Genomic DNA, 114,212 nt, shown 5'->3' with positions numbered 1-114,212 from the left:
CCATTCACGGACGTCGTCGAGGCTGATGTGGGCGGTGGGCACCCGGCGGTGGTCCGCCCAGTACTTGGCGACGCTGGTCTTCCCCGCCCCGGCGGGCCCGATGAGCAGCACCGCGAGGGTGGTCGCCGCCGGGTCGGGGGCACAGGCGGCGGGCGGCACGCTGGGCATGGGCACGGGCCCGCCCGGCGGCAGGGGCACATGCCCGGTGACGTCGCCGCCCTGGGCGACGGCCGCGGGCGGCGGCGCGGGCGGCTGCGCGGGAGCCGGCTGCGGCGCGGGCGCCTGGGGCATGGGCGTGTACGGCACGGGCGTGTGCGGCACCGGCGGCACGGAGGGCTGCGGCTGAGGCATCGGCGGCACGGAGGCCTGCGCCACGGAGGGGGCGCCCCCGAAGGCAGGTCCCCCGGCGAACCCGGGGCCTGCCGGAGCCGGCGGCGACGCGAAGGCGCCGGGCTGGGATCCGGTCGCACCCGGCTGGTGTCCGTCGACGGGCGGGGCGGCCGGTGGGGGCGGCGTGGGTGGGGGCCAGGTGGGGGCCGGTCCGTGCCCCGGCTGGTGGGGCGGCGGCAGCGGAGAACCCACTGCGTGCTGCATCCGGTGCCACTCCGTCTCGTACAGGCAATGGGCGCTGGCGTGGGGCGAGGCCCCCTCGGGGGCGCGGAACCCCCGCGTCGCTCCGAACGGTACCGCCCCCGGCCGTCGTTTGGTGAACGGCCGGGGGCGGTCAGAAGTGCCCGTCGGGAAAAGCGAGTCGGGCTCAGGGGTCCTTTCACCATGAGTGTCCGACCCGGACGGGCACACTGAAAGGACCCCTTGAGGGGATCGCCGGGACTACTCGCCCACTTCGCCGTAGGCGGCGAGGAGGATCGCCGGGTCGGGGCCCTCCAGGACGGTCGGCTTGGCGAGGCCGTCGAGGACGATGAACCGCAGCAGGTTGCCGCGCGACTTCTTGTCGACCTTCATCGCCTCCAGCAACTTCGGCCACTGGTCGTACCGGTAGTGCAGCGGGAGGCCCACCGACTCCAGCACCCTGCGGTGCCGGTCCGCCGTGGCGTCGTCCAACCGGCCCGCGAGACGGCCCAGTTCGGCGGCGAAGTGCATGCCGACGGAGACGGCCGCGCCGTGCCGCCACTTGTAGCGCTCGTTCTTCTCGATGGCGTGGCCGAGCGTGTGCCCGTAGTTGAGGATCTCCCGCAGGCCCGACTCCTTCAGGTCGGAGGAGACGACCTCCGCCTTGACCCTGATGGAGCGTTCGATCAGCTCGGCGGTGTGCGGGCCGGCCGGGGTGCGGGCGGCCTCGGGGTCCGACTCGACGAGGTCGAGGATCACCGGGTCGGCGATGAAGCCGGCCTTGATGACCTCCGCGAGCCCGGAGACGTAGTCGTTGACCGGGAGGGAGTCCAGCGCGGCCAGGTCGCACAGGACGCCGGCCGGCGGATGGAAGGCGCCGACGAGGTTCTTGCCCTCCGCGGTGTTGATGCCGGTCTTGCCGCCGACGGCCGCGTCGACCATGGCGAGCACGGTGGTCGGGACGGCGATCCAGCGCACCCCGCGCAGCCAGGTCGCGGCGACGAACCCGGCGAGGTCGGTGGTGGCGCCGCCGCCGACGCCCACGACGACGTCGGTGCGGGTGAACCCGGACTGGCCGAGGGCCTTCCAGCAGTAGGCGGCGACCTCGGCGGTCTTGGCCTCCTCGGCGTTGGGCACCTGGATGGCGACGGCCTCGTAGCCCTGCTCGGCCAGATCGGCGCGGAGCGCGTCACCGGTCTCGGCGAGGGCCTCGGGGTGGATGACGGCGACCCGCCTGGCCTTCTCGCCGATCAGCGCGGCGAGTTCGCCGAGCAGTTGACGGCCGACGAGGACGTCGTACGCCTCGGAGCCCGCGCTGCCGCCTACCCTGATCCTCGTCACCTGCTGAGCCATGACTTCCTCCGGCCGGGGGTCCGGGGGTTGTCCCCCGGGAGATGCAGTCTTCAACTCCAGTGTGTCCAGGGCGGCTTGCGTGACCTCTTCGGGGGTGCGGCCGTCTGTCGGCAGGACGGCCGTGGCGACCTCCTCGTACAGGTGCCGCCGTGCGTCCATCAGCTCGCGCCACTGCTTGCGCGGGTTGACGGCGAGCAGCGGGCGGGCCGTGTTGAGGCCGGTGCGCTTGACGGCCTCCTCGACGTCCATCGACAGGTACAGCACGCGCCGCCCGGCCAGCAGGCCGCGCGTGTCCTCGTCGAGGATCGCGCCGCCGCCGAGCGAGAGGACTCCGTCGTGCTCGGCGAGGGCGCGGCGCACGGCCCGCTTCTCGGCGGCACGGAAGGCGGCCTCGCCCTCCTCGACGAAGATGTCGGCGATGGCGCGGCCCTGCTCCGCGACGATGTCGGCGTCGGTGTCCCGGTAGCCGGCCCCGAGCCGTTCGGCGAGCATCCGCCCGACGGTGGACTTGCCGACGCCCATCGGCCCGACCAGGACGACCAGCGGCCCGCTCATCGGATGTGCAGGTTGTCGAGGTACGAGCGCACGTTGCGGCGGGTCTCGGGCACGCTGTCGCCGCCGAACTTCTCGGCGACGGCGTCCGCGAGGACCAGCGCGACCATGGCCTCGGCGACGATGCCGGCGGCCGGCACCGCGCACACGTCGGAGCGCTGGTGGTGGGCCTGGGAGGCCTCGCCGGTGGACACGTCGACGGTCCGCAGGGCCCGCGGCACGGTGGCGATGGGCTTCATCGCGGCGCGCACCCGCAGCAGCTCGCCGGTGGTCAGGCCGCCCTCGGTGCCGCCGGAGCGGCCGGTGGCGCGCTTGATGCCCTCGTCCGTGGTGACGATCTCGTCGTGGGCCTTCGAACCGGGCACGCGCGCGAGGTCGAAGCCGTCGCCGACCTCGACGCCCTTGATGGCCTGGATGCCCATGAGCGCGGCGGCGAGCCGGGCGTCGAGCCTGCGGTCCCAGTGCACGTGCGAGCCGAGGCCCACGGGCACGTCGTAGGCGAGGACCTCGACGACGCCGCCGAGGGTGTCGCCGTCCTTGTGGGCCTGGTCGATCTCCGCGACCATCGCCTTCGAGGCGTCGGCGTCCAGGCAGCGCACGGGGTCGGCGTCGAGCCTCTCGACGTCGGCGGGGGTCGGGTAGACGCCGTAGGGCGCCTTGGCCGCGGCCAGCTCGACGACGTGGGAGACGATCTCGATGCCGGCCGTCTCCTTCAGGTACGACCGGGCGACGGCGCCCAGGGCGACGCGGGCGGCGGTCTCGCGCGCGGAGGCGCGCTCCAGGATCGGGCGGGCCTCGTCGAAGCCGTACTTCTGCATGCCGGCCAGGTCGGCGTGGCCGGGGCGGGGGCGGGTCAGCGGCGCGTTGCGGGCGAGTCCGGCGAGCACCTCGGGGTCGACCGGGTCGGCCGCCATGACCTGCTCCCACTTGGGCCACTCGGTGTTGCCCACCATGATCGCGATCGGGGAGCCGAGGGAGAGTCCGTGCCGGACGCCGCCGAGGAAGGTGATCTCGTCCTGCTCGAACTTCATCCGCGCACCGCGCCCATAGCCGAGCCGGCGCCTCGCCAGATGGTCGGCGACCATCTCCGTGGTGATCGGCACGCCGGCGGGAAGACCCTCCAGCGTCGCCACGAGTGCGGGACCGTGGGACTCCCCCGCGGTCAGCCAGCGCAACCTGCTCAACGGTGCTCCTCAGTGCTCGCGCCTGGTACTGCCCTGCGTACGCGGGTCCTCGCGTACGGCAACGGCGGGACCGGGTGCGCGACCCTGGTCCGCCACCTACGATCCTCCCACGTCCCCGGCCCCGTCCCGGCCGCCGGTCCATCAGGCGGACGGCGGCCTGGACGCGCCGGGGTCACCGCGCGTCGTCGCGCCGGTTCTGCGGGGCGTACGCGCCGAGGAAGTCCGCGCCGCTCGGGCCGTTCGCGGAAGCGGGCTGCGGGGCGGGGGCCGCCTGGTTCCGCTGGGCCTGCTGGTTCTGCGGGGCGTACGCGCCGAGGAAGTCCGCGCCGCTCGGGCCGTTCGCGGCCGCCGGCTGCGGGGCGGGGCCCGCCTGGTTCTGCTGGGCCTGCTGGTTCTGCGGGGCGTACGCGCCCAGGTAGTCCGCGCCCCGGCGCTGCCCCTGCTGGGCGGCGACGTGCGCGGCGACGCCGGACCGCACCGCGCGCCGGTGGTCGATCTTGCGCTTCAGCTTCAGGATCCACGAGGCGACCACGAGGAGCAGGATGAGTCCGATCACGGTGATCTGCGCCCACTCGGGCAGGAACCGCAGGAAGAACTCGAAGATCTCGCTCTTGCCGGACGCCAGCGGCACCCCGTTGGACACGTTCGTCATGTACCTGACTCCCCCTAGGCCGTACTCCGCCCCCTGCGGAACTCAGCGGATCCTAGCGGGTGGAGAGCGCCTGCTCCCCCGCTTTTCGCATCGCGTCCAGGGGAGCCGGCGCCCGCCCGGTCATCTGCTCCACCTGGAGCACCGCCTGATGCACGAGCAGGTCCAGCCCGCTGACGACCGCGCCGCCGAACATCGACCAGCGGGCGGCCAGTTCGGTGGGCCACGGCTCGTACAGCACGTCGAACAGGGTGGCGGGCCGCTCCGGCACCGAGGCGGCGAGCGCGTCCGCCGCCCCCGCCGGGGTGGTGGCGACGACGAGCGGGAAGGCGAGCGCCTCGGCCGCGTCCGCCCAGTCGGCGGTACGGACCTCGACATCGAGGCGCTCGCCCCACTCGCGCATCTCGGCGGCCCGGGCCTCGCTGCGCACATAGGCGACGACCTCGCCGGAGCAGACACGGGACAGGGCGGCCAGCGCGGAGGAGGCGGTGGCGCCGGCGCCGAGGACCGCGGCCGAGTCGACCTGCTCGACACCGTGCTCGCGCAGCGCGGCGACCATGCCGGGGATGTCGGTGTTGTCGCCGACACGGCGGCCGTCCTCGGTGAACACCAGGGTGTTGACCGCCTCGACGGCGGCCGCGGTCTCGCTCACCTCGTCGAGCAGCGGGATGACCGCCCGCTTGAGCGGCATGGTCAGCGACAGCCCCGCCCACTCGGCGCCGAGCCCGTCGACGAAGGCGGGCAGCGCCGCCTCGTCGACCTCGAAGCGCTCGTACGTCCAGTCCGTGAGCTCCAGCGCCCGGTAGGCGGCGCGGTGCAGCACCGGGGACAGGGAGTGGGCGATGGGGCTGCCCAGCACCGCGGCCCGGTGCCGGCGGGCGTGCTGCGTCGTGGCTGTCTCGCTCATGGCCTCAGTTCTTCTTGGCGCTTTCGTTGAACTTGTCCTTCAGCCGCTCGAATTCCGCGTAGGTCTTTGCGAATTCGGTTTTGTTCTGGCCGTCGGTGGCCACGAAGTAGATCCAGCCGTCGCTCGTCGGATTCAGCGTCGCCGCGAGTGCGTCCGCCCCCGGATTGCCGATCGGTCCCGGCGGCAGGCCCCGCTGCGTGTACGTGTTGTACGCGTCCTGGTTACTGTTGATCTCGGACTCGCTGATGTGGATGTTGCTCTCGTTCTTCAGGTAGTTGAAGGTCGAGTCGAACTGCAGCTTCTGGTTGGTCTCGGTGTTCGTGGGCTTGAGGCGGTTGTATACGACCTCGGCCATCTTGCGGAAGTCTTCGTCGGTCTTGCCCTCGGCCTGGACGAGGCTGGCGACCGTGATGACCTGCAGCGGGCTCTCCAGGTCGAGCGCCGCGGCCTTGGCCTGGAGGTCGAACTTGCCGTAGGCGGCGTCGGCCCGGCGGATCATCTCCTTGAGCACCACCGCGGGCTTCATGCCCTTCGCCGCGGCATAGGTGCCCGGGCAGAGGAAGCCCTCCAGCGGGTCCTTGATGTCCTTGTCGCTGTTCGCCCACTCGGGCAGCCCCAGATTCTTGTACTCCTTCTCCGCCACGTTTCGCGTGGTGCCGGAGGCGAGACCGAGTTTCTGGTCGATCACCTTGTAGATCTGGATGTTTCGCTGGCCGGGCGCGACGATCATATTGGCCTGGCTCTTCGGGTCGAGCATCATTTCCACGGCGCTCTTCGCGGACATCTGCTTCTTCAGGATGTACGCGCCGGCCTGGATGTTCCCGCCGTCGGGATTCTGCGTCATCGCGGAGACGAACGCGTCCACGCTCTTGACGACGCCCGCGTCCTTCAGCCGGCGGCCGATGTCGGCGCCGCCCGCGCCCTTGGGGATCTCGATGCTCACGGTCTGGCCGGTGCCCTCGCCCGCGTAGTCCGGGGCCGTGCCGTAACGATTCTGGTAGAACTGGTAGCCGAAGTAGCCGACCCCGCCGATGCCGCCGCCGAAGACGAGCACGACGAACAGGCAGGCGAATCCGTTGCGGCGCTTCTTGCCCTGGGGATCCCTGCCCTTGCCCGCCGCACCGCCGCGGCCCCGCCCGCGCCCGCCCCGGTCGCCCGGCTCGTCCTCGTCGTCCTCGGCGTCGCCGCCCGGGTCGCCCTGCGCGCCGCGGCCGGGCCTGTCGGCCGTCTGCGCCGCCTCGGGCCCGTCGCCCGCGAAGAAGGGGTGCTCGTCCTCCTGCGGACCTGAGGCGAACTCCGACTGCTCCTCGGGGCCGGGCTCGGCGCGCCGGCGTGCGGGCGGCTCCGGCGGCGGATAGGCGTCCGGCGTGCCGTAGAGATCGGGCTGCTCGGCGCCGTAAGCGGTTGCCTGCTGGCCGTACGGGTCCCCTGGGTCGGCCGCGTACGGCACGTGCGCGTGCGTGCCGGTGCCGTCCCAGCCGCCCTCCTGGTACGCCTGCGGTCCGCCCTGCTGGGCGAACTGCTGGTTCTGGTCCGGGTATTGGCCAGGCTCGGGGTACTGCGGCTGGCCCTGACCGGCGTAGTGCTGCGGGTCGTAGGACTGCTGGTGCTGCTGACCGTACGTATGCGGGTCGTACTGCTGCGCCTGTCCGTCGCCCCAGTCGCCGTATCCCGGCTGCTGCGGCTGCTGCGGGTAGTGCTGCGGCTGGCCGCCGTAGGCAGGCTGATGACCGGCGTGGGCCTGCTGCCCTTCCCATCCGCCGTCCCCGTACAACGGGTCCTCGGGATGCCACGGTTCGGAGCCAGGGCCCCGGCCATACTCAGTCATCGATCCCCTAGAGCCGCGAGGCGGCGGTCGCGCGGCTTGTGGACCGGGCAGCCGTTCCGCCTCTCTTTGTGCGGCGGCTGTTCGAACACCGCCGCATCGCGCGGAACGTTACCGTATCGCGATCAGATGACCACTTCGACGCCCTCGCCCGGTGCTGTACCTGACACCCGTTCGGATTCCAGTGCCTGTTGGAGGATGATCACAGCGGCTGCCTGGTCGACGACGGAGCGTCCCTTCTTGGACTTCACCCCGGCGGCGCGCAGTCCCTGACTGGCCGTCACCGTCGTCATCCGCTCGTCGACGAGCCGGACCGGCACCGGTGCGATGCCCTTCGCCAACTCCTGTGCGAACGCACGGACCTTGACCGCGGCCGGGCCCTCGCCCCCCTTGAGGGAGCGGGGCAGACCGACGACGACCTCGATCGGCTCGTACTCCTCGACCAGCTGCCGCAGCCGCCGGTGAGCGGCCGGCACGTCCCGGCCGGGGACCGTCTCGACCGGGGTGGCGAGGATCCCGTCGGGGTCGCAGGAGGCGACCCCGATCCGGGCGTCCCCGACGTCGATCGCGAGGCGACGGCCGCGGCGCATGCCCCGGCCGTCCCCGCTCGTCATCGTGTCGTCGCTCACTTGGCCGTTTCCGCCACGAGGCGCTCGACGGCGTCGACGGCGTCGCCGACGGCCGACGGGTTCTGGCCGCCGCCCTGGGCTACGTCCGGCTTTCCGCCACCGCCGCCGCCGAGGGTCTTGGCGGCGGCCCGCACGAGATCGCCGGCCTTCAGACCGCGCTCACGGGCGGCCTCGTTGGTGGCGATGACCGTGAGCGGCTTGCCGCCCGCGACGGTGAACAGGGCCACCACGGCGGCCCGCCCGCCCTGGATGCGACCGCGCACGTCCAGGACCAGCTTGCGCAGGTCGTCGGCGGTCGTGCCGTCGGGCACCTGACCGGCCACCAGCGCGACGCCGCGTACGTCCTTGGCGGAACCGGCGAGTCCGGCGGCGGCCTGGAGCACCTTCTCGGCGCGGAACTTCTCGATCTCCTTCTCGGCGTCCTTCAGCTTGCCGAGCATGGCGGACACCTTCTCCGGGAGCTCCTCCGGGCGGCCCTTGATCAGCTCCTGGAGCTGGGCCACGACGGTGTGCTCACGGGCCAGGAAGTTGTAGGCGTCGACGCCGACGAGAGCCTCGATACGACGCACGCCCGAGCCGATCGACGACTCGCCGAGCAGCTTCACCAGGCCCAGCTGAGCGGTGTTGTGGACGTGCGTGCCGCCGCACAGCTCCTTGGAGAAGTCGCCGATGGTGACGACGCGGACCCGCTCGCCGTACTTCTCGCCGAACTCGGCGATGGCGCCCTGCTTCTTGGCCTCGTCGATGCCCATGACCTCGGCCTGGACGTCCAGGTCGCGGGCGAGCACCTCGTTGATCTTCTGCTCGACGTCGGTCATCACGGCCGTCGGGACGGCGGACGGCGAGCCGAAGTCGAAGCGGAAGCGGCCGGGCTGGTTCTCCGAACCGGCCTGGGCGGCCGTCGGGCCGAGCGCGTCGCGCAGGGCCTGATGGGTGAGGTGCGTGGCCGAGTGGGCGCGGGCGATGGCCGTGCGACGGCGGCCGTCGATCGAGGCCAGGGCCCTGGCGCCGACGGTCACCTCGCCGAACTGCACGACGCCCTTGTGGACGTACACGCCGGGAACCGGCTTCTGGCAGTCGCGGATCTCGACGACCGCGCCGGAGTCCACCTTGATCTTGCCGGTGTCGCCGATCTGGCCGCCGCCCTCGGCGTAGAACGGGGTACGGTCCAGGACGATCTCGACCTCGTCGCCCTCGGTGGCGGCCGGCGAGGAGACGCCGTCCACGAGGATGCCGACGATCGTGGACTCGCCCTCGGTGTCGGTGTAGCCGATGAAGTCGGTCTCGCCGGCCTTGTCGGCGATCTCACGGTAGGCGCCGGCGCCGGCGTGGCCGGTCTTCTTGGCCTGGGCGTCGGCCTTGGCGCGCTCCCGCTGCTCCTTCATCAGGCGGCGGAAGCCGTCCTCGTCCACGGACAGCCCCTGCTCGGCGGCCATCTCCAGGGTGAGGTCGATCGGGAAGCCCCAGGTGTCGTGGAGCAGGAACGCCTTGTCGCCGGCGAGGACGGTGCCGCCGGACTGCTTGGTCTCGGTGACGGCGGTGTCGAGGATGTTGGTGCCGGCCTTCAGCGTCTTGAGGAAGGCGTTCTCCTCGGCGAGGGCCACCTTCTCGATGCGCTCGCGGTCGGTGATGAGCTCCGGGTACTGCTGCCCCATCATCGCGATGACGGTGTCGACGAGGTCCTTGACGACCGGACCGGTGGCGCCGAGGAGGCGCATGTTGCGGATGGCGCGGCGCATGATGCGGCGCAGCACATAGCCGCGGCCCTCGTTGCCGGGGGTGACGCCGTCGCCGATGAGCATCACAGAGGTGCGCATGTGGTCGGTGACCACGCGCAGCGAGACGTCGGAGTCGTGGGCGTCGCCGTAGGCCACGCCGGTCAGCTCGGTGGCCTTCTTGATGACGGCCATGGAGGTGTCGATCTCGTACATGTTCTGCACGCCCTGCAGAATCATGGCGAGGCGCTCCAGGCCGAGGCCGGTGTCGATGTTCTTGCTCGGCAGCTCGCCGAGGATCTCGAAGTTGTCCTTGCCGATGCCCTCGCCCCGCTCGTACTGCATGAAGACGAGGTTCCAGATCTCCACGTACCGCTCGTCGTTGACGGCGGGGCCGCCCTCGACGCCGAACTCGGGGCCGCGGTCGTAGTTGATCTCGGAGCAGGGGCCGCAGGGGCCGGGGACGCCCATGGACCAGTAGTTGTCCTTCATGCCCAGGCGCTGGATGCGCTCCTTGGGCACGCCGACGACCTCGTGCCAGATGCGCTCGGCCTCGTCGTCGTCCTTGTACACGGTGATCCACAGACGCTCGGGGTCGAGCCCGTAACCGCCCTTGTCCTGGGGCGCGGTGAGCAGCTCCCAGGCGTACTCGATGGCGCCCTGCTTGAAGTAGTCGCCGAAGGAGAAGTTGCCGCACATCTGGAAGAACGTGCCGTGCCGGGTGGTCTTGCCGACCTCTTCGATGTCGGGCGTGCGCACGCACTTCTGCACGCTGGTGGCACGCGTGAAGGGCGGCTTGACCTCACCCAGGAAGTAGGGCTTGAAGGGCACCATGCCGGCCGGGACGAGGAGCAGAGTCGGGTCGTCCGCGATGAGCGACGCCGAAGGGACGACGGTGTGCCCGCGCTCCTCGAAGAAGCTCAGCCAGCGGCGGCGAATCTCGGCCGACTCCATCAGTGGTCCTCATTCCGGTTGTACGAGTGCTTCGTTGGCGAAGACGTCGGGGCCTCGACGTGCTTCGGGTGGCTGCGGTCGTGCTCGATGGCGGCGAACCGCCGGGGCGCGGGGAGTTCGGGGTCCTCGTGGATGCCGAGGGCCTCCTCCAGCTCGGCCTCCCGCTGGGCCATGTTGTCGCGGACGTCGAGCGCGAAGCCCACCGCGCGGTCCTTGAGGCGCGCTCCCGTCTCGAGTGCCTTGTTCGCGGCGGTCGCGGCGAGACTCTCGGGGGTCAGCTGCCTCAGCTTGCGGTTGACCTTGGTGGTGGCCCACACGCCGGCGGCGACGCCGGAGGTGAACCAGAACGTACGACGGAACATCGAGGGGTCTCAGTCCCTACTTTCCACGGAGGTTCCACCGGCCGCGCCGCGACGCCGGGACGGTCCGGCCCACGATCACGGTCCGGCGGGACTCCTTGGCGGGCACGTCGTCCTTGCGGCCGCCGAGAGCACGGCGCACGCCGTAGCCGAAGGCGGCGACCTTCACCAGGGGGCCGCCGAAGGTGGAAGCGACCGTGGTGGACAGGGCGTGGGCGTTCGACGTGACTTCCTGGACGTCGGAGGCGATCGCGTCGACCCGGTCGATCTGGGTCTGCGCGGAGCGCACCGCCGAGGAGGCCTCCGCCAGCAGCGGGACGGCCTGGTCGGTCACGTCGGCGACCAGTTTGGTGGTAGCCCTGAGCGTCTGGGCCAGCCTCGCCAGCGCGAGCGCGAGGAAGGAGACCAGAATCGCCCAGAACACGGCCACCAGGATCCCGGCCACCTCTCCACCGGACACCGCGCACCTGCTTCCGCTCTCGGCGACAATCAACGACATCGATCAGGGTTCCGAGCCTATCGCGCCGACGCCGCCGTTCCGTACTGGATAAGGGGCCCACGCGGTATGCCCGTGAGGGGAGTGCGCGAAGGCCCGCCGCCTCGCCCGCCCCGAGGGGCAGGGAGACGACGGGCCAGGGCGCGGAGGTCCTACGGCCGGCTGGGGATCAGCGGGCGTAGTACTCGACGACGAGCTGCTCGTCGCAGATGACCGGGATCTCCTTGCGGTTCGGCTCGCGGTCCAGGCGGAACGCCAGGGCCTTGAGGTTCACCTGGAGGTAGCGCGGGGTCTCGCCCTCGGGGGCGAAGCCGCCCTCACGGGCGATGGAGAAGAGGGTCTTCTCGCGGCTGCGCTCGCGGACCATCACGACGTCGTCGGGACGGACGCGGAACGAGGGCTTGTCGACCTTCTGGCCGTTGACCTCGATGTGGCCGTGCACGACCATCTGGCGGGCCTGGTAGATCGTGCGGGCGATGCCCGAACGCAGGACCAGGGCGTCGAGACGACGCTCCAGCTCGATGATCAGGGCCTCACCGGTCTTGCCCTGGACCTTGGAGGCACGCTCGTAGGCGCGGACGAGCTGGCGCTCGGACACGTCGTACTGCGCGCGCAGACGCTGCTTCTCGAGCAGACGGACCTTGTAGTCCGAGTTCTGCTTGCGGCCGCGGCCGTGCTCACCCGGCGGGTAGGGACGGGCCTCGAAGTACTTGACGGCCTTCGGGGTCAGCGCGATGCCGAGCGCACGCGACTTCTTGACCTTGGGGCGGGACTGGTTCGCCACGATCTCTCATTTCTCAGTGTTCGGCTCGTCAGGGTTGAGGGAGGTCGCATCCGCAGCCGGGGAAACCCTTCGCGCCCTGGTGGACTCGACGGGCAGCCGCTCCCTGGTCTGGGCACATACGTGCAGCACGCGAGTGGCCCACCTACCGTGAAGGTGGTGGGCTGCCCGCGACACCATTCGAACGGTGCGCGACGCTCCTGGAACCCGTTGGGGTTCCGGCTGACCGTCCCGTTCTGACAGCACGGGACACAGCACTTCGGGAGAGTTTACAGGGTGCTCAGGACCGCTTCCGACCGAGGTGCTTCCTGGTCCACTCAACGGCGTCCGCGTACCGGGCCTCCGAGCCGTGCCGGGTCGGGGCGTAGTACTCGCGGTCCTTGATCTCGTCCGGCGCGTACTGCTGCGCGGCGATCCCCTCGGGCAGGTCGTGCGGGTAGACGTAGCCCTGGGCGTGCCCCAGTTTGGCGGCGCCCTTGTAGTGCCCGTCCCGCAGATGCGGCGGTACCGGACCGGCCAGGCCCTTGCGCACGTCGTCCAGGGCGGCGCCGATCGCGGTGGTCGCGGAGTTCGACTTGGGGGCCAGGGCGAGCGCGATGGTGGCGTGGCTGAGGGTGAGCGCGGCCTCGGGGAAGCCGATCAGGGCGACGGCCTGGGCGGCGGCCACGGCGATGGGCAGGGCGTTCGGGTCGGCGAGGCCGATGTCCTCGCTGGCGGAGATCATCAGGCGGCGGGCGATGAACCGGGGGTCCTCGCCGGCCTCGATCATGCGGGCGAGGTAGTGCAGGGCGGCGTCGACGTCGGAGCCGCGGATGGCCTTGATGAGGGCGCTGGCGACGTCGTAGTGCTGGTCGCCGGCGCGGTCGTACTTCACCGCGGCCCGGTCGACCGTCTCCTCCAGCGTGGCGAGGGCGATCCCCGTCTCGCCCTTGTCGAGGGCGGCCCCGGCCGCCGCCTCCAGGGCGGTGAGGGCGCGCCGGGCGTCGCCGCCGGCGATCCGCAGCAGGTGCTCCTCGGTGTCCTCGGGGAGGGTGACGGCGCTCCCGAGGCCGCGTTCGTCGGTGAGGGCGCGCCGCAGCAGACCGCGCACGTCGTCGTCGGTGAGGGGTTCCAGGGTGAGCAGCAGCGAGCGGGAGAGCAGGGGGGAGATGACCGAGAAGTACGGGTTCTCGGTGGTCGCCGCGATGAGCGTCACCCAGCGGTTCTCGACCGCGGGCAGCAGGGAGTCCTGCTGGGCTTTGCTGAAGCGGTGGATCTCGTCGAGGAAGAGGACGGTCTCCTTGCCGTAGGCCCCGGTGGCGCGGCGGGCGCCGTCGATGACCGCGCGGACCTCCTTGACGCCGGCGGTGATCGCGGAGAGCTCGACGAAGCGCTTGTCGGTGGCCTTGGAGACGACGTACGCCAGAGTGGTCTTGCCGGTGCCGGGCGGGCCCCAGAGGATCACCGAGGAGGGGCCGGCGGGGCCGCCCGCGCCCTCGCCGACGAGGCGGCGCAGGGGTGAGCCGGGTTTGAGCAGGTGCTGCTGGCCCACGACCTCGTCGAGGGTGCGCGGACGCATCCGCACCGCCAGGGGGCTGCCGGCGGGCTCCTTCTCCTGGCGGTCTTCTGCTGCGGCGGTGAACAGGTCGGGCTCCACGCTGAAACCCTAAAACACCGCACTGACAATCCCTCCGGGACGGTCAGCTGGTCCAGAAGTCCCACCAGCGGGTGAGGACCAGCATGCCGATGATGCCGATGTGCAGTGCCGGCAGGACCCAGGTGAACTCGCCGAAGAAGCTCTTCAGCCAGCGCGGGGCCGGGAGGAAGTCGTTGCGGATGTTGAACGAGGTCACGTACCAGAACATGATGATCGTCGCGACCCAGGCCAGCGAGCACCACAGGCACAGGGCGTTGATCCGGTACAGCGACTGGAACATCAGCCAGGCGCAGAAGGAGACGCCGAACAGGGTGCCCGCGTTGAAGGTCAGCCAGTACCAGCGGGGGAAGCGGGCCCGGGCGAGCAGGCTGACGCCGACGCAGACGACGATGCCGTAGGCGACGAGGCCGAGCATCGGGTTGGGGAAGCCGAAGACGGCCGCTTGCTTGCTCTCCATGACGCTGCCGCAGGAGACCACGGGGTTCAGGCTGCAGCCCGGCGTGAACGACTTGCCGGCGACCTTCGCCTCGAGCAGCTTGAACTTGTCGATCGTGATGACCCACGCGGCGAGCAGACCGGCCGCGCCGGTGATCATCAGCAGCAGGGCGAACGCGCGGCTGCCGCCGGCCGTGCCCGGCGCGGTCGCCTCGGCGCGCTCCGGCTCGGGTTCGGTGTCCACGGCTTTCACTGTCGTCTTGCTCATCACGCCGATTCCGTCACTTGAGAGTTGGACGTTCCTCTGACAGGGCTCATTGTGCCGCACCCGGGCGTGAGTCCACCGTTCGGTGGACATAAAGAGGGATCGTCCGACGTGACGAATTCGCGCCCGCCGAGTTGACGTGGGAAGGGGCGCGCGGGGGCTGAAACTCCCCCGCGCGCCCGTCCCCTCAGCCCAGCCTCGACTCCAGCTCGGCCACGATCTCGTTCACGCCGACCGCCGTCTGCTCCCCGGACTCCATGTCCTTCAACTGCACGACGCCCTCGGCGAGATCCCGCTCACCGGCGACGATCGTGTACCGCGCCCCGCTCCGGTTGGCGTTCTTCATCGCCCCCTTGAGCCCCTTCGCGCCGTAGGAGAAGTCGGCGGCGACACCGAGCTTGCGCAGTTCGGTGACCTTGGCGAACAGCACCCGGCGGGCCTCCTCCCCGAGCGGCACCGCGAACACGCTGGTGGACGCGGGGAGTTCCAGCGTGACGCCTTCGGCCTCCAGGGCGAGGACCGTGCGGTCGACGCCGAGCGCCCAGCCCACGGACGGCAGCGCGGGGCCGCCGATCATCTCCGACAGCCCGTCGTAGCGGCCGCCGCCGCCCACCGCGGACTGGGAGCCCAGACCGTCGTGGACGAACTCGAAGGTCGTACGGGTGTAGTAGTCCAGGCCGCGGACCAGCTTCGGGTCGTCCTCGAAGGAGACGCCCGCCGCGGTGATCAGCTCGCGGACCTCCTCGTGGTAGGCCTTGCACGCGTCGCACAGGTAGTCGCGCAGCAGCGGGGCGTCCCCGAGCTGCTTCTGCACCGACTCGCGCTTGTCGTCGAGGACGCGCAGCGGGTTGATGTCGGCCCGGCGCAGCGTGTCCTCGTCGAGATCCAGTCCGCGCAGGAAGTCCTGGAGCGCGGCCCGGTACACCGGCCGGCACTCCTTGTCGCCCAGGCTGTTGAGCAGGATGCGGAACTCGCGCAGCCCGAGCGAGCGGTAGGCCTGGTCGGCCAGGATGATCAGCTCGGCGTCGAGGGCGGGGTCCTCCGCGCCGATCGCCTCGGCGCCGACCTGGGAGAAGTGGCGGTAACGCCCCTTCTGCGGGCGCTCGTAGCGGTAGTACGAGCCGGAGTACCAGAGCTTGACGGGGAGGTTGCCCGCCTTGTGGAGGTTGGCCTCCAGTGCGGCGCGCAGCACGGAGGCGGTGCCCTCGGGGCGCAGGGCGAGCCTGGTGCCGCCCTTGGTCTCGAAGGCGTACATCTCCTTGGTCACGATGTCGGTGGACTCGCCGACACCGCGCGCGAAGAGTTCCACGTTCTCGAAGCCGGGGGTCTCGATGTAGCCGTATCCGGAGTTGCGCAGCGGCGCGGCGATCGCCTCACGGACGGCGAGGTACTGGGCGGAGTCGGGCGGCAGAAGGTCGTACGTGCCCTTGGGGGCCTGAAAGGTGCTCACGGAAGGTCTCGTCACATTCCTCGTCGGGGAGCCTCGGGTGCTCCCTGGCCGTCGGCCGCCACCTGCCGCAGATACGGGTTGGCGGCGCGCTCCTGGCCGATGGTCGTCTGGGGGCCGTGGCCGGACAGCACCACGGTCGAGTCGTCGAGCGGCAGGCACACGCGTGCCAGCGAGTCGAGCATCTCGGCCATGTCGCCGCCGGGCAGGTCGGTGCGTCCGATGGAGCCGGCGAACAGCAGGTCACCCGAGAAGAACACGGACGGGATGTCCGCGGTCTCGGGCATCCGGAAGGTCACCGACCCCTTGGTATGCCCCGGCGCGTGCGCGACGGACAGCTCCAGGCCCGCCAGCTCCAGCTTCGCGCCGTCGGACAGCTCCCGGACGTCGTCCGGCTCCCCGACCGTCAGCTCGCCCATCAGCGGCATTCCGATGGACCGCCCGAGCGCCTTCTCGGGGTCGCTCATCATGAACCGGTCCTCGGGGTGGATCCAGGCGGGCACGTCGTGCGCGCCGCACACCGGGACGACCGAGGCCACATGGTCGATGTGGCCGTGGGTGAGGACGACGGCGACGGGCTTGAGCCGATGCTTTCTGATCGCTTCCTCGACTCCGGGGGCCGCCTGATGGCCCGGGTCGATGATCACGCACTCCTCACCGGCGGCGGGGGCGACGAGATAACAGTTCGTCCCCCAGGCACCGGCGGGGAACCCGGCAATGAGCACGATCGTCCTTCGTTTGTATCGGTACGGGTGGGCTTGCGAGCGACTGCGCCCGTCGTCAGAGCCTACCGGCGCTGCCGTTTCCTCAGCGAACCCATATACGGTACGGGGCACACGCAGGCGGACGGCTCACCAGACGCACGCGTACCCGTCGATGTACGAGACGCATGAGGAGAGAACCCGGTGGTCACCCAGGAACAGCGCAAGCGGCAGCTCGCCCGGGAGAAGTTCTTGCGGCAGCAGCAGCGCCGCACGGCCGCGCGGCGCAAGGCGCGTGTGCGCAACTCGGTGATCGCGTCCGTGCTCGGCGTGATCGTGGTGGGCAGCCTGACGCTCTACACCACGGGCGTCCTCAAGGACGACGACAAGGCGAAGGCGAGCTCCGAGGCCAGCCCGGCCCCCTCGCCCAGCAAGGCCGCCGACCCGTGCGCGAAGCCGGCCGCGGGCTCCGTCAAGAAGGAGACCTGGAAGAAGGAGCCGGCGGTCACCATCGACAAGTCGGCCAAGTACACGATGAAGCTGGACACGACCTGCGGCGCGATAGACATCGCGCTGAAGGCGTCGGCGGCCCCGCACACCGTGAGCTCCTTCGACTTCCTCGCCTCCAAGGGGTACTTCGACCACACCAAGTGCCACCGGCTGACCACCAACGGGATCTACGTGCTCCAGTGCGGCGACCCGACGGGCAGCGGCAGCGGCGGTCCGGGCTACACCATCCCGGACGAGAACCTGAAGGACGCGAGCCTGAAGAACAACGTGTATCCGGCGGGCACGGTCGCCATGGCGAACACCTCCCAGCCCCACACGGGCGGCAGCCAGTTCTTCCTCGTCTACCAGGACAGTCCGCTGCCGCCCAGCTACACACCGTTCGGTACGGTGTCCGAATCGGGCATGGCGGTGCTGAAGAAGATCGCCGCCGCGGGTGAGAACACGGGAGCCGGTGACGGCGCCCCGAACGCGACGGTCGTGATCGACAAGGCGACGGTCTCGAAGTCCTGACGTCAAGGCGGCCGACCGGGCAATTTCGGTGGCGCTGGATGCGGACAGGCGGCCCGCCGGTCGCCTATGTTGGCCGTGACGAAACTGTGGACGATGCCCGGGGGCTCGAAAGCCCCTCGTCGGCATCATGTGGAGGAGGCGCTGTGAGCAGCGACCCGTGGGGCCGCGTCGACGAGACGGGGACCGTGTACGTGCGTACGGCCGACGGCGAGCAGGTCGTCGGTTCCTGGCAGGCGGGCTCCCCCGAGGAGGCGCTCGCCTACTTCGAGCGCAAGTACGAGGGCCTGGTTGTCGAGATCGGCCTCCTCGAGAAGCGAGTCCAGACGACCGACCTGTCGGCGAAGGACGCCCAGGTCGCCATCGACCACATCCGCGAGCAGGTCGACGCGCATCACGCGGTCGGCGACCTGGAGGCGCTGCGGACGCGGCTGGACAAGCTGGTGGCGACGGTGGAGGCGCGCCGCGAGGAGCGCAAGCAGCAGCGCGCCAAGCAGTCCGACGAGGCCCGCAAGGCCAAGGAGGACCTGGTCGCGGAGGCGGAGCAGCTGGCGCAGTCCGACCAGTGGCGGGCGGCCGGTGAGCGGCTGCGGGCCCTGGTGGACACCTGGAAGGGCCTGCCGAGGCTCGACCGCAAGTCGGACGACGAGCTGTGGCACCGCTTCTCGCACGCCCGCTCGGCGTTCTCCAAGCGGCGCAAGGCCCACTTCGCGCAGCTGGACGCGCAGCGCGAGGAGGCCCGCCGGACCAAGGAGCGGCTGGTCTCCGAGGCCGAGGCGCTGTCCGGTTCGACGGACTGGGGCCCGACGGCGGCGCGTTACCGCGAGCTGATGGCGGAGTGGAAGGCGGCGGGCCGCGCCCAGCGCGAGCACGAGGACGACCTGTGGAACCGCTTCCGCGGCGCCCAGGACGTGTTCTTCGCCGCCCGCAGCTCGGTCTTCGCCGAGCGGGACGCCGAGCAGTCGGAGAACCTGAAGCTGAAGGAGGAGCTGGCCGGTGAGGCCGAGAAGATCCTCCCTGTGACGGATCTGAAGGCGGCGCGGGCCGCGTTCCGTTCGGTCAACGAGCGGTGGGAGGCCATCGGCCACGTGCCGCGCGACGCCCGGCCGAAGGTCGAGGGCCGGATGCACGCGGTGGAGCGGGCGATCCAGGAGGCCGAGGAGGCCGAGTGGCGCCGGACGAACCCGGAGGCGCGTGCGCGTGCCGCGGGTCTGACCGGTCAGCTCCAGGCCGCGGTCGACAAGCTGAAGGGCCAGATCGAGCAGGCGCGCGCCCAGGGCAACTCCGCGAAGGCGGAGAAGCTGGAGCGCGAGCTGGAGGGCCGTCAGGCGCTGCTGGACCAGGCGCTGAAGGGCCTGCAGGAGTTCGGCGGCTGACACGCACGCGAAGAGGCCCCCGCACCCGAGGTGCGGGGGCCTCTTCGCGTGCTCTGAGGGCTAGTCGGACGGCCGACGGGCCGAGGTGACCCGGTAGACGTCGTAGACGCCCTCGACGCCGCGTACGGCCTTCAGCACGTGTCCCAGGTGCTTGGGGTCGCCCATCTCGAAGGTGAAGCGGGAGGTGGCGACCCGGTCGCGGGAGGTCTGGACGGCGGCGGAGAGGATGTTGACGTGCTGGTCGGACAGGACGCGGGTGACGTCCGACAGGAGCCTGGAGCGGTCGAGGGCCTCGACCTGGATGGCGACCAGGAAGACCGAGGACTGCGTCGGCGCCCACTCCACGTCGAGGATGCGCTCGGGCTCGCGGGACAGTGACTCCACGTTGACGCAGTCGCTGCGGTGAACCGATACGCCACTGCCGCGCGTGACGAACCCGATGATCGGGTCGCCGGGGACGGGCGTACAGCAACGGGCGAGCTTGACCCACACGTCGTCGACGCCCTTGACCACGACCCCGGGGTCGTTGTTGCTGCGCCGCTTGCGGCCGCGGGTGCGGGACGGCGGGACCGCTTCGTCGATCTCCTCGGTGGCCGCCTCCTCGCCGCCGAGGGCCTGCACCAGCTTCTGCACGATGTTCTGCGCGGAGACGTGGCCTTCGCCGATCGCCGCGTACAGCGCGGAGATGTCCGAGTACCGCATCTCGTGCGCGAGCGTCACCAGCGAGTCGCCGGTGAGGATGCGCTGGATCGGCAGGTTCTGCTTGCGCATCGCGCGGACGATGGCGTCCTTGCCCTGCTCGATCGCCTCGTCGCGGCGCTCCTTGGAGAACCAGGCCCGGATCTTGTTGCGGGCCCGCGGCGACTTGACGAAGTTCAGCCAGTCCCGGGACGGTCCGGCACCGGCCGCCTTGGAGGTGAAGACCTCCACCAGGTCGCCGTTGTCGAGGGTCGACTCCAGGGGCACCAGACGCCCGTTGACCCGGGCCCCTATCGTGCGGTGGCCCACCTCGGTGTGGACCGCGTAGGAGAAGTCCACCGGCGTGGCCCCGGCCGGGAGCGCTATGACGTCGCCCTTGGGCGTGAAGACGAAGACCTCGTTGCGGGACAGGTCGAAGCGCAGGGACTCCAGGAACTCGCCGGGGTCCTCGGTCTCCTTCTGCCAGTCGAGCAACTGGCGCAGCCACGCCATGTCGTTGAGGTGGTCGTCCTTGCCCTTGCCGGACGACTTGGGCGCGTCGGTGCGCACCTTGGAGGCGCCGGCGACGGCTTCCTGCTTGTACTTCCAGTGCGCGGCGATGCCGTACTCGGCGCGGCGGTGCATGTCGAAGGTGCGGATCTGCAGTTCGACGGGCTTGCCGTTGGGGCCGATGACCGTCGTGTGCAGCGACTGGTACATGTTGAACTTGGGCATCGCGATGTAGTCCTTGAACCGGCCGGGGACCGGGTTCCATCGCGCGTGCACGGTGCCGAGGGCCGCGTAGCAGTCGCGGACGGTGTCCACGAGGACGCGGATGCCCACCAGGTCGTAGATCTCCGCGAAGTCGCGGCCGCGGACGATCATCTTCTGGTAGACGCTGTAGTAGTGCTTGGGGCGGCCGGTGACGGTGGCCTTGATGCGGGCGGCGCGCAGGTCGGCCTGGACCTCGTCGGTCACTATGGCCAGGTACTCGTCGCGCTTGGGGGCGCGTTCGGCGACGAGGCGGACGATCTCGTCGTACATCTTGGGGTAGAGGATCGCGAAGGCGAGGTCCTCCAGTTCCCACTTGATGGTGTTCATGCCCAGGCGGTGGGCGAGCGGCGCGTAGATCTCCAGGGTCTCGCGCGCCTTCTTCTCCTGCTTCTCGCGCTTGAGGTAGCGCATGGTGCGCATGTTGTGCAGGCGGTCGGCGAGCTTGATGACCAGGACGCGGGGGTCCTTGGCCATCGCGACGACCATCTTGCGCACGGTCTCCGCCTGCGCGGCCTCGCCGAACTTGACCTTGTCCAGTTTGGTGACGCCGTCGACGAGGAGGGCGACGGTGTCGCCGAAGTCGCGGCGCAGCTGGTCGAGGCCGTACTCGGTGTCCTCGACGGTGTCGTGGAGCAGGCCCGCCATGAGGGTGGCCGGGTCCATGCCCAGTTCGGCGAGGATGGTGGTCACCGCGAGGGGGTGGGTGATGTAGGGGTCGCCGCTCTTGCGCTTCTGGCCGCGGTGCCAGCGCTCGGCGACCTGGTAGGCCTTCTCGATCTGGCGGAGCGTGGCCGTCTCGATCTTCGGGTCGTTGCCGCGGACGATCCGCAGCAGCGGTTCCAGGACCGGGTTGTAAGGGTTGGCGCGCTGAACGCCGAGCCGGGCGAGGCGGGCGCGGACGCGGTTGGAGGAGCCGGAGCGGGCGGGCGGCTGCGCGGCGGCCTGCCGGGAGACGGGGGCGGGCTCGGGCCGCTCGGGCGGGGCCGGCTTGGGGCGGGACTCCCCGGCGGGCTTGTCGACGGGCGCGGAGCGGTCGTGCTCGACCGGCCCGCGGGCGTCGTCGTGCGCGTGCGACGCGGGCGTGGCCGTGGGCTCCGAGGCGGACTCGGGCTTGGCGGCGGTCAGGTGCTGGGCCTCGTCTGGCAAGAGGACTCCTCGTGCGCGATCCGGGTCCCCGGTCAGGCTCCGGAGCACCCATCGTAGCGATGCCGGGCCTCCAGATCGCCTCCAGTCCGGTGTGAGAGCGGTCTACCCGTGCAACACGAGGGGCGGGCGCCGGATTCCTCCGGGCCCGCCCCCTGTTCGTATCGCGTTCGCGTCGTGTTCCGCCTCGGACGGCGTCCCGGACGCTGTCTCAGATGGTGAGCAGCGCCTCCAGGGGCGCGGCCGCCAGAGCCGGCTCCAGGCGGGACCGGCCGGCGAGGAAGCCGAGCTCCATCAGGACGGCGACACCGGCGACCTGGGCGCCCGCTCGGTGGATGAGCTGGATCGACGCCTCGGCGGTGCCTCCGGTGGCGAGGACGTCGTCGACGATCAGGACGCGGTCGTCGGCGGTGAGGTCCTCGGCGTGGATCTCGATCTCCGCCGAGCCGTACTCCAGGTCGTAGGCCTGGGCGAGGGTCGCTCCGGGGAGCTTGCCGGCCTTGCGGACCGGTATGAAGCCGATCCCGGCCCGGACGGCGACCGGGGCGCCCAGGATGAAGCCGCGAGCCTCCAGGCCGACGATCTTCGTGGCGCGGGTGCGCACGGCGATCTCGGCGAACGCGTCGGTGAGCGCGGTGAACGCCGCCGGGTCCGCGAGCAGCGGGGTGATGTCCTTGAACATCACGCCCGGCTCGGGGTAGTCGGCCACGTCCCGGATGCGGCTGAGCAGGAGTTCCTTCACGTCGGTCATCGGCGCTTCCCCGAGGGTCGGCCGCGGCCCCGGCTGCGGGACGCGGGCTGGGATCGCGGGCCGACGACGGCGGCCGCGTCCTCCGGCTCGGCGCCGTGCGCCTCGCCGTCGTGGGACTGGGTGAACTCCTCACCGGCGGGCGCCTGGGCACGCTTCGCCAGGACCCGCTTCTTCAGGGCCTTCAGCTGCGGCTCGCGCTCCTTGAGGTCGGCGACGAGCGGCGTGGCGATGAAGATCGACGAGTAGGCGCCGGCCGCGAGGCCGACGAACAGCGACAGCGAGATGTCGTTGAGCGTGCCCGCGCCGAGGAAGCCGCCGCCGATGAACAGCAGGCCGGCGACCGGCAGCAGGGCGACCACCGTGGTGTTGATGGAGCGGACCAGAGTGCCGTTGATCGACCGGTTGGCGACCTCGCTGTAGGTGAAGCGGGTCTGCTTCGTGAGGTCCTTCGTCTGCTCCTTGAGGGAGTCGAAGACGACGACCGTGTCGTACAGCGAGTAACCGAGGATGGTCAGCAGACCGATCACGGTGCCCGGGGTGACCTCGAAGCCGACGAGGGCGTAGATGCCGACGGTGATGGTGATGTCGTGGATCAGGGCGACGAGCGCGGCGATGGCCATGCGCCACTCGAACGCGATCGCCAGGTAGATCACGACCAGCACCATGAAGATCGCGAGACCCTGCCAGGCCTTGGCGGCGATCTGGTCGCCCCAGCTGGGGCCGACCAGGTCGGCGGCGATGGCCTCGGAGTCGACGTCGAAGTCCTCGGCGAGGGCCTTCTTGACCTTGTCGGACTCCTTGGTGTCCATGCCGGCGATCTGGATGCGCAGCGAGCCGTCGCCGAGCTTCTGCACGACCGCCTCGTGGCCGGCCGCCTCCTCGGCGGCGCGCTCCGCCTCGGAGACGGAGACCGAGGTGTTCTTCGCCGTGGTGAAGACGGCGCCGCCCTGGAAGTCGATGCCCATGTTCAGGCCGCGCACCGCCAGGCCGACGATGGCCGTGATGGTGATCAGGATCGAGATGCCGTACCAGAGCTTGCGGTGGCCGATGAAGTCGTAACTGACCTCGCCACGGTGCAGTCGGGCGCCGAGGTTGCCGAGTTTCGACATCGATCAGGCCTCCTTCGTCTCGACGGGGCCGGCTGCGGGACCGGCGGGACGGCGGGTGCGGCGCAGCGGCGGCTGGGCACCCAGGCTCTTCGGGTCGAGGCCGGACCACTTGTGGCCGCCCGAGAAGAAGGTGCGGCGCGCTGCCAGCGTCATGAGCGGCTTGGTGAAGAAGAACACCACGACGACGTCGAGCACGGTGGTCAGACCCAGCGTGAACGCGAAGCCCTGGACCTTGCCGACGGTGACGACGAACAGCACGGCGGCGGCGAGGAACGACACGAAGTCGGAGACCAGGATGGTGCGCCGGGCGCGCGGCCAGGCCCGCTCGACCGCGGGGCGCAGGGAGCGGCCCTCGCGGATCTCGTCCCGGATCCGTTCGAAGTAGACGATGAAGGAGTCCGCGGTGATGCCGATGGCGACGATGGCGCCGCAGACGGCCGGCAGGTTCAGCGCGAAGCCGATGGCCGGGCCGAGCAGCGACATCAGGACGTAGGTCAGGGCCGCGGAGACCAGCAGCGAGGCGATCGCGATCACGGACAGCCCGCGGTAGTAGAGCACCAGGTAGATCACCACGAGGGCGAGGCCGATGGCGCCGGCGAGGAGACCGGCGTGCAGCTGGTCGCCGCCGAGCGCCGCGGTCACCGTGGTCACGCTCTGCTCCTGGAAGGAGAGCGGGAGGGCGCCGTAGGACAGCATGTTGGCGAGGCTCTGGGCCTCGTCCTGGCTGAAGCTGCCGGAGATCTGGGCCTGGCCGCCGGTGATGGAGGAGCTGACGAACGGGCTGGAGACGACCTCGCCGTCCAGGACGATGCCGAACTGGTTCTGCGGGTCCTGGTTCTGCGCCAGCTTGCCGGTGATGTCGGCGAACTTCTTCGCGCCCTTGGAGTTGAACTCCATGGTGACCTGCCAGCCGGCGGCGGTCTGGGTGTCGTAGACGGCCTGGGCCTTCTTGACCTCGGTGCCGTCCACGGCGGCCGGGCCGAGCAGGTACTTGTACCAGACGCCCTTGATCTCGCCGCAGCCCACGGCGGCGGCGTCGGGCTTGGCGTTGTCGCCGGCCTTGGCGCGGACGTCCGGCTTGGAGCAGTCGAGTTTCGCGTACTGCGCCTGCGCCGCCGCGTCACCGGTGGCGGCGCTCGCGGGGGCGGAGGGGCTCGCGGAGGCGCCGGTGCTCGCCTTGGCGGAGGCGGACGGCGTGGCGTCGGCCTTCAGGCCGTCGGTGAGGGCGCGGCCCTGCGGGCTCGCGGAGGAGGAGGCGCCCGACGAGGCCGACGGCGACGCGGGAGAGGAGGCCTTCTCGCCCCCGGAGGCGCCGGCGGAACCGCTCGCGGACGGGCTCGGCGAAGCGCCGGCGGAACCGCTCGCGGACGGGCTGGGCGAGCCGCCGGCGGCCGGGCCGGTGGGCTCGGCGGCCAGGACCGGGCGGAAGTACAGCTTCGCGGTGGTGCCGACCTGCTCCCGGGCTTCCTCGGAGTCGGTGCCCTTGGGGATGTTCACGATGATGTTGCTGTCGCCCTGGGTCTGCACCTCCGCCTCGGTGACGCCCAGGCCGTTGACACGACGGTTCATGATCTCGACCGCGGTGTCCATGTTGGCCTTGTTGATCGCGGACCCCTGGTCGGCCTTCGCCGCCAGCGTGATGCTGGTGCCGCCGGCCAGGTCGATGCCCAGCCTCGGCTTCGTGTGCCCGGAGAGGAACATCCCCCCGGTGAGCGCCACGATGGCGATCAGGATCAGGGCCAGCGAGCGCCCCGGCTTGCTCTGGGCATTCGCGCTCCGGCCCTTCTTAGGTGCTGCCACCTTCTCGTACTCCCTCTCGGGCCGTCTCGCGCCGGGTCAGCGCGGCGGCGGCCATGACATGGTGTCGGGATCCCCTATGTGCGAGATGCGCGCACCCGGAACGCGCGGGCCCCGCCCGCGCGCCCCGGGGACGTGGCTACTTCTTCGCGTCGGAGTCGCCGTCGGTCTTCTTCGGCTCTTCGTCGGCCTGCTTCGGCGTCGCGTCGGCGCCGGCCTCGGCGGCCGGCTCCTCGGTCCCGGACGTCTCGTCCTTCTTGCCGAAGTCGACGGGCTTGTCGTCGGAGGCGGCGGCAGCGTCGGCGGAGCCGTCGGTGTCGGAGAGGGAGGAGGCGTCGGCGGGGACGACGTCGGAGTCGGACTTCAGGTCGTGCTCGATGCCGTGGACGATGCGGTTGTACTCGTCGTCGGTCAGGACGGCGCCGATCGCGTTCTTCGCGAAGAGCAGCTCCACTCCCGGGCCGGCGTCGAGGAGGACGGTGTCCTCGTCGACCTCCTTCACCGTTCCGTACAACCCCCCGATGGTGCGGACACCGCTGCCGGGCTGCATGGCGTTGCGCATGTCCACGGCCTGCTGCTGCTTCTTCTTCGCCGACCGGGTCATCAGGAACATGGCCCCGATGAGCACGATGAACGGAAGGATGGTCACGAGACTCACGGGTCGGTACTTCCTTCACACGACCGCGGTGCTGAGCGGCCTGATGGTTGGGGGGTATGCGTGCTGCCGGCAACGGCGGCATCGGCGGAGTCTAAGCGAGTCCGCGCGCAAGGAACAACGCTCAGCATGGCACTTGGGTTCCTGACCCGGCCAATGTCCTGGCCGATCGCCGGCGCCCGCGCGCGTCGCCGCCGCCCGGACAGGTCTCGCCGCGGGCGCCCTCATCCCCCGAACAGGTCCTGCTGCCCGTTTCCCGTGCCGGCGGGGCGGGGCGGGGTGAGGCCGAGGTGGGTCCAGGCGGCGGGGGTGGCGACGCGGCCGCGCGGGGTGCGGGCGAGCAGGCCCTCCCGGACCAGGAAGGGTTCGGCGACCTCTTCGACGGTCTCGCGCTCCTCCCCCACCGCGACGGCGAGCGTGGACAGGCCGACCGGGCCGCCGCCGAACAGCTTGAGCAGGGCTTCGAGGACGGCGCGGTCGAGGCGGTCGAGGCCGCGGGCGTCCACCTCGTAGACGGCGAGGGCCGCGGAGGCGATCTCACGGGTGATGACACCGTCGGCCTTGACCTGCGCGTAGTCGCGGACGCGGCGCAGCAGGCGGTTGGCGATGCGGGGCGTGCCCCGGGAGCGGCCGGAGATCTCGGCGGCGCCGTCGGTGTCGATCTCCACGTCGAGGAGGTTCGCCGAGCGGTGGACGACGCGCTGGAGTTCGGCCGGTTCGTAGAACTCCATGTGGGCGGTGAAGCCGAAGCGGTCGCGCAGCGGCGGGGGGAGCAGGCCCGCGCGTGTGGTGGCGCCGACGAGGGTGAAGGGGGGCAGTTCCAGCGGGATGGCCGTGGCGCCGGGGCCCTTGCCGACGATGACGTCGACGCGGAAGTCCTCCATGGCCATGTAGAGCATCTCCTCGGCGGGCCGCGACATGCGGTGGATCTCGTCGAGGAAGAGGACCTCTCCTTCCTGGAGGGAGGAGAGGATCGCGGCGAGGTCGCCGGCGTGCTGGATGGCGGGGCCGCTGGTGATGCGGATGGGAGCGCCCATCTCGGCGGCGATGATCATGGAGAGGGTGGTCTTGCCGAGGCCGGGGGCGCCGGAGAGCAGGACGTGGTCGGCGGTCGCGCCACGCGCGCGTGCGGCGCGCAGGACGAGGTCGAGCTGCTCGCGGACCTTCTCCTGGCCGATGAACTCGCCCAGGTCCTTGGGGCGCAGCGCGGCCTCGACGGCCTGGTCCTCACGGTCGGCGACAGATCCCACCAGCCGCTCGGAGGCGGAGGTGTCGGTCGTGTCGTCCCAGTTCATGTGGTGTGCCTCAGAGTGGTGGGGTCGGTCAGCGGGCGCGGTTGAGGGTCTGCAGGGCGGCCTTGAGCAGCTGGCCCACCTGGGGCGCGCCGCCCGCGGCCTCGGCCTGCGGCGCCACGGCGGTGACCGCCTCGTCGGCCTCCCGGGTGGCGTACCCGAGGCCGATGAGGGCCGCGTGGAGCTGGTCGCGCCAGCCCTGGGTGACGGGTGTGCCCACCGCGGGGGCGCCGGTCGGTTCGCCGAGGCGGTCCTTCAGCTCCAGCAGCAGCTTCTGGGCGCCCTTCTTGCCGATGCCGGGGACGGCGACGAGGGCCTTCTCGTCGGCGGTGGCGACGGCCCGGCGCAGCGCGTCCGGTGTGTGCACGGCAAGCATCGCCTGGGCGAGTCTCGGGCCGACGCCGCTGGCGGTCTGGAGCAGCTCGAAGACCTGACGTTCGTCGTCGTCGGCGAAGCCGTACAGGGTGAGGGAGTCCTCGCGGACGACCAGGGAGGTGGCCAGTTTGGCCTGCTGGCCCGTCCGCAGTCCCGACAGGGTGTTGGGGCTGCACTGGACGGCGATGCCGATGCCGCCCACCTCGACCACGGCGGAGTCGGGGGCGAGGGCGGCGACCGGTCCGCTCACGAAGGCGATCATCCCGTACGGCCTTTCAGTGTCGGTGCTTTGGCTGCGTGCAGGGCGACGGCCTGCTGGAGCCGGTTCTGCGCGGGGGCGCGCCAGATGTGGCAGATGGCGAGGGCGAGCGCGTCGGCGGCGTCGGCGGGCTTGGGCGGCGCGTCGAGCCGCAGCAGGCGGGTGACCATCGCACCGACCTGCGCCTTGTCGGCGCGCCCGCTGCCGGTGACGGCGGCCTTGACCTCGCTGGGCGTGTGCAGGGCGACGGGGATGCCGCGGCGGGCGGCGCAGAGCATGGCGACGGCGCTGGCCTGGGCGGTGCCCATGACGGTCCGTACGTTGTGCTGGCTGAACACCCGCTCCACCGCCACGAATTCGGGCCGGTACTCGTCCAGCCACTGCTCTATGCCCTGTTCGACGGCGACGAGGCGGTGTCCCAGCTCGGCGTCCGCGGGCGTCCGTACGACGCCGACGCCCAGCATGGTGAGCGGGCGGCCCGCGACCCCCTCGACGACGCCGACACCGCACCGGGTCAGCCCGGGGTCCACCCCCAGTACGCGCACCGCGCCCCTCCCCTCTTCGCCGTCCGCGGACGGTGATCCACGGATGGCGCCAGGCTAGTCGCTGCCACTGACAACAGCGGCGGGCCGGTGGGACGTGTCCCCCGGCCCGCCCTGAAGCGCTCCGCTCGCGGCAGCGTTACGCGTCGACCTTCTCCATGACCTCGTCGCTGACGTCGAAGTTGGCGAAGACGTTCTGGACGTCGTCGCTGTCCTCGAGCGCGTCGATCAGCTTGAAGATCTTCTTGGCGCCCTCCTCGTCCAGCTCGACCTGCATGGTCGGGACGAAGTTGGCCTCGGCGGAGTCGTAGTCGATGCCGGCCTGCTGGAGGGCGGTGCGGACCGCGACCAGGTCGGTGGCCTCGCTGAGGACCTCGAACGACTCGCCGAGGTCGTTGACCTCCTCGGCGCCGGCGTCGAGGACCGCGCCCAGCACGTCGTCCTCGCTCAGCTCGCCCTTGGGGACGATGATGACGCCCTTGCGGTTGAACAGGTACGACACGGAGCCCGGGTCGGCCATGGATCCGCCGTTGCGGGTCATGGCGACGCGGACCTCGGAGGCGGCGCGGTTGCGGTTGTCGGTGAGGCACTCGATGAGCACCGCGACGCCGTTGGGGCCGTAACCCTCGTACATGATCGTCTCGTAGTCGGCGCCGCCGGCCTCGAGACCGCCGCCGCGCTTGATGGCGGAGTCGATGTTCTTGTTGGGGACCGACTGCTTCTTCGCCTTCTGGACGGCGTCGTAGAGCGTCGGGTTGCCCTCCAGGTCGACACCGCCCATGCGCGCCGCGACCTCGATGTTCTTGATGAGCTTCGCGAAGAGCTTGCCGCGCTTGGCGTCGATCACGGCCTTCTTGTGCTTCGTCGTGGCCCATTTAGAGTGGCCGGACATCTGCCTGTCTCCTTCGCGTAACCCATCCAGATACGAACGCCAGGAATCCTACAAGGACTCGGTCGCCCCGTTCGCGCGGACCATGTCGACGAAGAGGGCGTGCACCCGGTGGTCGCCGGTGAGCTCCGGGTGGAACGACGTGGCGAGCGCGTTGCCCTGGCGGACGGCGACGATGTGGCCGTCGTGCTCGGCGAGCACCTCGGCGCCCGCGCCGACGGACTCGACCCAGGGGGCGCGGATGAAGACGCCCTGGACGGGGTCGCCCGCGACGCCCTTGACGTCGAGAGCCGCTTCGAACGACTCGTTCTGCCGCCCGAAGGCGTTGCGGCGCACGATCATGTCGATCCCGCCGACGGTCTCCTGGCCCGAGCGCGGGTCGAGGATCTTGTCGGCGAGCAGGATCATGCCGGCGCAGGTGCCGTAGACGGGCATGCCGTCGCGCACCCGCGCGCGCAGGGGTTCCATCACGCCGAACAGGACGGCCAGCTTGGAGATGGTGGTCGACTCGCCGCCGGGCAGGACGAGGCCGTCCACCTCGGCGAGTTCCTCGGGGCGCCGCACCGGCCTGGCCACGGCGTCGGCCGCGGCCAGGGCGACGAGGTGCTCCCGTACGTCGCCCTGGAGGGCCAGGACGCCGATGACAGGGGCTTCGTGGGACATGGGCGGGCTACCAGCCGCGGTTGGCGTAGCGCTCGGTCTCGGGGAGGGTGTCGCAGTTGATGCCGACCATGGCCTCGCCGAGGTTGCGGGAAGCGTCCGCGATGATCTTCGGGTCGTCGTAGAAGGTGGTCGCCTTGACGATGGCGGCGGCGCGCTTGGCCGGGTCGCCGGACTTGAAGATGCCGGAGCCGACGAAGACGCCCTCCGCGCCGAGCTGGCGCATCAGCGCGGCGTCGGCCGGGGTGGCGACACCGCCCGCGGAGAACAGCACGACGGGCAGCTTGCCCAGCTCGGCGACCTCCTTGACCAGCTCGTAGGGGGCGCGCAGCTCCTTGGCGGCGGCGTACAGCTCGTGGTTGTCGAAGCCGCGCAGGCGGGCGATCTCGTTCTTGATCTGGCGCAGGTGGCGGACGGCCTCGACGACGTTGCCGGTGCCGGCCTCGCCCTTGGAGCGGATCATCGCGGCGCCCTCGGCGATACGGCGCAGGGCCTCGCCCAGGTTGGTGGCACCGCACACGAACGGGGTGGTGAACGCGAACTTGTCGGAGTGGTTGACCTCGTCGGCCGGGGTGAGGACCTCGGACTCGTCGATGTAGTCGACGCCGAGGGCCTGCAGGACCTGGGCCTCCACGAAGTGGCCGATGCGCGACTTGGCCATGACCGGGATGGAGACGGCCTCGATGATGCCCTCGATCATGTCCGGGTCGGACATGCGGGCGACGCCGCCGTCCTTGCGGATGTCGGCCGGGACCCGCTCCAGCGCCATGACGGCGACGGCGCCCGCGTCCTCCGCGATCTTGGCCTGCTCCGGCGTGACGACGTCCATGATCACGCCGCCCTTGAGCTGCTCGGCCATGCCGCGCTTCACGCGCGCGGTGCCGGTCTCGGGAGCCTGGTTCTCGGTGCTGGACACGGGTTGACCTCACTGGGGTGGAAGAGGGGGTGGTGCAGCACCGAGGAAACGGCAGCCGTCCAGTCCACAGCAAGGGCCAATGGGAAGGCGGTGGATTTTTTTCGCCGCCCCACGCCGAGATCGGGCCGGGGTCGGATCAGGCGGCGCGGTCGGCGAGGGCCGCCGGGGGTTCGTCGTCCATCTCGAAAGCCATCGGGAAGGGCGCGTGGCCGGCCAGCCGGAACCAGCGCACCTTGCGGTGCTCGCGCAGCCTGCGGGCCGCGCCGACGGCGTCGTTGTGGAAGCGGCGGGCCATGGGGACCCTGCGGACGGCCTCGGTGAGCTCGCGGGCCGCCTCCTCTCCCCCGGGCGCCTCGCGCACGACCTCGACCTGCTGCGTCTCCGCGAAGACCGCGCGCAGCGCCTGGCTCAGGTCGCTCTCGGCGACCTCGCGCAGTTCCTCCTCGGCCTGCCGGGCGGCGTGCGCGGCCTCGTAGAGCACGATCGAGGCGGCCGGGTCGAGCACCCCCGAGGTGGCCAGCTCCTGTGTCACGGAGGCCCGGCGCAGCAGTTGCGCGTCCAGTGCGGCGCGGGCGGCGTCGATGCGCGCGTGCAGCCGGTCCAGGCGTCCCGCGGTCCAGCTCAGGTACAGGCCGACGGCCAGCAGGACGACGAGGATCCAGACGACGGTGGTGGTCACAGGTTCAGTCCCTCGCCAGGCCGAAGCGGGCCATCAGCCCGGGTGAGCCCTTGTCGTCCGTGGCCACCGCGGCCGCTCCCGCCGTCACCGTCTCGTACACCGACAGGATGTCCGCGCCGACCGTCGACCAGTCGAAGCGCCGTACGTGGGCGCTGCCCCGCGCGCGTAGTTCGGCGCGCCGCACGGGGTCGCCCAGGAGCCGGACCGCGGCCTCGGCCAGCGCGTCGGCGTCCTCGTTGGCGAAGAGTTCGCCCGCCGCTCCCTGGTCCAGGACCTGGGCGAACGCGTCGAGGTCGGAGGCGAGGACCGGGGCTCCGGCCGACATGGCCTCGACCAGGATGATGCCGAAGCTCTCGCCGCCGGTGTTGGGGGCGACGTACAGGTCGACGCTGCGCAGGAAGCGGGCCTTGTCCTCGTCGCTGACCATGCCGAGGAACTCCACGCGCGCGCGGAGGTCCTTCGGGAGGCTCTCCACCGCTTCCTTCTCGTCGCCGCGTCCGGCGACCAGGAGCCGGGTGTTCGGCCGCTCGGCGAGGATCCTCGGCAGGGCGCGCATCAGCACCGGCAGGCCCTTGCGCGGCTCGTCGATGCGGCCGACGAAGCCGATGGTGCCGCCCTGCCACTCGGGTCTGGGCTCGGCCGCGGCGAAGAAGCCGACGTCGACGCCGTTGGGGATGACGACCGCGTCCCCGCCGAGGTGTTCGACAAGGGTGCGGCGGGCGTACTCGCTGACCGCGATCCGGGCGCTGATCTTCTCCAGGGCGGCCTGGAGGATGGAGTACGCGGCGATCATCGCGCGGGAGCGCGGGTTGGACGTGTGGAAGGTCGCCACGATGGGCCCCTGCGCGGCCCAGCAGGTCAGCAGGCCCAGTGAGGGCGAGGTCGGCTCATGGATGTGGATCACGTCGAAGGCGCCGTCGTGCAGCCATCTGCGGACGCGTGCGGCGCTCAGGAAGCCGAAGTTCAGCCGGGCCACCGAGCCGTTGTACGGCACCGGGACCGCGCGTCCGGCCGAGACGACGTACGGCGGCAGCGGGGTGTCGTCGTCGGCGGGGGCCAGGACGGAGACGTCGTGGCCGAGCCGGATGAAGTACTCGGCGAGGTCGCGGACGTGGAACTGCACTCCGCCCGGCACGTCCCAGGAGTACGGGCAGACGATGCCGATCCTCAAGGCCGCTCTCCGTCCGACGGACGCGGTTCCAGGTCCGCGAGCCAAAGCCGCTGCAGCATGTGCCAGTCCTCCGGGTGGTCGGCGATGCCCGAGGCGAAGGCGTCGGCCAGCGACTGTGTCATGAGGGACGTCCGCTCGGTCCGCGTTCCCGAGCCGGGTACGTCGATCGGGGGATGGACGCGGCCCTTCATGACGGGCGAGTCGTCGTACCAGAGCGTGACGGGGAGCAGGAGCGCGCCGGTCTGCTGGGCGAGCAGCGCCGGTCCCGCGGGCATGCGGGCCTTGTCGCCGAAGAAGTCGACCTCGACGCCGGACGCGGACAGGTCCCGGTCGGCGACCAGGCAGACCAGGCCGCCGTCGCGCAGTCGCCGGGCCAGGGTGCCGAAGGCGGCGCCGCCGCTGTGCGGCAGCACCTCCATGCCGAGGCCCTCGCGGTAGGCGACGAAGCGGTCGTAGAGCGTCTCGGGCTTGAGCCGCTCGGCGACGGTGGTGAACGGGGTCCGCAGCTTGGTGGTGACCCAGGCGCCGGCCAGGTCCCAGTTGGCAAGGTGGGGCAGGGCGAGGACGACGCCCCGGCCGGTCGCGAGCCCGTCGGTGAGATGGTGGAGGTCCTTCGGCTCGAAGCCGGCCGCTACGCGCTCGGGGCTCCAGGCAGGCAGCCGGAAGGACTCCATCCAGTACCGCAGGTAGGAGCGCATGCCGGCCCGCGACAGCTCGGCCAGCCGCTCGGGGGTCGCGTCGGGCACCACGCGCGCGTAGTTGCTCTCCAGCCGCCGCACGCCCTTGCCGCGCTGCTTCCAGGTGAGGTCGGCGACGGTACGGCCGAGGCGCGCCGCGACCGGCTCGGGGAGCTGCTTGACGGTGCTCCAGCCGAGGCCGTACAGCGCGTCGGCGACCTGGTCGCGGGGGTTCACTTGGCCGCCTCGTGCCCCTCGGCCTCCGGCCGGGCCGCCGGGGTCCCGCTCTGTCCGGCTCCCGCCGGCCCGCTGTGTCCGGCCCCCGGTTCCGCCTCCGCGTTCGTCTCCGCCTTCGCTGCCTCCGCGGCCTCCGCCTCCGCTTCCGCCGACTCGCGGCGGACCGTGACGACCCGCTGGATCAGAGTGACGAGGCTGCCGACGGCGACGATCCACAGGGCGACGGGCAGCAGGTACTGGATGCCGGGGACGCCGAACTTGTGCAGGCCGGCGAGACCGGCCGCGACGAGGGAGACGACGAGCCGCTCGGCCCGCTCGACGAGTCCGTTGACGGCCACCGGCAGCCCGATCGACTCTCCGCGCGCCTTGGTGTACGACACCACCTGGCCGCTGGCCAGGCAGAAGATCGACACCGCGCACAGGGCGTTGTCGTCGCCCTGTCCCGCGTACCAGAGGGCGAAGCCGCCGAAGATCGCGCCGTCGGCGACCCGGTCGAGGGTGGAGTCCAGGAAGGCGCCCCAGCGGCTGAAGCGGCCGAGCTGGCGGGCCATGTTGCCGTCGACGAGGTCGGAGAAGACGAACAGCGTGATCACGATCGTGCCCCAGAAGAACTCGCCCCGGGGGTAGAAGACCAGCGCGCCCGCGATCACGCCGGCGGTGCCGACCAGCGTCACCGCGTCGGGACTCACGCCCCGGCGGATGAGAAACGCGGCGAACGGTGTGAGGACACGCGTGAAGAATGCACGCGCGTACTTGTTCAGCATGGCCTTCCCGACGGTCGGTGTGGCCGCGCGGCCCTGATGGCCACCGGCTGGCCCATCGTAGCCACGCACGCGCGTACGCGACCGCCGGGCACCCGCCCGCGCGAGCCGGGGGCCGCCGCTCTCCGCCGGGCCTCCCGGCCGGCTGCCGCGCCCCCTGGGCGGCGGCCGGGCGGCGGCGTCGCGTCGTTCGTATGGACGCGCGGTGACGGGAGTGGAAAGCTCGAAGGACCGCGGGCGTCGCCGGAGCCGCCACCGCGCGCGGAGCCGCCGTGTCCGCGCCCCCGATGACCTCACCGTGCACGGGAGGCAAGAAATGGGCGACAAGGCGAAGGAACACCCCGGAGCCGCCGGCAGGGCTACGGCGGCCGACCACCCCGCGTCCGTACGGAACGTGGTGCTGGTCGGCCCCAGCGGATCGGGCAAGACGACCCTGGTGGAGGCTCTCGCGCTGACGGCGGGAGCGGTGAACCGGGCGGGCCGCGTGGAGGACGGCGGCACCGTCTCCGACTACGACGACATGGAGCACCGCCAGCAACGGTCGGTGCAGCTCTCCCTGGTGCCGGTCGCCTGGGACGGCATCAAGGTCAACATCCTCGACACCCCCGGCTACGCCGACTTCGTCGGGGAGCTCAGGGCCGGTCTGCGTGCGGCGGACGCGGCCCTCTTCGTCGTCTCGGCCTCGGACGGCGTGGACGGCTCCACGCGGATGGTGTGGGAGGAGTGCGCGGCCGTCGGCATGCCCCGCGCGATCGTCGTCACGCACCTTGAGGCGGCCCGCGCCGACTTCGAGGAGATGACGCGGATCTGCGCGGTGACCTTCGGCGGCGACGACCCCGACGCCGTGCTCCCCCTCTACCTGCCGCTGCACGGACCGAAGGCGCCGGACGGGCACGCGCCCGTGACCGGCCTGATCGGGCTGCTGTCGCAGAAGCTGTTCGACTACTCCACCGGGGAGCGCGTGGAGTCCGAGCCCGGCGAGGACCAGCTCCCGCTGATCGAGGAGGCCCGCAACCGGCTCATCGAGGGCATCATCGCCGAGAGCGAGGACGAGACCCTCATGGACCGCTACCTCGGCGGCGAGAAGATCGACGTCAAGACGCTGATCGAGGACCTGGAGCGGGCCGTCGCGCGCGGGGCCTTCTTCCCGGTGCTGGCCGCCGCCCCCGCCGCCGAGGGCGCCCGCCAGGGCCTCGGCACGGTCGAGCTCCTCGAACTCGTCACCCGGGGCTTCCCGACGCCCCTGGAGCGCGATACGCCCCTCGTCACCACCCGCGGTGGCGAGCGGCGCGCACTGGGCCCGTGCGACCCGGACGGGCCGCTGGTCGCGGAGGTCGTGAAGACCTCCTCCGACCCCTACGTCGGCCGTGTCTCCCTCGTCCGCGTCTTCTCCGGCACCCTGCGCCCCGACGAGACCGTGCACGTGTGCGGGCACGGCCTGTCCGACGACGGCCAGGAGGGCCGCCCCCTGCACGAAGCCGACGAACGCGTCGGCGCCCTCTCCGCGCCCTTCGGCAAGCAGCAGCGGGCGCTGACGCACTGCATCGCGGGCGACCTCGCGTGCGTGGCGAAGCTGAGCCGCGCGGAGACCGGCGACACCCTCTCGGCCAAGGACGACCCGCTGCTGATGGAGCCCTGGCAGATGCCGGACCCGCTGCTGCCGCTGGCCATCCGGGCGCACAGCAAGGCCGACGAGGACAAGCTCTCCCAGGGCCTGTCCCGGCTGGTCGCCGAGGACCCGACGATGCGGCTCGAACAGAACCAGGACACCCACCAGGTGGTCCTGTGGTGCCTGGGCGAGGCCCATGCGGACGTCGCGCTGGAACGCCTGCGCAGCCGCTACGGCGTGCAGGTCGACGTCGTCCCGCACCAGGTCTCCCTGCGGGAGACGTTCGCCGGGAAGTCCGCCGGGCGGGGCCGGCACGTCAAGCAGTCCGGCGGGCACGGGCAGTACGCCATCTGCGAGATCGAGGTGGAGCCGCTGCCGGGCGGCTCGGGCATCGAGTTCGTGGACAAGGTCGTCGGCGGGGCGGTGCCGCGCCAGTTCATCCCGTCCGTCGAGAAGGGCGTGCGGGCGCAGGCCGCCAAGGGCGTCGCCGCGGGGCATCCGCTGATCGACGTCCGGGTGACCCTCCTCGACGGCAAGGCGCACTCGGTGGACTCCTCCGACGCCGCGTTCCAGACGGCCGGCGCGCTCGCGCTGCGGGAGGCCGCGGCCGACGCGAAGATCCATCTGCTGGAGCCGGTGGCCGAGGTGAGCGTGCTGGTCGGCGACGAGTACGTGGGCCCGGTGATGAGCGATCTGTCCGGGCGGCGTGGCCGGGTGCTCGGCACCGAACAGACGGGCGGCGGCCGCACCCTGGTCCGGGCCGAGGTGCCCGAGATCGAGATCGGCCGGTACGCGGTCGACCTGCGGTCCCTGTCCCACGGCACGGCCCGCTTCCGCCGCTCCTACGCCCGGCACGAGCCGATGCCGGCCCAGGTCGCCGAGCGGCTGAGGCAGCAGACGCAGGACGCGTAGGGAACTTCCCCTTCCGTTTCGGCGGGCGGCTTCGGCCGTCCGCCGACGGCCGCCGGCGCCGGCGGATACGCTGATGACCTGATCAACAGGTGTGCGGAGCACGGAAGTCGGGAAGGCCGCAGAAGCGGGAACAGCGGCGATGGGGGCGGGAATGACCGTTGACAGCAGTTACGCGGACATCTTCGGGCCACAGGTGCCACAGACGGGCGACGGAGGGCAGACACCGACCTTCGCCCTGGCCTCGGCGGCCTACCGGGACGATCCCGTGGCGGCCATCAAGAACGCCGACAACGAATGGCACCAGTCGACGGTCAACCCCGGCCGCAGCTGGGCCCGCATCTTCCGGCCCAACCTCGGCGAGGCGTTCTCCCAGGCGGTGATCGACCGCATGCTCGGAGTCGGCCGCGCCCCGCTCATCCAGTCCTTCGGCGCCGAACCCCAGGTCGTGGTCGAGCACTGCCTCGCCGCCAACGGCATCCGCCGCCGCCGCGACCAGCAACTCACCGGCATCATGGCCGTGTTCGGCCTGCTCTTCCTGCCCGGCCTGCTCGTCTGGCTGCTGGTCTTCCAACTGCGCACCACCATGGAGAAGGCGGGCGGCCGACGTGTCTCCGGCCTCGCCACCGGCCTGCTCGTCGCCGTCGGCGCACTCGCCGTGATCTTCCTGCTCCGTATGCCGTTCACCGGCTTCTGGGGCTGGTACGCGCGCGGGGCGGTCGTCGCACCCGTCGTCGGCTGGTTCCTGGCCAAGCGCATCTGCGAACGCACCGCCGCGGACCTGCGCGACCGCTGGGCCGGCCTCCTCGCCGGCAGCAGCATCGGCGCCAAGGTCCCCGAAGCCGTGCCCACCAGCCCCAACCACACCGCCGCCGAGCAACTGCGCCAGTCCCTGGCCCGGCTGAGCGCCGAACAGCAGTCCAACTCCGTGTTCTACGCGGGCCCCAAGGGCATACTCGGCATGGGAACCCGCTGGGGCGCCTGGCACCTCGCGGAGGAACTCGTCCCCACCGACCCCAACAAGGGCATCCACGAGTTCCGCAGCTGGACCGTCATCAGGGCCATCCACGACCAGCTCACCGTGCTCAACCGGCAGAGCCTGAAGACCGGCGGCTTCCCCCCGCCCTCGGTCCGGCACTGGATCGTCACCCCCGTCGGCGAGAAGGCCACGGCGGTGGCCCGGCCCGACGGCACGGACGTCGAGGCCTACCAGGTCAAACCCAAAGCCATCGAGAAGATCTGCGACCAGCAGCAGTTCGGCGGCGGCGACCGCCACTACCTCGGCGTCCAATGGCCCCTGTGGGACGGCCAGTTGATCATCACCATGCTGATCACCGTGACCGTGCTCCACGAGACGCTGCGCATCGAGGTCACCGGCCACGCCCTCGGCCCCGTCAACGGCCTGTTCACCACCAAGCCCGAAGCCCCCAGCAAGGAGGTCGCCAAGACCGTCCGCTTCTGGGAGACCCGCACCGTCACCCTGCCGCTCGTCACCCCCGACGAAGTCGTACGCCTCGCCGCGCGCGCCACCATCAGCTGGTACCCGCCGCTGCTCAAGTGGCTCGGCGGCTCCATCGGCCTGCCCGAACCCTTCGGCCTGCGGCACGCCTGGGCCGACCAGCCCTGGCGGCACCGCTTCATGGCCGACGACGCCCTGCGCGCGGCCGCCCCGGTGCTGCGGGTGGTGCACACGGCCGCGCTCAAGGTGCTCAAGGAACACGACGTCGACATCGAGAAGTTCAGCAACCGCTCCTCGGTGCTGAGCGGCGCGGTCCAGGACGTCTCCCCCCGCAAGGCCGACACCTACGACGCGTGAACCCGCGACGGCGCGGCGAGGAGCGTCACGCCGTCGGCCAGGCCTCCGCGAGCATCTTGCGGGTGTCCGCCAGCAACTGCGGCAGCACACGCGTGTGCCCGACCACCGGCATGAAGTTCGTGTCCCCGCCCCAGCGGGGCACGATGTGCTGGTGCAGATGGGCCGCGATGCCCGCGCCCGCCACCGCGCCCTGGTTCATGCCGATGTTGAAGCCCTGCGCGCCCGACGCGGTGCGCAGCGCCGTCATCGCCTGCTTCGTCAGCTCGCCCAGCTCCGCCGTCTCCGGCGCGGTCAGATCCGTGTAGTCGGCGACATGCCGGTAAGGCACCGTCATCAGGTGACCGCCGTTGTACGGGTACAGGTTCAGCACCGCGTACACGTGCTCGCCGCGCCGCACGACCAGCCCGTCCTCGTCGGACTTCGCCGGAATCGAGCAGAAGGGACAGCCGTCGTCCGCCCCCGGACCGCTCGGCTTGTTCTCGCCCTGGATGTACGCCATCCGGTGGGGCGTCCACAGGCGCTGGAACGCGTCCCGCGTCCCCACTCCGATCTGCTGCTCCGGCTCACTCGTCATGCAAGGCAGCATATGGCTTCGCCCGATCGCGGCGTGTCGCCGGGGCGGCGGGAGCCCGGTCACCGGCCAAGCTGGCCCGGTGGACGACGACAGCCTCGCGGCGCGCTGGGAGCAGCGCACCGAGATCCCGCTCTTCCTGGCCTCGCTGCTCTTCCTCGCGGCCTACGCCACCCGCGTCCTCGCCGTGGACCTGGCCCCCGGGTGGCGGGCCCTGTGCGGCTTCACCCTCATCGCCCTGTACGCGCTGTTCGCCGCGGACTACGCCGTGCGCTGGCGGCTCAGCGGGCAGGGGCCGCGCTTCGTCACCACGCATCTGCTGCTCACGGTCGTGGTCATCCTGCCGCTGCTGCGCCCGGTGCGGATCGTCCCGCTGTACGAGGTGATCCAGCGCCGGCGCGGACAGCCCCGGCTGTCCCTGTACGCGCGCGTGATCGCCTACGCCTCGCTGTCCACCCTGCTGCTCGGCTTCGCCGGGACGCTCGCGGTCTACCAGCAGGAACGCGGAGCTCCCGGGGCGACCATGCGGACCTTCGGGGACGCCGTGTGGTGGGCCGCGGCGACCCTGAGCACCGTCGGCTACGGCGACATCACGCCGGTGACCACGCTCGGCCGGACCATCGCGACGGGGATGATGGCCGGCGGACTGGCACTCCTCGGCGCGGTCACGGGGTCGTTCTCGTCCTGGGTGATGCAGACCTTCACCCGCGAGGGCGACGAGCGAAGGCCCCGGGGAGACTGAGCTCCCGAGGGCCTTCGCCTGCGTGGCGGGGGGTCAGACCTGCGTCCGCTCCTCGACGACCTTCGCGATCTTGGCGATGGCCTCGTCGAACGCGATGCCGTTCTCCTGCGAGCCGTCGCGGTAGCGGAAGGAGACCCTGCCCGCGTTCATGTCGTCGTCGCCGACGATGACCATGAACGGCACCTTCTGCTTCTGCGCGGTCCGGATCTTCTTCTGCATGCGGTCCGAGGAGGAGTCGACGTCGACCCGCAGCCCCTTCTTCTTGGCCGCGGCGGCGAACTTCTCCAGGTACTCCACGTGCGCGTCGCCGACCGGGATGCCGATCGCCTGCACCGGCGCCAGCCAGGCGGGGAACGCGCCCGCGTAGTGCTCCAGGAGCACCGCGAAGAACCGCTCGATGGAGCCGAACAGCGCGCGGTGGATCATGACCGGCTGCTGCTTGGCGCCGTCCGCGCCGGTGTACTCCAGGTTGAAGCGCTCCGGCAGGTTGAAGTCGAGCTGGATGGTCGACATCTGCCAGGTCCGGCCGATGGCGTCGCGCGCCTGGACGGAGATCTTCGGGCCGTAGAACGCGGCGCCGCCCGGGTCCGGGACCAGCGGCAGCCCCTGCTTCTCGGCGACCTGGCGCAGCGTCTCGGTCGCCTCCTCCCAGGCCTCGTCGGAGCCGACGAACTTCTCCGGGTCCTTGGTGGACAGCTCCAGGTAGAAGTCCTCCAGGCCGTAGTCGCGCAGCAGCCCGAGGACGAAGGTGAGCGTCTTGTCGAGTTCGGCCGACATCTGCTCACGGGTGCAGTAGATGTGCGCGTCGTCCTGGGTGAAGCCACGCGCACGCGTGAGGCCGTGCACCACGCCGGACTTCTCGTACCGGTACACCGTCCCGAACTCGAAGAGGCGCAGCGGCAGTTCACGGTAGGAACGCCCGCGCGCGTCGAAGATCAGGTTGTGCATCGGGCAGTTCATGGGCTTGAGGTAGTAGTCCACGCCCTCGTCGAGCTGCATGGGCGGGTACATGCCGTCGGCGTACCAGTCCAGGTGGCCCGAGGTCTCGAAGAGCTTCCCCTTCGTCGCGTGCGGGGTGTAGACGAACTCGTAGCCCTCCTCCTCGTGCCGGCGGCGCGAGTAGTCCTCCATGACACGGCGGACGATGCCGCCCTTGGGGTGGAAGACCGCGAGGCCGGAGCCGATCTGCTCCGGGACGGAGAACAGGTCGAGTTCGCTGCCCAGCTTGCGGTGGTCGCGCTTCTCGGCCTCGGCGAGGAAGTCCAGGTACGCCTTCAGCTCGTCCTTGGAGGGCCAGGCGGTGCCGTAGATGCGCTGGAGCATCGGGTTCTTCTCGCTGCCGCGCCAGTAGGCGGCCGCGTTGCGCATCAGCTTGAACGCCGGGATCAGCCGGGTCGAGGGCAGGTGGGGACCGCGGCAGAGGTCCTTCCAGCACAGCTCGCCGGTCTTGGCGTCGAGGTTGTCGTAGATGGTGAGCTCACCGCCGCCGACCTCGACGTCCGCGCCGTCGTCGCTCGAAGCGGACCCCTTGAGGCCGATCAGCTCCAGCTTGTACGGCTCGTTCGCGAGTTCCTCACGGGCGGCCTCGTCGGTGACCACGCGGCGGGCGAACTTCTGGCCCCGCTTCTGGATCTCCTGCATCTTCTTCTCGACGGCCTTGAGGTCCTCGGGCGTGAACGGCCTCTCCACGTCGAAGTCGTAGTAGAAGCCGTCCTTGACGGGCGGGCCGATGCCCAGCTTGGCCTCGGGGAAGAGCTCCTGCACGGCCTGCGCCATGACGTGCGCGGTGGAGTGGCGCAGGATGTTCAGGCCGTCCTCGGAGGTGATCTCGACGCCCTCGACGGTGTCGCCGTCCCGCAGCTCGTGGGTGAGGTCCCTGAGCTCGCCGGCCACACGCGCGGCGACGACGGAGCGCTCGCCGGCGAAGAGGTCGGCGGCCGTGGTGCCCGTCGTCACCGTGCGCTCTTCCCGCTCGGAATCGCGTTGGATGATCACACGGACGTCTGACACCGGTCTCTCCTGACTGAAGATGGACTGCGACGCCATACCGGGAGCGCGCGCATGACCGGATCGTACCGAGCCGGGCCGCCCGATCGCGAAACGGATATCCGCGCGACCCCGCCCGCGGGACGGAACACCCCCGGCAATCCTCTCAGTCCCCGCCGCACGCCTCCTCGAAGAAGGCGGTGATCTCGGCGGTCTCCTGCAGCGACTTCATCAGCCGGTCACGCTCCGCCTCGTCCACCTGGACGGGGACGACGTCCTGGGCGCCGGTGATCCTGCGGAAGCCGCCCCGGCTCTCCAGCCGGCCCTGCACCCGCACCGGCAGCCCGACGAGATGGGCCTGCCCGGCGATGCGGTAGTCCTCCTCGTCGAGGCTGAGGCGGACGTGCGGGATCTCCGCGCCGGCGAGGACCCGCAGCCGTACGCTGCCCTCGCCGCGCGGACCGGCCCTGCGCATCCGCACCACTGTGCCGGTGATCCGCACGGGCACGGAGGGTTCCTCGCGCAGGTAGCGGGCGCCGGCCTCGCGCAGGACGGGCAGGTCGCCGGGCGAGAACTCGATCGGCTCGGCGTCCGCGGCACACCCCTCGGGGACACCCGCCGCGGGCGCCCAGGCGACGGCGACGCGGGCGCCCTCGGTGCCGCGGACGAGGGCGATCAGCGCCTCGGTCAGCTCACGGCTGGCGCCGGCCTCCACGGCGCCGTCGAAGGCGTCCATGCCGCCGGCGGCGCGCTGGTAGTCGATGGCCTCGCGCACGGCGTACAGGGCCTGGTGGAGGCGGACGGCGACAGGGCGCCCCGTGGCCACCGGCACGAAGGCGGTCAGCCGGCGCCCCTCTGCGGCGGCGCCCACGAGGACGCTGTCCAGCGTGGCGGCGGCGGTGCGCCGGTGCCGTGCGCCGTAGTAGCCGGCACGCGCGTGGGTGGCGAGCGCGCCGGCGAGGAGGATCTGCCGGGCCGCGCCGCGCAGTTGCTCGTCGGCGGCCCAGGACGCGGCCCCGGCGGTCCCTGCGGCGCCGGCCGCCCCGGCGGTCCCTGCGGGTGCGGCCGGGGCGTCGCGCCACCAGCGGATCTCGTCGCTGGGGACAGCCAGGGCGACGAGGACCTCGCGGGCGGCGGGCGTCTGACTGCGGGCCAGCGCCTGGAGTGCCTCGCCGAGCAGGTCGTCGCTGTCGGGGAAGGCACGGCTCTCCGGTACGAGCAGGCTGGTGGCGGCGCCGCCCGGGCCGGGCGGGGTCCAGCGGCCGTAGCGTCCGGCGGCGCCGCCGCGCCGCTGCCAGCCGTGCCGGCGCAGCAGCGCGCCGAGGACGGCTGGGTCGACGTCGGCGGGGTCGGGCGGACGGCTCCAGTCGGGCTCCGGGCGGCGGGCGCGGCCTGGGTCGGCGGGGTGCGGTCGTGCCGGCCGCGGTGCTTCTTCGATCGGACGGTGGGTCATGGTCTGCCTCCCGTCCCGACCCTGGTCATGATCTCGCACAGGGCCCGGTCGTCGAAGACGCGGGCGGTCGGTATCCGCACGGTGGTCCGGGTGCGGCCGGTGACCGGGTGGCCGGCCAGGTTGACCCAGTAGCAGCAGTGCCTGAGGTCGAGACGGTCGTGACCGGCCCGCAGCCAGTCGTCCCGGAGCCGGGGTACGAGCATCACGACGAGGATCTTGTGCACGGACACCGGGGTCCGGGCCAGCTTCCTGAGGTGGTCGTTGTCGAGCGTGAAGGAGAAGGTGCGGCCGGGCGGGTTCGGCGGGACCTGGTAGGTGGCTTTCAGCTGCACCTTGATGGTCACCTCGTCGTCGACGGTGTGCCCGGGGGCGCTGTGGCTGACGTGCCAGTCGATGCCGTTGTCGGGAAAGGGCTGGGAGAGCGAGCAGCCCGCGGCCGCTGCGACCGCGTGCAGATAGGCCACCTGCAGTGTCTCCATGCAGGCGGTGGTGGCGAGTGTGCCGCGCTGGGGGCCCGTGAGTTCGGGCAGCAGCCCGCCCCGTTCGGGCTGCGCTATCGCCATGGACAACAGCCTCTCGTGCACGGCGGATCCCGCTCGGGGATCCGGGTGAAAGTCCTTGTCGAGCCTCTGAACTGCAAAGACCCGTACCTCTGTTGTGTCCTACCGGCGTACGGCGCAAACAGCACGGGTATCACCCAAGCGGTAGAAGACGGACTGTCAGCTGCCGTTGTTGAACGAGGGGTTGAGTTGGTATGACGTGCTGGTACGAGGGCCCTCTGGCCGCCTTCGACACGGAGACGACGGGCGTCGACGTCGAGTCCGACCGGATCGTGTCGGCCGCGCTCGTCGTGCAGGACGCTCCCGGCGTCCGGCCGCGGGTGAGCCGCTGGCTGGTGAACCCGGGGGTGCCGGTGCCCGCCGAGGCGACGGCGGTGCACGGGCTGACGGAGGACCATCTGCACCGCAACGGCCGCTGGCCGGCGCCGGTGATGTACGAGATAGCCGAGCTGCTCGCCGAACAGGCGGCGGCGGGAAGGCCGTTGGTGGTGATGAACGCGCCGTTCGACCTGACGCTGCTGGACCGTGAGCTGCGCCGGCACCGGGCCTCTTCGCTGGGGCACTGGCTGGAGCCGGCGCCGCTCAGGGTGCTGGACCCGCGGGTCCTGGACAAGCATCTGGACCGCTACCGCAAGGGGCGCCGCACGCTGACCGACCTGTGCGCGCACTACGAGGTGGCGTTGGCCGACGCGCATGACGCGGCGGCGGACGCGACGGCCGCGCTGGAGCTCGTGCGGGCGCTGGGCCGGCGGTTCGCGGCGCGGCTGGAGCGGCTGTCCCCGGCCGAGTTGCACGCGTTGCAGACGGCGTGGCACGCGGCGCAGGCGCGGGGGCTCCAGGCGTGGTTCGCGCGCAGCGGCTCCCCGGAGACCGTGGACACGTCGTGGCCGCTGCGCCCGGCGCTGCCTGCGGCGGCGTGAGCGTGAGACGGGCATGTGCCCGGCGGGTGGGGCGGCATCGACGGGTGGGACGGCATGAAGAAGGCCGGCCCGCGTGTGCGGACCGGCCTTTCCCGGTGGGCGATACTGGGTTCGAACCAGTGACCTCTTCGGTGTGAACGAAGCGCTCTCCCACTGAGCTAATCGCCCGGGAACGCACTGAACAATACAGGTCCCCCGGGGTGTCCTTCAAACCGCTCGCAGGTACCCGTTCAGCCCGCGCCGTCCGGCGCGCATCATCAGCCGGTGGTTGGCGCGGAAGAGGGGCCGCCCCGGTACGGCGAACCTCCTGAGCATCGGCTTCGCCACGTCGACGACCTGGTCGTAGCGGGCGAGGGCGCCCGTGCCGCGCGGGGTGACCGTCCAGCGGGCCCAGCCGTCGAGGTCGCCGGTCATCGCGATCTCCAGGACCCCGGCAGCCGGGTCGCGGCATGTCTCGCGCGCGGTGAAGGTGATGTCGTACGGCAGGAGGGAGCGGACGCGGACGACTCCCGTGGTGTCGTCGATCCGGGTGACCTCCCGGACCTGGGGCCACCAGCGCGGGTAGTCCTCGGGGCGTTCCAGGGCGCCGTACACCGCTTCGGGGGGTGCGGTCAGGAACCAGAGGCTGCGGAAACGGTAGTGGGTCCAGTCCATGGGGCGAGTGTGCCGTGCGCCGGAGGCGGCGGCTCCGTGCGGGGGGACTCTGAGTACCTACTGAGTAGCCGTGCTCATGCCGTGCGCCGTGACGGCGGCCACACTCCGAAGCATGACGCACATACCGCCTCCGGCCGAGGAACTACGACTCCTCGACACCGAGTTGTGGCAACTCGACGCCCGCCGGGCGCAGTTGCTGACGCGCCGCGCCTGGCTGCTGGCCGCCTTGCAGGCGCAGCCGTCCGTACCGCCCGTCGCGGCCGGTGCGGCGGTGAGTCCCGCGGCGGGTCCGGCCGGTGCGGCGGTGGCGCCCGAGACGAGCGCTCCGCGCGTGCAGAACGTCCTGCTGATGCTCGGCGGCGTCCTGCTCACGATTGCCGCGGTGGCTTTCACCCTGGTCAGCTGGGGTCACATGGGGATCGCCGGGCGGGCCGCCGTGCTGGGCTCGGTCACGGTGGCCGTGCTGGCCGCGCCGCTGCCGCTGCTGAAGCGCGGGCTGCGTTCGACGGCGGAGTCGGTGGCCGGTCTGGGGCTGGCGCTGACGGTGCTCGACGCCTACGCGCTGTACGAGGTCGCCCTGGGCGGCGTCGACGGGACGGCGTACACGGCAGGGGCGTCGGCTGTGCTGGCGGGGTTGTGGGCGGCGTACGGCCGGGGTCTCGGCGCGCTGCGGCTGCCGGTTCCGGCGGCGCTGGCCGTCGCTCAACTGACCCTGCCGCTGTGGGCGGTCGCGTCGGGCGCGGATCTTCACGCGGTCTCGGCGGCGTTGTTGGCGACGTCCGCTCTGGACGCGGCGGGGGCGCCGCGTGCGGGTGTCCGCGCGGTCCGTGTCACCGCCGTCACCGGCGCGCTCGCCCTGGGCGCCGGTGGCGTTCTGACGGCCGGCTCGCTGGCGTGGACGGCTGCCGGTCCGGGCGCCGCCGCCCGTGCGGCGGCGCTCCTCGTCCTCGCGGCGGCTGTCGCGCTGGTCGTGGCGCGGGCGCTGCCGAAGCCGGAGGCGGCGCGGGGGCTCGCGATGACCGGCGGTCTGCTGCTGGTGGCGGCGGCCGGCGCCGTGCTGCGGGTGTCGCTGCCCGCCGGTTGGGCTGTTCCGGCTCATCTGGCGTGCGCCGTCGCGCTGGTGGCGGCGGTCCGGGGCCGGTTCGCGGAGCCGGTGCGGGAGGGTCTGGTGCGCGCGGGCGCCGTCGTGCACGCGTTGGCGCTGCTGTGGGCGGCGCCGCTGGCCGTGGTCACGCTGCTGGGGCCGCTGGGCTGGGCGGCGCGGCCGTGGTCGGGTACGCCGTCCGATGCGCGCGCCGCGGTGACCGTGGACCTGCCGTGGCCGCCGTACCCGGTCCAGGCTGTCGTCGTCCTGGCGGCCGTCACCGCCGTCCTGGTGGTGGCCGCGCGGCGGGAGGCCTGGGGCGCCTGGGCGCGGACCGGTGCGCTGGGGCTGGCCTGGACGGTGGGGATGGTGCTGCCGGCGACGCTTCGGCTGCCGTACGCGGCGGGCCTCGTGATCGTGGGGTGCGTGGCGGTGGCGGCGGCCTTCCTGTCCGTGCCGTGGTTCGCTCTGGCCGCCTCCGTCCCGCTCGCCTTCCTGTCGCTCGCGGCGCAGTCGGCGACGCTGACGGTGCTGTCGGCGCTGACCGTGCTGTGCGCCGTGGCCTCGCGCCGGCCGGGCTTCGCGCCGGTCATGGCGCCGGCGGCGCTCGCGTACGCGACCGCGCTGGCGGGTGCGACGGGGGCGGCGGCGCACTGGCAGCCCTCACACACCGCCGTGCTGGTCCTCCTGGTGCCCGTGGTCGCGGCCGCACTCGGCGCGCGGCTGGCCGGGAGCCCGGCGGGGGTGCCCGTCGAGGTGACGGGCGCCGCCGCCGCGCTGCTCGCCGTGGGGCTCTCCGTGACCGATCCGCCGATGCTGGCGCTGGTGCTCGGGCTGTGCTCGGTGATCGCCGCGGGCACGGCGGTCCGCGAAGACCGCCGGGCCGCGGGGTACGCGGCGGCCGCCCTGGCCGTGGCGGCCGCCTGGGTCAGGTTCGCCGCCTGGGACGTCACCGCCCCTGAGGCTTACACCCTGCCGGTGACCGTGCCGGCGCTGCTGATCGGCGCCTGGCGCCGCCGCCGCGATCCGGGGACGCCGTCGTGGACGGCGTACGGTCCCGGGCTGGCCGCCACGCTGGCGCCGAGCCTCGCGGCGGCGTGGAGTGACGCGCAGTGGACGCGTCCGCTGCTGCTGGGCGCGGCGGCCCTGCTGGTGACGCTGCTGGGCGCCCGGCACCGCCTCAAGGCGCCGCTGGTCCTCGGCGGTTCGGTGCTGGTCCTGGACGCCCTGCACGAACTGGCGCCCTTCCTGGTGCAGGTGGCCGACGCGCTCCCCCGCTGGGCGCCTCCCGCACTCGCCGGACTGCTGCTGCTCGCGGTCGGCGCGACCTACGAGCGGCGGCTCCGGGACGTCCGACGGGTGCGGGAGGTCCTGGGGAGGATGGGCTAGGGCCTCCCAGCCCCGGCAGTCCTGACGGCCGTGCCGGTCACGACGGCATGCGGTCGCCGAGGAGGGCCAGGTTCTCGATCGCGGCGAGGCCGTAGAGCGCGGTGTCGTTGGTGGACACCCATGCGGCCTCGCTGCCCGGCACCAGGGCGGCGGGGCCGCTGAGCGGCTCCGTCCGCCAGGGCGCGGACTCCTTGTAGCCGTCGGAGTTGTAGAACTTGTCCCACGCGCGTGCGGCGAGTTTCGTGTCGCCGGTCTGGACGGCGGCATAGGCGTCGAGGCGGGAATGGCCCTGGAAGAGCAGCAGGCTGCCGAAGTTGGCGCCGTAGCGTGCGGCCTGTTCGGCCTTGGTGGCGTTGAAGTAGCGGCAGTAGTCGTAGTAGGCCTCGTCGAACTTCGGCATGTCGACGAGGTGGATGAGTTCGGCGCACAGTTCGTTCAGGCCGAAGACGGCGGAGAGGTGCGAGACGCCGACGACCGGCTTGTCGGCGATGGCGAACCGGCCCGTGTCGAGGTCGTACAGTCCGCTGCCCTGCACGAATCCGTTGGGCTGGGCGGCGATGGTCTCCATGGTCGACAGGACGCGCGCCCTGGCCTTCTCCCACTTGGGGCCCTTGCGCTCCCACTCGGTGAGCCAGGCCGAGACCAGGCCGCTCCAGTCGGTGCCGAAGCCGATCGACAGGGCGTGCCGGTCGGGGGTGTAGGGCTCGGTGCGGATCTTGCGGATGGGGTCGAGGACGAGGAACGTCTCGTCGGAGTCGACGTTGGCGTGCATGAGGTCGCCGACGCGTTCGTCGGCGGTGAGGAAGTAGTAGTAGCGGCGGTAGGTGGTGTTGGCGATGCGCTGCTGCTTGGCGCTGTCGGCGTAGTGCTGGACGCCGTGCCGGGTGCCGAGGCCCGCCCACTTGCCGAGGTGGTAGACGTCGACCTCGCCGGTGTGCCGGGTCATCGCCTCGGCGAAGCGGAAGATGTCGGCGCGGCCGCTGCGCAGGTACGCGTACCAGAGCCACAGGTCGGGTGAGAGCTCGGAGTTGTCCCAGGCGTAGCCGCCGATGTCGTACCGCCACTGGTGTCTGACGGTGTCGTAGGTGTGCATGATGTCGCCGTGGTCCCAGAAGCCGTACCAGCGGCGCTGCTCCACCTGGTCCTTGTAGTAGGTGAAGAGGAAGTCGAGGTGGTCCTCGATCTTCGCCTTGGCCGGGGTGGAGCGGTCCGGCTCGGAGTAGAGGCCGGGGCCGAAGACCTTGGCCTTGATGAGCTGCCTGGGCGGGGCGGCGAGCTGCGGCGGCACGCGGACCGACTCGACCTGGGCGGCGAGCGTCTCGGGGGCGGGGGTGGACTCGTTGGCCCAGAAGAGGAGTTCGGAGGTACGGGCGATCCCGTAGGGGGTGCCGAAGCCGGGCTCGTAGTCCTCGTAGGTGATGTTGAGGCCTTCGAGCTGTTCGGGGAAGGTGTCCTGGCCCATGCCGTCGTGGTAGAAGCGCAGGTCCATGGGCTGGGCCTCGGGGGACCAGAGCCAGAGGGTGACCTCGGCCTCGTCGGTGTGCGCGTCGCGGATGTCGAGCTGGGAGGGGTGGCTCTCCCAGAAGTCCCTGAGGCCGAACGAGAGGCCGCCGCTGACGCCGCCGACGTACCCGAAGCCGGAGGCGCGCCTGCCGCCGCCGGCGGCGATCCAGCCGTGGCCCTTCTTGGTGCGCTTGCGCAGGGTGAAGCCGTCGGCGGAGAGCTGGGAGAGGGTGTAGTCCCCCCATTCGGGGATGTACTGCAGCCGGGTGGTGACGCGCTGGTCCCAGGTGGCGGGGTCGGGGAGCTTCTGGCCGGCGTACTGGGCCGCCTGGACCGCCGCGCCGGGGTCGCGGCGCAGGCCGGTGATGCCCTTGACGGCTTCACGCAGCAGTCCGGTGCCCTCGCCGCCGATGCGGATGTGGCGGTCGTAGGACTGGTCGCGCATCGGGACGGTGAAGCGGACGCCGAGTCCTCGGATGAAGTCGCCCTCGGCCTTGCCGGGTTCCTGCTTCCCGTCGTAGGTGATGGTGTGCACCATACGGAAGGAGTCGGCGCCGGCGTAGAAGTAGAGGCGGATGGAGAACGGCAGCCAACTCCGGCTGCCTCTGCGGTGCTTGCCGTCGACACGGACGACCGCGCGGACCGGGCCGTCCTGTTCCACGGTGACCGCGTCGATCGCGCCCTCGAACTGCTCGGTCCTGACCTTGCCCTGTTCGTCGTCCTCGATCTCGGGCTGCCGGATCATGACCAGCCGGCCGTTCCTGGCGATCTCGGTGGAGCCGCGGGTGACGGACTTGACCAGCGTGGGGCCGGACTTGCCGATCTTCGCGGTGATGACACCGGTGGAGACGGTGACGAGGCCGGTGTTCGCGGTGACGGTGACCTTCTGCGCGGGGGCGGCGGGCGCGCCGGCGCTGAGGGTGAGCTTTCCGGAGCCCGAACTGACTGCGTGGGCGGTCCACTTGAGGGACCCGTCGGGCCAGTAGGCGATCGGCCAGGACTGGACGGGGACGGCCTTGCCGCCGGCGTCGGTCAGGGCGAAGGTCTGGTCCTCCTGGTAGGCGCCCATCGGCCAGGGCACGCCGAGGGTGGAGCCGGGGGCGGCGCCGAGGCCGCCGTCCTCCAGCCAGTCCAGGGTGACCGGGTCGGTGTCGGCCGGCGCGGCGGCTGCGGCCTGCGCGTTCCTGGTCCCCAGAGCCCAGCTGAACTGGGCGGCGGCGCCGGCGACGGCGGCCGCCTTGAGCAGGGACCTGCGGGGGATGGGAGACATGGGATGCGGCCTTTCCTTCTGCGTGCGGGAGGCTTGTCCCCGCTACTGGTCAGGGGCATGACAGATGAAGGCGCGGCGCCCGTGCGCCGGCCCAGCTGCGGGGCGCCGCCCGTCAGCGGCGCCGGTACCGCTCCTCCACGGCGAGGGCGGCGGCCGCCACGGCCCCCAGCACGGGGACCGCGAGCGGTGCGACGAACCAGGCGGACAACGCCACCACGGCCAGCCCGGCGATGATCAGGAAGGACCCGGCCGGGTCCAGGACCGTCCGGCGGCCGGCCGACGCCAGCAGGGTCCGCCACCTCGCTCCCGGCGACCACACCGCCGCGGCACGCAGCACGGCCACCACGAACCCGATCAGCGCGAGCACCCCGGCGGCCCCGACGAGCGGCCCGCCCGGGAGCCCCGCGCGCACGGCCTGGACGTCCACCCGGACCGCGACCGCCGCGGCCCATCCCGCGAGCCCGACGAGCCACCCGCCGCGCAGCGCGCCGCGGAAGTCGGCGGCGAACTCCCGCCAGCCGCCCCCCTCGTGCGCGGTGCGGCGGCGCAGGTGCCGCGCCCCGGCCGCGAAGGCCGCCGGAACGGTGACCACGCCCAGCGAGGTCACCGAGATCCACACCCCGGTGAGCAGGCACTCGGCGAACACGGCGAACCGCTCGGCGAGGACCGACTCCCTGCGCGCCTTCACATGTGCCTCGGCCATCGTGATCGTCTCAGCCCTTCAGCCCGGACGTCGCCATGCCGTCGATGAGGTAGCGCTGGAAGGCCAGGAAGAAGGCCAGCACCGGCAGCAGGGCGACCAGCGACATGGCGATCATGCCGCCGTAGTCGGCCACGCCCTCCTGGTCCACGAACATCTTCAGGCCCAGGGAGACGGTGTACTTGTCGGGCTCGTTGAGGTAGATCAGCGGGCCCATGAAGTCGTTCCAGGCGTTGATGAAGGTGAAGATCGCGCTGGTGATCAGGGCCGGCCGGCACAGCGGGAGCACGATCGACCAGTAGATGCGCAGGTGCCCGCAGCCGTCGAGGCGGGCCGCCTCGTCGAGTTCCTTGGGCAGGTTGCGCATGAACTGCATCATCAGGAAGACGAAGAACGCGTCCGTGGCCAGGTACTTTCCCAGCAGCAGCGGGGTGTACGAGTTGATCATCTCCATGTTGCGGAACAGCACGTACTGCGGGATCAGCAGCACGTGGTAGGGCAGCAGGAGCGTGCCGATCATCAGCGTGAACAGCACGTTGCGGCCGGCGAACCTGATCCGCGAGAAGGCGTACGCCGTCAGCGAGCACGACAGCAGGATCCCGGCCACCGAGCCCACGGCGAGGGTGAGCGAGTTGAGGAAGAAGGTGGAGATCGAGATGTCCGCGATGCCCTCGGTGAGCCGCGTGTAGTTCGAGGTGATCGGGGAGCCCGGGAAGAGATCCAGGCTGCCGACGATGTCCTCGCTCTTCTTGAACGAGCCGCCGACCACCCAGAGCACGGGATAAAGGATCACCGCGAGGACGGCGAGGGCGCCCAGATGCCAGGCGAGCGAGCCGGGCAGACCGCGCCGCAGCGCGCCCGCCTCGGTGGACCGGGCCGGGGAGACCTCCGTGGCCGATGGGGGTACCCCCGGGTCGAGCGAGGTCGAGAGATCCGGGGAGCTCATCGGGCGCCCTCCTCGTAGTGCACCCAGCGCTTCTGGGACCAGAACAGCACCGCCGTCACCAGGGCGACCGCGACGAGCAGCATCCAGGCCATGGCGGAGGCCAGGCCCATCCGGCTGTTCTCGAAGCCCTGGACGTACAGATAACAGGTGTAGACCATCGAACCGTCCGCGGGCCCGCAGGCGTTGCCTCCGGCGCCGCCGCCGACGATGTACGCCGAGCTGAAGATCTGGAAGGAGTGGATCGTCTCCAGCAGGACGTTGAAGAAGAGGACCGGGGAGATCATCGGCAGGGTGATGTTCCAGAACCGCCGCCATGAGCCGGCCCCGTCCACCTCGGCGGCCTCGTACAGCTCGCGCGGGACCTGCTTGAGGCCGGCGAGGAAGATGACCATGGGGGCGCCGAACTGCCATACGGTGAGCGCCACCAGGCTGTAGACGACCATGTCCGGGTCGCCGGCCCAGCCGCCGACGTCCACCCCGAAGAGCTTCTGCGTACGGTCGACGATCGCGTCGTCCGAGAAGATCGCCTTCCAGACGATCGCCACCGAGACGCTGGCCCCGATCAGCGAGGGCGCGTAGAAGGCGGCCCGGTAGAAGGCCTGCCCGCGCCGCTTCTGGGCCAGGAGCAGCGCCACGCCGAGCGCGGCGAGCAGCTTCAGCGGTGTGCCGACGACGACGTACCAGAGCGTCACCTGCACCGAGTGGCGCCAGCGTGGGTCCTCGAACATGGTGGTGAAGTTGTCGAGGCCGATCCAGCGGGGCGCGTCGAAGAGGTTGTAGTCGGTGAAGGCGAAGTAGAGCGAGGCGATCATCGGCCCTGCCGTGAGCAGCAGGAACCCGGCGATCCAGGGGGACATGAAGAGATAGCCGGCCAGGTTCTCCCGGCGCCGCCGCCGCTTGAGGGCGGCGGGGCGCTCGGGTTTCACCGGACCGTGCCGCGGCTCGGAAGGCTTGTCCTCGGACAGGCCCGCCATCGCAGGGGCGTGTGTCACGGTGGTTCCCATCAGCCGGCGAGAGCCGTCTTCGACTCGGTGAAGAACTGCTTGACGGCGTCGTCCACCGACCGCTTCCCGAGGGCCATCTCCTCGGCGATGCGCAGGAAGGCGGACTCGCAGATGTCGGCGCCGTTCGGGTGCGGGGTGATGGGCTCCAGGACGCCCGTCTCGACGAGGGACGTCTCGTAGGCGGCGATCGCCTTGTTCACCTCGTCGGTCGGCTTGAACGCGTCGAACTGGGCCTGGGTCGCGGGCACACCGCGGTCGTAGCCCATGATCTTGGCGACCTCGGGGTCGTGCACCATGAAGGAGATGAACTGGGCCACTTCCTTGGGGTGCTTGGTGCGCTTGGAGGCGCTGAGCATGAGGGAGCCGAGGTACTGGCCGGTCTTCTTGCCGTCGGTGGTGGGGATGGGCGCCAGCCCGTACTCGCTCTTGCCCTCGGAGGTGTAGCGGACGGTGAAGTTGTCCCAGGTGAACTCACCCGCGGCGAGTTCGCCGGCGACCGCCGACTTGGGCTTGATCTGGGCGACCTTCTTGGGGTCGGCGTAGCTCCCGTCCTCGACGCTCTTCTCGGCCTTCGCCCACCAGGCCTTCAGATCCGCCTCGGTGAAGCCGAGTCCGCTGTCGGTGAAGAACGCCTTGCCGTTCTGGCGGAGGTACAGGTCGTAGAGGTACATCACGCCGTACATGCCGCTGTCGCCGGCGCGGCCCGCCTTGTCGCGGATCTTCTTCATCGCCGCGTCGAAGTCGTTCCAGGTCCAGCCAGGCTCCGGCTTCACGCCCGCCTTGGTGTAGACGTGCTTGTCGATCACCAGGGCCATCGAGTTGGAGCCGACCGGGACACCGAGGAGCTTGCCGTCGATCTCGCCGAACTTCTCGAGGCCGGCCCGGAAGCCGTCCATGGCGAGATTGCCGGCCTTGACCTGCTCGCCGAGATCGAGCAGGACGTTCTTGGCGTCGTATTTCCGCAGGAAACCAATGGCGTTCTGGAAAACGTCGGGCGGATTCCCGCCGGAGGCCTGGGTGTTGAACTTCTTCCAGAAGTCGGTGTACGGCTGAAAGTCCGTTTTCACCTTGATCTTCGGATACTTCTTCTCGAAGAGCGCGATGGTCTTGTTGATGCGCTGAGCCCTGTCCTCCGAGCCCCACCACGCATAACGGATCGTCACCGTACCGTCCGCGGAGGTCCCGCCGTCACCGCCGCACCCCGTGGTCGCCGCCAGGCCCAGTGTGGCCGCCGTCGCCCCTGCGGCCTTGAGGATCGTTCGTCTGCCAACATCCGTGCTGGTTCCCACAGTCGGGACCTCCCCGCGGCGTCGTCGCCATCCATGAATCGTTTCAAGAAAGCGCTTGCTGGCACAAGGTACGAGGGAGCTGAGAGAGCGTCAATGATTCGGACAGAATTTCCTCGCGGGCGGGGTGTGGGTGGGGTGGGCGGGGTGTGGGTGGGGCGGGTGGGTGGGGCGGGCGGGTGGCGGCGAGGTGCGGGGGCGCACATGTCGGCTGCGGGGGCCCCGGGAGGCCGCCGCAGGTCGCGCGGGGGCCTCCGCAGGCCGCCGTAAGCCGCGTGGGGCTGCCGCGTGGGGCTGCCGCGGGGGAAGCCGCGTGGGGCTGCCGCGTGGGGGCGCGCGGAGGGAGGCCCGCAGCAGCCGCGCGTAGCGGCCGCTGCGGGAATGCGCCTGTCAGCGAGCGGGAGCGAGCGCGACCGGGGGGCGTTGGTGCAGTCGAACGCCAGGATGGCCGCAGGAAGCGAGTCGTGACGGGGAGCCGTCGGCACAGCCGAGCGTCGGGAAGGCCGCAGGAGGCGAGTGCGCTCCCGGGCCTCCGGTACAGCCGCACGTCGGGAGGCGGCCGGGATCGAGCGCGCCGGGGCACCGTTGACGCAGCCGAACGCAGGGACGGCCACGGGAAGCAAACGTGACCGGGAGCCGTCGGCGCAGCCGAGCGTGGGAACGGCCGCGGGAAGCGAGTGCGGCCCCCGGGCCTCCGGTACAGCCGCACGTCGGGAGGCGGCCGGGATCGAGCGCGCCGGGAGGCCTCAGGGCGACCGGCCGGTCGCCCGCCGCACGCAGCCGAACGCCGGGACGGCCGCAGGAAGCAAGTGCGACCGGGAGCCGCCGGTACAGGCCACACAGGGACAGCCGCCGGAAACGAGCGTGACCAGGAACCGCCTCACTCATGTCCGGCACAACCGAACACGGGGACGACGGCCGGGAGCGAGCGTGACCGGGGCCGTCGGGGCGGCGGCCGAAGGGCCGATGGGCAGCCGAACGCAGGGGCGACGGCCGGGTGCCGAGCGTAACCGGGGGCCGCCGGTGCAGCCGAACGTCAGGGAGGCGGCCGAGAGGTGCGGCCGGGGCCCGCGGCGCAGCCGAACGCAGGGACGGCAGCCGGAAAGCAAGCGTGACCGTGTGCCGCCGCACACCGCACACACGGACGGCCGCCGAGAACCAGCCTGGCCAGGAGCCGTCCGCACAGCCGAACGTCGGGGAGGCGGCCGGGAGCAGGTTGCGGCCGGTAGCCGGTGGCACAGCCGCACGATGGGGCAGCCGCCGGGGGCCGTCGGCGTGGAGCGGGTGCGGGAAGGCGGCCGGAGCCGTTGGGCGCGGGAGGCCGCGGGAAGCGTGCGTGGGCGACCGGGTCCGTGGCGGTCAGGGGGTACGGCGGGAGCGCTACGGCGGCTCGTGGTCACGTCGGCTCCCGGCGGAGCACCCCGTCGCATGATCGCGGGCAGGCGGCCGTTCTGCGCTCTGGTCCAGGTCGGCGGCGGTTGCGTGCCCGAGGCGTCGCGCCCTCGTGCCCCCGGCGGGCGGGGCGGGGCACCCCCTCGGAGCGATCGCGGGCAGGCGGCCGTTCGGCGCTCTGGTCCAGGCCGGCGGCGGTTGCGTGCCCGAGGCGTCGAGCCCTCGTGCCCCGGCAGCCGGGGCGGCGCACCCCGTCGCATGATCGCGGGCAGGCGGCCGTTCGGCGCTCTGGTCCAGGCCGTCGGCGGTTGCGTGCCCGAGGCGTCGAGCCCTCGTGCCCCGGCAGCCGGGGCGGAGCACCCCGTCGCATGATCGCGGGCAGGCGGCCGTTCTGCGCTCTGGTCCAGGCCGGCGGCGGTTGCGTGCCCGAGGCGTCGCGCCCTCGTGCCCCGGCAGCCGGGGCGGGGCCGTCCGGCCGACCGGTTCGAGGCGAGCCGGGCTCGGATGCCCGACCTGCCTGCAGTCCCGCCCCTGGGTGCCCCCCGGGGCCGGCACCTGGGGCCAGCTGCGTTCCGGGGCGCGCCCCGCATCGCGGGCCCGCCGGGCCGGACACCGCGTCGCCATGGCAGGACCGCCCGGCAGCGCGGACCTGCGGGCCGGAACACCGCGTCGCCACAGCAAGACCGCCCGACATCTGGGCCCGCCCGGAGGGACACCGCGTCGCCACGGCCACCGCCACCGCCACCCACCCGTCCGGAACCCGCCGGCGCGCGCCGGCAGCCCCCGCCGCCCGCTGCCCAAGACACGACGAAGGCCCGTCCGCGACGTGGTGGTCGCGGACGGGCCGTCGTGCCGGGTGGGCGATACTGGGTTCGAACCAGTGACCTCTTCGGTGTGAACGAAGCGCTCTCCCACTGAGCTAATCGCCCGGGCGCACGGAGAACATTACCCCAAGTCAGAGGGTGGCCGTGACCGCCCGCCGCTCGGGCGGAGCGGTCGGCGGGTCACTGGTCCTTGATCTTCCAGGGCATCTCGAAACCGAACTTCCACACGTAGAAGCCCAGGATGGCGCCGATCACCACGAGGCCGATCGAGGTCAGGATGATGTTCCGTTTGCGGACCCTGGGGTCCAGGGCGCGCTGGGCCGCCTCGGTGACCTTGCGCTTGGTCCAGCGCAGGACCAGCTGGGCCCAGACGAACTCGGTCGCCCAGATCGCCATGCCGCCGAAGATCACGACCCAGCCCGGTCCGGGCAGCGGGAGCATGATGATGCCGGCGATCACGACCGCCAGGCCGACGATGAAGATCCCTACCTGCCAGCTGAGGTGCAGCACACGGCGGGCCTTGACGAATTCGGGCGCCCGGGACCCCAGGCCCTGCTCGGCCTCGGTCCGCTCCTCGCCCGTCCTCGCGTCGTCCGCCGTCATGGCGACCTCACCCGGCCCGCCACTCCCCGTATTCATACGACCAAACCCTACCCGAGAGATTCCGGTCACCGTAATGGTGGTACTTCGCGAACGTTCCCTCCGCCGGAAGAGTTACGTAAACGCACGCAAAACACTCAGAGGGGTTTACAACGGCACCGTAGGTGGCATGTCGATTTCGCCGACGTGCGAATCCCCGAGCGCACACTGAGCGAAAGGCCCTGGCGCTTATGAACACCACGGTCAGCTGCGAGCTGCACCTGCGCCTCGTTGTGTCGAGCGAGTCCTCCCTGCCTGTCCCCGCAGGCCTGCGGTACGACACGGCCGACCCCTACGCCGTGCACGCCACCTTCCACACCGGAGCCGAGGAGACCGTCGAGTGGGTGTTCGCCCGCGACCTCCTCGCGGAGGGCCTGCACCGGCCCACGGGCACCGGCGACGTCCGCGTCTGGCCGTCGCGCAGCCACGGTCAGGGCGTCGTCTGCATCGCCCTGAGCTCCCCTGAGGGGGAGGCCCTGCTCGAGGCCCCGGCGCGGGCCCTGGAATCCTTCCTGAAGCGAACCGACGCGGCCGTGCCTCCCGGCACGGAGCACCGTCACTTCGACCTCGACCAGGAGCTCTCGCACATCCTGGCGGAAAGCTAGGACGGGGCTCCCGCAGAGCTGCCCGACGCCGTCCACTCGGGGAGACGGCTCGGGCCAGGACAACCGCATAGGGCAAGCGCCGACGCCGCGCCTCGGGTTTCCCGTGGTGCGGCGCCGGCGTGCGCAGCGCCACCCCCGCCGGGCGACATGGGCCACCCCGCCGGGCCGAGCGGCTACCATCGGCCAGCATCGGCGGGCGCCCGCCCGTCCCCCAGGCCAGGGAGCGAAACGTGCTGATCACCCACGACACCCGGTGCGCCCTCGACGCCGTGGTGGATCTGGTGAACACCGCGCCGGAGGACGACGCCGTCCCGGACGGGCTGCCGAACCTGGCCGCCCTCACGGACTTCGTGCGAAAGCACGAGATCAGCGACGTTGGCGTGCTGTCCGAGTTCGACCTCTCCGCGGTGCGCAAGGTCCGGGGGCGGTTCGCGAAGGTGTTCGCGGCCCCGGACGCCCGCGCCGCCGCAGGACTGATCAACGAACTCGTCGCCGCCGCGGGCACCACCCCGCGCCTCACCGACCACGACGGCTACGACTGGCACGTGCACTACTTCGCGCCGGGCGCCTCGATCGCCGACCACCTGGCCGCCGACTGCGGGATGGCGCTGGCGTTCTTCGTGGTGGCCGGCGAGCAGGAACGCCTGCGCCGCTGCGAGGCCCCCGACTGCCGGCGCGCCTTCGTGGACCTCTCCCGCAACCGCTCCCGGCGGTACTGCGACAGCCGCACCTGCGGCAACCGTCTCCACGTCGCCGCCTACCGCGCGCGCCGCAAGGAAGCGGCCGGCTGACTCCCAGGGCCGCTCAGGGCACGCTGGTCCGCCGTCGATGCCGACGCGGCCCCGGCGGGTGGCGCCGGGGACCGCGGGTACGGCTCACAGCAGCAGCAGGTCGTGCAGCGAAGCCATGAGCAGCAGACACCCGATCACCGCAAGGAAGATCATCAGCGGTGGCTGGGAAAGGGCGAAGAGGCATCCGCGCGGCTCGTCCTGAGGTGGCGCGGCGTCGCTCTGTGTCGTGTCCAGCATCTCGCGGGCGATGATGACGCAGGCTCCGCCGCGGGTGCGATCAACACGCCCGAACTGAGCGGGTGTGCGCCGGATTCCGTGATCTCCGTTTCCGGGCGTGATCACTTACGCGCGCGTGCGGTCCGACTGTGTCGCTTCGGCCGCCGGCGCGTCGGGCCGCCGCTTCGGTGACCCTGCCGCCGGCGACCGCTTCATATGCCGTGCTTCTTGAGGATGGCCTCGATGTCGCTGAAGTCGTCGGTGGCGGTCGCGCGGGGTGCGGCGGAGGGTCGGGCGGTCGGACGGGCCTGGCCAAGGGAGGGCGCCGAGGCGGCCGGGGCCACGGCCTCGCCCCGCGCGGCGCGCGCCGCCGCCTTGCGCTCCTTGCGGGTGCCTCCCCGCCGCCGCTCGACGGCGCGCGTCGTCATGAACAGGGCCCAGGCCCCGCCGAGCAGACCGAATCCCAGCCAGGCGGTGGGGCTGAAGGCGGTGTCGGCGACCCACTCGACGACTCCGGTCAGCACCAGACCGAGCGGTACGAGAGCGTAGGCCGCCATGCGGGCGGCCGTCAGGTAACGCTTCCGGTACGCCGTGACCGCGGCGATGCCCAGGCCGGCCGCGGCGACGGCGGAACAGACGGTTTCGGCGATCATCCGGTCCTCCAGACGCGGCACAAGGGGGGCAAGGTCGAATCGGCTGGGCGTCGCGGGCTGCGCGGCGCTTCGTCCTTCCATCCTGCACCTGCGCGAGGGCGCCGGGCCATGCCCCGGCCGGACATCAGGGACATCTCCGGGTCACCTCCTCCACAGGTGCCGGTCCGGGGCGGGTGGCTCTCAGGTACTACGGGGTCTCTGCGACCCGGGTACGGGGGCAGGTACGGGGTGGTCCGGATCGGGTGGCGCGGAGCGGGCTGGGAGACTGGGTCCATGAGCGACTCCTCCCCCGCCGCGTCGGTGTCCGCCGACGCGTCGACGTCCCCCTCCGCCCGTCCCGCCGTCGTCCTCGACGTGTGGTGCGAGTTGCAGTGCCCGGACTGCCGCGGCGCCCTCGACGACCTCCGCCTCCTGCGCGAGCGCTACGGCGACCGGCTGGAGCTGCGGCTGCGGCACTTCCCGCTGGAGAAGCACAAGCACTCCTTCGCCGCCGCGCAGGCCGCCGAGGAGGCCGTGGAGCAGGGCAAGGGGTGGGAGTACGTCGAGGCGGTCCTCGGCCGGGTCGAGAAGCTGGACCGTGAGGGCGAGCCCTTCCTGATCGACACCGCCCGCCAACTGGACCTGGACGCCGAGGAGTTCGACACCGCGCTCATCGACGGCCGGCACATCCTGATCGTCGACGCCGACCAGGCCGAGGGCAAGGCGATCGGCGTCACGGGCACCCCGACGTACGTCATCGGCGGGGAGCGCCTCGACGGCGGCAAGAGCCAGGAGGGGCTGCGCGAGCGGGTCGAGGAGCTCGCGGACCGGCTGCTCGCCGAGCAGGAGTAAGGCTCGCTCCCCGGCCCCCGCACCCCACTCCCCTCAGAGCAGGCTTTTGAACATCGAGTAGCCGACCGGGACGTATCCCAGTGACTCGTAGAGCCGTTCGGCGGGCGTGTTGTCCGCGAAGACGTTGAGGCCGATGACCCGCTTGCCGGCGGTGATCGCCTGCACCTCGGCCAGCAGCATCAGCGAGCGGCCGTGGCCCCGGCCGCGGAAGGCCTCGTCGGTCTCGACGTCGTACACGTAGGCGCGGTCCTCGTGCAGGCCGAGCCAGAGCACGCCGACGCGGACGCCGTCGTGTTCCAGGACGCTGATCCGCATGCTCTCGGTGTCCCGGCCGTCCGGCAGGAGACGCGCGGTGTCGCGCTCCGACCTGGCGCGGGCCTCGTCCGGCGGGACCCCGCGGCTGATCCAGTCCGCGGCGTACCCGTCGACGCCGTGCGCGCGCCACGGCCCGAACTCGGCCTCGGTCAGCGGCCTGGCCTCGCTGCCCGGAGGCAGCCGGGGGGCCACGGCGTCGAGTGGTTTGGCCAGGCCGCGGTTGCGGTGGACGTATCCGAGGGCGCCGGCCAGGCGCAGGGCGGCCTCGGCCCCGGCCGGCACCCGGATCTCGATCCCCCGGCAGCCCCAGCCCCGCGCGACCTCCTCGGCGGCGAGCGCGGCGACCGTGCCCCGGCCGCGCCCGCGATCGGCCTCGTCGACGTGCAGGTCGTCCACGCGGGCGACGGCCGGCCCGAAGTCGGGGTGGGTGGACAGGTGGACCGCGCCGACCGGGCGGCCGTTCACGCACACCTGGTAGTGACGGGACAACGCCCCGTCGGCGGCGCGCTGGAGCGGCTCGGTCGGCCGCAGAGTCGTGGTCATCAGGGGGTTTCTACCCGCCGTACGGGCCGAAGTCAGCCTGTTTTTCCCAGCGCTTACGGCTTTCCGGCCCTCAGGGGGAGCCCTTGAGGGCGGGGCTCACGGGTCGAGGTCGTCGGCCGCTCGTTCGTCGAAGACGCGCATGGCCTTGGCGGTCACCGGCCCCGGCGCGCCCGGCAGTTCACGGCCGTCGACGCGGTGCACGGCTTGGACGTCGCGCAGGGTGGAGGTCAGGAAGACCTCGTCGGCGCGCTCCAGGACGTCCAGCGGCAGGTCGGTCTCCCGCGCGCCGGTCCACTCCACGGCCAGCGCGCGGGTGATGCCGGCGAGGCAGCCCGAGGCGAGCGGCGGGGTGTGGATCTCGCCGTCCAGGACGACGAACACGTTCGACCCGGTGCCCTCGCAGAGCCGGCCGACGGTGTTGCCGAACAGGGCCTCGGAAGCGCCGTCCCGGTGCGCGTGGGCCAGGGCGACGACGTTCTCGGCGTACGAGGTGGTCTTCAGGCCGGTGAGCGCGCCGCGCTCGTTGCGGGTCCACGGGACGGTGATCACGGCCGTCGAGTCGGGGCGGCGGGTGGTCTCACCGAGGGCGACGACGAGGGTCGGGCCGTGATCGCCGCGGTCGGAGCCGAGGGGGCCCTGCCCGCCGGTGTAGGTGATGCGCAGGCGGCCGAGCGGCATCGGGTTGGCTTCGAGGACGGCGGCGCAGGCGCGGCGGACCTCGTCGAGGTCGGGGTCGGGCAGGCCGAGGCCGCGCGCGGAGCGGGTCAGCCGGTCGAGGTGCCTGGTCAGCGCGAACGTGGTCCCGTTGCTCGCCTTCACCGTCTCGAAGACGCCGTCGCCAACGGTCAGTCCGTGGTCCAGGACGGAGACACGGGCGGACTCGAACTCCTGCAGACCGCCGTCCAGCCAAAGCTTCACTGCTCTACCTCACCATGTTCGTACCGGGGGCGTCACACGCCGGAACCCCCGCGTCCGCCGTGTACGTCCCCGACGCTATCGCGAGCAGCCGGGACGCCTTCAGTTCGGTCTCCGCCCACTCCCTCTCGGGGTCGGAGCCCCAGGTGATGCCGGCGCCGGTGCCGAAGCGGAGCGTTCCGTCGGCGCGGTCGATCCAGAAGGTGCGGATGCCGACGGCCAGTTCGCCCGTGCCCCGGTCGGCGTCGACCCAGCCGATGCCTCCGCAGTAGGGGCCTCGGGGCGCGGTCTCCAGCGCGTCGATGATGCGCAGGGCGCTGGACTTGGGGGCGCCGGTCACGGAGCCGGGCGGGAAGGCCGCGTCGAGCAGTTCGCTCCAGCCGACCCCTTCGCGCAGTTCGCCGCGGACCGTCGAGACGAGGTGGACGAGGCCGGGGTGCTTCTCCACGGCGCACAGGTCGGGGACGGTGACGCTGCCGGTGGCGCAGACACGGCCGATGTCGTTGCGGACGAGGTCCACGATCATCACGTTCTCGGCGTGGTCCTTGTCGAGGAGGTCGGCCTCGGTGCGCCCGGTGCCCTTGATCGGCCCGGACTCCACGGTCCGCCCCTCGCGGCGCAGGAAGAGCTCGGGCGACGCGGTGGCGATCTCCACGCCGTGCCCGGGGAGGCGGATCGTCCCCGCGTACGGCGCGGGGTTGCCGCGGGCGAGCAGCGCGGTCAGCGCGTCCACGTCGGCGCCGGGCGGGACGGGGGCGGACAGGACGCGGCAGAGGTTCGCCTGGTATACGTCGCCGGCCGCGATGTGCTCGCGTATCCGGCGCACTCCGGCGGTGTACGCGGCGCGGTCGAGGGACGACGTCCAGTCCCCGGCGGCGGGGCCGCGCCACTCCCCCGGGGTCGGCGCGGGCACCGGCGCCACCCGCACGTCCGCGAAGCGGGCGCAGGTCAGACGGCCTTCGAAGTCGGCGCAGACGGCCCAGAAACCGGCGGAGTCCAGGGCCGCCGGGTCGTCGGTGACGTCGAGGAGGCCGGTGGCGACGCGGTCGCCGAATCGGGCGAGGGGTGGCAGTTCGGGCACGGTGTCGAGTTTAGGGCGGGTGTCCGGCGGGTCGTCGTCGGCGGCGGGCGCGCGCTTCCGGGACGCGCCGACGGGGCCTGAGCAGGTGTTCGGTGGGACACAGCGCAGCACGCTGCACAAACGCGTTTTTGTGCTGGCCCAGGAATCCGCTAGAGTTCAACACGTCGCCGGGACGCGAGAGCGCACCGAAACGACAGGCGGACGTAGCTCAGTTGGTAGAGCGCAACCTTGCCAAGGTTGAGGTCGCGAGTTCGAACCTCGTCGTCCGCTCGAAGGACAGTAGGGATCTTCCCGGTCCCCTACACTCCTGGTGGAGTGGCCGAGAGGCGAGGCAACGGCCTGCAAAGCCGTCTACACGGGTTCAAATCCCGTCTCCACCTCCAAGGACGATTAGCTCAGCGGGAGAGCGCTTCCCTGACACGGAAGAGGTCACTGGTTCAATCCCAGTATCGTCCACTGGATCTTCGGATCCCCGCGCGATTAGCTCAGCGGGAGAGCGCTTCCCTGACACGGAAGAGGTCACTGGTTCAATCCCAGTATCGCGCACGCAGTGCCACGGCCCCTCGGGTCGTGTTCCCGAGGACGATTAGCTCAGCGGGAGAGCGCTTCCCTGACACGGAAGAGGTCACTGGTTCAATCCCAGTATCGTCCACACCCCGGAAACCCCCGGCCGTCTCCTCGGCCGGGGGTTTCCTCGTGTGCGGGTGGCTCAGCTGGAGAAGAGCATGTGGCCGAAGCTCTTGTGGCGCTGGTGGCCGTAGTGACCGCCGTGGCCGCCGTGCGGGGCGCCCCAGGCGGGGGCGTGCGGGGCCTGCGCCGGATAGGCCTGAGGAGCGGCCGGGGGCGGCGGCGCCGGCTGGGACCACTGGGACTCCAGCCGGGTGAGCGCCTCCAGCTCGCCGTAGTCCAGGAAGATCCCGCGGCAGTTCGCGCACTGCTCGATCTGGACGCCGTTGCGGTTGTACGTGTGCATCGGGGCGTGACACTTCGGACACTGCATGGTCGGCTCAACTCCTCGCCGGTCGGTCCTGCTTCGCCTGTCGCCAGGACAGAGTCTGTCCGGCTGCGGTCGGTTGCACCCTACTTCGCCGAGCTTGACGGCAACTGGTCAGGTACGGAACCGGATCCGCCGGGCGGGTCGACCGACCGGTGCGGCACGGAGACCATCCGGGCACAGGCGTCGACAAGAGACTCCTCGACCTCGTCAAGGGGACTGTCGCGTGCGATGGCCTTGGTCACCGCTCGGGCGGCGGTCTGGACGGTGAGGGCGCGAGCCGGGACGTCGAGCGCGGGCCATGGATCGCCGTCAGTGGGAACCGCGGTGCCGCGAGCCGTGCGGTAGGCCGCCAGGAAGCGGGCCCACTCCTCCGGCGGGAGCAGACCACAGGCGTACCAGGCGGCCGGGCGTGCGAGATCCCAGGCGGGGACGCCGGTGCCTAGATCGTCGACGTCGATGAGCCGCCAGGGGCCGTCGGGCACGGGATGCCGGACGAGTTGCCCCAGATGGAGGTCACCGTGGCAAAGCGTGGTGGTGTCAGGCATGGGCGCCGCCCCACGGGCCCAGCCGGGGAGGCCGGCCCAGGCCCGCAGGACGGGGGCGACAGCGGGGTGCTCCCCGCTCACCTCGCGAAGTCGGAGAACGGCCCGGGCGGCCTTCACCGGTCCGCGCATCGGCGGAAGGGCGTGCGGCGCGGGGGTGCGGTGCAGCTGGGCGAGGAGTGTGCCGGCCTCCTCCCACGGGGCGGCGTCCGGAGTGTCCGGATCCACGGGAACGCCGTAGGACCAGAACGTGACCAGTCGGTCGTGCAGGGGCGCGGGGACGGGGGTGAGCGGCGGAAGAAGAAGGTGCGGAAGGGAGGCCGCGGCGGCCAGACGGGGGGCGAGGTCGGCGACGGAGACACCGGGGGCATGTGCCTTGGCAACGACGCCGGCGTGGCGCACCACAGTGGCATCGGCCCGCTCCGCGAGGGTGTCCGCGCCGCAAGGGCAACGACTTGAGCTGCGGGAGTGAGCTTCGACGGCGGCGAGCCGAGTGAGCGCACTGAGCAACGGGGTGACGGCCACGGGGCTCCCTGAACGACGGAGGTCCAACGCCCCAGTATCTGCCGGGCCCGGCCACAGGCGACTGCGGGTCCACTGCGGCTGATCGCGCAGTTCCTTGCGCCCCTGAAGCCGCGCCCGGCGCACAGAGCACGCCCCTGGGCCGGGCAGCCCAACGAACACTCGCGCAGCCACACACGACCCACAAGGGACACCCTGGGCCGGGCAGCCGAACGAACACTCGCGCAGCCGCACACGACCCGCGAGGGACGCCCTGGGCCGGTCGCCGGATGGACGCTCGTGCGGACGCGCGCGGCGCTGAGGGGGCGGGGTTGGGGTGTCCGCCCGCAGCGGTCGGCGTCAGTCACCGGGCGCCGATGAAAAAGAAGCTACCGCCGGACCGAGGACGGACACCCCCACCCCGCCCCCGACCCACCCACCGAACCGAACGCGCCACACCCGCCCCCACCGAACCGAAACGGGCCGCCGCAGGCACTCAGGGGCGCGGGGAACTGCGCAAAAACCCCAGCCCCCACAGAACCCGCACCCAACAACCGCCCAACCACCCGACCGCCGGAGGCAAAAGCAATGCCGGCGCAGCTCCCCAGCTGCGCCGGCATCATTTGCCGTCCGCCATACCCCCGTCCCCACGGGGTTTCATGGGTGGATGTCCCCGCCCGGACCGCTCTTCCGGGCCTGGGGTCGCCGCTCAGCGCCCCAGCATCACGCCCACGGACGACGCCTGTGCGGCCACCGTCTCCCAGCCGTCGAAGACGACCAGGAGCAGTGCGGCCAGAGGGAGGGCCATGAGCGTCGCCACCAGGGGGTGGCGGCGGCCCGTGCGGCGGGGTCGGGTGCGCAGGTGCGTCCGCGGTGCCGTGTGGGCCATGGTCCCTCTCCTGAACCGTTCTCCGTTGTGGTTGGCAGCGGCGGGCGTCTGACCTCGGGGGACGAGTGCTGCACCCGCCGCTTGACCTCAAATCTAGGCGCGTGGAGGGCATCGCACGTCATGCCCTCGTACCGATTGACGGGCCTCCCGGAGGATGACCCATGACCTGCGGCGTACTCCCCTGGGTGGAGACGCGGGCCTACGACTCGGGGTCTTCCCGGAGGGGCTGCCCACTTCGCGCCGGTATTTCCGAGCCGTCCTCGCGGGGGACGGGCTGTTCGACCAGGGCGAGGACCCGGTTCGCCATGAAGCGGGCGGTACGGACGACAGCGCCGTTTCGGGTGACTTCGCTCACTTCCACCACCCCTCGGCGCACCGCCGTCTCCACCCGGCGGCCCGCTCTGCTCGCCACCACCTCGTACGTCCGCGTCGTGTCGCCGGCGTCGACGACTATCTCCACTCGATCACCCTTCACGGGTTCAATCCCCCTTCTGTGACAGGTGGTTGGGGCCACAGGGGCGACAACGCACCCTTGTTCGCAGACCCCCTGAGCACCTCTCAAGTGTCCCATCCGGCACTGACAATCGATCGGAGCGAGAGGGCGCGGCCTCTGCGCGCGGACGGCCGTGGAAACGTAAGCTGTGCCACGTCACACGGACCGGGCAGCGGGGATGAACATGGCGATGATGCGCCTGAGGCGCGAGGACCCGCGCGTCGTCGGCTCGTTCAAGCTTCACCGACGACTCGGCGCGGGCGGGATGGGCGTCGTCTACCTGGGCTCCGACAAGAAGGGGCAGCGGGTCGCGCTGAAGGTCATCCGGCCGGACCTCGCGGAGGACCAGGAGTTCCGGTCGCGGTTCGCGCGGGAGGTGTCGGCGGCGCGGCGGATCCGGGGCGGCTGCACGGCCCGGCTGGTCGCGGCGGATCTGGACGCCGACCGGCCGTGGTTCGCCACGCAGTACGTGCCCGGCCCCTCCCTCCATGACAAGGTCAACGACGAGGGGCCGCTCGGGGCCGCCGAACTCGCGGCGATCGGGGCCTCGCTGTCGGAGGGCCTCGTCGCGGTCCACGAGGCCGGGGTCGTGCACCGGGACCTGAAGCCCTCGAACATCCTGCTCTCCCCCAAGGGTCCGCGGATCATCGACTTCGGCATCGCCTGGGCGACGGGCGCCTCGACGCTGACGCACGTCGGCACGGCGGTCGGCTCCCCCGGCTTCCTCGCGCCCGAGCAGGTGCGGGGCGCGATGGTCACGCCGGCGACCGACGTGTTCTCGCTGGGCGCCACGCTCGCGTACGCCTCGACCGCCGACTCCCCTTTCGGGCACGGCAGTTCCGAGGTGATGCTGTACCGCGTGGTGCACGAGGAGCCCCATCTGAACGGCGTTCCCGACGCCCTGGCCCCGCTGATCCGCGCCTGTCTCGCCAAGGACCCCGAGGAGCGGCCGAGCACGCTGGACCTCTCCCTGCGGCTGAAGGAGATCGCGGCGCGGGAGGCGCAGGGCATGGCCGACACACGGCCCCCGGCGCCCCGGGCCGCCGAGGCCGACCGCCCGACGGGACGGCTGACGGACAGCAGCTATCCGGACCGTGCGGGACGGCAGCCGGGCACCCCCGCGCCCCGGGGCGGGGCCCCGTCCTCGCGCGGTCCGGTGCCGTCACGCGGGGGGACGCCGTCGCGTGGGGGGACGTCCTCGCGTGGCGGGAGCGGTTCGCGCGGCGGCGTCTCGCACTCGCGGCCGGGCGCCCGCCCCACCCCCGCTCCCCGGAACACGCCGGCGAAGCGCAACACCAGGCCGGGCAGCGGCAGTCGGCCCGCGCCGCGCAACGGCCGGCCCGGGGCGAGAACCACGGGGACCGGACGGCGGCCGGCCAACCCCCGGTTGCTGCGGCAGCGGTTGTTCGTGTTCGTCGTCGTGACGCTGCTGGTGGCCCTCGGCATCGCCCTCGTGCAGGGCTGCCAGGGGTCCGCCCGAGGACTCGGCGGCGGCAGCTCCCGGACCGAGCAGACGCAGAGGCACACGCACCAGCTGCCGGCGGGCGCCGAGGCCGGCGAGCACGCCGAGGACGGCGCGTAGACCGGCTCTCGAGAGCGGGCGAAGACGAAGACCGGAGCTCTACCCGAGCGGGCGGCCCGTGGCCACCGCGTAGAAGGCGACCGCCGCGGCCGCGCCCACGTTGAGGGAGTCGACTCCGTGGGACATGGGGATGCGGACCCATTCGTCGGCGGCGACCAGGGCCTGGGTGGACAGGCCGTCGCCCTCCGCTCCGAGCATGAGGGCCACGCGGTCCATGGTGTGCGGCGCCGCCTCGTCGAGGCTGCGGGCCTTCTCGTCCGGGGTGAGGGCGAGCAGGGTGAAGCCGGCCTCGCGGACCGAGTCCAGGCCCTTGGGCCAGGTGTCGAGACGGGCGTACGGCACGGAGAACACCGCGCCCATGGACACCTTCACGCTGCGGCGGTAGAGCGGGTCGGCGCAGTCCGGGGAGAGCAGCACCGCGTCCATGCCGAGGGCCGCCGCCGAGCGGAAGATGGCGCCGATGTTGGTGTGGTCGTTCACCGATTCCATGATCACGACCCGGCGGGCGGTCCGCAGCAGTTCGGCCGCCGTGGGCAGCGGCTTGCGCTGCATGGAGGCGAGCGCGCCGCGGTGGACGTGGTAGCCGGTGACGCGCTCGGCGAGTTCGGGGCTGACGGCGTAGACGGGGGCGGGGAGTTCGTCGATGACGTCGCGCATGACGTCGACCCACTTGGCGGAGAGCAGCATCGAGCGCATCTCGTAGCCGGCTTCCTTGGCCCGTCTGATGACCTTCTCGCCCTCGGCGATGAACAGGCCCTCGGCCGGCTCGCGCCTGCGGCGCAGTTCGACGTCGGTCAGGCCGGTGTAGTCGCGCAGGCGCGGGTCGGCGGGGTCCTCGACGGTGATGAGATCGGCCACAGGGGTGATACTGCCTTGTCCTGGGTGTGGTGCCAACGGCTCGGTACAGGTTCTGTTACCCGGGGTTACGCCTGGGTGGTTCGGCTCCGGGTCACGCCCGGGTGGCGTTCGGCTGCGGGCCGACGGCGACGACCGGGCCGATCACGATGACGGCCGGCGGTTTCACGTCCTCGGCGCGGACCCGTTCGGCGACGGTCGCGAGGGTCGCGTCGACGCGGCGCTGGGCCGCCGTGGTGCCCTCCTGGACGAGGGCGACGGGGGTGTCGGCCGGCTTGCCGTGGGCGACGAGCGCCTCGGCGATCTTCCCGATCTTGTCGACGCCCATGAGGATCACGAGCGTGCCGGTCAGCTTGGCGAGGGAGGCCCAGTCGACGAGGGAGCGGTCGTCGTCGGGGGCGACATGGCCGCTGACGACGGTGAACTCGTGGGCGACGCCGCGGTGGGTGACCGGGATACCGGCCGCGCCGGGCACCGAGATGGAGCTGGAGATGCCGGGGACGACCGTGCAGGGGATGCCCGCCTCGGCGAGCGCCTGGAGCTCCTCCATGCCACGGCCGAAGACGTAGGGGTCGCCGCCCTTGAGGCGTACGACCGCCTTGCCCTGCTTGGCATGCTCGATCAGCGCGTTGTTGATCGCCTCCTGGGCCATGAAGCGGCCGTAGGGGATCTTCGCCGCGTCGATCACCTCGACGTGGGAGGGGAGTTCGGCGAGGAGGTCGCGCGGGCCCAGCCGGTCGGCGATGACGACGTCCGCCTCGGCGAGGAGGCGACGGCCGCGGACGGTGATCAGGTCCGGGTCTCCCGGGCCGCCGCCGACGAGGGAGACGCCCGGGGTGCGGGTGCGGTGCTGGGGGGCGACCAGGGTGCCGTCGTGCAGGCCCTCGACGATCGCGTCGCGGATGGCAGCGGTGCGGCGCGGGTCGCGGTCGCGCGCGTCCGTGGTGAGGACGGCGACGGTGACGCCCGCGCTGTGGCCGGTGGCCGGGGTCCAGGCGGTCGCCGCGTCGGCGTCGTCGGAGCGCACGCACCACACGCGGTGCGCCTCCCCTTCGGCGGAAGCCCGGGTGTTGGCCTGCGGGTCGCTGGTGGCGATCAGGGCGTACCAGGCGTCGGTGAGGTCGCCTTCGACGTAGCGGCGGCGGTGCCAGGTGAGTTCGCCCGCGTCCGCCATGGCTTCGACGGAGGGGGTGGCGGACGGTGAGACGAGGTGGATGTCCGCGCCGGCCGCGATGAGGGCGGGGAGGCGGCGCTGGGCCACCTGGCCGCCGCCGAGGACGACGACCCTGCGGCCGGCGAGGCGGAGGCCTACGGGGTAGGCGGGGTTTTGGGCCATGAGGTGCGGCTCCTCGAACAGGCGGTTGTTCAGTGGGCGCACTGCAGCTTCGGAGCGGCCCTGACGTGCGGATTTTAAGCGCACGTCCGGAGGGTGGGCGGCGGCGGGTGGGGTGTTTCTCCCCCTGTCCCGCCCCTGACCGGGGCCCGGGCTCTGCCCCCGGGCCCCGGTAGGTGGACTACTTCTCGGTCACCCCTGCCGAGTCGAACGTCGCCACCTCGTGCATCGCCCTGGCCGTGCTCTGGACCAGCGGCAGTGCGAGGAGGGCGCCGGTGCCCTCGCCGAGGCGGAGGTCGAGGTCGACCAGGGGGCGCAGGCCGAGCTTGTTGAGGGCGGCGACATGCCCCGGTTCGGCGCTGCGGTGGCCGGCGATGCAGGCCGCCAGGACCTCGGGGGCGATGGCCCGGGCGACCAGGGCGGCGGCGCCGGCGCTGACGCCGTCCAGGATCACCGGCGTGCGCAGGGAGGCGCCGCCCAGCAGGAGGCCGACCATCGCCGCGTGCTCGAAGCCGCCGATCGCCGCGAGGACGCCGACGGGGTCCGCGGGGTCCGGCTGGTGGAGTTCCAGGGCGCGGCGGACGACCTCGGTCTTGCGGGCGAGGGTCTCGTCGTTGATGCCGGTGCCGCGACCGGTGACCTCGGCCGGGTCGGCGCCGGTGAAGACGGAGATGAGCGCGGCGGACGCGGTGGTGTTGGCGATGCCCATCTCACCGGTGAGCAGCGCCTTGTTGCCGGCCGCGACCAGGTCGCGGGCCGTCTCGATGCCCACCTCGATGGCCTGCTTGGCCTCCTCGCGGGTCATCGCGGGGCCGGTGGTCATGTCGGAGGTGCCCGCGCGGATCTTGCGGGGCAGCAGACCGGGCGTGGCGGGCAGGTCGGTCGCCACGCCGACGTCCACGACGCACACCTCGGCGCCCACCTGGGTCGCGAAGGCGTTGCAGACCGCGCCGCCGCCGAGGAAGTTGGCGACCATCTGGGCCGTCACCTCCTGCGGCCAGGGGGTGACGCCCTGCGCGTGCACACCGTGGTCGCCGGCGAAGATCGCGACGGCCGCGGGCTCGGGGATGGGCGGCGGGCACTGGCGGGACAGACCGGACAGCTGGGCGGAGATGATCTCCAGCATGCCGAGCGCGCCGGCAGGCTTGGTCATCCGCTTCTGCCGCTCCCACGCCTCGCCGAGCGCCTTGGCGTCCAGCGGGCGGACGCTGGCGACGGTCTCCGCGAGCAGGTCGTGCGGGTCCGCGCCGGGCAGCGCGCGGCGGCCGTACGTCTCCTCGTGGACGACCCACGACAGCGGGCGGCGCTTGGCCCAGCCGGCCTGCATCAGCTCGGGCTCCTCCGGGAACTCGTCGACGTACCCCACGCACAGGTACGCGACGACTTCCAGGTGTTCGGGCAGGTCCAGCGCGCGGACCATCTCGCGCTCGTCGAAGAAGCTGACCCAGCCGACGCCGAGGCCCTCGGCGCGGGCGGCGAGCCAGAGGTTCTCCACCGCGAGCGCGGAGGAGTACGGGGCCATCTGCGGCTGGGTGTGACGGCCCAGGGTGTGCCGGCCGCCTCGGGTCGGGTCGGCGGTGACGACGATGTTCACCGGGGTGTCGAGGATGGCCTCGATCTTCAGTTCCTTGAACTGCTTGGCCCGGCCCTTGGGCAGCGACTTCGCGTACGCCTCACGCTGACGCTGGGCCAGTTCGTGCATGGCCCGGCGCGTTTCGGCGGAGCGGATGACGACGAAGTCCCAGGGCTGCGAGTGCCCGACGGACGGCGCGGTGTGCGCGGCCTCCAGGACGCGCAGCAGCACCTCGTGCGGGATGGGGTCGCTGCGGAAGCCGTTGCGGATGTCACGGCGTTCGCGGATGACCTTCAGCACGGCCTCGCGCTCGGCGTCGCCGTACGCGGGCGCGGGGGGACCGACGGGCCGACGGGGGACTTCGACGGCCTCGGCCTGAACACCCTCGTGCTCCCGCTCGCTCGGCTCGGCCTGCTCGTTCGCTTCGGCCTGCTCGTTCGGTTCGGCCGGCGTGTTCGGTTCGGCCGGCGTGTTCGGTTCGGCCGGCGCGTTCGCTTCGGCCGGCGTGTTCGGTTCGGCCGGCGTGTTCGGTTCGGCCGGCGTGTTCGGTTCGGCCGGCGCGTGGAGTGCGTGCGGCTCCTGCGGCTCGGTCGGCTCGTCGTGGTCGGCGGCCATGGTGTCCAGGTCGTCCGGGTTCTGTGCGACGTTCGGGTCGGGCTGCTCTTGGTCCATCTGCGGCTCCGCTTCCGGAGTGGCCGGGGCGGGGGCGGCCTCGGCCGCGCGGGGGGCGGGGACCATCACTGCGGGGGGCTCGGCGACCGGCTGGGGCGTCTGCTCCACCAGCGGCTCCGGTACGTGGGGGGTGTCGGCCTCGGCTTCGGCCTCGGCGGACGTGAAGTCGTCCTGGGCTTGGGCCGGTTGTGGCTCCCCAGCGTCCACGAGGTGAGACCCCTGGTCCACGATCTGGTCGGCGGGGGCAGGCGTCGGCTCCGGGTGCTCCGCGCCCTCCGGGACCTCGCGGTGCTCGGGGTGTTCGGGGTGCGCCGGCTCCGCCGACTCCTCCGCCGCCGCGACGGGCTTCGGGTAGAGCGTGTCCAGCGCCGAAGGCGCTGCGACGGGGGTCTCGGTCTGCGCCTCGACGACCGCTTCGGATGCGGGAGGGACCGCTTCCGGGGCGGGTACGACCGCTTCCTGCTCAGGTACGACCGGTTCGGTAGCGGGCTCGACCGCCTCGGTCTGCTCGGAAACGACGACCGGCTCGGCTTCCTGGACGACCTCGGGAACCTGGGCCGGCTCGGGGGCGGGCTCCGAGCTCTGCGGCGCGGGCTCGACGGGAGCCGCCGGGGCGTCGGACGCCTGGGGCACGCCGGGCGCCGGCACGGCGGGCGTCTGACCTGCCTCCGGTGCGGCGACGACGGGCTCGGGGGCGCTTTCGGCGGCGGGCGGGGGAACCTCCTCGACGGCCTCCGCCGCCGGCGGGTCGACAACCGCCTCGGGCTCCTCGGCCACCGGGGCGGCCGGGACCGCCGGAACCTCGACGGCTTCCGGAACCTCGACGGCTTCCGGAGCCTCGGGAGCGACCGCGACGTCCGCCTCGGGGGCCTCAGCGGCCTCCACGGCTGCGGCCGGCACCGGCTCGACCTCCTGCGCCACCTCCGCCTCGGAGACGGGCTCCTCCACGGATGCGCTCTCGGGGACCCCGACGGCCTCCGCGGCCGCCGCGTCCACCGCCGCCGCGACCTCGGTCTCCGGCGCGGGCTGGGCGACGGACACGGGCTCGGGCTCGGCCACGGGCTCCGACACCGCCTCCGGAGCGGCCTCGGACGCCGGCACCTCGACGGGAGCCGACGCGGAAACCGGGACCGAGACGGCCGCGGTGACCTCCGCGCCGCCCAACTGCTCCGCCCCGGCCGGGACCTGCACGTCCTGCGTGGCACCGGTCGCGGCGACACCGACGTGCACCGGATCGGCCTCCTGCGGAGCAACCGCGGGCACGGTCTGCTCGGCGGTCTGCCCGGCCTCCGCCTCCTGCGGAGCGCCAGTCGCCGCGACCGCCTCCGTGGCCACCCGGGCCACGACCGCCTGGGCCACGCCCACCGGTCCGGGCTGCGCGGGAGACGCGGCCGCCTCGGCGGGGGCCGCACCGGAAGCGACCGGCGCCTGGGCGACGGCCTGCGCCGCGACCTGTGCGCCCCACGGCGCCGCGCCCGGTGGGGGCGTCGCGTGCTGGGGGGCGGCGTCGAGGTACTCGGGGCCGGGCGCGGGCGCGGCCGGCTGGCGTACGGGTGTGCCGGCGGGGCCGCGGTCGGCCAGGGAGCGGACCGGGCCGGCGAAGGCGTCGGGGATGGGCGGGCCGAGGTGCAGGGGGCGGCGCGGCGCGGCCGGGGCGGGCGTCGGGCCGGGGAGGCGGACGGCGCTGACGTCGACCGAGCCGGTGTCGCGGCCGGACATCTCGTGCGGGCCGGGCTCGTGCACGGTCTCGACCACCGGCTCGGGCGCGGGCGGCGCCACCTCGTTGCCCCATGCGCTCTGGGCGCCCGGCAGCAGCAACAGGTCTTCGTCCTCGGCGGTGGTCTCGGAGAGGTAGGCGTACGCGCCGGACGTGGAGACGCCCGGCTGCTCTGCCGTGTCTGCGCTCTCCGGCAGTCCCTCGCCCGGGACCTGGCCGGTGTCGGTCATGCGTACCCCTCGCCCATCGGTTAGTGCTCCTACGACCAGCTCACCCGGAACGGCGCACCGACCGCCCCGCAGTGAAGAACGAGCGTCCACGCCCAGCGGCACGAACGACCCGCCCGAAAAAGACGACAAAGCCATTCAGTGGCATTGTCGCGGTCGTCGTCGCCTCGCGACAGCTTGATCCGAGACGCTCCGCTGTGGACTGCGCCACGTTGCGCGCCCACGGGTTTCGACGTACCACGCCCGCCCCAAAACGGATGGGTTTTCCGGACATTGACCGACGAAAGGCCGGGCGACCGGATGCGGTACGACGATCGGCCAGCCTACCGCGCGCGGTACGACAACCGGATCACCGGGAGGGCAAAACGGTCTACGCGGGACGCTCCGGCCATACGCCGCTGAGCAGGAACGCGACGCTCCGTTCCCTCTCCGTCCAGGCCCGGGTGTCGAGTTCGAGGGACTGGAGGAGGGCGCACTCGACGCGGTAGCCGTGTTCGGTGAGGTCCCGGCCGATGAGCTCGGCGGCGTCGCGGGTCATGGCGTGGGTGACGATGCGCTGCGGGCGGCGGTCGGCGACCGCGGAGACGACGGCCGCTCCCCCGCCGCCGACGCGGACGACGTCCGGCTCGGGCAGGTCCTCCAGGGCGTGCGGGGCGGCGCCGCGGACGATCTGGAGCTGTACGCCGAAGCGGCGGGCGGTGGCGTCGGTGCGGGCGCACGCCTCGAGCGCCCGGTCCACGGCGATCACGGCGGCGCCGGCCCGGGCGGCCTCGGTGGCGAAGGCGCCGCTGCCGCAGCCGATGTCCCAGACGAGGTCGCCCACGCGCGGGCCGAGCCGGGACAGTTGGGCGGTGCGCAGGAGTTCCGTCTCCCCTTCGCCGAGTTCGCCGCCGTACGCCTCCGCGGGCAGCGCCCAGCCGCGCGGGCCCGTGTCGGGGGCGCGGCCGGTGATCCAGCCGCTGCCGGCCTGGGGCGCCGCGGCCGCCGTCCCGCCGATGACGATGACGACGTTGGGGTCGCGCCAGGTGTGGTCGGCGGCCTTGTCGGAGGTGACGACGCTGATGTGCTCGCGGTCGGTGCCGAGTTCCTCGCAGACGACAAAGGTGCGGTGGACGCCCTCCATCAGGAGGCCGAGTTCGGCGGGGCCGGCGCCGGGCGAGGTGAGTACGGCGACTTTGGTGTGGGCGCGGCATACATTCACCGCGCGTCGTAGCGTGCGCCGGTGTGCGACGACCACTTGGGCGTCGTCCCAGGGCATGCCGGCGCGGGCGAAGGCGGCGGCGACGGAGGAGACGGCGGGGACGACCTCGACCTCCAGGCCGAACTCGGGTGCGCGCAGGGTGCGGACGACGCCGAAGAAGCCGGGGTCGCCGTCGGCGACGACGACGGCGGTGCCGCGGTGGCCGGCGATGCGGCGGGCGGCGAGGGCGACGCTGCCGAGGCGCAGGCGCTCGGCTGCGGGAGGCACTTCCGGCAGCGCCAGATGGTGCGCGGCGCCCGCCACCAGCGTGGCGGCGCCCAGAGCGGAGCGGGCCGCGGCGGTCAGCGGCGAACCGTCCCAGCCGATCACCGTGACGCGGTCGGCCATCGTCCTCAGTCTCCCGGGGTTTGCGCAGGCAGCGGTCCCGTGAGGGTACCTGGTCGCGCGGGGCCGGGCGGGGCGGCGGCGGGCCCGTGATCAGGGTTGATCGGTTCCGGCCGGCGACAGGGGACCGGTTCTGGCCGGGAGCCGGGGATCAGTTCCAGTCGGTGTACGAGGTGAAGCCGCCGCTCTCCGCGAACTGCTCCCCCGAGCCTTCGAGGTCCTCCGGCAGCAGGCTCCACACGATGAAGTCGGTGCGCACCTCGGTCCAGGAGCCCTCCTCGGTGCGGGCCCGGGCTATGCAGGCGTTGCGCAGGACGCCCTCGCTGATACAGCCGATCTTCTGCGCGACCTGCTGGGAGGCGGTGTTGTCGGCGGCCGTGCGCAGTTCGATGCGCTCGAACCGCTGGTCGGTGAAGAGCCATTGGGCGGTGGCGAGCGAAGCCTCGGAGGCGTAGCCCTCGCCGCGGGCCCAGGGGGCGACGATGTACGACAGTTCGGTGGCTCGCACGTGCCAGTTGGTCTTGGTGAGCTGGATGATGCCGACGAGCCGCTGGGTGAGGAACTCGGTGACGGCGAGGTCGAGGCCGCGGCCGGCGGTGCGCTCGGCGGGGGCGTACCGGGTGATCCAGGTGCGGGCCGCGGTCTCGGTGAAGGGCTGGGGGACGTCGGTCCAGGCCACTATCTGCTCGTCGTTCATCATCGCGGCCATGGACGGGACGTCGTCCTCGTCGAGGGGGCGCAGCACCAACCGCTCCGTGCTGATGGAGATGGAGGGGAAGGTGCTCGTCATGGGTCGCTCCGTAACCTTCGAGACCGTCGGGGTCCGACCTGCCTGACCGTCAGACCCGCTGAACTGCCCAGCATGCAGCATGAAAGCACCCTGTCGCACCACGGGGTCCGCACCGGACGAACGGTGCGGACCCCGAAGACGTGTGCGCGTCAGAAGGAGGCGACGACGGAGCCGGCGTACTTGTCCGCGATGAACTTCTTGACCTCGGGGGAGGTGAGGAGCTTCGCGAGCTTCTGGACGCGCGGGTCGTCCTCGTTGCCCTTCTTCACGGCGAGGAAGTTGCCGTACGGGTTGTTCTCGGCCTTCTCCAGGGCGAGGGCCTGCTGGGCGGGCTTGAGGCCGGCGGAGAGGGCGTAGTTGCCGTTGACGACGGCGGCGTCCACGTCGTTCAGGGAGCGCGGGGTCTGGGCCGCCTCCAGCTCCTTGAACTTGAGGTTCTTGGGGTTTTTGGCGATGTCGGCGGGGGTGGCCGAGTTGTCGGCGCCGTCCTTGAGGGTGATCAGGCCGTTGGCGGCGAGCAGCTTCAGCGCCCGGGCCTCGTTGACGGTGTCGTTGGGGACGGCCACGGTGGCGCCGCTCTTGAGGTCGCCGAGGCTCTTGGCCTTGTCGGAGTAGAGGCCGAGCGGCTCCAGGTGGACCGTGACGACGGGCACGATGTCGGTGCCGTTCTTCTTGTTGAAGTCGTCGAGGTACGGCTTGTTCTGGAAGTAGTTGGCGTCCACCGAGCCGTCGGCGGTCGCGGGGTTCTGCGTGGTGTAGTCGCTGAACTCCTTGACCTCCAGGTCGAGGCCCGCCTTCTTCGCGAGGTGGTCCTTGACGTAGGTGAGGATCTCGCCGTGCGGGACCGGGCTCGCGGCGACGATCAGCGGGCCGCTGGTGTCGTTGGCGGCGTTGCCGGAGCCGCAGGCGGAGAGCCCGAGGGTGAGGGCTCCGGTGACGAGGGCGGCGGTGGTGAACTTGGCGGTGTTACGCACGAAAAGTGCCTTTCCTGAGGGTGGTGCGACCCCGTGGTGGGTGGTACGGGGAGTCATAGGGGGGTGGGTTGTTCAGGCGACCTTGCCGACGTCGGCCGTGGCCGGCTCCTCGGCCTTCAGCAGGCGGAGCTTCGGGGCGGGGCCGGAGCGGCCGCCGCGCCGGTGCAGTGAGCGGGCCGCAAGGTCGCCGGCGAACTGGATGAGCGAGATGACGACGGCGAGGATCCCGACGGTGATCCACATCAGGTCGGTCTCGAAGCGCTGGTAGCCGTAGCGGATGGCGATGTCGCCGAGGCCGCCGGCGCCGACGGTGCCGGCCATCGCGGAGTAGCCGATGAGGGCGACGATCGTGGTGGTGGTGCCGGCGATCAGCGAGGGCAGGGACTCGGGCACGAGCACCTTGCGCACGATGGTCCAGGTGTTGCCGCCCATGGACTGCACGGCCTCGACGAGTCCGCCGTCCACTTCGCGGACAGCCGTCTCGACGAGCCGGGCGAAGAACGGGATGGCGCCGACGGCGAGGGGCACGATGGCGGCCTCGCGGCCGATGGTCGTCCCGGTGATGGACCGGGTGAAGCCCATCAGCGCGACCATGAGGATGATGAACGGCATCGAGCGGGCGACGTTCACGACCTGCCCGATCGCCTTGTTGGCGACGACGTTCTGGAGCAGCCCGCCGCGGTCGGTCAGGACCAGCAGGACGCCGAGCGGGAGGCCGCCGACGACCGCGATGAGGGTGGACCAGCCCACCATGTAGAGGGTGTCACCACACGCCTGCTCCAAGAGGGGCCACCGCTCGGAGAGTTCCGCCCAGGTCACTTGGCACCGCCCTTCACCAGCAGGGGCTCCTCGGCGGAAGCGCCCAGCACGTCTATCTGCAGGCCCTGTTCGCGCAGGAAGCCGATCGGCACGACGTTGTCCTCGTAGCGGCCGGGCAGTTCGATGCGCATCCGGCCGACCTGGAGGCCGCCGACGGTGTCGACGGCCGCGCCGAGGATCGAGATGTCGATGTTGTAGGTGCGCGAGAGCTGGGAGATGACCGGCTGGGTGGCGGCCTCGCCGTGGAAGGTGACGTCGACGACGGTGCGGCCGTCGCCGTCGGCCTCGCCGCTCACCGGGAAGAGCGCGGCGGCGAGTTCGGAGCCGGGGGTGGCGAGCAGTTCGCTGACCGTGCCGGACTCGACGACGCGGCCCTGTTCCATGAGCGCGGCGGAGTCGCAGATCGACTTGACGACGTCCATCTCGTGGGTGATGAGCAGGACGGTCAGGCCCAGCTGGCGGTTGAGGTCGCGCAGCAGCTGGAGGATGGAGCGGGTGGTCTCCGGGTCGAGGGCGCTGGTGGCCTCGTCGGAGAGCAGCACCTTCGGGTCGCCGGCGAGGGCGCGGGCGATGCCGACGCGCTGCTTCTGGCCGCCGGAGAGCTGGGCGGGGTAGGCCTTCGCCTTGTCGGCGAGGCCGACGAGGTCGAGCAGCTCCAGCGCCTTGCGGGAACGTTCCTTCCCGGTGGTGCCGAGGATCTCCAGCGGCAGCTCGACGTTGTCCTGCACGGTCCGCGAGGACAGCAGGTTGAAGTGCTGGAAGACCATGCCGATACGACTGCGGGCGCGGCGCAGCTCACGGCCCGCGCGCGGGCCGCGCCCGGCGAGGGCGGTGAGGTCCTGGCCGGCCACGGTGACCGTGCCGGAGGTAGGGCGTTCCAGGAGGTTGATGCAGCGGATCAGCGAGGACTTGCCGGCGCCGGACTGGCCGATGACGCCGTACACCTCGCCTTCGCGGACGTGCAGGTCGACGCCGTCGAGGGCGGTGACCTCCCGGCCGCGTGCGCGGTAGACCTTGGTGAGGCCCGTGGTGGTGATCACGTGGGTTTCCGTCACTGTCGAGTGCGCGGGCGTGGGTGTGCCCGGGCACGGATGCGTTCGTTCAAGGACGCGACACGGTTCTCGCTGTGACGCTGGATCGGGGAGAACATGTGCGCGGGGCGGCTGTGCGTCACGTACGGCTCATCGGCTCACTGCGTACGCACGTGCCACCGCGTCTCGCTTCGGGGCGCGAGCTCAGGGTGGTGCGGGGGCCCTCTAGAAGGCGCACATTCGACACATACAACGAGCACCGGGCGTCATGGTCGCCTCGGTCGCAGGGGTGCGGTCGCTCGTCGTGGTCATGCGATCAGTAAACCAGACGTACGGTCCTGACAGGCCTCGACTGTCCGCATGGTGGACAGCCGTGGACAGCCCTCGGGCGCGCCCCGGGGTCTTCGCGCCCGCTCCGCTCCCCCGCCGTTGACCAGCGCGAACGGTCCGGTCCGACTGTGAGCGCCTCTCAGGGGCCGGAGTCGACGGCGCGGACCGTGGTGACCAAGGCCACGGGTCGATCCGGCCCGCGCACCCTCGGCGAAGGCCCCCGCCGTGGCTCTTCCAGGGACTCCGCGGGGCCTCGCGGGACCGGACGCGAGGGGCCCGTCAAGGGCGTAATAGGGTCACTGCATGCTTGATGCCCTGACGCTGGCGACCGGTGTCGCCGCGCTGCTGCTCGCCGCGTGGTGCGGCTGGGCGGCCTACCGCGACCAGCCCACCAAGGACTGGCACTTCATCGGGATGGCCGTGGTCTCGGTGCTGGCCCTGGCCCAGCTGGTGATCGGGATCGTGCAGCTGGCACGGGGCGAGGAGCCGGCTCAGGGCACGACGATCTTCGTGGCGTATCTGCTGGGGGCGCTGGCGTGCCTGCCGGCGGCGGGGTTCATGTCGCTGGCCGAGCGGACACGGTGGGGATCGGTGACGGTCGCGGCCGCGGCGGTCGTCCTCGCCGTCCTCGAGGTGCGGCTCTACGACATCTGGGGAGGCTGACATGACCGCCGCGCAGGAGAGGCCGCGCCGCCTGATCGGCGGGCCGGGCCTGGTGCTGGTGTGGTTCTACGGCGTGATGGTGGTCGGGGCGGTGTCGCGCTCGGCGTACCAGATCGCCACGGAGTTCGACCGGGCGCCGCTCGCCTACACGCTGTCGGCGGTGGCGGGCGTGGTGTACGGGTTCATCACGTACTCGCTGGTGCGGGGAGGCGAGACGGCGCGCAGGGCGGCACAGGTGTGCTGCGCCGCCGAACTCGCGGGCGTGCTGACCGTCGGCACCTGGACGCTGATCGAGCCGTCCGCCTTCCCGGACGCGACCGTGTGGTCGGACTACGGGATGGGCTATGTGTTCATCCCCGTCCTGCTGCCGCTGACCGCGCTGTACTGGCTGCGCCGGTCCCGCACGGTCACGCCGTAGCCGCGTACGCCCCCGCCGCCTTCTCCAGGACGATCATCGGGACGCCGTCCGTGCCCTGGGAGGTGCCCACGGTCTCGTAGCCGACCCGGCGGTAGAGGCGGAGGCTGCCCTCGCTGCGGTGGCCGGTGTGGAGGCGGAACCTCTTGGCGCCGCGCTCCTCGGCGAGGGCGGCTTCGGCGGCGCGCAGCAGCCGCGCGCCGATGCCGTGACCCTGGAGGCGGGGGTGGACGCAGAGCTTGCCGATGGCGGCGGCTCCGTCCTCCGTGATGGAGCCGTGGACCGAGCCGACGACCTCGTCGCCGAGCCGGGCCACGAAGACGCAGTCGGCGGCCAGTTCCTCGCGCACCGAGTCCAGGGACTGGACGAGCGGGGCGATGCGGTAGTTGCCGTACAGCGCCGCCTCCCCCTGGAAGCACAGGTACTGCAGCCTGAAGATCTGCTCGGCATCCTGCTCGGTCGCCACCGAGATGGTCACGCTCATGCCCATGTGCGCACGCCTCCCGCTCACCTGATCGCCTGTGGTCCTTCACTCCTATCCCCGCACTTAGCGAGCCGCAACCACCGGCGTCAGGAGACGTCGAAGACATCACGGACATCCAGAACGTTACGGTCCGAGACCTCCCTGTGAGATACCCAACTCCCCCGCGATCCTCCGGTACGTGAGGACTGGGGGCCTCAGCGGCCGACGTGGTCCTCGCGGGCCAGCAGGCCGGTGTCGGGCTGGTCGGTGAACACGCCGTCGATACCGGTCGCGAAGTAGGTCCGGTAGGCGCCGAAGACGTCTCCGTAGCCGTCCGGGTCGGCGCCCTTGCGGAAGTCCGCGGGCAGGAAGGGGTTCTCGTTGCGCATGGTGTACGGGTGCAGGATCAGGCCGACGGCGTGGGCGTCCCGCACCAGGGTGGTGGGGTCGGTGAGGCGGCCGGCCGCGTCCTTGGGGATGACGAGGTCGAGGGTGGGCCCGATGCCCTGGGCGTAGCCGGCGATCTCGCGGAGTCCCTTGCGGGTGACCAGGTCGGCGACGGTGCGCGGGTCGCCGGTCGCGACGAAGTCCCAGGGCCGGGTGGAAGCGCCGGAGAGAAGCACCACCAGGGGGTTGTCGACCAGCTTGTTCAGGCGCTGGATGCTGGTCGGCTCGAAAGACTGGATGACGACCGGGGCGTTCCTGCCGTCCTTCCCGTGCCGGCGCAGCAGCGCGGCGACCCGCTCCTCCATGCCCAGGCCGAGGGCCCGGAAGTAGGTGGGGTGCTTGATCTCGGGGTAGATCCAGACCTGCTTGCCGCGCTCACGGGTCTGCCGGTCCTGCCACTTCAGGACTTCCTCGAAGGTGGGGATCTGCCAGCGCCCGTTGTACAGGGTGTTGTGCGGGCGGTTGGCAGGGACGCGCTCGACGGCCCGCAGGGTCTTCAGTTCGGCGAGGGTGAAGTCCTCGGTGAACCAGCCGGTGGTGGGGACGCCGTCGAGGGTCTTGGTCGTCCTGCGGGCGGCGAACTCGGGATGGTCGGCGACGTCGGTCGTGCCGCCGATCTCCGGCTCGTGACGGCAGACGAGGTGACCGTCCTTGGTGGGGACGAGGTCGCCGGCCTCGACGATGTCGGCGCCGAGGTCGAGGGCGAGTTCGTACGAGCCGAAGGTGTGCTCGGGGCGGTAGCCGCTGGCGCCGCGGTGACCGATGATCGTGGGCACGGGGAGGCTCTTGAGCCCCTTGCCGCGGTTGCCGTCGCCGCCCTTGCCTGTGCCGCTGTGCCGGGCGCCGGCGGCTCCCGCCGTGCCGCTCAGTCCGAGGGTCGCCCCACCGGCCCCCAAGGCGGCCGCTGCGCCGAGGAACGCACGCCGCGCGGTGCCGCCCGACCGCCGCTCCGGCTCACGCTCGTCCTGCGCCCGCTGCGACTCGTGCCCGCCCATGTGGGTCCTCCTGCCGTCGGATCGTCCGGTGCGCGCCGATCGTAGGGGCGCGGACGTGACCGGTGGGAGACCCTGGTGCGAACGGGTGGGTGACGCCTGATGGCGCGTATTAGACGGAACATGACGTTGCGTCGGATTCGGTGTCACGGACCCGGGTAGCCGGGCGGTACCGTCCGTGTGACGGGCCGGTGACGGGCCGCGACTGTTGGGCCGGTGGAGGTAAACCTGCGTCAACAGTGCGTAAGGCGTCGGTGAACCCGGTGTGCAGGACCGGGGCAGCCGCGAGTATCGTCCTCACCTGCACATACACATACCGTTCCCCTTGACATCGGAGGGTTCGTTGTCCCGCTTCGCGCTCATCAAGGCAGTGCTCGGACCGATCATGCGCCTGATGTTCCGCCCCCGGGTGGAAGGCGTGGAGCACATCCCGGGGGAGGGTCCGGTGATCCTGGCCGGGAATCACCTCACCTTCATCGACTCGATGATCCTCCCGCTGGTGTGCGACCGGCAGGTCTTCTTCATCGGCAAGGACGAGTACGTCACCGGCAAGGGCTTCAAGGGCCGGCTGATGGCCTGGTTCTTCACCGGCGTCGGCATGATCCCCGTGGACCGCGACGGCGGCAAGGGCGGGGTCGCGGCGCTCATGACCGGGCGGCGGATCCTTGAGGAGGGCCGGGTCTTCGGCATCTACCCCGAGGGCACGCGCTCGCCCGACGGCCGGCTGTACCGGGGGCGTACGGGCATCGCCCGGCTCACCCTGATGACCGGCGCGCCGGTGGTGCCGTTCGCGATGATCGGCACCGACAAGATCCAGCCGGGCGGCTCGGGGATGCCCCGCCCCAGCCGGGTCACCGTCCGCTTCGGCGAGGCCCTGGAGTTCTCCCGCTACGAGGGGATGGACCGGGACCGCTATGTGCTGCGGGCGGTGACGGACTCCGTGATGGCCGAGGTGATGCGGCTGTCGGGGCAGGAGTATGTGGACATGTACGCAACCAAGGCCAAAGCGGCGTAGGCCTCCGGCGGTTGTGCGGGGTGCCTTGTGGGCGTGCGGTGAGTGGTGCGGCTCGTCGGTCTCGCCGCAGACCGTCGCTGCCGTGGAGCCCTTGTACGCGCGGGTGCGTCGTGGCTGGTCGCGCCCGCGCGGCGGAGCCGCACATCGATACAGCCCCGCGCCCCTTGGATTGCGTCGCCCGCCCGGCGATTCCAAGGCGCCGGCGCCTCACACGCTGATCGCGCCCAAGCGGCGCGGCCGTACATCGTCGCCGGCTGGCGAGCGGTCGTATGTGCGGGTGCGTCGTGGCTGGTCGCGCAGTTCCCCGCGCCCCTTGGGTTACGGCGCTCGCCCGGCGATTCCAAGGCGCCGGCGGCTGCGCCTGCGCGGCGGAGCCGCACGTCGACACAGCCCCGCGCCCCTTGGGTTACGGCGCTCACCCGGTGTTTCCGAGGCGTTGTCCCTTCAGCAGTAGCCATGCCGTCGCCGCTGTGGTCAGAAGGACCGCCGCGCCCACGCCGGAGGCGACGCTCAGGCCGTTGACGAACGCGTCCCTCGCTGAGTTCAGCATTGTTTCCGCCTGTGCCGTCGGCATCGTGCTCGCTGCTTGCGTCGCGCCGCCCAGGGATTCGTGGGCGCCCTCGGGTGTGCCCGGCGGGGCGGGGAAGTCCCGGTAGACGCCGGTCACGATCGAGCCGAGGACCGCGATGCCCAGGGCCGCGCCCAGTTCGTACGCCGTCTCCGAGACAGCCGACGCCGCTCCCGCCTGTTCCTTGGGTACGGAGGAGAGGATCACGTCGGAGGTGACGGTGAAGGAGAGACCGGCGCCGACGCCGACCACGAGGAGCGCCGCTCCCAGCAGGGGGTAGCCGGTGGACCGGTCGACGACGGTCAGGGCTGCCAGGGCGAGGCCGATCGCCGCGAGGCCGCCGGAGACCACCGCCCGGACGGAGAAGCGGCGGGCCGCGCGTCCCGCGAGCAGGCCGGCCGCCACCGCGCCCACGGCGGCGGGCAGTTCGGCCAGTCCCGCTTCCAACGGCCGCCTGCCCTGGACGAGTTGCAGAAACTGGGAGAGGAAGAAGACCAGGCCGGACATGCCCAGGACGGTCAGCAGGTCGGCCAGGACCGCGCCGCTGAAGCCGCGGCTGCCGAACAGGCGCATGTCCAGCAGCGGGGCCGGCAGCGTGAGTTGACGGCGTACGAAGCCGTACAGCGCGGCCGCGCCCAGCAGGCCGACGGCGAGCGTGGGCCAGGCAGGGCCGTGGGAGGCGGCCTCCTTGACGGCGTAGACGATGCCGATCATGCCGACGAGGGACAGCGCGACACTGGGCAGGTCCCAGGGGCCCGGGTTCGGGTTGCGGGACTCCGGCAGGGTCCTGACGCCGACCAGGACGAGGATCGCCATGACGGGCAGGTTGATCAGGAAGACCGAGCCCCACCAGAAGTGTTCGAGCAGGAAGCCGCCGGTGATCGGGCCGACCGCGGTGCCCGCGGAGGCCGTCGCGCCCCAGATGCCGATGGCGAGGCTGCGCTCGCGCGGGTCGTGGAAGATGTTGCGGATCAGGGCGAGCGTGGCCGGCATCAGGGTCGCGCCCGCGACGCCGAGCAGGGCACGGGCAGCGATCATCGCCTCGGGCGTCGTGGCGTAGGCGTTCAGGACGGATATCGCGCCGAAGGCGGTGGCGCCGCCGAGCAGGATCCGCTTGCGGCCGACGCGGTCGCCGAGGCTGCCCATGGAGACCAGCAGGCCGGCGATGACGAAGGAGTAGACGTCGCCGATCCACAGGAGCTGGGTGCCCGAGGGCGCGAGGTCCTCGCTGATGTAAGGGGTCGCGAGACCGAGGACGGTCGCGTCGACGGCCACCAGCAGCACGGCGAGCACGAGGACGGACAGCGCGAGCCAACGGCCCGGGCGCTTCACCGCCTCGGGCGTGATCACCGGCTGCAGGGTGCTGGTCATGGTTCCTCTCTCCGTAGCGCGCCGCCGAGCAGCAGCTCGACGATCATGTGGTGGAAGTCCTTGGGGGCGACCTTGCCGCAGAGCACGACCCAGGCGCCCGAGGCGAGCAGCCCGAACAGGGCCTCGGTGAGCCATGCCGGGGTGAGGTCGATGCGGAACTCGCCCTCGTGCTGCCCGCGCCGGAAGAGCGCCGAGATGCGGGCGTCGATCCTGGCCCACCCCTCGTTCTGCTCCTCGCCCTCGTAGAGCTGGTTCTCGCTGTAGAGGAAGGCGAGCAGGCCGGCGGCGGGTTCGAGTTCGCGCACGAGTCTCCGTACGGCGTCGCCCGCCGGCCCGTCGTCGAGGCGGGCCGCGTCGAGGGCGGCCTCGCACTCGGCGATGCCCAGCGCCTCCAGCGCCCGTACGAGCGCGTCCCGCCCGGCGAAGTGCCGGTGCAGGGTGGCCCGGCTGATCCCGGCGGCCTTGGCGACCTCGTCCATGGTCGCGGTGGACTTGCGGGTCAGCAGCGCGGCGGCACTGCGCAGCACGTGGTCACGGTCGACAGCCATGAGACGAATATAACCCAAGTGAGACACTGATGTCTCATGCGGGGCTCGCAGGTATCAATAGCAGGGTGTGCTGGATGGTTCGGTCTACCGCGCGGCCGCTCAGTGCCAGGGCAGCCCGCCGCGGTGCTCCCAGTACGTGTGGGGCTCCTCCGTGAGGGCTGCCAGGCGGGTGAGCTGGTCCTCGTCGAGGTCGACGGCGGCGGCGTGCAGATTGGAGGCGAGCTGGGCGGTGGTCGCGGCGCCGGAGAGGACGACGCCGGCCCAGGGCTGCCGCAGGACCAGCGCGAGGGCGACCGCGTCGCAGCCGAGGGAGGTCTCCTCCGCCACCGCCTTGAGCGCGTCCGGCGCGTGCGGATCGGCGAGGCGGCCGTTCGCCATGCCCTCCTTGACGATCACCGTGAGCCCGGCGGCGTGCGCCTCGGCGAGCGCCGGGCCGGCCGAGGTCTCCAGGGCGTTGTACGTCGACTGGACGGTACGGAAGAGGGGCTCGCCGTCGACGGTCACGGCGAGGGCGGCACGGATCGCGTCCGCCTGGGCGGGGCCGCTGGTGGAGAAGCCGATGGTCACGCCCTGCGCGGCGGCCTCGGCGAGCCGCGCGTGGAGTTCCTTGTCGGCGAGGGCCGGGCTGTCCGGGGTCACCGAGTGGATCTGGTACAGGTCGAGGCGGTCGCCGAGCAGTTCGGCGGTCTCGGCGCGCTGACGCTCGTAGGTCGCGAGGCCGTGGTCCTTGACCTCGTGCTTCTCGGCGTCGGTGGTCCAGTCCGCAGTGTAGGTGTAGCCCCATTTGCTGCCCACGACCACGTCGTCCAGCCCGGGGTTCCGCTTCAGCCAGTCCGCGAGGAACTCCTCGCTGCGGCCGTAGGAGCGGGCCGCGTCGAAGTAGCGGACGCCCTGGGCGTAGGCCGCGTCGAGGAGTTCGTGGGTGCGGGCGCGGAGGGCTTCCACGCTGCGGTTGTCACCGAGGTCCTGGTCTCGGTCGAGGGTGATGTAGCCGGGGCGGCCGACTGCGGCCAGGCCGAAGCCGATGTGGCAGGTGGGGGTTGTCGCTGCGGCCAGGCGGGCGAAGGGCATCGCGGGCTCCGTGGGTCGGCTTTCGGCTCGTGACCAACGTAACCCGCGACGACCTCCGCTTCGCAGCTCGGTCGCCGCGCTGCCGCGAGCGCTACTTCTTCGCCGTGGCCCAGGCGTGCTGGGCGGCCACGTCCGCCTTGACCTCGGCCAGCTGGACCGCCACCGCGCTCGGGGCCGTGCCGCCCCGGCCGTTGCGGGAGGCCAGGGCGCCGGGGACGTTGAGGACCGTGCGGACCTCGGGGGTGAGATGGGGGGAGATCTCGGCGAACTGGGCGTCCGTCAGCTCGTCCAGTTCCTTGCCCTCGGCCTCGGCGACCTTCACGCATTCACCGGCGACCTCGTGCGCGACGCGGAACGGCACGCCCTGCTTGACCAGCCACTCGGCGATGTCGGTGGCGAGCGAGAAGCCGGCCGGGGCCAGTTCCTCCATGCGCTCGCGGTGCACGGTGAGGGTGGCGATCATGCCGGTGAAGGCGGGCAGCAGGACCTCCAGCTGGTCGCAGGAGTCGAAGACGGGCTCCTTGTCCTCCTGGAGGTCGCGGTTGTAGGCGAGGGGCAGCGCCTTGAGCGTGGCCAGCAGACCGGTGAGGTTGCCGATCAGACGGCCGCTCTTGCCGCGCGCCAGCTCCGCGATGTCCGGGTTCTTCTTCTGCGGCATGATCGACGAGCCCGTGGAGAACGCGTCGTGCAGGGTCACGAAGGAGAACTCCTTCGTGTTCCAGATGATGATCTCCTCGGCGATCCGGGAGAGGTTCACGCCGATCATCGCGGTGATGAAGGCGAACTCGGCGACGAAGTCACGGGACGCCGTGCCGTCGATGGAGTTGCCGGCACTGCCGTGTTCGAAGCCGAGGTCCTGGGCGACCGCCTCGGGGTCGAGCCCCAGGGAGGAGCCGGCGAGCGCGCCGGAGCCGTACGGCGAGACGGCCGTGCGCGTGTCCCACTGGCGCAGCCGCTCGGCGTCCCGGGACAGGGACTGCACATGGGCGAGGACATGGTGGGCGAAGAGCACCGGCTGGGCGTGCTGGAGGTGGGTGCGGCCGGGCATCGCCACGTCCGGGTGGGCCTCCGCGAGGCCGATCAGCGCGTCCTGGAGCTCGGCGATCAGGCCGCCGACGATGCGGGCGTGGTCGCGCAGGTACATGCGGAAGAGGGTGGCGACCTGGTCGTTGCGGGAGCGGCCGGCGCGCAGCTTGCCGCCGAGGTCGGGGCCGAGGCGCTCCAGGAGGCCGCGTTCGAGGGCGGTGTGGACGTCCTCGTCGGCGATGGTGCCGACGAAGTCGCCGGACGCCACGTCCGCCTCCAGCCGGTCCAGGCCCGCGAGCATGCCGGTCAGCTCGTCGTCGGTGAGCAGGCCCGCCTTGTGGAGCACGCGCGCGTGGGCGCGGGAGCCGGCGATGTCGTAGGGCGCGAGCCGCCAGTCGAAGTGGACGGACGCGGACAGCTTGGCCAGGGCCTCGGCGGGACCGTCGGCGAAACGGCCGCCCCACAGCCGTACGTCACCGCTGTTGCTGCTCACTTGCTGTGCTCCTTGGGAGGTTCCGGTTCCGGATGTGCCGCCGCCTCCCCACGACGTGAGTGAGGAGGCGGTCGTCAGGCTAGTGCGTGCGAGGCAGGCGGAAGGGTTACGCGAGGTCCCGCTTGGCGGCGATCTTCGAGGACAGGCTGTAGATGTCGATGAAGCCCTTGGCCGCGGCCTGGTCGAAGGTGTCGCCGGTGTCGTAGGTGGCGAGGTTGAAGTCGTACAGGGACGACTCGGAGCGCCGGCCGGTGACGACCGCGCGGCCGCCGTGCAGGGTCATCCGGATGTCGCCGGAGACGTGCTGGTTGGCCTCGTTGATGAAGCCTTCCAGGGCGCGCTTGAGCGGGGAGAACCACTGGCCGTCGTAGACCAGTTCGCCCCAGCGCTGCTCCACCTGCCGCTTGTAGCGGGCGAGTTCACGCTCGACGGTGACGTTCTCCAGCTCCTGGTGAGCGGTGATCAGGGCGATCGCGCCGGGAGCCTCGTACACCTCGCGGGACTTGATGCCGACGAGGCGGTCCTCGACCATGTCGATCCGGCCGATGCCCTGGGCGCCGGCGCGCTCGTTGAGCTGCTGGACGGCCTGCAGGACGGTGACGGGCTTGCCGTCGATGGCGACCGGGACGCCCTCCTTGAAGGAGATGACCACCTCGTCGGCCTCGCGCGGGGTGGCCGGGTTCTGCGTGTACTCGTAGATGTCCTCGATCGGGGCGTTCCAGATGTCCTCAAGGAAACCGGTTTCGACGGCGCGGCCGAAGACGTTCTGGTCGATGGAGTACGGGGACTTCTTGGTGGTCGCGATCGGGAGGTTCTTCGCCTCGCAGAAGGCGATGGCCTTGTCCCGGGTCATGGCGTAGTCACGGACCGGGGCGATGCACTTGAGGTCGGGGGCGAGGGCGACGATGCCGGCCTCGAAGCGGACCTGGTCGTTGCCCTTGCCGGTGCAGCCGTGGGCGACGGTGGTGGCGCCGTGCTTGTGCGCGGCGGCGACGAGGTGCTTGACGATCGTCGGCCGGGAGAGCGCGGAGACCAGCGGGTAGCGGTCCATGTAGAGGGCGTTGGCCTTGATCGCCGGGAGGCAGTACTCGTCGGCGAACTCGTCGCGGGCGTCGGCGACTTCGGCCTCGACGGCGCCGCAGGCGAGGGCGCGCTTGCGGATGACGTCCAGGTCCTCGCCACCCTGGCCGACGTCGACCGCAACGGCGATGACCTCGGCGCCCGTCTCCTCGGCGATCCAGCCGATGGCGACGGAGGTGTCCAGACCGCCTGAGTAGGCGAGTACGACGCGCTCGGTCACGGGTTTCTCCTCACACTGCATTCGCTGACATGCATGAGTATGCAGGAGTCTGCATGGTTCGTCAATCCGATCCGCTGCCGGACAGGCTTCTGAGAATTTCTTGAAGCCGCTTTGAACATCGGCAACCGCTTACCCGTACTTCCGACCGAACGCCGGCGCCGCGTTGCACCACCACTCCTGACCCTCGTGAACCCAAGTGAGGCATCCGCATGTCCAGGGCACTTCCGAAGTACAACAAGCGTCGCGTTGCGGTCATCGGCGGCGCCGCCGCGCTGGCGCTGACCGGCGCCGTGGTCGTGAACTCCGCCCTCGCCGGGGAGTCCTCCAAGAACAGCACCGCGAACGCCAACACGCTCGCCTCCGTCGGCACGATCTCCTGCCCGGACGTGGCCTCGCAGCTGCCCGCGATCCCCGCCACCGCCAAGGCCGAGGTCGACCGCAACCTGGCACTGCTGAACACCCAGATCGCCGAGGCCAACAAGCGCCTCGTCGACACCGTCGGCCAGGGCGGCCCCAACTTCGTCAACAACGCCATCCTCGGCCCGCTCAAGGACAAGCGCGTCTCGACGGTCAACCGCATCGCCACCGCGATCGGCCGCACCGCCGCCAAGCCCCAGGGACTGGAAGCCCTCGCGCCCTGCGCGCTGAACGGGGGCGGCGTGAACGCCGGCGGCGCGGCGGGCAACGCCGGGAACCAGGGCAACATGGGGAACAAGGGCAACGCGGGCAACGCGGGCAACAACGGCAACGGCAACGCGGGGAACAACGGCAACGGGAACGCCGGCAACAACGGGAACGGCAACGCCGGGAACAACGGCAACGCGGGCAACGCCGGTGCCGCCGGCACGATCTCCTGCCCGGACGTGGCCTCGCAGCTGCCCGCGATCCCCGCCACCGCCAAGGCCGAGGTCGACCGCAACCTGGCACTGCTCAACACCCAGATCGCCGAGGCCAACAAGCGCCTCGTCGACACCGTCGGCCAGGGCGGCCCCAACTTCGTCAACAACGCCATCCTCGGCCCGCTCAAGGACAAGCGCGTCTCGACGGTCAACCGCATCGCCACCGCGATCGGCCGCACCGCCGCCAAGCCCCAGGGCCTGGAAGCCCTCGCGGCCTGCACGCTCAACAAGTGACCTGACCTGACGGAAGCCGCCCCCCGCCGAGACGTCGGCCAGGGGCGGCTTCCGCCATGTGAACTCCCGGCTTCGCGCGTGGCGTTGCCGGACAGTCATGGGTCATGGGAAAGACCTATGAGCGCATAGACGGCAGGCTGCGTACGTTCATCGAGGAGCAGCCCCTCTTCTTCACCGCGACCGCCCCCCTGTCCGCCGACGGCACGGTCAACCTCTCCCCCAAGGGCCTCAAGGGCTCGTTCGCCGTGCTCGACGAACTCACCGTGGCCTACCTCGACTTCGCGGGCTCCACCGCGGAGACGGTCGCGCATCTGCGGGAGAACGGCCGGATCACCCTGATGTGGTGCGCGTTCCAGGGGCCGCCGAACATCGTGCGCGTGCACGGCCGCGGCGAGCCGGTCTTCCGCGACGACGCCCGCTTCGGCGAACTCCTCGCCCGTTTCCCGGACATCGACGCCACCCGGCACGGCCTGCGCGCGATCGTCGTCGTGCACGCCGAGGTCGTCCGCGACAGCTGCGGATACGCGGTGCCGTACATGACGTACGAAGAGGACCGCGACCTCCACGGCAGACGGTTCGCCCGCGAGGACGACGCCTCGCTCAGCGCGTACTTCGAGAAGAAGCCGCACATCGCCACGAGCCTGGACGACCTCCCCGGACTCCCCCTCCCGTTGCCTCCGTCGCCCCCGTCACCACCGTCGTGGACGGGCGGATGAACACAGCGTGCTCGCGGTCCGTATCTGTGGGCCAAGGGTCAGTACCCACGGAGGAACCGTGACCACGACGATCGCCGGCGGCCGTGCCGCCCGCCGCCAGACGATGCGCCGCATCCGTCCGCGCCGCTCCCCGGCCGTCCCGCTGTTGATCGCCGTATGGGCGGGCGCCGCGGGTGTGCTGTGGCTGTGGTGGAACAACACCCCGTCCATCGCGGACACCAACGGAAAGATCCTCCAGGCGGGCCGGATCACCGGCCTGCTGGCGGGGTACCTCATGGCGCTCGTCGTGCTCCAGATGGCACGCGTGCCGGCTCTGGAGCGGCGGGTCGGCTCGGACCGGGTCGCCCGCTGGCACGCGATGAGCGGCCGCTACACGCTCTGCCTCACCTTCGCGCACGTCTTCCTCATCATGTGGGGGTACGCGCTCCAGGCGGGCAAGTCGCTCGGCGACATCGTGCAGCAGACGGTCGACTCGGTGAACCAGCTGCCCGACATGGGCAAGGCCGCCATCGGCACGGGCCTGCTGCTGGTGATCGGGGTCGTCTCGATCGGCCCCGTGCGCCGCAAGATGCCGTACGACACCTGGTACCACATCCATCTGCTGACGTACGCCGCCGTGTTCCTGACGTTCTGGCACCAGATCACCACCGGCAACGAGTTCGCCGTCGAGCCGACCGCGAAGACCGTCTGGTACGCGCTGTACGGCTCGGTCACCGCGCTCGTCGTCTGGTACCGGATCCTCACCCCGCTCCGGCTGAACCTGCGCCACCGCATGTACGTCGAGGCGGTCATCGAGGAGACGCCCGGCATCGTGTCGGTGCTGATCGGCGGCAACAAGCTGCACCGGATGGGCGCGGAGGCCGGACAGTTCTTCCGCTGGCGGTTCATGGCGCCGGGGATGCGCTTCAGCTCCCACCCGTACTCCCTGTCGGCCCCGCCCCGCCCGGACCTGCTGCGCATCACGGTCAAGGCGATCGGCGACCACAGCGAGGCGCTGCGCGAGCTGACGCCCGGCACCAAGGTGTGGGCCGAGGGCCCCTACGGCGCCATGACGGCGTCCCGCCGCAGCCGCGGCAAGGTGCTGCTGGTGGCCGGCGGCGTCGGCATCACGCCGATGCGGGCGCTGTTCGAGACGCTGCCCGGTGGCGCCGGTGACATCACGCTGCTCTACCGCGCCAACAGCACGCAGGACCTGGCCCTGTGGGACGAGCTGTCGAAGATCGCCGACGAGCGCGGGGCGCGGCTGATGTACGCGGTGAACAGCCCGGACGGGGAGCGCCCCGACATCTCGGCCGAGTCCCTCCAGCGCAAGCTGCCGGACATCGAGGAGCACGACGTCTTCATGTGCGGGCCGAACGGCTTCGCCCAGGGCGTGTACGAGGCACTGCGCGGCGCCGGGGTCCCCGCCCGCCGCATCCACCACGAGTCGTTCGAGATGTGAGCGACGCCAATCCACGGATCCACGGGAAACTACGGGAATCGGGAATCGGGAACCAGGAGCGATGAAGAAAAGCCACCCCATGCGGCGCATTGTGCTCGCCAGCGCCGCCACCGTGTCCGGGATCGTTCTGCTGCTGTCGCTGAAGCCGGACTCCGACCCGGCGGGCGCCGCGGCGAGCGCGGTGCCCCCGCAGTCGTCGGTCCAGGGCGGCGCGCAGGCCGCCGGCACCGGCTCGTTCACCGGTGACGTGCAGCAGACGCAGTACGGGCCGGTGCAGGTCCGGCTGACCGTCGCGGGCGGGAAGATCACCGTCGCGGAGGCCGTGCAGCAGCCCAAGGGCGGGCAGAGCGACCAGATCAACGGCAACGCGGTGCCCAAGCTCAACCAGGCCGTCGTCGCCGCGCAGAGCGCGCAGATCGACGCGGTGTCCGGGGCGACCTTCACCAGCGAGGGCTACAAGAAGTCGCTGCAGTCCGCGATCGACAAGATGAAGGCGAGCGCGGGGTCCGCGCAGGGGTCGGGCGCCGGCGCGGCGGCGCAGGTCTCGGGCACCTTCACCGGTGACGCGGAGGAGACGCAGTACGGGGTGGTGCAGGTCCGTATCACCGTCCAGAACAACAAGATCACCAAGTCGGAGGCCGTGCAGGCGCCCAAGGGCGGGCGGAGCGACCAGATCACCGCTGACGCGGTCCCGAAGCTGGGCCAGGCCGTCGTCGCCGCGCAGAGCCCCAACGTGGACATGGTGTCCGGGGCGACGTACACGAGCACCGGCTACAAGAAGTCCCTCCAGTCGGCGATCGACAAGGCGAACGCGAGCGCGAGCCAGCAGGGGTCGGGGTCGCAGGGTTCGGATTCGTCCCAGGGTTCGGGTTCGTCTCAGGGTTCGGGGTCCGCTTCGGGCTCGGGTTCGCAGGGGGCCGGCAGCGCTCAGGCGTCCGGCACCTTCACGGGCTCCGTGGTGCAGACGCAGTACGGTCCCGTGCAGGTCCGGGTCACCGTCGCGGGCGGCAAGATCACCAAGGCCGAGGCCGTCCAGCAGCCCAAGGGCGGGATGAGCGACCAGATCAACGGCGAGGCGGTGCCCAAGCTCAACCAGGCGGCGGTCGCGTCCGGCGACGGCGACATCGACGCCGTGTCCGGCGCCACCTACACCAGCGGCGGCTACAAGAAGTCCCTGCAGTCCGCCCTCGACCAGGCCGGCGGCTGAGCCGGTGACCGAGTCGGGACAGGCTCCCGCCGTGGTGCGTCACGCGGAGGAGGTCATGGGGACCGTCTTCTCCTTCGACGTCCGCGGCGGGGACCCCGCAGCGGTGCGGGCGGCGCTGGACGAGGCCGTCGCCGGGCTGCACCGGGTGAACGAGGTGTTCAGCACCTACCGCGAGGACAGCCAGGTCTCCCGGATGACGCGCGGGGAGCTGAGCGTCGAGGAGTGCGATCCCGAGGTCGCCGAGGTGCTGGAGCTGGGCGCCGAGGCGGAGCGGGTGAGCGACGGCTGGTTCAGCATGCGCTACGAGGGTCGGCTCGACCCGACGGGGATCGTGAAGGGGTGGGCCGCCGAGCGGGCGGCCCGGCTGATCGCCGGGGCCGGGGTTTCCGGGGTGAGCGTGAACGGCGGCGGGGACGTCCAGTTGCTGGGCATGCCCGGGCCGGAGCGGCCGTGGCGGGTGGGCGTGTCCGATCCGTTGCGGCCCGGCGGGCTGGCGGCGGTGGTCTCGGCGGCGGGAGCGGACGAGCTGGCGGTTGCCACGTCCGGCACGGCGGAGCGGGGGGCGCACATCGTCGACCCGCGTACGGGGCGGTCCGCGGTGACGGATCTCGTCGCCGTGACGGTGGTCGCGCCGCGGCTGACGTGGGCGGACTGCTGGGCGACGGCGGCGTTCGCGATGGGGTCGCGGGAGGGGCTGGCGTGGCTGGAGTCACTGCCGGACGTGGAGGCGCTGCTGATCACCGCGGGCGACGAGGTCCGATGCACAGGGGGCTTGGCCTCACGGCTTGGCTGAGGGCCCCACCCGGACGGCGTTGCCCAGCCGGGCGGGGGTCGCCCAGCCGGACGGGGTGTCCAGCCGGGCGGGGGTGTCCAACCGGGCAGGGTGTCCAGCCGGGCGGAGTTGTCGCTCGGGCCGGGGTGCTACTCCCCCGCGCTGCGGGGTGCCGCTGCGCCCGCCCTCCCCCATCGCTCCAGCGGCACAACCGCCCGCAACTGGGGCGGCGTGTGCCAGCACCGCCGGCCGGCCCCACCTCAGGGGCGCGGGGAACTGCGCGACCAGCCCCCACACACCCGCACCACACCACCGCCCGCAGCCAGGGCGGATGTGCCAGCACCGCCGGCCGGCCCCGCCCCAGGGGCGCGGGGAACTGCGCGACCAGCCCCCCACACACCCGCACCGCACCACACAACCGCCCGCAGCCGGCGAGCCGCGCCTCACTGGCCGTTCTGGGCCAGCCTCAGGAGGTGGTCGGCCAAGGCCTGCCCTCCCGTAGGGTCGCGGCTGATCAGCAGCAGCGTGTCGTCGCCGGCGATCGTGCCGAGGATGTCGTGCAGTTCCGCCTGGTCGATCGCCGAGGCCAGGAACTGGGCCGCGCCGGGCGGGGTGCGCAGGACCACGAGATTCGCGGACGCCTCCGCGGAGATCAGCAGCTCCTGCGAGAGCCGCCGCATCCGCTCCTCCTTCGCCGACCCCCCGAGCGGAGCCCGCGGCGTGCGGAAGCCTCCCTCGCTGGGCACGGCGTAGATGAGGTCGCCGTCGGTGTTGCGGATCTTCACCGCGTTCAGCTCGTCGAGGTCCCGGGAGAGCGTCGCCTGGGTGACGCTCAGCCCGTCGTCGGCGAGGAGCTTCGCCAACTGGCTCTGGGAGCGAACCGGTTGCCGGTTGAGGATGTCCACGATCCGGCGGTGACGGGCGGTGCGGGTCTGCGGTACGGCAGGCCCGTTCGCCCCCGGCTGCTCGTGGTCCTGCGCCTGGCTCATCGTCGTCTCATTCCCCGGATCGTCCGTCCCCGCCCACTGCCTGGAGGATGCCGGGAAGTGCCCCGAGGAAGGCGTCCACCGCGTCGTCGCCGAGGTTCAGCGGCGGCATCAGCCGGACGACGTCGGGGGCGACCGCGTTCACGAGGATTCCGGCCTCCTGAGCCGCCTGCTGCACCTGGGGCGCGAGTGGCTCGGTGAGCACGATACCCAGGAGCAGGCCCGCTCCCCGGACATAATCGATCAACGGGTGGCCGAGTGCGTCGATTCCGTCCCGCAGTCGTTCGCCCTGCCGCTTGACGTTCTCCAGGATCCCCTCGTTCTCGATGGTGTCGAGGACGGCGATCCCGGCGGCGCAGGCGACGGGGTTGCCGCCGAAGGTGGTGCCGTGCTGGCCGGGCCGGAGCAGTTCGGCGGCGCGCCCGAAGGCGACGGTCGCGCCGAGCGGCAGCCCGCCGCCGAGCCCCTTGGCCAGCGTCACGACGTCCGGCAGGACGCCCTCGTGGGCCTGGTACTCGAACCAGTTCCCGGTGCGGCCGACGCCGGTCTGCACCTCGTCCAGGACGAGCAGGGAGCCGGTGGCGGCGGTGATCGCGCGGGCCGCCTTGAGATACCCGGCGGGCGGGACGACGACCCCGTTCTCGCCCTGGATCGGCTCGATGATGACGAGGGCCGTCTCCTCGGTGACGGCCGCCGCCAGCGCCTGCGCGTCGCCGTACGGGACGTGGGTGACGTCTGCGGGCAGCGGAAGGAACGGCTCCTGCTTCGACGGCTGGCCGGTGAGCGCGAGGGCGCCCATGGTGCGGCCGTGGAAGCCGCCTTCGGTGGCGACCATGTGGGTGCGCCCGGTCAGCCGGCCGATCTTGAAGGCGCCCTCGTTGGCCTCGGCCCCGGAGTTGCAGAAGAAGACCTTGCCGTCGCGGCCGAAGTGCCGCAGGAGCCGCTCGGCGAGCGCGACGGGCGGCTCGGCGATGAAGAGGTTGGAGACGTGCCCGAGTGACGCGATCTGCGTACTGACGGCCTCGACGACCGCCGGGTGGGCGTGGCCGAGGGCGTTGACGGCGATGCCGCCGACGAAGTCGAGGTACTCCTTGCCGTCGGCGTCCCACAGCCGGGAGCCCTCGCCGCGGACGAGCGGGATCCTCGGGGCGCCGTAGTTGTTCATGAGCGCGCCCTGCCACCGCGCGGCCAGTTCCTGGTTGCTCATGCCGGCTCCCCCTCTTGTCCGTCGGGCACGACCATCGTGCCGATGCCTTCGTCCGTGAAGATCTCCAGCAGGATCGAGTGCTGGACCCGTCCGTCGATGACCCGGGCGGTGGTGACGCCGCCGCGTACGGCGTGCAGACAGCCCTCCATCTTGGGGACCATGCCGGCGGACAGGTCCGGCAGCAGCTTCTCCAGTTGGGAGGCGGTGAGGCGGCTGATCACCTCGTCGGAGTTCGGCCAGTCCTCGTAGAGGCCCTCGACGTCCGTGAGGACCATGAGGGTCTCGGCCCCCAGTGCCGCAGCGAGTGCCGCAGCCGCCGTATCAGCATTGACGTTGTAGACATGCCCGTCGTCCTCGGAGCGGGCGATCGACGAGACGACCGGGATGCGGCCGTCGGCGAGCAGGGCCTCGATCGCGCCCGTGTCGATCGAGGTGATCTCGCCCACCCGCCCGATGTCGACCAACTCGCCGTCGATCTCGGGCCGGTGCTTGGTGGCGGTGATGGTGTGGGCGTCCTCGCCCGTGAGGCCGACGGCGAGCGGCCCGTGCTCGTTGAGCAGCCCGACCAGCTCGCGCTGCACCTGCCCGGCGAGCACCATCCGTACGACGTCCATGGCGTCCTCGGTGGTGACGCGCAGGCCGGCCTTGAACTCGCTGACGATGCCGTGCTGGTCGAGGGCGGCGCTGATCTGGGGTCCGCCGCCGTGCACGACGACGGGCCTGAGGCCGGCGTGGTGCAGGAAGACGACGTCCTGGGCGAAGGCGGCCTTCAGTTCCTCGTCGACCATGGCGTTGCCGCCGAACTTGATGACGACCGTCTTGCCGTTGTGGCGGACCAGCCACGGCAGCGCCTCGATGAGGATCTGGGCCTTGGGGAGGGCGGTGTGCTTCCGCGTGGGATGGCTCATGACGAATAGGCGCTGTTCTCGTGGACGTAGTCGGCGGTGAGGTCGTTGGTCCAGATGGTGGCGGTCTCCGTGCCGGCGGCGAGGTCGGCGACGATGTGCACCTCGCGGTAGCGCATGTCGACGTTCTCGCGGTCCTCGCCGACGCCGCCGTTCCTGCACACCCAGACGCCGTTGATGGCGACGTTGAGCCGGTCCGGCTCGAAGGCGGCGGACGTCGTGCCGATCGCGGACAGGACGCGGCCCCAGTTGGGGTCCTCGCCGTGGATGGCGCACTTGAGGAGGTTGTTGCGGGCGATGGAGCGGCCCACCTCGACGGCGTCTTCCTCGGTCGCGGCGTTGACCACCTCGACCTTGATGTCCTTGCTGGCGCCCTCGGCGTCGCGGATGAGCTGCTGGCCGAGGTCGTCGCAGACGGCGCGGACGGCCTCCGCGAACTCCTCGTAGCCGGGGGTCACTTCGGCGGCGCCGGAGGCGAGCAGCAGCACGGTGTCGTTGGTGGACATGCAGCCGTCGGAGTCGACGCGGTCGAAGGTGACCTTCGTGGCCGCGCGGAGCGCCTTGTCCAGGGTCGCGCTGTCGAGGTCGGCGTCGGTGGTGAGGACGACGAGCATGGTGGCGAGGCCGGGGGCGAGCATGCCCGCGCCCTTGGCCATGCCGCCGACGGTCCAGCCGTCGCGGCTGACGACGGACGTCTTGTGGACGGTGTCGGTGGTCTTGATGGCGATGGCGGCCTTCTCGCCGCCGTGTTCGCTCAGCGCCCGGGCCGCGGTCTCGACTCCCGGCAGCAGCTTGTCCATCGGGAGCAGGACGCCGATGAGGCCGGTGGAGCACACCGCCACCTCGCCGGCGCCGACGCCGAGCACGTCCGCGGTCTTCTCGGCGGTCGCGTGCGTGTCCTGGAAGCCCTTCGGTCCCGTGCAGGCGTTGGCGCCGCCGGAGTTGAGGACGACGGCGGTCAACTCGCCGCTCTTGAGGACCTGCTCGGACCACAGCACCGGCGCGGCCTTGACGCGGTTGGAGGTGAAGACGCCCGCGGCGGCGCGGCGCGGCCCGGTGTTGACCACGAGGGCCAGGTCCGGGTTGCCGTTCTCCTTGATCCCGGCGGCGACGCCCGCCGCCGTGAATCCCTTGGCTGCCGTGACGCTCAAGGTGCGACTCCGATCGTGGAAAGTCCCGTGTCCTCGGGGAACCCGAGGGCGATGTTCATGCTCTGGACGGCACCGCCCGCGGTGCCCTTGGTGAGGTTGTCGATGGCGCTGACGACGATGATGCGTCCCGCGGCCTCGTCGTACGCGACCTGCACCTGAACGGCGTTGGAACCGTGGACGGACGCCGTCGCGGGCCACTGCCCCTCGGGCAGCAGGTGTACGAAGGGTTCGTCGGCGAAGGCCTTGTCGTAGGCGGCGCGCAGCGACTCGCCGGTGACGCCGGCGACGGCCTTCGCGCTGCACGTGGCGAGGATGCCGCGGGGCATCGGCGCGAGGGTCGGGGTGAAGGAGACGGAGATCCGCTCTCCCGCCGCCGCGCTGAGGTTCTGGATCATTTCCGGGGTGTGCCGGTGGCCGCCGCCGACGCCGTAGGGCGTCATGGAGCCCATGACCTCGCTGCCCAGGAGGTGCGGCTTGGGCGTCTTGCCCGCGCCGGAGGTGCCGGAGGCGGCGACGATCACGGCCTCGGCCTCGGCGAGTCCGGCCGCGTACGCCGGGAAGAGGGCGAGGGAGACTGCGGTGGGGTAGCAGCCGGGGACCGCGATGCGCTTGGACCCCTCCAGCGCGGCGCGGCCCCCCGGCAGTTCGGGGAGGCCGTAGGGCCAGGTCCCGGCGTGCGGGGAGCCGTAGAACCTCTCCCAGTCGGCGGGGTCCTTCAGCCGGAAGTCGGCGCCCATGTCGACGACGAGGACGTCCGGGCCGAGCTGTTCCGCGACGGCGGCGGACTGGCCGTGCGGAAGGGCGAGGAAGACGACGTCGTGGCCGCCGAGGTTCTCGGCGGTGGTCTCCGCCAGGACCCGGTCGGCCAGCGGGAGCAGGTGCGGCTGGAGCGCGCCCAGCTTCTGTCCCGCGTTGGAGTTGCCGGTCAGGGCGCCGATCTCGATCTCGGGGTGCGCGAGGAGCAGACGCAGGACCTCACCGCCCGCATATCCGCTCGCTCCGGCCACTGCCGCACGTACCGTCATGGAATCCTCCTCCAGCAATGGCATGACTATACGTTTCGCTGCACGTTTATGCAATCTTGTTCGCACGGGCATACGCGCCGCCCTGCGGCTGAGCGCTTCACTTGGCGAGTGAGCCGTTGACTTGGCGGGACTACCTGGTGCTGCTGCGGGGGACCGCGGTGCTGGTCGACGTCCGGCCCGGCCACCTGATCAAGGGCGAGCTTCTGGTGAAGTTCGGCACAGCCGAGCACGACGTCGTTCGAACGCATCCGGGCCTCACCGCGCGAGGCCCTCGCACCCGACGGCGGACAGCGTGTCCGCCGCTGACTGATCCCTCCGTCCGCATCAGCGCCCAGCTGGGCTCTCGTATCAGGCGCGTCCGCAGCCCAACGGATCGGCAGCAGCGTTGAAGTCACTACCGCGGCAGCTCGGCCGGTTCACGTGAGGGTCACGTGCATCCCGCCCTCGGTCAGAACTTCGATCACCAGAGCGACCAGGTCATACTGCTCACCTTCTGGCGCCAGGACGCGGGACAGGTGCTCGCGTGCCGTCGCAGCGTCCCGCCAGACCAAGGTCGCGGGAGCGGCATAGCCGAAGTTGCCGCGCAGACAGTCCACGAGGGCGTCCAAGCAGCCGCCGAGGTAGCCGCCCGGCCCGTTGACGGCCTCGCCGAGTGCCAGGTAGAGGCCCGGTTCGTCCGTGATGTGCCGGCCGTCCAGCTCGTACGCGTGTCCGGCCCGATCCTGGTGCTTGAGCCGACAGCCCCGCTCGCGGACGAGATCGAGCCAGGCCCCCCGCTGGCGGGTCTCGAGCCCGACCCAAGCAGCAGGGGCGTCCGGTGGGCCGGCAAGCCAGCGCTCCCATACTGGCCGGGCGTATCCCGGTACCGGTGCGAGGTGTCCGTCGAGTTCCAGATCAATCAGCTCCGTCCCGCGGGAGGACGGCTGCCACGTACGGACTCCGGGGCGCAGCAGCCGGTCGGTGAGCGGTTCGCCCCGGTCGTCCCGTATCTCGAGCCAGACCTCCTCCAGGTCCAGCGTGCGCCGGGTGCCCGTAGCGAGGGCCCGCCGTAGCCGATCGCTCGGGGCAAGCCCCCGCAGGGCGAGAGGAGGTTCCACTTGCTCGGGCGGCAGGACGCGGGCGAACTCCCGGCAGGAACCCAGCCACCGGTACCCGTCGTGCAGCCGGACAGGCCCCCGGTGCCCCTCGGGCGGGCCCGCGTAGTCGTCCAGACCGGTGAGCACAAGACCGTCCGTCCCCGGGTGCTGCCCGAGACTCTCCGCGTCCTCCAGCAGCCAGGCATCGAGCGTCCTGTCCTCAGGCACCAGCCACACCCTGCTACCGACCCAGCCGCGCGGGACCTCAGGTCCATCCGGAAGCCAGCCGAACAGCTCGTACATCCCGCGCCGAGGTTCCCGGAACAATCCCTCCACCTCGGCGCAGACGCCCCAGACGTGGCCGCTTCCTGTGTCCGTCAGCGTGTACCGTCCCTGCCCGAGACGGCCCCTGTCCACATGCACGGTGGGGATCATGCCCAGACCAGGGGTCGTCCGTGAAGCTCTTTTCGAGACCGGTCACGATGGACGGTTCCAGGCCGGATGGAGGCTGAGCGCTCGATCTGGCGGATGGCGCCATCTGAAGCGCTCGGTCACACGCCCCCGGCCGGGGCCGGGGGCGGGCTGGTGGGGCGGGCAGCCGGAGGGGGTCTCCACCAGGTGGCTTCCTACTTCTGCCTGATCCGCAGGAAGGTGATCGAGTTCGCCGGGAAGGTGTAGGTGAACCTGTCGGCGACTCCGGTGAAGGTGGAGGTCGCCGGGGCGACCGGGGTCTGCGTCTCGCTGTTGACCGCGTCCGGCGCGGCGGTCAGCGTGGTCACCCGGGCCGAGGAGCGGACCCGGGCGCCGCCGAGGTCGACGGTCGTGCGGGCGTCGGCGGACTGGGCGTTGACGACCTTGACGATCAGGTCGCCGGTCTTCTCGTCCTCGGTGACGACCTGGCGGAACGGTTCGGCCGGGGAGTCGTCGGTGAAGCGGCCCCACTCCTGGCCGTCGAGGTAGAGGGTGACCTGGCGGCCGCGCACCTTGACGTCGATGTCGTAGGCGCGGCCCGTCTGAACGCTGCCGGCCTTGGAGATCAGGGTGGACTTCCCGCCGTCCACGGCCTGCTCGACGGCGCTCTGGGTGTTGTTCCAGCCGCCCAGGTTCCACCAGTAGTAGTTGCCGGTGTCCTTGACCCCGAAGGCGACGAGGAAGCCCTCCTTGCCGGACTTCTTGGTGGCCTTCACGTGCAGGTCGTAGTCGTGCCAGTTCGGGTCGCCGGCCGAGACCATGGTGTTCTCGGCGGCCGCGTCGCTCTGCACGTACTGGCCGTCCCGCACCGACCAGCTGCCGCCACCGGTGTGCGTCCAGCGGGAGGCGTCACCGGAGAAGTCGTCGGCGAGGAGGGTGGCGCCGTCGGCGCCCGTGACCTTCACGTCGTCGTACGCCGCCGAGGTCGCCCAGGTCGACAGGCCGACGGCGCCGCTGATCGGGCCCTGGGCCGAGGGGGTGCCGGTGGCCGCCGAGGGGACGACGCGGTCGCCCACGTTGTTCATGAACAACTTCTGGACCTCGTAGTTGGCCGAGTTCCAGGAGGCGTGGTTGTTGAACCACACCAGGTCCGGGCGCCACTGCACATAGTCCTCGTTGGCGAACAGCGGTGCGTAGGAGGCGAGTTTGACGATGTCGGCGTTGCGTTCCAGGCCGGTCATGAAGGCGGCTTCGGCGAGGCCGTTCCTGAAGGCGTTGCCCTGGGAGGCGTATTCGCCGAGGAAGACCTTCGGGCCCTTGCGGTCGTAGGAGTCGTAGCGGGCGTTGTTCTGCAGGAACCACCGCGCACTGTTGTAGTAATGCTCGTCGACCATGCCGACCTTGGCGTCGCGGTTGAGCTGCCAGGCCTTGTCGAAGGTCGCGCCGGCGTCGTCCGGGCCGGAGTTGGAGACGACGGTGACGCCCGGGTACCTCGCCTCGATCGCGGCGCGGAACCGCTGGAAGCGGGCGAAGAACTCGACGGGGAGGTTCTCCTCGTTGCCGACCTCGATGTGGGTGAGGTGGAAGGGCTCGGGGTGTCCCATCCGCGCACGCTTCGCGCCCCAGGGCGAGTCGACCGGGCCGTTGGCGAACTCGATGAGGTCCAGGGTGTCCTGGATGTGCCGCGCGAGCAGCGCCTCGTCGTCGACGGCCTTGTTCTGGCCGCAGCCGGTCACCAGGGCCGGTACGACGGGCAGGGGCATCGCGCCGACGTCCTCGGCGAAGCGGAAGTACTCGTAGTAGCCGAGGCCGTAACTCTGGTTGTAGCCCCAGACGTTGGAGTTGACCGCGCGTTCCTCGACCGGTCCGATGGTGTCCTTCCACTGGTAGGAGCGGGCGCGCTGCCAGCCGGAGGCCTCGCTGTAGTCCTGCATGGAGCCGGTGTTGACCAGGCAGCCGCCGGGGAAGCGCACGAAGCCGGGCTTCAGGTCGGCGATCTTCTCGGCGAGGTCCTTGCGCAGCCCGTTGGGCTGGTGCTTGTAGGTGTCGTGCGGGAACAGCGACACCATGTCGAGGGCGGCCGCGGCGGTGGAGGCGACGGTGAGGCGGCCGGTGCTGCTGGTGCGGGTGGCCTGGAACTTCGTCCTGTACTGCGCCCAGCCGCCGGGGCGCACGGTGACGCGGCGGGCGGTGGCGAGGGCGCCGTCGGCATCCCGGAGCGACACCGTCAGGCTCGTGCCCTTCTCGGCGCGGACCCACACCGAGAAGTCGTACCTCTCGCCCTGCTCGATACGGACGCCGGTGTTGTAGCCGGCGTTGGTGACGGATGAACCGGCGCTCAGGGCAAGGTAGTTGCGGTTGTGCTCGTTGAGGCGGCCGGCGTCGTTCACGACCTCGGCGGCGCCGGCGACCGTCCAGGAGGTGAGCGGTGTGTAGGAGCGGTTGTCGACGGTGGAGTACTCGAAGGACCGGTTCTGCACGAGCTCGGCGTACAGGCCGCCGTCGGCGGCGCGGTTGATGTCCTCGAAGAAGACGCCGTACATCGTGTCGTCGATCGTCGCGCCCCGGCGGGTCGGATCGACGGTGATGGTGTAATCGGCGACCGCCTCGGCGTGCGCCGGGGCGGGCAGGAGGGCGGTCGCCGTCAGCAGGGCGGTGGCGGTGAGACCGGTTCTCCAGCGGGCGGTCGTGGTGCTGGGTGACATGGATACTCCGCGGCTCATTCGGGCGTTCGAAATATCGGACTTTGATCAGCACTTCGAACGGCAAGATAGGGAGGTGACTTGAGCGCGTCAATGGGGCGTGCGAGGGCTGATTCAGACGGAGGGTGCACGCGATGGGTGGGTTCCGGCCGGTGCCGGACGTCTTGGAGTACCTCGCCGGGAGCTGGCGGGTGGAGCGCTCGGTGCGCGATGCGGGGAGCGGCGACGAGGGCGGTTTCACCGGCACGACCGTGTTCCGGCCGCTGGACGGCGGCGGACTGCTGGACGCGGAGTCCGGCGTCTTCACCTGGCAGGGCGTGCCTCGTCCCGCCGAGCGGACCCTGCGCTTCCTGCCGGGCCCCGCGCCCGGCACGGCGGACGTCCGGTTCGCCGACGGCCGCCCTTTCCACATCCTGGACCTGACGACCGGCCGGCACACGGCCGACCACCCGTGCTCCGCCGACCTCTACCGCGGCGAGTTCACGGTCCTCGACGCCGACCGCTGGCGAAGCGTGTGGCGGGTGCGCGGCCCGGCCAAGGACCTGGTGCTGACGACCGACTACGTCCGTGAGGGCTGAGGCGCGCCCTCGAAGCGCAGGTTCCAGCGGCCGTGGCGCCCGGTGACGGTGGTCGTCGACAGCGGGCGCACGTCGATGTTCCAGTACGACGACGGCGGCGCCTTCAGCGCGTACACCAGGGCGGCCCGGATGACGCTGGGCTCGGCCACGGCGACGATCCGGCCGCCGTCCTCCAACGGCCGGGTGTCGAGCCAGCCGCCCACCCGGGAGATGAACGCGAGCAGCGACTCACCGCCGTGCGGCGCGGACCACGGGTCGGCCAGCCAGGCGTCCACGGCCTGCGGCTCCCGGGCCATCGCCTCGCCCAGGGTGAACCCCCGCCACCGCCCCATGTCACAGTCCCTCAGGGCGAGTTGGACGAGGGGGGCGTATCCGAGGGCGTCCCCGGTGGCCCGGCTGCGCGGGGTCGGCGAACAGTAGCGCAGCTCGGCCGCCGCGAGCGGCAGCAGATCGCCTACGACGCGCTGCACCTCGCCCCAGGCCGCCTGGTCCAGCGGCCGGTCGTCCTCGAAGCGCTCCGCCAGCATCGGCGAGCTGCGCGCGGCGGCGACGAACGTGACCCGGAGTGCCATGCGGCGATGGTGGGACCACCGGGTAGGCGGGTCAAGGGGTGCCGAGGGAGAACTTCTCGAATATCAGCGCCATCCACCGGCCGGGGTCCTCCAGCGCCTCGAAGCCGACCTTCTCGTACACCCCGTGCGCGTCCTGCGTGGCCAGCAGCATCCGGCGCAGCCCGTAGGGCAGCAGATGATCGCGTACGGCGGCGACGAGCGAGGTGCCGATGCCCTTCCCCCGGACCGCCGGATCCACGTACACGTCGCACAGCCAGGCGAACGTGGCCCGGTCCGTCACCACCCGGGCGTAGGCGACCTGCTCCCCGGACGCCACGTCGTACACCCCGAAGTTGAGGGACCCGGCGATCGCCCGGTCCTGCTTCTCGCGCTCACGTCCGAGCGCCCAGTAGGCGTCGGTGGACAGCCACCGGTGGACGCGCTCGGCGTCGAGGCGACCGGGGTCGGTGGAGAGCTCGTAGCCTGCGGCGAGGGCGGGGGTGTCGTTCATGCCCGGACCCTCACAGATCGCGGCTGTGCTGTCGAACGGATTCCATGAGCGCCTCGTCGCACGCCTGCCGCAGCCGGCGGGCGCCCTCCTCGATCTCCTCGGTCCCCGCGACCGCCGCGAAGCTGAGCCGGACGTGCGGGGCGGGGGGTTCGGCGCTGAAGTAGGGGCGGCCGGGGGCGAGGGCGACGCCGGCGCGCAGGGCGGCCGCCGTGAACGCAGCCTCTCCCCCGGAGCCGGGGAGGCGGACCCACAGGTGGTAGCCGCCGGACGGGACGTGCGGCAGCTCCAGTTCGGGCAGGCGCAGCGCGAGGGCCGCCGTCATCGTGTCGCGTCGCGTCCTCAACTCGGCGGCGATGGAGCGCAGATGGCGGGGCCAGGCCGGTGAGCCGACGAGTTCGAGCGCGGCCTCCTGGAGGGGCCGGGGCACGAAGAAGGCGTCCACGACCTGGATGGCGCGCAGCCGTTCCAGGGCCGGGCCGCGGGCGGCCAGCGCGCTGACCCGGAAGCTGGGCGAGGTCGCCTTGGTGAGCGAGCCGACGTGGACGACGACGCCGTCCGGGTCGTCGGCGGCCAGCGGTCGGGGCAGCGGTCCGGCGTCCTCGTGTGCGAGCCGTCGCACGAAGTCGTCCTCGACGACGAACGCGCCCGCCTCCCGGGCGATGCGCAGCACCTCGCCTCGCCGGGCGGGGGCGAGGACCGCGCCGGTGGGGTTCTGGAACAGCGGCTGGCAGACGAACACCCGGGCGCCGGTCGCGCGGAAGGCGTCGCTGAGCAGGTGCGGTTTCACCCCGTCCCGGTCGACCGGGACGGGGACCGGGCGCAGTCCGGCGGAGCGGGCGATGGCCAGCATGCCGGGGTAGGTGGGCGACTCCACGAGCACCGGCGCGCCGGGCGGGGCCAGGGCGCGCAGGGCGGTGGTGAGCGCCGCCTGGCCGCCTGCGGCGACCAGCACCTCGGCCGCGGTGACCGTCCCGCCGATGGTGCGGGCGAACCACTCGCGCAGCTCCGGCAGCCCTTCCAGGGGCGGCCGCCCCCACGCGCCGGGCCGCCGTCCGGCCCGTGCCAGGGCCGCGGACATGGCGCGCTCCGGCTGGAGGGAGGGGTGCAGATAGCCGCCGTTGAACTCGATCACGCCGGGTGGCGGGGCGGCCAGCGAGACGGTGACTCCGGAGGCGTCCACCGAGCGGGGCACGAGGTCGGCGGCGCCGTCGGCGCTCAGCGCGACCTCCTGCCAGGAGGTGTCGCCGGCCGAGGGCGCGGTCGTACGCCGTGGGCCGGCGCGGAAGGCGCCGGCTCCGGGGCGGGTCACCACCAGACCCTCGGCGGCAAGTTGGGCCAGGGCGCGCGAGACGGTCACCGGGCTCACCCGGAAGCGTTCCATCAGGGCCCGGCTCGACGGGAGCTTTCCACCGGGAGAGTAGCGGTCCAGTTCCTGTCGCAGCTGGTTCGCCAGTTCACTCACACTGCTACGCTCTTGCATGAAGACACAGAGTAGCGCTACCGCCGTTCCCGCGATAGCAGTGACCGCTCCCCGGGGCCGGAACCTCGGCACCCTTCAGGCCGCTCTCGGGGTGGTCGCCTTCTCGCTGACCTTCCCTGCGACCGCCTGGGGGCTGGAGGGCTTCGGCCCCTGGTCGCTGACCGCCGTGCGCAGCGTCCTCGCCGCGCTGATCGCGGGCGGCGCACTGCTGGCGCTGCGGGTGCCGCTGCCCGCCCGGCGGCACTGGCCGGGGCTCGCGGTCGTCGCCGCCGGGGTCGTCGTCGGGTTCCCGCTGCTCACCACGCTCGCTCTGCAGACCTCGACCACCGCGCACGCGGCCGTCGTGGTCGGGCTGCTGCCGCTGACCACGGCCCTGTTCTCCGCCCTGCGCGTCGGCTCACGCCCCTCCCGCACCTTCTGGGCGGCGGCACTGGCCGGGGCGTGCGCGGTGGCTGCGTTCACCGTGCAGCAGAGCGGCGGCGCGCTGAGCTCGGCCGACCTGTATCTCTTCGGGGCGCTGCTGGTGTGCGCGGCCGGCTACACCGAGGGCGGCCGGCTGGCCCGGGTCATGCCGGGCTGGCAGGTCATCGGCTGGGCGCTGACGTTCTGCCTGCCGCTCAGCGCGCCGGCCGCCGCCGTCGCCCTCGCCTTCGAGCCGGCGCACCTGACGGCGCACAGCGTGGCCGGGCTGCTGTGGGTCGCGGCGGGCTCGCAGTTCCTCGGTCTGGTCGTCTGGTACCGGGGCATGGCCGCCGTCGGAATCCCCAAGGCCAGCCAGTTGCAGTTGGCACAGCCCCTGCTCACACTGGTGTGGTCGGTGCTGCTTCTGGGCGAACGGCTGACCCCGGCCGCCCCGCTGACGGCCGCGGCCGTCCTCGTCTGCATCGCCGTCACCCAGCGGGCGCGCGGTTGACGGGCGCGCACGCGCCGGCTCCGGGGCAGCGCCGTGCGCCGCACAAGCGCAACGCGCCGCCCACACGGTGAGGAGGCCCCACAGATGCGTGCAACCACGGGCGACCGGCTGATCCAGCACGGCAGGGTGGTCGGCCAACACGACAAGGTCGGCGAGATCGTCGAGGTGCTGGGCCAGGAGGGCAATCCCCCGTACCGCGTCCGCTTCGAGGACGGGCACGAGGGTGTGTGCTCCCCCGGGCCGGACACCGAGATCCGCCACAAGGTCCAGGAACAGATGTAGGCGTCCTAGGGCGTGTTTCGAAAGTCCCGTCTGGCTCGCGACGCCTGGCACGCGCGCTCGCCGCGTTGTCGGGATCGCCCTCGTACGCCCAGTACGAGGGCGACCCTCCGCCTTGCGATCGCACGCTCCCCCACGCTCGAACCGAACTCGCGCGGGAGGGGCCCCATCGCCGCCGCGAGCCCCGCCCTCCGGGCGGCCGACGCTGCTTTCGAAACACGCCCTAGCGCGGGGGTTTCGCCGGCTGTCCGTAGTGGTCGGCGATCACCCGTGCCATCGCCCCGATCCGGTCCGTGCGCACGTCCTTGGCGGCGAAGAACACATGGCCGCGGACCTCCGGGTGCTTCTTGGCCAGGGCCAGGTGGCGGGACAGCTCGTTCTGCTTCTGCCAGGCCGCGGCCTGTGCGGAGTCCCCCGCCCGGTACAGCGCCTCCCCCAGGTAGAGCCTGGTCCGGCTGCCCCGCGCGACCTGCGCCCACCAGGGCACGAGCTTGGCGTAGTCGGCGGCGCTCATGCCGATGTGCCAGTACAGCTGCGGCACGATGTAGTCGATCCAGCCCTGGCGCACCCACTTGCGGGTGTCGGCGTAGACGGCGTCGTACGACTGCAGCGCGCTCGTGTCCGAGCCGCGGGAGTCGGTGGAGGCGTTGCGCCACACGCCGAACGGGCTGACGCCGAACTGCGTGCCGGGGCGGACGGCCTTGATGCGGGCCGCCGTCTCACGCACCAGCTTGTCGATGTTGTCGCGCCGCCAGGCGGCCCGGGTGGAGAAGGCCGAGCCGTGGCGGTCGTAGGCGTCGTCGTCGTCGAAGGTCTGCCCGGCCACCGGGTAGGGGTAGAAGTAGTCGTCGAAGTGCACCGCGTCCACGGGGTACTTCTTCACCGCGTCGAGCATCGCGTTCTGCACGAAGGCGCGGACGGCAGGCAGACCGGGGTTGTAGTACAGCTTCCCGCCGTACCGCACGACCCAGTCGGGGTGCTTGCGCGCGGGGTGGGAGGCGACGAGCCGGGAGGGGTCGGCGTGGGTGGCGACCCGGTAGGGGTTGAACCAGGCGTGCAGTTCGAGCCCGCGGGCGTGGGCCTCCTTCACGGCGGTGCCGAGCGGGTCCCAGCCGGGCGACCTGCCCTGCACGCCGGTGAGGACCTGCGACCACGGCTCGTACGGCGAGGGCCACAGGGCGTCCGCCGTGGGCCGCACCTGGAACATCACGGTGTTCAGGCGCTTGCGGACGGCGAGGTCCAGCCAGCCGATCAGCTCGGCCCGCTGCTGGGCCGCGGTCAGTCCCGCACGGGACGGCCAGTCGCGGTTGGCGACGGTCGCGAGCCACATGCCCCGCATCTCCCGCGTCGCCCGCAGGTCGCCGCCACCGCCGCCCTGCCCATGGCCGCCGCTCCCGTGGCCGGCAGGCCGCGGCGCGTTCGCCCCCGCCCCGGCCGTCGCCGCTCCGGTCGTGAACGCCGAGACCGTCGAGAACGCCGCCAGCGCGAACGCCCGCCGAGTCAGTCGCCCCATCGCGCACATCCCCACACACGCCGTGGATCCGTGCGGTCACGGATCGTCATCCGGGCACAGCATGCCCCCACCCCGACGATCGATCATCGATACTTGCTAGTAACGTGCACGATCGGAGCAGAGCCGTCCGAGATCCGGAAGGCTCCCCCGGACGTCGATCAAGCGCTTCGAGCCAGCGCGGGAAAGGGACGATGTGACAGGCATCCCAGCGGGAGACATTTCACGCGTCGGAGTGGTGGGCTGCGGCCAGATGGGGGCGGGCATCGCCGAGGTCTGCGCCCGCGCCGGACTCGACGTCATGGTCGCCGAGACCACCGGCGAGGCCCTGGAGATCGGCCGTACCCGGCTGTACAACTCCCTGGCCAAGGCCGCCGACCGCGGCAAGATCACCGCGGAGGAGCGGGACGCCACGCAGGCGCGTCTGGCCTTCACCACGGACCTCGGCGAGTTCGCCGACCGTGACCTGGTGATCGAGGCCGTGGTCGAGAACGAGGGGGTCAAGACCGAGATCTTCCAGGTGCTGGACCAGGTCGTGACCCGCCCGGACGCGATCCTCGCCTCCAACACCTCCTCCATCCCGCTGGTGAAGCTGGCGGTCGCCACCTCGCGGCCCGACCACGTGGTCGGCATCCACTTCTTCAACCCGGCCCCGGTCCAGCAGCTCGTCGAGCTGATCCCGGCGCTGACCACCTCCGAGGGCACGCTCGGCAGGGCGCAGCTGTTCGCCGAGAAGCTGCTCGGCAAGCACTCCATCCGCGCCCAGGACCGCTCCGGCTTCGTGGTCAACGCGCTGCTGATCCCCTACCTGCTCTCCGCGATCCGGATGTTCGAGACGGGCATCGCCAGCCGCGAGGACATCGACAACGGCATGGAGATGGGCTGCGCCCACCCGATGGGCCCGCTGAAGCTGTCCGACCTGATCGGCCTGGACACGGTCGCCTCGGTCGCGCAGAGCATGTACGAGGAGTACAAGGAGCCGCTGTACGCCGCTCCCCCGCTGCTGCAGCGCATGGTGGACGCCGGCCGCCTGGGCCGCAAGACCGGCTCGGGCTTCTACACCTACGCCTGAGGCCGGCCGGCCCGGGTCAGCCGAGCCTGCGGTGGTGGAGCAGCATCAACGCGGCCGCCATGTTGGCGGCCGGCACCTCCCCCCGGGCGACCAGGTCGGGGACGCGTTCCAGCGGAACCCACTCCCGGCGGTCCGACTCGAAGTCGTCCACGGGGGGTCCCGCGTACTCGCCCCGGTCCGCCCAATAGATGTGGTGGACGGCGTCGGTGAGGCCGTTGGAGGGTTCCACGCTCATGAGGTGGTGCAGGGGGCCGGGCCGCCAGCCGGTCTCCTCCTCCAGCTCCCGGGCCGCCGCGCGGGCGACGTCCTCGCCCTCCTCCACGACGCCTGCGGCGAGTTCGTAGCCCCAGCTGTCGGTGATGAAGCGGTGGCGCCACAACAACAGGGCCTCGTCCGCCTCGTTGACGATCGTCGCCACGGCGACCGGCCGCAGCCGGATGAGGAAGTGGTCGAGGTGCCGGCCGTCCGGCAGTTCGACATCGGCCAGATTGACGCTGAACCAGCGGTTCTCATAGACGGTTCGTTCGTTCTGCTTCGCCCACTGCACGGTTCTGCCGCCTTCCGTCGGGTAAGGGGCAATATCGCAGCAGGCGCCGTGCCGAGCCGATCCGGAGTCAGGCCACATCGTGCTAGTGTCCTGCGCCAGAGATCCGTCGGCAGAAGCGGGCGAGGGGGTCGAGGATCTCTTCGGCAGTCTTGGTCCAGATGAACGGCTTGGGGTCCTCGTTCCAGTTCTTGACCCAGGCGCGGATGTCGGCCTCGAGGGTCTGCACGTTTTTGTGGGCGCCGCGGCGGATCTTCTGGTCGGCCAGGAAGCCGAACCACCGCTCGACCTGGTTGATCCAGGAGGAGCCGGTCGGGGTGAAGTGCATGTGGAAGCGTGGGTGCTTGGCCAGCCAGGTCCTGATCGCGGGCGTCTTGTGGGTGCCGTAGTTGTCGCAGATCAGGTGGACCGCCAGGTGCGCGGGCACTTCTTTGTCGATCCGGATCAGGAACTTTTTGAACTCCGCTGCCCGGTGCCGGCGGTGCAGGGCACTGATGACCTCGCCGGTGGCGACGTCGAACGCGGCGAACAAGGTGGTCAGCCCGTTGCGGACGTAGTCGTGGGTGCGCCGCTCCGGCATGCCCGGCATTATCGGCAGCACCGGCTGGGACCGGTCCAGGGCCTGGATCTGCGACTTCTCGTCCACCGACAGCACCACCGCACCCTCGGGCGGGTTGAAGTACAGCCCGACGACGTCGTAGACCTTCTCCACGAACAGCGGGTCCGTCGACAGCTTGAAAGTGTCCGTCAGATGCGGCTTGAGCTGGAACTTCCGCCAGATCCGGCCGACGGTCGACTTCGACAGGCCGCTGTGCTCCGCCATCGATTTGCGCGACCAGTGGGTGGCGTTCTTCGGGATCTCCTCCAGCGTCGTGACCACGACCGCTTCCACCTGATCCACGCTGATGGTGGGCGGCCGGCCCGGCCGGGGCTCGTCGACCAGGCCGTCCAGCCGCTCCGCCAGGAACCGGCGCCGCCACTTGCGGACGGTGTCGGCGGCCACCCGCAACTCGCGGGCGACCACGACGATCGGTGGCACCTCCGAACCCGCACACGCCAGCACGATCCGCGCGCGCAGAGCCAGCGCCTGGGCCGACGACGCCCGCCGCGTCCACCGCTCCAACACCGCCCGCTCGTCATCAGACAGCAGCAACGGCTCCAGCTTCGGGCCCCGACGAGGAACTGACGCACCAACAGCAGAAGTCACACAACTACTAACGATCAACTACTGGCGCAGGACACTAGGGTCCGTCTTCAAACGGATCTTGCCCAGAGCAGGAATGACGCGAGACTGACCGCTGCTTCGTATGAGGTGGCGGTCTTGTCGTATCTGGTGG

101 protein-coding genes and 7 tRNA genes (1 of these 108 running past the window's edge) are annotated in these 114,212 nt (G+C 71.7%); 28 read left to right on the top strand and 80 right to left on the bottom strand.

All coding sequences use genetic code 11. The features are described from left to right. The 15 genes from EV567_RS26740 to EV567_RS26670 form a co-directional block, all read right to left on the bottom strand. Window positions 1-594: the 5' portion of an AAA family ATPase gene (locus EV567_RS26740; protein WP_130444515.1), read on the bottom strand. The gene continues 432 nt to the left of window position 1, outside the view; 594 of the gene's 1,026 nt are visible here — the first part of the coding sequence; it begins with the start codon at window positions 592-594; the stop codon falls past the left edge of the window. A gap of 237 nt (window positions 595-831) precedes the next feature. After that, a complete protein-coding gene (gene aroB, locus EV567_RS26735; protein WP_130444513.1) occupies window positions 832-2,478 on the bottom strand; it encodes a 3-dehydroquinate synthase in 1,647 nt (548 codons plus the stop codon). Continuing rightward, window positions 2,475-3,659 carry a chorismate synthase gene (gene aroC, locus EV567_RS26730; RefSeq protein WP_130444511.1) on the bottom strand — a complete coding sequence of 395 codons (1,185 nt, stop codon included), beginning with the start codon at window positions 3,657-3,659 and terminating at the stop codon, window positions 2,475-2,477. Before aroC ends, aroB begins: the two co-directional genes overlap by 4 nt. Before the next feature lie 172 nt (window positions 3,660-3,831). After that, complete coding sequence (locus EV567_RS26725; RefSeq protein WP_242621014.1) at window positions 3,832-4,311, bottom strand: hypothetical protein; 480 nt, start codon at window positions 4,309-4,311, stop codon at window positions 3,832-3,834. Window positions 4,312-4,363: 52 nt separating this feature from the next. Continuing rightward, window positions 4,364-5,215 (bottom strand): shikimate dehydrogenase, encoded by an 852-nt coding sequence (locus tag EV567_RS26720; RefSeq protein ID WP_130444509.1) that lies wholly within the window; start codon window positions 5,213-5,215, stop codon window positions 4,364-4,366. Window positions 5,216-5,219: 4 nt separating this feature from the next. Continuing rightward, window positions 5,220-7,043, bottom strand: a complete 1,824-nt coding sequence (gene mltG / locus EV567_RS26715; RefSeq protein ID WP_130444507.1) for an endolytic transglycosylase MltG — start codon at window positions 7,041-7,043, stop codon at window positions 5,220-5,222. 122 nt (window positions 7,044-7,165) lie between these two features. After that, window positions 7,166-7,630 carry a Holliday junction resolvase RuvX gene (gene ruvX / locus EV567_RS26710; RefSeq protein ID WP_130444670.1) on the bottom strand — a complete coding sequence of 155 codons (465 nt, stop codon included), beginning with the start codon at window positions 7,628-7,630 and terminating at the stop codon, window positions 7,166-7,168. A gap of 35 nt (window positions 7,631-7,665) precedes the next feature. After that, a complete protein-coding gene (gene alaS / locus EV567_RS26705) occupies window positions 7,666-10,338 on the bottom strand; it encodes an alanine--tRNA ligase (RefSeq protein WP_130444505.1) in 2,673 nt (890 codons plus the stop codon). After that, window positions 10,338-10,700 (bottom strand): hypothetical protein, encoded by a 363-nt coding sequence (locus tag EV567_RS26700; RefSeq protein ID WP_130444503.1) that lies wholly within the window; start codon window positions 10,698-10,700, stop codon window positions 10,338-10,340. Before EV567_RS26700 ends, alaS begins: the two co-directional genes overlap by 1 nt. A 16-nt stretch (window positions 10,701-10,716) precedes the next feature. Further along, entirely contained in the window at window positions 10,717-11,157 is a 441-nt protein-coding gene (locus tag EV567_RS26695; RefSeq protein WP_130444501.1) for a DUF948 domain-containing protein, read from the bottom strand. A gap of 205 nt (window positions 11,158-11,362) precedes the next feature. Then, window positions 11,363-11,977, bottom strand: coding sequence for a 30S ribosomal protein S4 (gene rpsD / locus EV567_RS26690; RefSeq protein WP_015661793.1), 615 nt, complete (start codon window positions 11,975-11,977; stop codon window positions 11,363-11,365). A 277-nt stretch (window positions 11,978-12,254) separates the two neighbouring features. Then, the gene (locus tag EV567_RS26685; protein ID WP_130444499.1) at window positions 12,255-13,610 is read right to left on the bottom strand and encodes a replication-associated recombination protein A; all 1,356 of its coding nucleotides are present in this window, start codon (window positions 13,608-13,610) and stop codon (window positions 12,255-12,257) included. Window positions 13,611-13,653: 43 nt separating this feature from the next. Beyond that, window positions 13,654-14,313 carry a vitamin K epoxide reductase family protein gene (locus EV567_RS26680; RefSeq protein ID WP_130444497.1) on the bottom strand — a complete coding sequence of 220 codons (660 nt, stop codon included), beginning with the start codon at window positions 14,311-14,313 and terminating at the stop codon, window positions 13,654-13,656. Between the two features lie 184 nt (window positions 14,314-14,497). Then, window positions 14,498-15,760 carry a histidine--tRNA ligase gene (hisS, locus tag EV567_RS26675; protein ID WP_130444495.1) on the bottom strand — a complete coding sequence of 421 codons (1,263 nt, stop codon included), beginning with the start codon at window positions 15,758-15,760 and terminating at the stop codon, window positions 14,498-14,500. An 11-nt stretch (window positions 15,761-15,771) separates the two neighbouring features. Beyond that, a complete protein-coding gene (locus tag EV567_RS26670; protein ID WP_130444493.1) occupies window positions 15,772-16,482 on the bottom strand; it encodes an MBL fold metallo-hydrolase in 711 nt (236 codons plus the stop codon). Window positions 16,483-16,662: 180 nt separating this feature from the next. Here EV567_RS26670 and EV567_RS26665 point away from each other — a divergent pair, with 180 nt between their 5' ends. Beyond that, entirely contained in the window at window positions 16,663-17,478 is an 816-nt protein-coding gene (locus EV567_RS26665) for a peptidylprolyl isomerase (protein WP_130444491.1), read from the top strand. Window positions 17,479-17,621: 143 nt separating this feature from the next. After that, window positions 17,622-18,851 carry a DUF349 domain-containing protein gene (locus EV567_RS26660; protein WP_130444489.1) on the top strand — a complete coding sequence of 410 codons (1,230 nt, stop codon included), beginning with the start codon at window positions 17,622-17,624 and terminating at the stop codon, window positions 18,849-18,851. A 60-nt stretch (window positions 18,852-18,911) separates the two neighbouring features. Here EV567_RS26660 and EV567_RS26655 read toward each other — a convergent pair whose 3' ends face one another. The 15 genes from EV567_RS26655 to pgsA form a co-directional block, all read right to left on the bottom strand. Continuing rightward, a complete protein-coding gene (locus EV567_RS26655) occupies window positions 18,912-21,449 on the bottom strand; it encodes a bifunctional (p)ppGpp synthetase/guanosine-3',5'-bis(diphosphate) 3'-pyrophosphohydrolase (protein WP_130444487.1) in 2,538 nt (845 codons plus the stop codon). A gap of 208 nt (window positions 21,450-21,657) precedes the next feature. Next, complete coding sequence (locus EV567_RS26650) at window positions 21,658-22,197, bottom strand: adenine phosphoribosyltransferase (protein ID WP_130444485.1); 540 nt, start codon at window positions 22,195-22,197, stop codon at window positions 21,658-21,660. Continuing rightward, window positions 22,194-23,306: a protein translocase subunit SecF gene (secF, locus tag EV567_RS26645; protein WP_130444483.1), complete on the bottom strand. Its 1,113-nt coding sequence runs from the start codon at window positions 23,304-23,306 to the stop codon at window positions 22,194-22,196. Before secF ends, EV567_RS26650 begins: the two co-directional genes overlap by 4 nt. A gap of 3 nt (window positions 23,307-23,309) precedes the next feature. Beyond that, window positions 23,310-25,106, bottom strand: coding sequence for a protein translocase subunit SecD (gene secD, locus EV567_RS26640; protein WP_207228861.1), 1,797 nt, complete (start codon window positions 25,104-25,106; stop codon window positions 23,310-23,312). Window positions 25,107-25,242: 136 nt separating this feature from the next. Beyond that, window positions 25,243-25,761 carry a preprotein translocase subunit YajC gene (gene yajC, locus EV567_RS26635; protein WP_130444481.1) on the bottom strand — a complete coding sequence of 173 codons (519 nt, stop codon included), beginning with the start codon at window positions 25,759-25,761 and terminating at the stop codon, window positions 25,243-25,245. A gap of 221 nt (window positions 25,762-25,982) precedes the next feature. Beyond that, the gene (ruvB, locus tag EV567_RS26630) at window positions 25,983-27,053 is read right to left on the bottom strand and encodes a Holliday junction branch migration DNA helicase RuvB (protein ID WP_130444479.1); all 1,071 of its coding nucleotides are present in this window, start codon (window positions 27,051-27,053) and stop codon (window positions 25,983-25,985) included. Between the two features lie 28 nt (window positions 27,054-27,081). Continuing rightward, a complete protein-coding gene (gene ruvA / locus EV567_RS26625; RefSeq protein WP_130444477.1) occupies window positions 27,082-27,687 on the bottom strand; it encodes a Holliday junction branch migration protein RuvA in 606 nt (201 codons plus the stop codon). Further along, the gene (ruvC, locus tag EV567_RS26620; RefSeq protein ID WP_130444475.1) at window positions 27,684-28,229 is read right to left on the bottom strand and encodes a crossover junction endodeoxyribonuclease RuvC; all 546 of its coding nucleotides are present in this window, start codon (window positions 28,227-28,229) and stop codon (window positions 27,684-27,686) included. Before ruvC ends, ruvA begins: the two co-directional genes overlap by 4 nt. A gap of 136 nt (window positions 28,230-28,365) precedes the next feature. Further along, the gene (locus tag EV567_RS26615; RefSeq protein WP_130444473.1) at window positions 28,366-29,118 is read right to left on the bottom strand and encodes a YebC/PmpR family DNA-binding transcriptional regulator; all 753 of its coding nucleotides are present in this window, start codon (window positions 29,116-29,118) and stop codon (window positions 28,366-28,368) included. 48 nt (window positions 29,119-29,166) lie between these two features. Continuing rightward, entirely contained in the window at window positions 29,167-29,778 is a 612-nt protein-coding gene (gene pdxT / locus EV567_RS26610; RefSeq protein ID WP_130444471.1) for a pyridoxal 5'-phosphate synthase glutaminase subunit PdxT, read from the bottom strand. A gap of 7 nt (window positions 29,779-29,785) precedes the next feature. Then, window positions 29,786-30,691: a pyridoxal 5'-phosphate synthase lyase subunit PdxS gene (gene pdxS / locus EV567_RS26605; protein ID WP_130444469.1), complete on the bottom strand. Its 906-nt coding sequence runs from the start codon at window positions 30,689-30,691 to the stop codon at window positions 29,786-29,788. Between the two features lie 136 nt (window positions 30,692-30,827). Beyond that, window positions 30,828-31,370 (bottom strand): hypothetical protein, encoded by a 543-nt coding sequence (locus tag EV567_RS26600; RefSeq protein ID WP_130444467.1) that lies wholly within the window; start codon window positions 31,368-31,370, stop codon window positions 30,828-30,830. A 4-nt stretch (window positions 31,371-31,374) separates the two neighbouring features. Continuing rightward, a complete protein-coding gene (locus EV567_RS26595) occupies window positions 31,375-32,541 on the bottom strand; it encodes a glycosyltransferase family 4 protein (protein ID WP_130444465.1) in 1,167 nt (388 codons plus the stop codon). Beyond that, window positions 32,538-33,455, bottom strand: coding sequence for a phosphatidylinositol mannoside acyltransferase (locus EV567_RS26590; protein ID WP_130444463.1), 918 nt, complete (start codon window positions 33,453-33,455; stop codon window positions 32,538-32,540). The genes EV567_RS26595 and EV567_RS26590 overlap by 4 nt, the downstream gene beginning before the upstream one ends. Continuing rightward, entirely contained in the window at window positions 33,452-34,219 is a 768-nt protein-coding gene (gene pgsA, locus EV567_RS26585) for a phosphatidylinositol phosphate synthase (protein ID WP_130444461.1), read from the bottom strand. The genes EV567_RS26590 and pgsA overlap by 4 nt, the downstream gene beginning before the upstream one ends. Before the next feature lie 313 nt (window positions 34,220-34,532). On the opposite strand from pgsA, the gene EV567_RS26580 reads away from it, so the two are divergent. Both EV567_RS26580 and EV567_RS26575 read left to right on the top strand, forming a co-directional pair. Beyond that, window positions 34,533-36,737: an elongation factor G-like protein EF-G2 gene (locus EV567_RS26580; RefSeq protein ID WP_130444459.1), complete on the top strand. Its 2,205-nt coding sequence runs from the start codon at window positions 34,533-34,535 to the stop codon at window positions 36,735-36,737. A 151-nt stretch (window positions 36,738-36,888) separates the two neighbouring features. Further along, window positions 36,889-38,550: a hypothetical protein gene (locus EV567_RS26575; protein WP_130444457.1), complete on the top strand. Its 1,662-nt coding sequence runs from the start codon at window positions 36,889-36,891 to the stop codon at window positions 38,548-38,550. Between the two features lie 25 nt (window positions 38,551-38,575). Here EV567_RS26575 and EV567_RS26570 read toward each other — a convergent pair whose 3' ends face one another. Further along, a complete protein-coding gene (locus EV567_RS26570; RefSeq protein ID WP_165430497.1) occupies window positions 38,576-39,136 on the bottom strand; it encodes an HIT domain-containing protein in 561 nt (186 codons plus the stop codon). 67 nt (window positions 39,137-39,203) lie between these two features. Between EV567_RS26570 and EV567_RS26565 the strand changes: the two genes are divergently transcribed. Further along, on the top strand, window positions 39,204-39,863 hold the full coding sequence (locus EV567_RS26565) for a potassium channel family protein (protein WP_130444452.1): 660 nt from the start codon (window positions 39,204-39,206) through the stop codon (window positions 39,861-39,863). 33 nt (window positions 39,864-39,896) lie between these two features. Here the strand turns inward: EV567_RS26565 and thrS are convergent, their stop codons facing one another. The 3 genes from thrS to EV567_RS26550 all read right to left on the bottom strand — a co-directional run bounded on the left by thrS (window position 39,897) and on the right by EV567_RS26550 (window position 43,865). Beyond that, window positions 39,897-41,873, bottom strand: coding sequence for a threonine--tRNA ligase (gene thrS / locus EV567_RS26560; RefSeq protein ID WP_130444450.1), 1,977 nt, complete (start codon window positions 41,871-41,873; stop codon window positions 39,897-39,899). A gap of 142 nt (window positions 41,874-42,015) precedes the next feature. Next, window positions 42,016-43,302 (bottom strand): hypothetical protein, encoded by a 1,287-nt coding sequence (locus EV567_RS26555; RefSeq protein WP_130444448.1) that lies wholly within the window; start codon window positions 43,300-43,302, stop codon window positions 42,016-42,018. Further along, window positions 43,299-43,865, bottom strand: coding sequence for a DUF4365 domain-containing protein (locus EV567_RS26550; protein ID WP_130444446.1), 567 nt, complete (start codon window positions 43,863-43,865; stop codon window positions 43,299-43,301). Before EV567_RS26550 ends, EV567_RS26555 begins: the two co-directional genes overlap by 4 nt. A 191-nt stretch (window positions 43,866-44,056) precedes the next feature. Here EV567_RS26550 and EV567_RS26545 point away from each other — a divergent pair, with 191 nt between their 5' ends. After that, window positions 44,057-44,782: an exonuclease domain-containing protein gene (locus tag EV567_RS26545; protein ID WP_130444444.1), complete on the top strand. Its 726-nt coding sequence runs from the start codon at window positions 44,057-44,059 to the stop codon at window positions 44,780-44,782. 96 nt (window positions 44,783-44,878) lie between these two features. Here the strand turns inward: EV567_RS26545 and EV567_RS26540 are convergent. Together EV567_RS26540 and EV567_RS26535 are read right to left on the bottom strand one after the other, a co-directional pair. Continuing rightward, window positions 44,879-44,950 (bottom strand) — tRNA-Val (locus EV567_RS26540). Between the two features lie 39 nt (window positions 44,951-44,989). Next, complete coding sequence (locus EV567_RS26535; RefSeq protein WP_130444442.1) at window positions 44,990-45,436, bottom strand: SRPBCC family protein; 447 nt, start codon at window positions 45,434-45,436, stop codon at window positions 44,990-44,992. Between the two features lie 112 nt (window positions 45,437-45,548). Between EV567_RS26535 and EV567_RS26530 the strand changes: the two genes are divergently transcribed. Next, complete coding sequence (locus EV567_RS26530) at window positions 45,549-47,909, top strand: SCO7613 C-terminal domain-containing membrane protein (protein WP_242621013.1); 2,361 nt, start codon at window positions 45,549-45,551, stop codon at window positions 47,907-47,909. Window positions 47,910-47,946: 37 nt separating this feature from the next. Here EV567_RS26530 and EV567_RS26525 read toward each other — a convergent pair whose 3' ends face one another. The 7 genes from EV567_RS26525 to EV567_RS26495 form a co-directional block, all read right to left on the bottom strand. After that, the gene (locus EV567_RS26525) at window positions 47,947-50,682 is read right to left on the bottom strand and encodes a Tat pathway signal sequence domain protein (protein WP_130444440.1); all 2,736 of its coding nucleotides are present in this window, start codon (window positions 50,680-50,682) and stop codon (window positions 47,947-47,949) included. 112 nt (window positions 50,683-50,794) lie between these two features. Then, window positions 50,795-51,385, bottom strand: coding sequence for a hypothetical protein (locus EV567_RS26520; protein ID WP_130444438.1), 591 nt, complete (start codon window positions 51,383-51,385; stop codon window positions 50,795-50,797). A gap of 10 nt (window positions 51,386-51,395) precedes the next feature. Beyond that, entirely contained in the window at window positions 51,396-52,328 is a 933-nt protein-coding gene (locus EV567_RS26515) for a carbohydrate ABC transporter permease (protein WP_130444437.1), read from the bottom strand. Then, window positions 52,325-53,332: a carbohydrate ABC transporter permease gene (locus tag EV567_RS26510; RefSeq protein ID WP_165430496.1), complete on the bottom strand. Its 1,008-nt coding sequence runs from the start codon at window positions 53,330-53,332 to the stop codon at window positions 52,325-52,327. The genes EV567_RS26515 and EV567_RS26510 overlap by 4 nt, the downstream gene beginning before the upstream one ends. After that, window positions 53,332-54,621, bottom strand: coding sequence for an ABC transporter substrate-binding protein (locus tag EV567_RS26505; protein WP_130444432.1), 1,290 nt, complete (start codon window positions 54,619-54,621; stop codon window positions 53,332-53,334). Before EV567_RS26505 ends, EV567_RS26510 begins: the two co-directional genes overlap by 1 nt. A 2,246-nt stretch (window positions 54,622-56,867) precedes the next feature. Further along, a tRNA-Val gene (locus tag EV567_RS26500) sits at window positions 56,868-56,939 on the bottom strand. 75 nt (window positions 56,940-57,014) lie between these two features. Continuing rightward, entirely contained in the window at window positions 57,015-57,473 is a 459-nt protein-coding gene (locus EV567_RS26495) for a TIGR02611 family protein (protein WP_130444430.1), read from the bottom strand. 191 nt (window positions 57,474-57,664) lie between these two features. On the opposite strand from EV567_RS26495, the gene EV567_RS26490 reads away from it, so the two are divergent. Further along, entirely contained in the window at window positions 57,665-58,078 is a 414-nt protein-coding gene (locus tag EV567_RS26490) for an SsgA family sporulation/cell division regulator (protein WP_004002642.1), read from the top strand. Window positions 58,079-58,308: 230 nt separating this feature from the next. Then, a complete protein-coding gene (locus EV567_RS26485) occupies window positions 58,309-58,869 on the top strand; it encodes a CGNR zinc finger domain-containing protein (protein WP_130444428.1) in 561 nt (186 codons plus the stop codon). An 84-nt stretch (window positions 58,870-58,953) separates the two neighbouring features. Here EV567_RS26485 and EV567_RS27900 read toward each other — a convergent pair whose 3' ends face one another. Together EV567_RS27900 and EV567_RS26480 are read right to left on the bottom strand one after the other, a co-directional pair. Then, window positions 58,954-59,106, bottom strand: a complete 153-nt coding sequence (locus EV567_RS27900; RefSeq protein WP_020128804.1) for a hypothetical protein — start codon at window positions 59,104-59,106, stop codon at window positions 58,954-58,956. A gap of 191 nt (window positions 59,107-59,297) precedes the next feature. Beyond that, window positions 59,298-59,738, bottom strand: coding sequence for a hypothetical protein (locus EV567_RS26480; RefSeq protein ID WP_130444664.1), 441 nt, complete (start codon window positions 59,736-59,738; stop codon window positions 59,298-59,300). Window positions 59,739-60,011: 273 nt separating this feature from the next. Here EV567_RS26480 and EV567_RS26475 point away from each other — a divergent pair, with 273 nt between their 5' ends. After that, entirely contained in the window at window positions 60,012-60,569 is a 558-nt protein-coding gene (locus EV567_RS26475) for a DsbA family protein (RefSeq protein WP_207228860.1), read from the top strand. Between the two features lie 33 nt (window positions 60,570-60,602). Here EV567_RS26475 and EV567_RS26470 read toward each other — a convergent pair whose 3' ends face one another. The 3 genes from EV567_RS26470 to EV567_RS26460 all read right to left on the bottom strand — a co-directional run bounded on the left by EV567_RS26470 (window position 60,603) and on the right by EV567_RS26460 (window position 63,423). Then, window positions 60,603-61,427 carry a GNAT family N-acetyltransferase gene (locus tag EV567_RS26470; protein ID WP_207228859.1) on the bottom strand — a complete coding sequence of 275 codons (825 nt, stop codon included), beginning with the start codon at window positions 61,425-61,427 and terminating at the stop codon, window positions 60,603-60,605. Between the two features lie 96 nt (window positions 61,428-61,523). Beyond that, a complete protein-coding gene (locus EV567_RS26465; protein WP_130444422.1) occupies window positions 61,524-62,345 on the bottom strand; it encodes an aminotransferase class IV in 822 nt (273 codons plus the stop codon). 4 nt (window positions 62,346-62,349) lie between these two features. Beyond that, window positions 62,350-63,423 (bottom strand): chorismate-binding protein, encoded by a 1,074-nt coding sequence (locus EV567_RS26460; protein ID WP_130444420.1) that lies wholly within the window; start codon window positions 63,421-63,423, stop codon window positions 62,350-62,352. A 197-nt stretch (window positions 63,424-63,620) separates the two neighbouring features. Between EV567_RS26460 and EV567_RS26455 the strand changes: the two genes are divergently transcribed. From EV567_RS26455 to EV567_RS26435, 5 genes are all read left to right on the top strand, one after another. After that, window positions 63,621-63,693, top strand: a tRNA-Gly gene (locus EV567_RS26455). A gap of 39 nt (window positions 63,694-63,732) precedes the next feature. Continuing rightward, window positions 63,733-63,806, top strand: a tRNA-Cys gene (locus EV567_RS26450). A gap of 1 nt (window position 63,807) precedes the next feature. Next, a tRNA-Val gene (locus EV567_RS26445) sits at window positions 63,808-63,879 on the top strand. An 18-nt stretch (window positions 63,880-63,897) separates the two neighbouring features. Beyond that, a tRNA-Val gene (locus EV567_RS26440) sits at window positions 63,898-63,969 on the top strand. Between the two features lie 34 nt (window positions 63,970-64,003). After that, window positions 64,004-64,075, top strand: a tRNA-Val gene (locus EV567_RS26435). 57 nt (window positions 64,076-64,132) lie between these two features. Here the strand turns inward: EV567_RS26435 and EV567_RS26430 are convergent. The 4 genes from EV567_RS26430 to EV567_RS26415 form a co-directional block, all read right to left on the bottom strand. After that, window positions 64,133-64,423 carry a zf-TFIIB domain-containing protein gene (locus tag EV567_RS26430; RefSeq protein WP_130444418.1) on the bottom strand — a complete coding sequence of 97 codons (291 nt, stop codon included), beginning with the start codon at window positions 64,421-64,423 and terminating at the stop codon, window positions 64,133-64,135. An 80-nt stretch (window positions 64,424-64,503) separates the two neighbouring features. After that, window positions 64,504-65,487, bottom strand: a complete 984-nt coding sequence (locus EV567_RS26425) for a phosphotransferase family protein (RefSeq protein WP_130444416.1) — start codon at window positions 65,485-65,487, stop codon at window positions 64,504-64,506. 685 nt (window positions 65,488-66,172) lie between these two features. After that, window positions 66,173-66,352 carry a hypothetical protein gene (locus EV567_RS26420; RefSeq protein ID WP_130444414.1) on the bottom strand — a complete coding sequence of 60 codons (180 nt, stop codon included), beginning with the start codon at window positions 66,350-66,352 and terminating at the stop codon, window positions 66,173-66,175. A 199-nt stretch (window positions 66,353-66,551) separates the two neighbouring features. Continuing rightward, complete coding sequence (locus tag EV567_RS26415; RefSeq protein ID WP_130444412.1) at window positions 66,552-66,827, bottom strand: hypothetical protein; 276 nt, start codon at window positions 66,825-66,827, stop codon at window positions 66,552-66,554. Between the two features lie 196 nt (window positions 66,828-67,023). Between EV567_RS26415 and EV567_RS26410 the strand changes: the two genes are divergently transcribed. Beyond that, window positions 67,024-68,427 carry a serine/threonine-protein kinase gene (locus EV567_RS26410; protein WP_242621016.1) on the top strand — a complete coding sequence of 468 codons (1,404 nt, stop codon included), beginning with the start codon at window positions 67,024-67,026 and terminating at the stop codon, window positions 68,425-68,427. 39 nt (window positions 68,428-68,466) lie between these two features. Here EV567_RS26410 and EV567_RS26405 read toward each other — a convergent pair whose 3' ends face one another. The 8 genes from EV567_RS26405 to EV567_RS26370 form a co-directional block, all read right to left on the bottom strand. After that, a complete protein-coding gene (locus EV567_RS26405) occupies window positions 68,467-69,285 on the bottom strand; it encodes an RNA methyltransferase (RefSeq protein ID WP_130444410.1) in 819 nt (272 codons plus the stop codon). Between the two features lie 91 nt (window positions 69,286-69,376). Beyond that, the gene (cobA, locus tag EV567_RS26400; RefSeq protein WP_130444408.1) at window positions 69,377-70,618 is read right to left on the bottom strand and encodes a uroporphyrinogen-III C-methyltransferase; all 1,242 of its coding nucleotides are present in this window, start codon (window positions 70,616-70,618) and stop codon (window positions 69,377-69,379) included. Between the two features lie 178 nt (window positions 70,619-70,796). Next, window positions 70,797-74,807: a nicotinate-nucleotide--dimethylbenzimidazole phosphoribosyltransferase gene (cobT, locus tag EV567_RS26395; protein WP_130444406.1), complete on the bottom strand. Its 4,011-nt coding sequence runs from the start codon at window positions 74,805-74,807 to the stop codon at window positions 70,797-70,799. A 367-nt stretch (window positions 74,808-75,174) separates the two neighbouring features. Then, a complete protein-coding gene (gene cbiE, locus EV567_RS26390) occupies window positions 75,175-76,392 on the bottom strand; it encodes a precorrin-6y C5,15-methyltransferase (decarboxylating) subunit CbiE (protein WP_130444404.1) in 1,218 nt (405 codons plus the stop codon). Window positions 76,393-76,540: 148 nt separating this feature from the next. Beyond that, window positions 76,541-77,179, bottom strand: a complete 639-nt coding sequence (locus tag EV567_RS26385) for a GNAT family N-acetyltransferase (protein ID WP_165430495.1) — start codon at window positions 77,177-77,179, stop codon at window positions 76,541-76,543. A 149-nt stretch (window positions 77,180-77,328) separates the two neighbouring features. Next, on the bottom strand, window positions 77,329-78,153 hold the full coding sequence (locus tag EV567_RS26380) for a MetQ/NlpA family ABC transporter substrate-binding protein (RefSeq protein ID WP_130444400.1): 825 nt from the start codon (window positions 78,151-78,153) through the stop codon (window positions 77,329-77,331). Between the two features lie 72 nt (window positions 78,154-78,225). Beyond that, the gene (locus EV567_RS26375; protein ID WP_407071625.1) at window positions 78,226-78,906 is read right to left on the bottom strand and encodes a methionine ABC transporter permease; all 681 of its coding nucleotides are present in this window, start codon (window positions 78,904-78,906) and stop codon (window positions 78,226-78,228) included. Window positions 78,907-78,968: 62 nt separating this feature from the next. After that, window positions 78,969-80,012, bottom strand: coding sequence for a methionine ABC transporter ATP-binding protein (locus tag EV567_RS26370; protein ID WP_165430494.1), 1,044 nt, complete (start codon window positions 80,010-80,012; stop codon window positions 78,969-78,971). 624 nt (window positions 80,013-80,636) lie between these two features. Here EV567_RS26370 and EV567_RS26365 point away from each other — a divergent pair. Together EV567_RS26365 and EV567_RS26360 are read left to right on the top strand one after the other, a co-directional pair. Continuing rightward, window positions 80,637-80,996, top strand: a complete 360-nt coding sequence (locus tag EV567_RS26365; RefSeq protein WP_130444394.1) for a hypothetical protein — start codon at window positions 80,637-80,639, stop codon at window positions 80,994-80,996. Between the two features lies 1 nt (window position 80,997). Next, window positions 80,998-81,414, top strand: coding sequence for a hypothetical protein (locus EV567_RS26360; protein ID WP_130444392.1), 417 nt, complete (start codon window positions 80,998-81,000; stop codon window positions 81,412-81,414). Here the strand turns inward: EV567_RS26360 and EV567_RS26355 are convergent. After that, a complete protein-coding gene (locus EV567_RS26355) occupies window positions 81,404-81,901 on the bottom strand; it encodes a GNAT family N-acetyltransferase (protein ID WP_130444390.1) in 498 nt (165 codons plus the stop codon). The genes EV567_RS26360 and EV567_RS26355 overlap by 11 nt on opposite strands. Before the next feature lie 188 nt (window positions 81,902-82,089). Then, entirely contained in the window at window positions 82,090-83,316 is a 1,227-nt protein-coding gene (locus EV567_RS26350; RefSeq protein WP_130444388.1) for a glycerophosphodiester phosphodiesterase, read from the bottom strand. Window positions 83,317-83,656: 340 nt separating this feature from the next. Between EV567_RS26350 and EV567_RS26345 the strand changes: the two genes are divergently transcribed. Next, complete coding sequence (locus tag EV567_RS26345; protein WP_130444386.1) at window positions 83,657-84,328, top strand: 1-acyl-sn-glycerol-3-phosphate acyltransferase; 672 nt, start codon at window positions 83,657-83,659, stop codon at window positions 84,326-84,328. 415 nt (window positions 84,329-84,743) lie between these two features. Here EV567_RS26345 and EV567_RS26340 read toward each other — a convergent pair whose 3' ends face one another. The 5 genes from EV567_RS26340 to EV567_RS26320 form a co-directional block, all read right to left on the bottom strand. Further along, window positions 84,744-86,267, bottom strand: coding sequence for an MFS transporter (locus EV567_RS26340; protein ID WP_130444384.1), 1,524 nt, complete (start codon window positions 86,265-86,267; stop codon window positions 84,744-84,746). Further along, window positions 86,264-86,815, bottom strand: coding sequence for a TetR/AcrR family transcriptional regulator (locus EV567_RS26335; RefSeq protein ID WP_207228858.1), 552 nt, complete (start codon window positions 86,813-86,815; stop codon window positions 86,264-86,266). The genes EV567_RS26340 and EV567_RS26335 overlap by 4 nt, the downstream gene beginning before the upstream one ends. Window positions 86,816-86,914: 99 nt before the next feature. Next, window positions 86,915-87,886: an aldo/keto reductase gene (locus EV567_RS26330; protein WP_130444380.1), complete on the bottom strand. Its 972-nt coding sequence runs from the start codon at window positions 87,884-87,886 to the stop codon at window positions 86,915-86,917. Window positions 87,887-87,977: 91 nt separating this feature from the next. Continuing rightward, window positions 87,978-89,405, bottom strand: a complete 1,428-nt coding sequence (gene argH, locus EV567_RS26325; RefSeq protein WP_130444378.1) for an argininosuccinate lyase — start codon at window positions 89,403-89,405, stop codon at window positions 87,978-87,980. A gap of 106 nt (window positions 89,406-89,511) precedes the next feature. Beyond that, on the bottom strand, window positions 89,512-90,705 hold the full coding sequence (locus EV567_RS26320) for an argininosuccinate synthase (protein WP_130444376.1): 1,194 nt from the start codon (window positions 90,703-90,705) through the stop codon (window positions 89,512-89,514). A gap of 209 nt (window positions 90,706-90,914) precedes the next feature. Between EV567_RS26320 and EV567_RS26315 the strand changes: the two genes are divergently transcribed. The 5 genes from EV567_RS26315 (at window position 90,915) to EV567_RS26295 (ending at window position 95,995) form a co-directional block, all read left to right on the top strand. Next, window positions 90,915-91,838, top strand: coding sequence for a hypothetical protein (locus EV567_RS26315; protein WP_130444374.1), 924 nt, complete (start codon window positions 90,915-90,917; stop codon window positions 91,836-91,838). Window positions 91,839-91,942: 104 nt separating this feature from the next. Further along, window positions 91,943-92,554 carry a pyridoxamine 5'-phosphate oxidase family protein gene (locus EV567_RS26310; RefSeq protein ID WP_130444372.1) on the top strand — a complete coding sequence of 204 codons (612 nt, stop codon included), beginning with the start codon at window positions 91,943-91,945 and terminating at the stop codon, window positions 92,552-92,554. 58 nt (window positions 92,555-92,612) lie between these two features. Next, window positions 92,613-93,995: a ferric reductase-like transmembrane domain-containing protein gene (locus EV567_RS26305; protein WP_165430492.1), complete on the top strand. Its 1,383-nt coding sequence runs from the start codon at window positions 92,613-92,615 to the stop codon at window positions 93,993-93,995. A 79-nt stretch (window positions 93,996-94,074) separates the two neighbouring features. After that, window positions 94,075-95,202 (top strand): FMN-binding protein, encoded by a 1,128-nt coding sequence (locus EV567_RS26300; RefSeq protein WP_347400510.1) that lies wholly within the window; start codon window positions 94,075-94,077, stop codon window positions 95,200-95,202. A gap of 55 nt (window positions 95,203-95,257) precedes the next feature. After that, entirely contained in the window at window positions 95,258-95,995 is a 738-nt protein-coding gene (locus tag EV567_RS26295) for an FAD:protein FMN transferase (protein ID WP_130444660.1), read from the top strand. Window positions 95,996-96,417: 422 nt separating this feature from the next. On the opposite strand, the gene EV567_RS26290 is transcribed toward EV567_RS26295, so the two are convergent. The 7 genes from EV567_RS26290 to EV567_RS26260 all read right to left on the bottom strand — a co-directional run bounded on the left by EV567_RS26290 (window position 96,418) and on the right by EV567_RS26260 (window position 105,440). Then, the gene (locus EV567_RS26290) at window positions 96,418-96,963 is read right to left on the bottom strand and encodes an arginine repressor (RefSeq protein WP_130444368.1); all 546 of its coding nucleotides are present in this window, start codon (window positions 96,961-96,963) and stop codon (window positions 96,418-96,420) included. A 7-nt stretch (window positions 96,964-96,970) separates the two neighbouring features. Further along, complete coding sequence (locus tag EV567_RS26285) at window positions 96,971-98,167, bottom strand: acetylornithine transaminase (protein ID WP_130444366.1); 1,197 nt, start codon at window positions 98,165-98,167, stop codon at window positions 96,971-96,973. Further along, a complete protein-coding gene (argB, locus tag EV567_RS26280; protein ID WP_130444364.1) occupies window positions 98,164-99,075 on the bottom strand; it encodes an acetylglutamate kinase in 912 nt (303 codons plus the stop codon). Before argB ends, EV567_RS26285 begins: the two co-directional genes overlap by 4 nt. After that, window positions 99,072-100,223 carry a bifunctional glutamate N-acetyltransferase/amino-acid acetyltransferase ArgJ gene (argJ, locus tag EV567_RS26275; protein WP_130444362.1) on the bottom strand — a complete coding sequence of 384 codons (1,152 nt, stop codon included), beginning with the start codon at window positions 100,221-100,223 and terminating at the stop codon, window positions 99,072-99,074. The genes argB and argJ overlap by 4 nt, the downstream gene beginning before the upstream one ends. Then, the gene (gene argC, locus EV567_RS26270) at window positions 100,220-101,248 is read right to left on the bottom strand and encodes an N-acetyl-gamma-glutamyl-phosphate reductase (RefSeq protein ID WP_130444360.1); all 1,029 of its coding nucleotides are present in this window, start codon (window positions 101,246-101,248) and stop codon (window positions 100,220-100,222) included. The genes argJ and argC overlap by 4 nt, the downstream gene beginning before the upstream one ends. 416 nt (window positions 101,249-101,664) lie before the next feature. Beyond that, on the bottom strand, window positions 101,665-102,759 hold the full coding sequence (locus EV567_RS26265; RefSeq protein WP_130444358.1) for a barstar family protein: 1,095 nt from the start codon (window positions 102,757-102,759) through the stop codon (window positions 101,665-101,667). Between the two features lie 191 nt (window positions 102,760-102,950). Beyond that, complete coding sequence (locus EV567_RS26260) at window positions 102,951-105,440, bottom strand: alpha-L-arabinofuranosidase C-terminal domain-containing protein (protein WP_130444356.1); 2,490 nt, start codon at window positions 105,438-105,440, stop codon at window positions 102,951-102,953. Window positions 105,441-105,571: 131 nt separating this feature from the next. Between EV567_RS26260 and EV567_RS26255 the strand changes: the two genes are divergently transcribed. Then, window positions 105,572-106,015, top strand: a complete 444-nt coding sequence (locus EV567_RS26255; RefSeq protein WP_130444354.1) for a DUF6314 family protein — start codon at window positions 105,572-105,574, stop codon at window positions 106,013-106,015. On the opposite strand, the gene EV567_RS26250 is transcribed toward EV567_RS26255, so the two are convergent. From EV567_RS26250 to EV567_RS26240, 3 genes are read right to left on the bottom strand one after another with little or no spacing between them, the layout of a single operon-like run. Continuing rightward, complete coding sequence (locus tag EV567_RS26250; protein WP_130444352.1) at window positions 105,997-106,587, bottom strand: histidine phosphatase family protein; 591 nt, start codon at window positions 106,585-106,587, stop codon at window positions 105,997-105,999. The genes EV567_RS26255 and EV567_RS26250 overlap by 19 nt on opposite strands. Before the next feature lie 31 nt (window positions 106,588-106,618). After that, complete coding sequence (locus EV567_RS26245; protein ID WP_130444350.1) at window positions 106,619-107,077, bottom strand: GNAT family N-acetyltransferase; 459 nt, start codon at window positions 107,075-107,077, stop codon at window positions 106,619-106,621. 10 nt (window positions 107,078-107,087) lie between these two features. Beyond that, entirely contained in the window at window positions 107,088-108,557 is a 1,470-nt protein-coding gene (locus EV567_RS26240; RefSeq protein ID WP_207228857.1) for a PLP-dependent aminotransferase family protein, read from the bottom strand. Between EV567_RS26240 and EV567_RS26235 the strand changes: the two genes are divergently transcribed. Further along, window positions 108,556-109,470, top strand: a complete 915-nt coding sequence (locus EV567_RS26235) for a DMT family transporter (protein ID WP_130444348.1) — start codon at window positions 108,556-108,558, stop codon at window positions 109,468-109,470. The genes EV567_RS26240 and EV567_RS26235 overlap by 2 nt on opposite strands. Window positions 109,471-109,554: 84 nt before the next feature. Then, entirely contained in the window at window positions 109,555-109,752 is a 198-nt protein-coding gene (locus EV567_RS26230; protein WP_130444346.1) for a DUF1918 domain-containing protein, read from the top strand. A 220-nt stretch (window positions 109,753-109,972) separates the two neighbouring features. Here the strand turns inward: EV567_RS26230 and EV567_RS26225 are convergent, their stop codons facing one another. Then, window positions 109,973-111,262 carry a glycoside hydrolase family 10 protein gene (locus EV567_RS26225; RefSeq protein WP_130444344.1) on the bottom strand — a complete coding sequence of 430 codons (1,290 nt, stop codon included), beginning with the start codon at window positions 111,260-111,262 and terminating at the stop codon, window positions 109,973-109,975. A gap of 193 nt (window positions 111,263-111,455) precedes the next feature. On the opposite strand from EV567_RS26225, the gene EV567_RS26220 reads away from it, so the two are divergent. Beyond that, window positions 111,456-112,331 carry a 3-hydroxybutyryl-CoA dehydrogenase gene (locus tag EV567_RS26220; protein ID WP_130444342.1) on the top strand — a complete coding sequence of 292 codons (876 nt, stop codon included), beginning with the start codon at window positions 111,456-111,458 and terminating at the stop codon, window positions 112,329-112,331. A gap of 16 nt (window positions 112,332-112,347) precedes the next feature. Here the strand turns inward: EV567_RS26220 and EV567_RS26215 are convergent, their stop codons facing one another. Next, window positions 112,348-112,878, bottom strand: a complete 531-nt coding sequence (locus EV567_RS26215; protein WP_130444340.1) for an NUDIX hydrolase — start codon at window positions 112,876-112,878, stop codon at window positions 112,348-112,350. Between the two features lie 82 nt (window positions 112,879-112,960). After that, window positions 112,961-114,082, bottom strand: a complete 1,122-nt coding sequence (locus EV567_RS26210; protein WP_130444338.1) for an IS630 family transposase — start codon at window positions 114,080-114,082, stop codon at window positions 112,961-112,963. Window positions 114,083-114,212: the final 130 nt, after the last annotated feature.

The sequence above is a fragment of the Streptomyces sp. BK239 genome (assembly GCF_004217285.1).
Lineage (GTDB): Bacteria > Actinomycetota > Actinomycetes > Streptomycetales > Streptomycetaceae > Streptomyces.
This window is presented reverse-complemented; position numbering and strand designations above follow the sequence as displayed.

Bases quoted from the DNA above. Each gene is read 5' to 3' on its own strand.
- EV567_RS26720 (WP_130444509.1), bottom strand. From the start codon at position 5,215: ATGAGCGAGACAGCCACGACGCAGCACGCCCGCCGGCACCGGGCCGCG.
- aroB (WP_130444513.1), bottom strand. From the start codon at position 2,478: ATGAGCGGGCCGCTGGTCGTCCTGGTCGGGCCGATGGGCGTCGGCAAG.
- EV567_RS26365 (WP_130444394.1), top strand. From the start codon at position 80,637: ATGCTTGATGCCCTGACGCTGGCGACCGGTGTCGCCGCGCTGCTGCTC.
- secF (WP_130444483.1), bottom strand. From the start codon at position 23,306: ATGTCGAAACTCGGCAACCTCGGCGCCCGACTGCACCGTGGCGAGGTC.
- EV567_RS26310 (WP_130444372.1), top strand. From the start codon at position 91,943: ATGGGAAAGACCTATGAGCGCATAGACGGCAGGCTGCGTACGTTCATC.
- EV567_RS26725 (WP_242621014.1), bottom strand. From the start codon at position 4,311: ATGACGAACGTGTCCAACGGGGTGCCGCTGGCGTCCGGCAAGAGCGAG.
- EV567_RS26245 (WP_130444350.1), bottom strand. From the start codon at position 107,077: ATGAACGACACCCCCGCCCTCGCCGCAGGCTACGAGCTCTCCACCGAC.
- EV567_RS26580 (WP_130444459.1), top strand. From the start codon at position 34,533: ATGGGCGACAAGGCGAAGGAACACCCCGGAGCCGCCGGCAGGGCTACG.
- ruvX (WP_130444670.1), bottom strand. From the start codon at position 7,630: ATGCGCCGCGGCCGTCGCCTCGCGATCGACGTCGGGGACGCCCGGATC.
- ruvB (WP_130444479.1), bottom strand. From the start codon at position 27,053: ATGAACTGGGACGACACGACCGACACCTCCGCCTCCGAGCGGCTGGTG.
- EV567_RS26385 (WP_165430495.1), bottom strand. From the start codon at position 77,179: ATGACGAGCACCTTCCCCTCCATCTCCATCAGCACGGAGCGGTTGGTG.
- EV567_RS26650 (WP_130444485.1), bottom strand. From the start codon at position 22,197: ATGACCGACGTGAAGGAACTCCTGCTCAGCCGCATCCGGGACGTGGCC.
- EV567_RS26235 (WP_130444348.1), top strand. From the start codon at position 108,556: ATGAAGACACAGAGTAGCGCTACCGCCGTTCCCGCGATAGCAGTGACC.
- EV567_RS26295 (WP_130444660.1), top strand. From the start codon at position 95,258: ATGGGGACCGTCTTCTCCTTCGACGTCCGCGGCGGGGACCCCGCAGCG.
- cobA (WP_130444408.1), bottom strand. From the start codon at position 70,618: ATGGCCCAAAACCCCGCCTACCCCGTAGGCCTCCGCCTCGCCGGCCGC.
- EV567_RS26510 (WP_165430496.1), bottom strand. From the start codon at position 53,332: ATGGGAACCACCGTGACACACGCCCCTGCGATGGCGGGCCTGTCCGAG.
- EV567_RS26700 (WP_130444503.1), bottom strand. From the start codon at position 10,700: ATGTTCCGTCGTACGTTCTGGTTCACCTCCGGCGTCGCCGCCGGCGTG.
- pgsA (WP_130444461.1), bottom strand. From the start codon at position 34,219: ATGCTGAACAAGTACGCGCGTGCATTCTTCACGCGTGTCCTCACACCG.
- EV567_RS26355 (WP_130444390.1), bottom strand. From the start codon at position 81,901: ATGGGCATGAGCGTGACCATCTCGGTGGCGACCGAGCAGGATGCCGAG.
- EV567_RS26335 (WP_207228858.1), bottom strand. From the start codon at position 86,815: ATGGCTGTCGACCGTGACCACGTGCTGCGCAGTGCCGCCGCGCTGCTG.
- EV567_RS26240 (WP_207228857.1), bottom strand. From the start codon at position 108,557: ATGCAAGAGCGTAGCAGTGTGAGTGAACTGGCGAACCAGCTGCGACAG.
- EV567_RS26340 (WP_130444384.1), bottom strand. From the start codon at position 86,267: ATGACCAGCACCCTGCAGCCGGTGATCACGCCCGAGGCGGTGAAGCGC.
- EV567_RS26230 (WP_130444346.1), top strand. From the start codon at position 109,555: ATGCGTGCAACCACGGGCGACCGGCTGATCCAGCACGGCAGGGTGGTC.
- EV567_RS26255 (WP_130444354.1), top strand. From the start codon at position 105,572: ATGGGTGGGTTCCGGCCGGTGCCGGACGTCTTGGAGTACCTCGCCGGG.
- EV567_RS26375 (WP_407071625.1), bottom strand. From the start codon at position 78,906: ATGGTGGGCTGGTCCACCCTCATCGCGGTCGTCGGCGGCCTCCCGCTC.
- argB (WP_130444364.1), bottom strand. From the start codon at position 99,075: ATGAGCCATCCCACGCGGAAGCACACCGCCCTCCCCAAGGCCCAGATC.
- EV567_RS26285 (WP_130444366.1), bottom strand. From the start codon at position 98,167: ATGAGCAACCAGGAACTGGCCGCGCGGTGGCAGGGCGCGCTCATGAAC.
- EV567_RS26570 (WP_165430497.1), bottom strand. From the start codon at position 39,136: ATGCTGCCTTGCATGACGAGTGAGCCGGAGCAGCAGATCGGAGTGGGG.
- EV567_RS26525 (WP_130444440.1), bottom strand. From the start codon at position 50,682: ATGTCTCCCATCCCCCGCAGGTCCCTGCTCAAGGCGGCCGCCGTCGCC.
- EV567_RS26490 (WP_004002642.1), top strand. From the start codon at position 57,665: ATGAACACCACGGTCAGCTGCGAGCTGCACCTGCGCCTCGTTGTGTCG.
- EV567_RS26575 (WP_130444457.1), top strand. From the start codon at position 36,889: ATGACCGTTGACAGCAGTTACGCGGACATCTTCGGGCCACAGGTGCCA.
- ruvA (WP_130444477.1), bottom strand. From the start codon at position 27,687: ATGATCGCCTTCGTGAGCGGACCGGTCGCCGCCCTCGCCCCCGACTCC.
- EV567_RS26515 (WP_130444437.1), bottom strand. From the start codon at position 52,328: ATGAGCTCCCCGGATCTCTCGACCTCGCTCGACCCGGGGGTACCCCCA.
- EV567_RS27900 (WP_020128804.1), bottom strand. From the start codon at position 59,106: ATGCTGGACACGACACAGAGCGACGCCGCGCCACCTCAGGACGAGCCG.
- EV567_RS26250 (WP_130444352.1), bottom strand. From the start codon at position 106,587: ATGGCACTCCGGGTCACGTTCGTCGCCGCCGCGCGCAGCTCGCCGATG.
- EV567_RS26265 (WP_130444358.1), bottom strand. From the start codon at position 102,759: ATGATCCCCACCGTGCATGTGGACAGGGGCCGTCTCGGGCAGGGACGG.
- EV567_RS26545 (WP_130444444.1), top strand. From the start codon at position 44,057: ATGACGTGCTGGTACGAGGGCCCTCTGGCCGCCTTCGACACGGAGACG.
- EV567_RS26550 (WP_130444446.1), bottom strand. From the start codon at position 43,865: ATGGCGATAGCGCAGCCCGAACGGGGCGGGCTGCTGCCCGAACTCACG.
- cbiE (WP_130444404.1), bottom strand. From the start codon at position 76,392: ATGGCCGACCGCGTCACGGTGATCGGCTGGGACGGTTCGCCGCTGACC.
- EV567_RS26430 (WP_130444418.1), bottom strand. From the start codon at position 64,423: ATGCAGTGTCCGAAGTGTCACGCCCCGATGCACACGTACAACCGCAAC.
- EV567_RS26470 (WP_207228859.1), bottom strand. From the start codon at position 61,427: ATGACCACGACTCTGCGGCCGACCGAGCCGCTCCAGCGCGCCGCCGAC.
- EV567_RS26555 (WP_130444448.1), bottom strand. From the start codon at position 43,302: ATGACCCACCGTCCGATCGAAGAAGCACCGCGGCCGGCACGACCGCAC.
- EV567_RS26225 (WP_130444344.1), bottom strand. From the start codon at position 111,262: ATGGGGCGACTGACTCGGCGGGCGTTCGCGCTGGCGGCGTTCTCGACG.
- EV567_RS26495 (WP_130444430.1), bottom strand. From the start codon at position 57,473: ATGAATACGGGGAGTGGCGGGCCGGGTGAGGTCGCCATGACGGCGGAC.
- EV567_RS26680 (WP_130444497.1), bottom strand. From the start codon at position 14,313: ATGAGCAAGACGACAGTGAAAGCCGTGGACACCGAACCCGAGCCGGAG.
- EV567_RS26475 (WP_207228860.1), top strand. From the start codon at position 60,012: ATGAGCGACTCCTCCCCCGCCGCGTCGGTGTCCGCCGACGCGTCGACG.
- EV567_RS26410 (WP_242621016.1), top strand. From the start codon at position 67,024: ATGAACATGGCGATGATGCGCCTGAGGCGCGAGGACCCGCGCGTCGTC.
- argC (WP_130444360.1), bottom strand. From the start codon at position 101,248: ATGACGGTACGTGCGGCAGTGGCCGGAGCGAGCGGATATGCGGGCGGT.
- EV567_RS26520 (WP_130444438.1), bottom strand. From the start codon at position 51,385: ATGGCCGAGGCACATGTGAAGGCGCGCAGGGAGTCGGTCCTCGCCGAG.
- EV567_RS26420 (WP_130444414.1), bottom strand. From the start codon at position 66,352: ATGGCCCACACGGCACCGCGGACGCACCTGCGCACCCGACCCCGCCGC.
- EV567_RS26350 (WP_130444388.1), bottom strand. From the start codon at position 83,316: ATGGGCGGGCACGAGTCGCAGCGGGCGCAGGACGAGCGTGAGCCGGAG.
- EV567_RS26290 (WP_130444368.1), bottom strand. From the start codon at position 96,963: ATGAGCCAGGCGCAGGACCACGAGCAGCCGGGGGCGAACGGGCCTGCC.
- EV567_RS26315 (WP_130444374.1), top strand. From the start codon at position 90,915: ATGTCCAGGGCACTTCCGAAGTACAACAAGCGTCGCGTTGCGGTCATC.
- EV567_RS26330 (WP_130444380.1), bottom strand. From the start codon at position 87,886: ATGCCCTTCGCCCGCCTGGCCGCAGCGACAACCCCCACCTGCCACATC.
- mltG (WP_130444507.1), bottom strand. From the start codon at position 7,043: ATGACTGAGTATGGCCGGGGCCCTGGCTCCGAACCGTGGCATCCCGAG.
- alaS (WP_130444505.1), bottom strand. From the start codon at position 10,338: ATGGAGTCGGCCGAGATTCGCCGCCGCTGGCTGAGCTTCTTCGAGGAG.
- EV567_RS26260 (WP_130444356.1), bottom strand. From the start codon at position 105,440: ATGTCACCCAGCACCACGACCGCCCGCTGGAGAACCGGTCTCACCGCC.
- EV567_RS26535 (WP_130444442.1), bottom strand. From the start codon at position 45,436: ATGGACTGGACCCACTACCGTTTCCGCAGCCTCTGGTTCCTGACCGCA.
- EV567_RS26300 (WP_347400510.1), top strand. From the start codon at position 94,075: ATGCGGCGCATTGTGCTCGCCAGCGCCGCCACCGTGTCCGGGATCGTT.
- EV567_RS26530 (WP_242621013.1), top strand. From the start codon at position 45,549: ATGACGCACATACCGCCTCCGGCCGAGGAACTACGACTCCTCGACACC.
- pdxT (WP_130444471.1), bottom strand. From the start codon at position 29,778: ATGTCCCACGAAGCCCCTGTCATCGGCGTCCTGGCCCTCCAGGGCGAC.
- EV567_RS26480 (WP_130444664.1), bottom strand. From the start codon at position 59,738: ATGATCGCCGAAACCGTCTGTTCCGCCGTCGCCGCGGCCGGCCTGGGC.
- EV567_RS26360 (WP_130444392.1), top strand. From the start codon at position 80,998: ATGACCGCCGCGCAGGAGAGGCCGCGCCGCCTGATCGGCGGGCCGGGC.
- cobT (WP_130444406.1), bottom strand. From the start codon at position 74,807: ATGACCGACACCGGCCAGGTCCCGGGCGAGGGACTGCCGGAGAGCGCA.
- EV567_RS26615 (WP_130444473.1), bottom strand. From the start codon at position 29,118: ATGTCCGGCCACTCTAAATGGGCCACGACGAAGCACAAGAAGGCCGTG.